The following is a 114085-nucleotide window of genomic DNA, read 5'->3' as shown; positions in this document are numbered from 1 at the left end:
TGAAGACATCGTTGCCCTTCATGTACATGTAGGCTTCGAGCTCGGCACCCGGCATGCCACGACGAGGCTGCGGCAACTTGAGCAGTTCGCCATAACGGCCGTCGGCATGGAGGTGGGTGGAGAGGATACCGGGGGTCTCGCTTGCCCCGATCACCACGGCCCCTGCCCCATCCCCGAACAGTATGATGGTGCCCCTGTCTTCCGGATCGCACATGCGGGAGAGCACGTCGGCACCGACCACCAGGACATGGCGAGCGGCGCCGGACTTGACGAACTGATCGGCAATGGAGAGCGCATAGGTGAAACCGGCGCAGGCCGCCGCCACATCAAAGGCCGGGATCCCCGGAACCTCGAGCAGCCCCTGCAGTTCGCAGGCCGCGGCCGGGAAGGCGTTCTCGGCGCTGGTGGTCGCCAGCACTATCATGTCCAGATCGGCAGCGGTCAGGCCCGCGGCATCCAGCGCCCGCAAGGCCGCCTGATGAGACAGGGTCGCGACGCTCTCGTCGCTCCCGGCGATGCGGCGTTCACGGATCCCGGTACGTTCCACGATCCACTCGTCACTGGTTTCAACCATCTGCTCAAGATCGGCGTTGGTACGAACCGAACTCGGCAGATAACTGCCAGTACCCAGAATTTTGCTATGCATAGAGTTTTATAAATCCCTGTCGGAAAAGACAGATTCAAGGCGATCTGCAATTTGCAATGGAAGTTGGTGTTTGGCTTCTTGTGCGGCCAGCAGAATCGCATGACACAGAGCGCGGCGCTCGGCCCGCCCATGGCTTTTTACCACAATGCCGCGCAATCCTAACAGACTCGCGCCATTATACTGGTCGGGGTTCAGGTAAGAAAAACGCCGTTTGAACATAAATCCGGCGAGTCGACCAAGAAAACTGCGTTTTTTGCGAGGATATCCGGCCAGTTCGGCCATCATCCGCACCACGCCCTCTGCGGTCTTGAGCGCCACATTGCCGACGAAACCGTCACAGACGATGACGTCGCTGTCACCGCTGAAGATCCTGTCCCCCTCGATGAAACCGACAAAATTGAGCGCGGCGCACTGGCGCAACAACTCGGCGCTGTGGCGTACCAGGTCATTGCCCTTGATCTCCTCCTCCCCCACGTTGAGCAGCGCCACCCGGGGGGAAGCTATCCCCTCGACCTGCTCGGCCACCACTGAGCCCATCACCGCAAATTGCAGCAAGGTGTCCGCATCGCAGCTCACGTTCGCCCCCAGATCCAGCATCACGGTGCGTTTGCCGCTCAGTGTCGGCAGCGCCTTGATGAGGGCGGGTCTGTCGACCCCGGGCAGGGATTTGAGCACGCATTTGGCCATGGCCATCAGGGCGCCGGTATTGCCGGCACTGACGCAGGCATCGGCCTCACCGGCTTTCACCAGATTGAGCACAACCCGCATGGAGGAATCTTTCAGGGTACGCAGCGCCACGATCGGCTTTTCGCCCATGCCCACGACCTGGGATGCATGTACGAGACGAACGCGGGGATGATTCAGCAAGCCATGTTGCTGCAACAGAGGGGCGATCAGGTGTTGGTCACCGACCAGAACAAGATTTAGTTGAGGCAGAAGAGACAGTGCCTGCACGGCGGCAGGCACTGTTTCAGAGGGGCCAAAATCTCCCCCCATTATGTCTAGCGCGACAGTTTGCGTAGACAAAGGCAATCCTTAAGCGATTACCTTTTTACCGCGGTAGAAACCATCGGCAGTCACGTGGTGACGACGATGAATTTCGCCACTGGTCTGATCAACAGTCAGGGCTGCAGTGGTCAGCGCATCGTGGGAACGACGCATGCCACGCTTGGCGCGGGTTTTACGGTTCTGTTGTACGGCCATGGTAGGCTAACTCCTAAAATTCACTTACGTTTGAGCTCTTCAAGAACTGCAAAGGGATTCGGCCGCTCATCAGCAGGCTCGATGTCACCCCAAGTCATTTCCATGTTTCCTCTGGGGCAGGCATCCATGGGATGCATGGCCACCTGAGGCAACGAGAGGATGAGTTCATCCTCCAGGATTTGATGAAGATCTATCTCGCCGTTTTCGTCCAACTCAATGGGCTCATAAGCTTCCGGCAGCTCTTCCTCGTTTGTTCTCTCGAACAGCGGAGTGTAAATAAAACTAGCTTCACAAAGGTGTTCGAAAGCCTCTCCACAACGCTGGCAAACCAGGTCAACCTTGGCATGGGCAGTGCCTTTCATAACGGTCAACTTCTGGACATCTTTGCCAAACTGCAGAGTGACGTCCACATCACTTCGCAAGCCTTCGGTTGATGCTTCCAGTCTGGGCATCTGCGACTTTTCCACTATCCCGACATAATCGAGTAGCTTCAAGGCATTACGGACTGGATCAACCTTAACGGGCAACTTCACCTTTTGCATAGGGCGCGAATATTATAGGTCCAACAAGGGATAGTCAAAGGAAAAAGTCCTTACCGCCGATGATTTTACCTGCACAAGCCCCTGCATGCAGTAACTTGTGTTCATCGGTGGCCGATTATGCCATAAACCGCGGGATCCCGCACAGGATCCTGTGTGGACATCCCCCTTGGCCAGGATCTCGGGGTCAGTGAGCCCTTTATGCCGTTGCACGCCCCTTCCCCATCAAGCAACCCACTCACCAGGCACCCGGCTTGGCGGTCCGTTCCCGAGAGCCACCATTATCGGATTCAGGGCGCGGCAGGGCAGCCCCCACCACCGAGCAATAGCTGTCGAGGCGCGGTTCCGGGTTGGGCCTCCATCAACCGGCGTATGGTCTGAAAGCTGCCCAGCGCCGCCTTGATGGTCATCGGATTGACCAGCCAACCCGGCAAATGGCTGCCCGGGTTGGTATAGCTTTCGAGCCTGATCAGGGTGCTGCCATCGGGTTGTGGCAACGCCTCCCAGCGACCGGCACTCTCCCGGATCCGGTACAGACCCGGGCGGGGTGCCAGGGCGTCCGGCTCGGCCCATACCTCCAGCACCAGCGCACAGTCGGCCCGCCTGATCAGATGCGAACGGGTGATGAGCTCCCTGTCCTGCACCGGCCAAGGGGACGCCAAGCGGGTGTAAACCAGATCGTCATCCGGGCCGGATTTTGCCAGCAGCCGCACCTCGCGACTGGATGGCAGCCACTCCCGATGGCGCGCGGTGTCTCTCAGCACGGTCAGCAACGCCATGGGATCCGCCTTGACCCGCATCTCCAGGCGCAAGGCAAGGAAGGGGGATGGTGGGCGGGCCTGGGTCCAGAGCTGTACGCCGCCCTCCCCCTTCTCGGGCTGCCACTCCTGCCCCCAGCTCGCGAGGGAGAGCAGCATCAGGGCCAGCACACCGTATCTTGTCATGTCGCACTCCTGCCGCATCAACTGGGGTTACGCCGTTTTCGGGCCGCCAGCATGCATGTTGCTGTAAACCAACGCCGGCGTGCTGGTGTTCGGGGTAGTTTGCGTGAGCCTTCTGCCACAGTTAGAATCAACCAATTGATTTATAAATGGATATCATCAACAGATGCACACGCCCCTGATCCTCGCCTCCACTTCCCGTTATCGCAAGGCGCTGCTGGAAAAACTCGGCCTGCCGTTCCAATGTGCCTCCCCCGAGGTCGATGAAGCCCCGCTGGCCGGGGAGTCGGCCGAGGCACTGGTCAGCCGCCTGGCCCATGCCAAGGCGAGCGCCATTGCCCGCCAACATGATCAGGGGTTGATCATAGGCTCGGATCAGGTGTGTGTCTGTGACGGGCGCATCCTCGGCAAGCCGGGCACAGTGGATAACGCGGTGGCGCAGCTGATGATGGCCCAGGGCAAGAGCGTCACCTTTTATACCGGCCTGTGCGTACTCAATGCCGCAAACGGCCGGGCCGAGCAGCTCGTGGAACCCTTCACCGTGCATTTTCGCTCCCTGGATGAGGCAGCCCTGCGCCGTTATGTGACGGCTGAACTGCCCCTCGATTGCGCCGGCAGCTTCAAGTGTGAGGGCATGGGGATCATGTTGTTCAAGGGGCTGGAAGGCCGGGATCCCAACGCCCTGATCGGCCTGCCCCTCATCGGCCTGATCGAATTGCTCGCGCGCCACGGCCTCAATCTGCCTTGAGCCTGAACAGGCCATAGAGACAACAATGGGAGCCTTGGCTCCCATTGTTGTCTTGGTGTTCATCAACTCAGGCGACGATCCGCCCCACCGAATCCATCAGGGTTCCGTCCCAATCGAAAATGGCGAGTCGGATGCGCTGTATCAGCGTGCCAGCTTGTTCAGGAAGGCATCGAGCTCGGGGGCGAGCGGCGCTTCCACCTGCATCTCGCGATCATCCACCGGATGGGTGAAGCTCAGCTTCCAGGCGTGCAAGAAGAGGCGCTTGAGCCCCAGGGTCCGCATCTTCTCATCAAAGGCCGCCTCACCGTATTTGTCATCACAGGCGATGGGGTGACCGGCGTGCTGGGTATGAACCCGGATCTGGTGGGTGCGACCTGTGATGGGGCTGCACTCTACCAGGGTGGCTTCGGCAAATTGACGGGCAATCCGGAAACGGGTCTCGGAGGGCTTGCCATCACTGCTGACCCGCACCACCCGCTCGCCGGATTGCAGATCGTTCTTGCGCAGCGGCGCATTGACCACCTTGACGTGGGACTGCCACTGACCGCGCACCAACGCCAGGTATTGCTTGCGCATTGTCTTGACCCGCAGCTGCTCGTGCAGGCTGCGCAGGGCACTGCGCTTCTTGGCGACCAGCAGCACGCCGGAGGTGTCGCGGTCGAGTCGGTGCACCAGCTCCAGGAAACGGGCTTCCGGGCGCAGGGCGCGCAGCCCCTCGATGACGCCAAAGCTCAAGCCGCTGCCGCCGTGCACCGCCATGCCGGACGGCTTGTTCAGCACTATCATGGCCTCGTCTTCAAACAGGATCTGGCTCTCCAGACGCTGGATGCTGCCGAGGTTGGCAGAGGGCAATTCGTTCTTCTCGGCCACGCGCACGGGGGGCACCCGCACCTCGTCGCCTGCGCAGAGTTTGTATTCCGGTTTGATGCGTTTCTTGTTGACGCGCACCTCTCCTTTGCGAAGGATGCGATAGATCAGGCTCTTGGGGACGCCCTTTAACTGAGTCTTGAGAAAATTGTCGATGCGCTGCCCTTCATGCTCAGCTTCGATGGTGAGCAGCTGCACTTGTTGATGTATCTGTGTCATGGCGCGGATTTTAACACCGCCGGCAGCCCTTGGCTGCATGCTTTGTTAAAAAATGGCGTCTTGCTATAAAAGTGGTTTAAATGGGATAATAAACAAGGTTTTGTCATTGTGTTCAAGCCTTGTACTAAGTGGCCAAAAAGTATGCCACCCAATCCCGAAACACCGTGTATACAAGAACATGACGGTTCCCGGGTGCGAGGTACAACGCATGGAGAACGCAAACAGAACCGATTTAATTGTCTCCACACCGGTATCCTTAATTCATGCCTTCTCGAGAAGGCTGAACCAGAGTGCCCTTAGTTTGCGCCTCATGCATGTCCCAACCGGGAGGTTGCCCAAGCATGCTGAAGACCCGAGGCCGGCACCGGCAGGATCCTGTGGAGGAATCAAAATGACAAAATAATGAGAACTCAATGAAAAGAATGCTAATCAACGCGACTCAGGAAGAGGAGTTGCGCGTAGCGCTGGTTGACGGACAACAGCTCTACGATTTGGATATTGAAAGTCCGGGACACGAGCAGAAGAAAGCGAACATTTACAAGGGTAAGATCACCCGCGTAGAACCCAGTCTTGAAGCTGCTTTTGTTGACTATGGCGCCGAGCGCCACGGTTTCCTGCCGTTAAAGGAAATCGCCCGCAATTACTTCCCCTCCGGTTACTCCTATCAGGGTCGTCCCAACATCAAAGAAGTGGTCCGCGAAGGCCAGGAAGTGATCGTCCAGATTGACAAGGAAGAGCGTGGCACCAAAGGTGCGGCCCTCACCACCTTCATCAGTCTGGCCGGCAGCTACCTGGTGCTGATGCCGAACAACCCCCGTGCTGGCGGCATTTCCCGTCGTATCGAGGGTGACGAGCGGACCGAGTTGAAAGAAGCTCTGAGCGGACTGACAGTGCCAGACGGCATGGGCCTCATCGTGCGTACCGCCGGTGTGGGCAAATCCCCGGAAGAGCTGGAATGGGATCTTAACGTCCTGCTCAACCACTGGGACTCCATCCACAAGGCATCACAGAATCGCTCCGCGCCCGTGCTCATCCACCAGGAGAGTAACGTCATAGTACGCGCGATTCGTGACTATCTGCGTCGCGATGTGGGCGAGATCCTGATCGACAATCCGGTCATCTTCGAGCGTGCCAAGTCGCACATCGAGCTGGTTCGCCCCGATTTCCTCAATCGAGTGAAGCTGTACAAGGGTGATGTCGCCCTGTTCAACCACTTCCAGATCGAGAGCCAAATCGAGTCTGCCTTCCAGCGTGAAGTGCGCCTGCCCTCCGGCGGCAGCATCGTCATCGATCCGACCGAAGCGCTGACCTCCATCGATATCAACTCCTCCCGCGCCACCAAGGGCGGCGATATCGAAGAGACGGCGCTGCAGACCAACCTGGAAGCAGCCGACGAAATTGCCCGTCAATTGCGTCTGCGCGACTTGGGTGGCCTGATTGTCATCGACTTCATCGACATGACGCCGGTTCGCCATCAGCGCGAAGTGGAAAACCGTCTGCGTGAAGCTGTCCATCAGGACAGGGCACGCATCCAGCTGGGCCGGATCTCCCGTTTCGGTCTGCTGGAGATGTCTCGCCAGCGTCTGCGTCCCTCCCTCAACGAGTCCAGCAGCCACATCTGCCCCCGTTGCCAGGGTCAGGGTGTCATCCGTGACAATGAATCTCTCGCCCTGTCCATCCTGCGTCTCATCGAAGAAGAGGCCATGAAGGACAACACAGAGCAGGTTCACGGCCAGGTGCCGGTCGATGTTGCCGCCTATCTGCTCAACGAGAAGCGTGCCTCCATCGCCAGTCTGGAACAGCGCAATGATGTCCGTGTATACATCATTCCGAACCAGCATCTGGAAACCCCGCACTACGAAGTGACCCGCATCCGTCAGAACGAGATCCCGGAAGCGGCCAGCTACGAGCTGAAAACCGAGATTGCCAAGCCGGTCTACCAGCCCAAGCAAGCTCAGGTCATCGAGCGCGAGCAGCCGCTGCTGCAAGGCTTCGTCCAGGCGCCTCAACCGGCCGCCCCTGTTGCCGCCCCGGCCCCCGTCGCAGCACCGACACCGGTCGCCGCCGAAGCGGGTCTGTTTGGCAAGCTGTTCAAGGCCATCTCAGGTCTGTTCGGCTCAGACGCAGCCCCGGCACAAGCGAAAGCCGCTGCCGAGAAGCCGGCCGCACAACGGGAAGCGCGCAAGGATGAGGGTCACCGTCATCAACGTGACGAAACCCGCAGCCGTGGCCAGCGTGGTCGTCGCGATGACAACCGCAGCAACCGCAACCCGGCCGACGCCGGCGAGAAGCGTGAAGGCGCCGCCAACCGCGAGGGTGGCGAGAGCCGCAACCGTCGTCCGCGTAAAGAGCGCGAGCCCCGTCAGGAGCGTGAACCCCGTGGTGAAGTGCGCAGCGAACAGCGCATGGAACGTGAGCCCCGCGAAGCACGCAACGAGCCTCGTGCGGACCGCGAGCCCCGTGAGCCCCGTCAGGAACGTGAACCCCGCGCCCCGCGCCCGGCTCGCGAACCCCGTGCTCCGCGCGAGCCCCGTGCCGAGGTCGTGGTTGAAGCGGTAGAAACCGTCGAGACTGCCGCCGTCAGCGCCGAGCCGCGTCAGGAAAAAGAGCAGAAAGTGGCCGAGCGCCGCGAACGTCGCCAGCTGCGCAAGCAGGTTCGGGTCGATGTCGCCGCCACCGACACCCCTGCCCTGCCGGTAGACGAGCAGGCCCATGATCTGGTCGAGACTGCGGCCGTGGTCGGTGAGCAAGAGGAGCAGACCGAAGGTCAGCGCCGCCCTCGCCGTACTCCGCGCAGTCAGCGGATCGAAGGCCAGCGTCGCAAGCGCATCAACGAAGATGCCCGTGGCCAGCGTGATGATGAACCTCAGGCCGAAGTGCAACTGACCACAGCCGCTCAGGCGGATGCTGCTCAGGTTAAGGTGGAAGAGCCCGCCGTACCTGTCATCACCATCCCGAGTGCCGAGGCCGTTGCCGCCGCGCTGCAAGCCTCTGCCGCCCTGACCGAGCACGTGGTCGCCGAAGCCGTGGCCGAAGAGGCCCATGAGCAGGCTCAAGCGGCTGTGGCCGAGGTCGCCGCCCCTGTGGTCGCCGAGGTGGTTGAAGCACCCGTTGCTATCGAGGCGGCGCCTGCCGCCGTCGAGCCGGCCCCGGTGGCCATCGAAGCAGCTCCTGTCGCTGCCGAGCCGGTAGCCGAGGTGGTTATCGAGGAAGCTCCGGTCGTGGTCGAGGCCAGCATCGCTGACCAGGCTGTGGTAGAAGCCGCCCCGGTTGTGGTGGAGGCGGCTCCTGCCCCGCAAGCCGAGGAAGTGATTCCTGCCGCCGAGCCTGTCGCCCCTGTGGTTGCACAGCCCGAGCCTGTCGTCGCCCCGGCCACCAAGCCGGTTGCCAAAGGCGCTGGCGTACTGGCCCGTGCCCGCAAGGCTTCTGCGCCCATGGCAACGCCGGCAGCAGTGCCCGCCCCGGCCCCCCGTGAGCCGGTTGAGCAGGCCCCGCTGGAGCGTAGCGAAGTCGCGAGCTCAGGCCGCCACGGTGGCAGCACAGCCGCCGTCAATGTAGCAACCAGCCCGGCGGGTCGCCCCTGATCCCCTAGCTTGTCTGGTCTGATAAAAGAGCCACACCTTGTGTGGCTCTTTTTTTTGCCTTGTCCCGTCCTGAATATGGTTTACACCTTTCCCCCACATAAATGGAGAGCCCGATGGGACAAGGTGTGAAACGGACACAGCGTGATTACTCGCTGACTTTTAAACTGGCGCTGGTCGAGCAGATTGAAAAAGGCGAGCTCACCTGCCAGCAGGCACAAGCCCGATACGGCATTCAGGGCAACTCCACCGTTCTGGTATGGTTGCGTAAACATGGTCGGCAAGATTGGAGCCAGGGGGCTTCTGTGCGCGCCGGCAGGAGCATCACCATGCCTGACCCCGACAACCAGACGCCCGAACAGCGCATCAAGGAACTCGAGCAGCAGCTGGCGCTGATGAGCCAGAAGGCCCAGTTCTTTGAGGCCGTCGTCGATGTCCTGAAGAACGACTACGGCGTCTCCATCGTAAAAAAGCGACCCGGCAAGTCCTCTCGCAGCGGCAAGTCGAGAGGCTGACCATCGTCAGGGCTTGCCTGTTTCTGGGAATAAGTCGTCAGGCTTACTACAAGCGCAATCGGGTTGCAGACCTGCGCCATGCACAGGGGCTGCAGGTGGTGCGCTTCGTGCGTCAGGTACGGTTACGCCAGCCACGGGTCGGCACCCGCAAGCTGCATTATCTGCTGCAGGGTCAGGATGTTGGCCGAGCACCGCCTGCTGGTGCAGCTCAGGCGGGCGTATCACAAGACCACCCACAGTTTTCACCGTTTCTACCGTCACTCTGTCGGCCTCCCCTTCGTCTCTTGCCCTGCGGCAACCAAGACCCCAGGAACCATGCCTGGGAGCCTCGCCCTTGCTCCCGCCCTACAGGCCCTCTTGCTTATCATGAAAAGCTCAGCCTGTCACGGGACAAACAAGGCGTCCGTAACACGGCCAGGGATCATGGCCAGTCACACCGGCGCTGCGTCATGAGCGGGGCTGGATTCAAGGAATGAAGGGCGAGAGCTGAAGCCCTGATGAGAGGGTGAGACGATGGCTTAGTAGCCTCTGACCCCTGACAGGCGAGATGGGCTGCGGTCAGGCTTCTCTGCTGACAAGGGGTGAATGAGGGAGATGCAGGTTGGCGGGGATCTATCAGTGAATGAACACCTTTGTTTGATGGCATATAAGGAGTGTTTCTACCGGTTGCAGCGCATGACGGCTAGCAGCGGCCGGATCCCAGCCATGAAAAAAGGGCCCGCAGGCCCTTTGTCATTGATGCTATGCGTTGGCTGTCAGCCACCAAACAGATTGTTGCTGATCAGGAAGAGTCCACCGGAGAGCAGCATGGTGAGCGGCAGGGTCAGGACCCAGGCCAGCAAGATGGTCTTGATGGTCTGACTCTGCAGGCCCGACTTGTTCGCCACCATGGTCCCCGCCACCGCGGAAGAGAGGATATGGGTGGTGGATACCGGCATGCCGGTCATGCTGGCCACCCCGATGGAGGCAGCAGCCGTGATCTGGGCGGCAATGCCCTGGCTGTAGGTCATGCCGGAAGAGCCTATCTTCTCGCCCACTGTGTAGACGATACGACGCCAGCCCACCATGGTGCCGCAACCCAGCGCCAGCGCGATGGAGACGATGACCCAGGTCGGCGCGTATTCGGCCGTGGCGGTCAGGTCCTTGCGCCATTTGGCGAGATCGGTCAGCTCCTTGGCCGGCAGCGGCAGCTTGGAGACCTTGCGGGCAGTGTCGTCGATACAGAGCAGCAGACGGCGCACCTCGCGGCGATCGGTCAGGCTCATCTGCTCGTAGGTACGCACCTGGCCCAGACGGTTGTCCAGGGTGGCCATGGCCTCGAGGGCCTCACCAGCCTCGCAATGAGTCATCAACTCTTCCTGGGCATGGGCAGGAACGCTGAAGTTCACGACAGTGGACACCTGCTCCTGGTTGCGCTGGTAGATCTCCATGATGCGCTGGTTGGCATCCTGGGTTCTGTCCAGATCGTAGGAGCGGCTGTTCATGTCCAGTGCGAAGTAGGCGGGCGCCATGCAGATCAGCACCAGCATCACCAGACCTATGCCCTTCTGGCCATCGTTGGAGCCGTGCACGAAGCTCACCCCCATGGCAGAACAAATCAAGGTCACTCGAGCCCAGAACGGCGGATGCTTCTTGCCGTCCACCAGCAGCCGCTCTTCCGGGGTTTTGTGGATCTTGCTGCCAAGCCAGACTCTCTTCATCGCGAACAGCAACAAGGCGGCAATGATGAAGCCCACGGTGGGAGAGATGATGAGGGAGAGCATGATGTCGATGGCTTTGCCGACGTTGATGCCCTCATTCAGAGGTTGATCGCTGATCAGGGCATAGGCACCGCCTACCCCCAGAATGGAGCCGATCAGCGTGTGAGAGCTGGACGCCGGGATGCCGAAGTACCAGGTTCCCAGGTTCCAGACAATGGCTGAAAACAGCAGGGAGAACACCATGATCAGACCCTGGGTCGAATCCATGCCGAGCAGCAGATCGATGGGCAACAGATGGACGATGGCATAGGCCACCCCCAATCCCCCCATCATGACCCCGGCAAAGTTGAACAGGCCGGAAGCCACTACCGCGGTGTGCGCGGGCATGGCCTTGGTATAGATAACCGTTGCTACCGCGTTGGCGGTATCGTGAAAGCCATTGATGAACTCATAGGCCAGCACAAAAAAAACGGCCAATACCAAACCTATTGACCACCACAAACCCAAACCACTAAACATTTCAAACATAAAAACGAACCTGTTTATGAGTTGCGGCGGATTATGCCAGAAGGCTCGGTGCGCCATACCCGTTGTTGAAATATTTCAGTAAGAAAAAAAAAGGGCTTTCCGTCAGAAAATGTCTTAGGCCCTGCTGGAATGGGACTTGTCATGGATTAATTAAAGCCCGTTTACACCTCATGGGTAGGTGTCAATCAACGCCAAGCATCCCTCAACTCACCGCCAAGCTGGCGATTTTTCACGCGTTTTACCATCAGGTTCCCACGTCACTGGCCCCCGTACCGCACGCCCCCTCCCCTTCGCAGAAAAGCAAAAGGGTGCCGAAGCACCCTCTATATAAGCAGCATGAAGGCGGACATCAGTCCTGGTTGATGCGGCTGGCCACCGCACCTTGCTGGCTCTTGTACTTGGCGTTTTCCCGCTTGTTGTAGGGACGGGCCGCGGCGCCGGAGAGCATCTCGAAGTTCAGCGCCCCTATCTTCATCTTGGGGCGCAACGCCAACGGCAGTTTGCCGCCATTGTAGAACTCCAGCACGATGCGACCGGACCAGCCCGGATCGATGCGGTGCGCGGTCACGTGCACCATGAGGCCGAGCCGTGCCAGGGAGGAGCGCCCGTCCAGCCAGCCGACGATGTCCGCAGGCAGGGTAACGGACTCGTAGGTCACCGCCAGCGCCAGTTGACCCGGGTGCAGATAGAAGGCTTCGCCGTCCGGGATGTGGATCTCGTCGCTCATCACCCGATCGATGGCATCGGCCATCTCGCTGCTCGGACCGCTCAGATCGATATAGGGGGCGGTATGATCGCGAAACACGCGAAACTCGTTGCCGAGCAGCACATCGACGCTGACGCCACTGATCCGCTCAACACCGGGCCTCGGCTCAATGACGATCTTGCCTTCATCCAGATGGCGTTCGATATCGGTATCACAAAGACGCATTCGGCGACTCTCCTGACAAAAGTTTCATTTAAAAAAGCCGGGCATCACCCGGCTTGTTTCATATCAACCAATCAACATGTGGCGGATGCGCGCCTTGAGCATGTCGATGGCGATGCGGTTCTTTCCGCCACGGGGCACTATCACGTCTGCATACTGCTTGGACGGGTCGATGAACTGCATGAACATGGGGCGTACCGTCTTCTGATACTGCTTGAGGACGGAGTCCATGGTGCGGCCACGCTCTTGCACATCACGCACCAGACGACGCAGCAGACAGATGTCCAGCGGGGTATCCATGAAGATGGAGGCATCCATCAGCTCACGCAGACGACTGTCGGTCAGCAGCAGTATGCCTTCCAGAATGATGACCCGGCGCGGCGCGAAGGCGGTGACGTCGCTCAAGCGCGTGTGTTCGGTATAGGAGTACTGGGGGATATTGACGGCATCCCCTTGCACCAGCTGGGTCAGATGCTGCACCAGCAGATCGTGATCCAGGGCATTGGGATGGTCATAGTTGGTCTTGACCCGCTCTTCCATGGTCAGGTGGGTCTGATCACGGTAGTAGCAATCCTCGGTGATCACACCAATCTGACCTGCGCCCAGCTCGGCCACCAGCTCTTCGTAGATGGTTTGAGCGATAAGACTCTTGCCGGATGCGGACGCACCAGCAATACCGATGATCACACACGAATGTTGAGTATCAGACATTGAAAATACCTAAAGAGAAGAGCACTGGGGATTGTTTAAACCGATCCATTATATAAAAAAGGGTGGTTCATGCCCACCCCAAATCCATTGCAACCGGCCGACAGCCGATTATTCATCCAGCGCCACCGTGTAGAGCGGGGTCGCAATCGGTTTACCGCTGAAATAGAGCTCGGCCCCCACCCGACGGGCCAGTTTCAGATAGGCCTCAGCCAGTCCTCCTTCCGGTGATCCGAACACGGTGGGACAGCCATCGTCCATGTGCTGGCGGATGTCGATGTGCAGCGGCAACTGACCAAGCAGTGCCACTTGATACTGCTCTGCCATCTTCTTGCCGCCGCCGGTACCGAACAGCGCCTCGTGATGACCGCAGGCACTGCAGACGTGATAACTCATGTTCTCGACGATGCCGAGCACGGGCACATTGACCTTGTTGAACATGGCGATCCCCTTGCGGGCATCCGCCAGCGCCACATCCTGCGGTGTGGTGACGATCAGGGCGGCCGTGGTCGGCACCTGCTGGGCCAGGGTGAGCTGGATGTCCCCTGTGCCTGGCGGCATATCCACCACCAGGTAATCCACCTCTCCCCAGCGAGTCTCGTGGAGGATCTGCGCCAGCGCCTTGCTCGCCATGGGGCCGCGCCAGATGGTGGCATCCTGCTCCGCCACCAGGTAGCCGATGCTGTTGGTCTTGAGACCACAGGCCATGACAGGCTCCATCAACTTGCCGTCCAGGCTGTGGGGGCGCTCCTTGAGAGTCCCCATCATGGTCGGAATGGAGGGGCCATAGATGTCCGCATCCAGAATGGCGACCCGTGCCCCCTCCTTTTGCAGGGCCAGCGCCAGGTTGACGGCGGTGGTGGACTTGCCCACCCCGCCCTTGCCGGAGGCCACCACCAGGATGTTGCGAATGCCCTGTACCGCTGCAAGTTGCTGGGCGCGAGGCATGCTCGCCACCTCGATGTCGCACTGCCAGTCGACGATGGCGGCCCCCGTGGCGGCCCTGATATGGGCATCGAAGGCTTCTTTCATCTGTTCAAACAGGGTCTGGCCGGCAAAGGGCAGTACCAGCTTGATGGTCAGGGTCTGCCCATGCTGCTCGATGGCACGCACAAAACCGGCCGCCACCAGATCCTGGCCCCATCCAGCCGGCTTAAATTCGGCAAGGATCTGTTTTACTGAATCAATCACCATTAACTCCCCATTATGTTGTCGTTATCCTGAGGTGAAGGGTTACCGCACACAAATCAGTGGCTTGCCGACGTTCTCATGATGCCGTCCGCTGCGGGCCTGCGGGCCACAACCCTAGGCAGGCCGCCCCCAATTCGGGTAACATGCTCGGCACTGTATCATCCCAACAGGCACATCAAGAACGTATTATGGCAACTGATCCTCGTAGAATGCTGGTAACCTGCGCCCTCCCCTATGCCAACGGCTCCATCCATCTTGGCCACATGCTGGAACACATCCAGGCCGATATCTGGGTTCGTTATCAGCGAATGCGTGGCCATCAGGTGCATTTCGTCTGTGCCGATGACGCGCACGGTACCCCCATCATGCTCAAGGCGCAGCAGATGGGGATCACTCCCGAGGAGATGATCGCTGCCGTATCCCAGGAGCATCAGGGGGATTTTGCCGGCTTCAACATCAGCTTCGACAACTATCACTCGACCCACAGCGATGAGAACCGCGAGCTGGCCGGGCTTATCTATGGCCGCCTCAAAGAGTCCGGCAAGATAAAGATCCGCACCATCTCCCAGCTGTTCGATCCGGAAAAGTCCATGTTCCTGCCGGACCGCTTCGTCAAGGGTACCTGCCCCAAGTGCAAGTCCCCGGAGCAATACGGTGACAACTGCGACGCTTGCGGCGCCACCTACAGCCCGACCGAGCTGATCGATCCGAAATCCGCCGTCTCCGGTGCTACCCCGGTGATGAAGGACTCCGAGCACTTCTTCTTCGATCTGCCGCAGTTTGAAAAATGGCTCTCTGAGTGGGTGCGCGGCTCAGGTGCCATCCAGGAAGAGATGGCCAACAAGATGCAAGAGTGGTTCGAATCCGGCCTGCAGCAGTGGGACATCACCCGCGACGCCCCCTACTTCGGCTTCGAGATCCCGGGCGCCCCGGGCAAGTACTTCTACGTCTGGCTGGATGCCCCCATCGGCTATATGGCGTCGTTCAAGAACCTGTGCGACAAGCGCGGCGACATCGACTTCGACAGCTACTGGCAGGCGGACTCCGAGGCCGAGCTCTATCACTTCATCGGCAAGGACATCGCCTACTTCCACTGCCTGTTCTGGCCGGCCATGCTGGAAGGGGCGGGTTTCCGCAAGCCGACCAAGGTCAACGTGCACGGTTATGTGACCGTCAACGGCGCCAAGATGTCCAAGTCCAAGGGCACCTTCATCAAGGCGTCCACCTACTTGAAGCACCTGGATCCCGAGTGCCTGCGTTACTACTACGCCGCCAAGCTCAACAGCCGCATCGACGATCTGGACTTGAACCTCGAAGACTTCGTCTCCCGGGTCAATGCCGACGTGGTCAACAAGCTGGTCAATCTGGCCTCCCGCAATGCCGGCTTTATCGCCAAGCGTTTCGACGGCAAATTGGCCGACAGCTGCAGCGAACCCGAGCTCTATAGCGAGTTCGCAAGCGCCCGCGCCTCCATCGCCGATGCCTACGAGGCCCGTGAGTTCAGCCGCGCCATCCGCGAGATCATGGCGCTCGCCGACAAGGCCAACCGCTATGTGGATGACAAGGCTCCCTGGGTCATCGCCAAGCAGGAAGGGGCGGATGCGCAGTTGCAGGACGTCTGCTCCGTGGGCATCAACCTGTTCCGGATGCTGATGGCCTACTTGAAGCCCGTCATGCCGCACCTGGCCGAGCGCGCCGAAGCCTTCCTGGGCGAGACCCTCTCCTGGGATGGCGTGGCCCAGCCATTGACCCACCACCAGCTGGCCCCCTTCAAGGCGCTCTTCTCCCGCATCGAGCCCGCCAAGGTGGAAGCCATGGTGGAAGCCTCCAAGGAAGATCTGGCCAAGGAGCAGGCGCCAAAAGCGACAGGCCCGCTGGCAGACGACCCCATCAGCGAAACCATCAGCTACGACGACTTTGCCAAGATAGATCTGCGGGTGGCCCTCATCAAGAAGGCAGAAGCGGTGCCGGAAGCCGAGAAGCTGCTGAAACTTCAGCTCGACATCGGCGGTGAGACTCGTCAGGTGTTCGCCGGCATCAAGTCCGCCTACAACCCGGAAGATCTGGAAGGCAAGCTGACCGTGATGGTGGCCAACCTGGCCCCGCGCAAGATGCGCTTTGGCATGTCCGAGGGCATGGTGCTGGCCGCAGGCCCGGGCGGCAAGGATCTCTGGATCCTGGAGCCCCAGGAAGGCGCCCAGCCAGGCATGCGCGTCAAGTAAGCGCAGCCGACACCCAGATGAAAAGAGAGGCCCAGCGCCTCTCTTTTTTATTCCTCTTTCTCCCTAGCCTTGGCGCTGCAACGCCATCCGCAGACCAATCAGCTCCGCCTGCCGGCAGTCCAGCTGGTGCAACTGGCAGCGTATCGCCTCCCGCAGGGCGCGCACTTGCTTGTTCCGCCCCGTCTGGCGACGCAGCCGCCTGTGCCATTGCCGGGAGTCCTGCAACTGACCCAACCTGTCCTGCCACTCGATCAGCATGGAGAGCCAGGCCGGATCGCCCTCCCCCTGCCCCACCAGCAGCTCCACCCCATAACGGGTCTGCTTCAGGACCAGCCGCAACCTGTGCCAGTGACGCAACTGCAGCCTGTTGCCTGCAGAGTGCTCCAGCCCGGGAGCGGCCAGACAATCCGCCAGACCAAGCGCCAGATGCATCTGAAAAAGCGGCAAGGGATTGAAGTCGGCAGGGACCAGCAACAATCGATCCAGCCAGCGCGCCAGTCGCACCGTCAGCATGGGCACCCGGGGGGCGGCCTCAGGGAGGGGCTTGCCGCCAAAGTGCGCCGCATAGACCTGGGCATCCCGCAGGGCGGAGAGTCTGCCCACCGCGCACATCAGTCGCCGCTCCAGCCCGGGTTCATGGATCAGGGGACGCCAGAGCGCGAGCAGGGCCAGCAGGCGACGAGTCGCAATCCTGTAGCCATGGACCTCCTCCGATCCCGCCCGCTGACGCAAGGCCAGGGTGGCGGCCCAGTATTGCTCCATGAGACGGCGTGCCTGCTCTAGCCCCTTGCCCTGATCCATCATCTGCCGGCCTCCTGCCTGCTCAGTTGGTATGAAAACCGGACCCCGTGGGGGGCAATGCCCGGGTGCACTCCATTCGGGTCACCGTGGCCGTTCGGGGCCCGTGCTCCAGCCAGCCCAGCATCATCTGCACCTTCTGCTCAGGGCCGGCGATCAGGATCTCCACAGAGCCATCTTCCAGGTTGTAGGCATGTCCCCTCAGCCCCAGCTGCAGTGCCCGCTCCCGGGTGAAGTAACGAAACCCCACCCCCTGTACCTGGCCCCACACCCGCACGACAAACGATTGCTCTCCCATTTATCACACCTTCCCCTTAAGAAATTTTCCCCCAAGGCGATAATGAGCACGACACTCTCTCCCCCTTGCAGGACGCAATACCATTATGAAAGAAGTTAAATTCCGGTGGGTTGACCGTTATCTCATTCACCTCACGATCAGCGAAAAATTTCTCATCACCTTCTGGTGCCCCTTGTTGTTCATCGCCTTCCTCACCTGGTACCTGCTGGCAGACGGCCATGATCAGCAGATGCAGATCCGGCTGGATCAACTCAAGCAACGGGTAGAGACCACGGCCCAGCTGATCACCCAGCAGCCCACCCTCACCCTGCCGGCCGAGCTCACCCTGGCGCCTACCGGCAGCACCGGTCTGACCCAGCAGGGAGATCGCTTTCAATATAGTGCCCAGGCCGGTCAGGCCGGTTTTGTCAGCGGCACCCTGGACGCCGGCAACTTTTCCATGTGGGATGGACAGGGGACGACCCTCACCATCATAGCGGTGCTGGCCGCCCTGCTTGCCCTTATCACCCACTATCTGATGACTTTCGTCTCCGGGGCCCTCTACTCCACCAACAAGGCGCTGCAGACGGTGGCGAACGGGGATCTCACCTTCCGCCTCAACTTCTTCCCGGTGCGGGACGAGTTCTCCATCCTCGCCGGCAGCATAGACAGATTCACCGATCGCCAGCACAAGATAGTGCAACTGGTGGAGGAGTCCGCCGAGGCACTCACCATGGCCGCCGACGAGTTCCGCGAGCACGCCAGTGACGGAGAGACCCTGGCCCGCGCCCAGCGCCAGCACATGGACTCCCTGGCCGCTGCCATGGAGCAGATGTCTGCGGCGATCCGCGAAGTGGCCCGCAACGCCAACGACACCCTGCTGCAGACCCGCCAATCCAGCGAAGAGGCGGCCAACGGCGCCCAGCGGGTGGCTCGCACCATTGCCGCCATCCGTACCCTGGCAGACGAGATAGGTAACGCCTCCGGCGCCGTCGAGCGGCTGACCCACAATGCCAACCGCATCAACGAAGTGGTCAACGTCATCAATGCCATCTCCCAGCAGACCAACCTGCTGGCGCTCAACGCCGCCATCGAGGCCGCCCGGGCCGGCGAGCAGGGCCGTGGCTTTGCCGTGGTGGCAGACGAGGTACGCACCCTCGCCAGCCGCACCCAACAGGCCACTGTGGAGATCCAGCAGATGATTGAAGAGCTGCAGGCCGGCACAGGGGCGCTTAACGACATCATGGAGAAGACGGTCGGGCGCGCCGCCAGCAGCCAGCAACTCATCACCGAGGTGGGCCAGGACATCGACAAGCTGAGCAGCCACAGCGACGCCGTGCTGGAGATGAGCACCCAGATCGCCACCTCCAGCGAAGAGCAGAGCTCGGTAGCAGAAGAGATCACCCGCAACCTGGACCAGGTGCGCCACGAGGCCAGCCGGGTGGAAGAGTCCGCCAGCGCCTCGGTGGCCGGCACCACAGGCCTCAAGGCCACCGCCACCGAGCTCGGCCAGGCCATGACGGGCCTGCGGATCTGACCCCAGCCCAGTGTCACAGAAAGGCCATCTCGCGGATGGCCTTTTTTTCACCCCCTTTCCAGCATCCCGTCGGGGCGATACAAGGCGTTTCTGCACAGGACGCCCGCCCGGCGCCACAACAGCTGCACCTGTGCATTTATCGCTGCGACGCGGCTTGCGCACTAACCGCAACAGCCCCTACTATATGCCCCCTTCTCTTTTTAGCATCGGCAACTACCCATGAGCGCTTCCATCTATCTCGTCAAAGGCCGCGAAAAATCCCTGCTGCGCCGTCACCCCTGGATCTTCTCCAAGGGGATCGACAAGGTGCAGGGCAACCCCATTGACGGCGATACCGTCGAAATCTACTCAAACGATGGCAAGTGGCTCGCCCGGGGCGCCTGGTCAGGCAGCTCCCAGATCCGTGCCCGGGTCTGGACCTTCGACAAGGACGAAACCGTCGATCTCGACTTCTTTATCCGTCGCCTCAAATATGCCCAGGAGTCCCGGGATCCGCTGATCAAGCGTCAGGGCCTCACCGGCTATCGCCTCTGCGCCGCCGAATCCGACGGCCTGCCGGGCCTGACCATAGACCGTTACGCCAACTTCCTGGTGTGCCAAATTCTGTCTGCCGGGGCCGAGTTCCAGCGCGAGCTGATAACCCAAGCCCTGCGTACTCTCTACCCCGAGTGCAGCATCTATGAGCGCTCCGACGTGGCGGTACGCAAGAAGGAGGGGCTCAAAGAGCGCACCGGCGTCATCCATGGCGAGACCCCGACCGAGCCTGTAGTGATCGAGGAGAACGGCGGCGTCAAGATCCTGGTGGACATTCGCAACGGCCACAAGACCGGCTTCTATCTGGATCAGCGTGACAACCGCCAGGCCGCCGCCAAGTACACCGAAGGCAAGCGCGTGCTCAACTGCTTCTGCTACACCGGCGGTTTTGGCGTCTACGCCCTCAAGGGCGGCGCCCGTGAGGTGGTTAACGTCGATCTCTCCCAGAATGCCCTGGACATAGCCCGCCAGAACGCCGAGCTCAATGGTCTGGATACCAGCACCACCCAGTTCGTGCGCCACGACGTGTTCAAGCTACTGCGGGAATACCGCGAGAAGGGCGAGAAGTTCGATGTTATCGTGCTGGATCCGCCCAAGTTTGCCGAGAGCAAGGCCCAGCTGCTGGGTGCCTGCCGCGGCTACAAGGACATCAACATGCTGGCGTTCCAGCTGTTGGCGCCGGGTGGCGTGCTCTTGACCTACTCCTGCTCCGGCCTGATGGAGCAGAGCCTGTTCCAGAAGATAGTGGCCGATGCGGCCCTCGATGCCGGTCGCGATGCCCAGATCCTGGAGCTGCTCTCCCAGGCTTCCGATCACCCCATAGGTACCGCCTATCCGGAAGGCTTCTACCTCAAGGGGCTGGTGGTGCGCGCCCGCTGATCCTGGCGACGACACCAATCTGCATTGCATGAATGTCGCCAATAAAAAGGCCGCCCAACAGGCGGCCTTTTCGTTATCGGTTGTATCAACGACGGGCGATCTCCCTTGCAAGGGCCTGATCCAGCCGTTGCAACAAGACACCACCAGCATCCTCATCGATCCGCATCACTCCCAACGCCACGGCGTCGCTCGCCGAGAGACGTCCCGCCAGCAAGGCATCAATAGCAGCCTCGCTCAGCAGCACCACCCTGTCACCCTCGACGGGCCCCTGAGTGTGACTCTGCAACAACAGTGTCTGTTTGCCCCTCAACCTGGACCAGAGCCCTGAATCTACCAGCAGAATGGACACATTGCCCGGAATACCAGTCGTTTTCAGACTCGCTCTCAGTTGATTGAGCCACTGGTAGCTGCGGGAAAACCCCTCCTTGCCCATGATGGCGGGGATGGGGTTCAGCTTGTCCGTCGAGATGGCTGCCGAGGTCGCCATTGCGATGTCCAACGAGCCTGGCCAACTGAGCTGGAAGGGATTATCCCAGGCCATGTCATAGCCGCAAGCCCTGGTCGTGGGGGAAGCCCCCAGGACCAGGGCGCAGAGCAGGAGTCGAGCTAATGGCTTGATCATGGGGTAACGATGTTGAACCAGAACTCGAAGTTGTCCAGATAGCTGAGCACTTCCTTGAGTTTATCGGCATTGCCGTTGATCTTGATGTCCCCTGCAGCCACCGCCTGTTCGAAGGTGGTCTGCTTGAGCAGCAGGTTATTGAGCACATCGCGCGAGAGCGTGATGGTCGCATCGGCCTTCTCGTCCTGGGCATTGGCGGTGTTGTTGAGCACACCATTTTCCAGCTCGATCTTGTACTTCCCTCCTTGATCACCGAAGTCGAAGTTCAGCATTGCATGGGCATTGCCCGCCTTTTCACTGTTCAGACGCACTGCCAGGTAGTCAAAGAACATATCCAGTGACATGGCACGCACCGTATCCGGGCTGGCGGTATTCGGGGTAGCCAGCTTTGTGACACCCCCGCGTAGCTCCTTGGCTCCAGTCAGGTAGAAGTTGCGCCACGGGCCGGATTCGGCCTGATAACCCATTTGTTCGAGGGCATCGGCTTCCAGGGCGCGAGCCGCCTGGTTATCCGGATCGGCAAACACCACTTTGCTCACGACCTGAGCCACCCAGCGATAATTGCCTTGAGCAAAATCCTCTTTCGCTTTTTTCAGGATATTGTCGGCTCCACCCATGTAATCGACATACTTCTTGGCGGCCTCCACCGGCGGCAGCTCATCCAGGGTGGCCGGGTTACCGTCAAACCAGCCCAGATAGAGCACATAGGTCGCCTTGACGTTGTGGCTGATGGAGCCATAGTAGCCCCGGCTTGACCAGGTGTTGGCCAGGTTGTCCGGCAGCTTGAACTTGGCGGCGATTTCGTCACGGGTATAGCCGTGGTTGATCATTCGCAGGGTTTCATCGTTGATATAGCGATAGAGGTCGCGCTGGGACTTGAGCAGTGTCGTGACCTCCTCGTTCCCCCAGGTAGGCCAGTGGTGCTGGGCGAAGATCACCTCAGCCTTGTCGCCCCACATGGTCAGAGCCTGATTCAGATACTTGGACCAGGGCAGCGGCTCGCGGATCTTGGCGCCACGCAGGGAGTAGGTGTTATGCAGGGTATGGGTGGCATCTTCGGCCGCAGAGATGGCCTTCTTCTCTTCGATGTACCAGAGCATCTCGGCTGGCGCTTCGGAGCCCGGTGCCATCATGAATTCATAGGTCAGGCCATCGATACTCTCTTTCTGACCCGTCTTGGTGATGTAATTCGTTGGCGCAATCAGGGTCACGGTACCGGCGGACGTGGTGGTACCAAGCCCGGCCCCCACCTGCCCCTTGGCATCAGGCGGCAGCAGGTTGCCATACATGTAGCTGGCGCGGCGACTCATGGCGTTGCCTGCCATGATGTTTTCGGCTACGGCCGCCTCCATGAAGCCCTCGGGGGCATAGACCTTGACCTTGCCGGACTTGACGTCCTCTTCATTGACTACCCCTTTGACGCCGCCATAGTGGTCGACGTGGCTGTGGGTGTAGATCACGGCCTTGACCGGTTTGTTGCCGCGATGCTTGTAGTAGAGATCCAGACCAATTTTGGCTGTCTCCGCCGAAATCAAGGGATCCACTATGGTGATGCCATCCTTGCCTTCGATGATGGTCATGTTGGACAGATCGAGGTTGCGCACCTGGTAAATGCCATCCGTGACCTCAAACAGACCACTGATGTTGATCAACTGCGACTGGCGCCAGAGGCTGGGGTTGACGCTATCGGGTGCTTTGTCCCCCTCCTTGATGAAAGCGTATTTGGTCGGATCCCAGATCACATTGCCTTGCTCGCCCTTGATCACTGCATCTGGTAGCGCGGCGATAAAGCCTTTGTGGGCATTGGTGAAATCTGTCTTGTTGGCGAAAGGGAGCTGCTTGTAGAGGGCATCATTGGCCGCTTTGGTCGCTGTCGTCGCCTCTTTGGGGCTCTCTTGAGCAAAGCCTGGCATGGCCACGGTGACGAGCATACCCGCCAATGCAACACTCTTGGCAATCTGGGTCAGTCTCATGCATGAATCCTCAATTGATTAACCTGTTTGTTGATAGTACCAATACGAGTTGGCAACGAAATGATAACTACTCAACCAATATAGTGGACTGGAATCGAATGACAACCCTTTGTTTCCGTTAACTTATCGTTGAATCAATCAATGGGCGTCCCCCTGTGATCACGCCGGCCGCGCGTCGCCCATGGGCAAGGCTCATCTCAATCGCGAGCCGGCGCCCCCAGGGGGAAGTAGTGACGATAGGGCCGGGCTTCATCCACCACCCGGACTATGGAGGGGTGACCCAGCAGGCGGGCGCGGTAGGCACACAGCCTGGTGAATGAGTGCGGGATCTCATGGGCCCAGTCGGCATAGAAGAGCGAGGGGGCGGCGGCACAATCGGCCAGGGTGAACGCCTCCCCTGCCGCCCAGGTGCGTCCGGCGAGGCGCTGGTCCAGCCAGGGGTAGATCTTGTCCAGCAGCTCCCTGGCCTGGGCGACGCCGTAGCCATCGTGATCCCCCGCCGGGCGCATCCGGTCCAGCACCACCTTCTGCATGGGCGTCATCACATAGTTGTCGAACAGGCGATCGAGCATGTGAACCTCGATCCCCGCCTCCCCCTCAGGCACCAGGCAATGGGGACCGGGATGGGCGTATTGGAGATATTCGATGATGGTGCTGCTCTCTATCAGGGTGCGCCCCTGATCCACCAGCACCGGAAAGCGCTTGAGGGGCCAGAGGCTGGCGAGTTCGGCCTTCACCGTTGCCGCCTCCAGGTTGAGGTAATCAAACGTGACGTCATTCTCGTAGAGGGCGATCAGTACCTTCTGGCTGTAGGACGAAAAAGGGTGGGCATAGAGTTTCATCGGGATCACTCCTTGTGTGGGTGGCACCCCGCCAGTCTATTCCCATCTGGCCTCCTTTGCCGCCGGGGCCACCCACAGTCCCGATGAGGCTGGAGTCCCCTGGCCCTCTTGCCGTCAATGGGGTTCGGAATCCTCACGCTCTTTGTGGCATAATGCGCCGTCCCGTGACTCCGTTGGCGCGACCCTGGGGGCCAGACTCTCAATGCCACCCGGCACGCCCTGCCGGCCCGCCGCCCATCCGGATCACCCGTCTCTGGTGGACCCTTCACACAGGTCACACCGTTATCGCGCCGCGTCACGCGCGCCGACATGAGTTTGAACCAAGAGGGGTAAGCATGTCTTCCATTCGTCTGACCCAGTACAGCCACGGCGCTGGCTGTGGGTGCAAAATCTCCCCCAAGGTGCTCGACACCATTTTGAAGAGCCAGATCCCAGGCTTTGACGATCCGACCCTGATCGTCGGCAACAGCAGCAAGGATGACGCCGCCGTGGTGGACATCGGCAACGGTCAGGGCATAGTCTCCACCACCGACTTCTTCATGCCCATCGTCGACGATCCCTTCACCTTCGGTCGCATCGCCGCCACCAACGCCATCAGCGACATCTACGCCATGGGCGGCAAACCCATAGTCGCCATCGCCATCCTCGGCTGGCCCATCAACACCTTGGCCCCGGAAGTGGCCCAGCAAGTGATCGACGGTGGTCGTCAGGTGTGTCACGAGGCGGGCATCTCGCTCGCCGGTGGCCACAGTATCGATGCCCCCGAGCCCATCTTCGGCCTGGCGGTGACCGGCATAGTACCGCTCGATGCCATCAAGCAGAACGACACCGCCAAGGTGGGTGATGTGCTCTATCTCACCAAGCCCCTTGGCATCGGCATCCTCACCACGGCCCAGAAGAAGGGCAAGCTCAAACCCGAGCACGAGCAACTGGCCCCCGACGCCATGTGCACTCTCAACAAGATTGGCCAGCAGTTTGCGGCCCTGCCCGGCGTGCACGCCATGACGGACGTCACCGGCTTCGGGCTGGCGGGCCACCTGCTGGAGATGTGCGAAGGTTCAGGGGTATGCGCTCGCCTCGACTTCAAGGCGCTGCCCCTGCTGGACGAGGTGGATCACTACCTGTCCGAGGGCTGCGTGCCGGGCGGTACCCTGCGCAACCACGACTCCTACGGCCACAAGCTCGATGCCATGAGTGATCGCACCCGCAACATACTGTGCGATCCCCAGACCAGTGGCGGCCTGCTGGTGGCCGTCGGCCAGGAAACCGAGGCCGAATTCCTCGCCATTGCCGAGCAGGCCGGGTTGAGCCTCTCCCCCATTGGCCGCTTGCAGGCACTGGATGGCGCGCGCTTTATCGAGGTCATCCAATGAGTGCACTGCGGTTTGTTGCCAAGACGGCACCGGCCTGCCGGGGGAATGCGCGATGAGTGAGCTGCCACTGGCCAGGGATCTCGCCGCCATCTTCCTGGAGGATGTGCCCCTCATCGATCTGCGCGCCCCCGTCGAATTCCAGGAAGGGGCCTTTCCCAACGCCGTCAGCCTGCCGCTGATGACGGATGACGAACGCGCCCAGGTGGGCACCTGTTACAAGCAGCAGGGTCAGGCGGCGGCCATTGAACTCGGCCACAAGCTGGTGGGGGGCGCCGTGCGCGCCGCGCGTATCGAAGGATGGCTGGCGCAGTTGCGCCAGCAGCCAGATGCCCTGCTCTACTGTTTTCGCGGCGGCCTGCGCTCGCAGACGGTGCAGCAGTGGCTGTCCGAGGCGGGGGTCATCCGCCCCCGGGTGGCCGGCGGCTACAAGGAGCTGCGCCGCTTTCTCATCGATACCCAGGAGAGCGCCAGCGCCCAGTGCCACTGGCACGTGCTGACCGGCATGACAGGCTCCGGCAAGACCCACATGCTGGCCAACATTGCCCAGTCGGTGGATCTGGAAGGGCACGCCCATCACAGGGGATCCTCCTTTGGCCAGTTGCCGGGAGGCCAGCCCAGCAACATCAACTTCGAGAACCGGCTGGCCATAGAGCTGCTCAAGCGCCGCCACCAGGGCGAAAACGCCTTCGTGGTGGAAGACGAAAGCCGCCTCATCGGTCGCTGCGCCCTGCCTCTTAGCCTCTATGAAGCCATGTGCCAGGCCCCCCTGGTGGTGGTAGAGGTGCCCCAGGAGGAGCGAGCAGAGCAGATCCGGGTGGATTACGTGCAGGATCTCTGGCAACGCTATCTGGAGATGTATGGCGCCGAGGACGGCTGGCCGCTGTTTGCCGGCTACCTGACCGATGCCCTGGCCCGGCTCAAGCGCCGCCTCGGGGACAAGGATCACCGGGAGCTGGATGGCTTGATGCAGGCCGCCCTCAAGGAGCAGGCCAGCACGGGAGATACAGCGCTGCACCTCGCCTGGATCCGCCTGTTGCTGACCCGCTACTATGACCCCATGTACCTCTATCAGCTGAACAACAAGCGCGAGCGGATCCAGTTTCGCGGTGACAAGCAGGCCTGCCTCGCCTACTTCGCCGAGCAGCACGCCCGTCAGCCCCCTCAGGAGAGTCCCACATGTTGAAGTTCGAGGTGATCCCGGTCACCCCTTTCGCCCAGAATTGTTCCCTCATCTGGTGTGACGAGACCCATCAGGCGGCGCTGATCGACCCGGGTGGCGAGGCGGACAAACTGCTGGCGGCCATCGCCAAACGGGGGCTGACCCTGACCCACATCCTGTTGACCCACGGTCATCTGGATCACGTGGGGGCCGCCAACCATCTGCGCGAGCAGACCGGCGTATCCATCACCGGGCCCCACAAGGAAGATGCCTTCTGGCTCGACATGCTGCCCCAGCAGAGCCAGATGTTCGGCTTCGCCCATACCCCGGCATTTTGTCCCGACCAGTGGCTCGAGCAAGACGACAAGGTGCAGCTGGGCCACTGCGAGCTGGAGGTCTATTTCTGTCCGGGCCATACCCCGGGGCACATAGTGCTGCTCTGCCAGGCAGAACGACTCGCCTGGGTGGGAGACGTGCTCTTTGCCGGCAGCATAGGCCGTACCGATTTTCCCCGTGGCGATCACGCCACCCTGATCAAGTCGATCACCGAGACCTTGCTGCCCCTTGGGGATGACATCGTCTTCGTGCCCGGCCACGGCCCCAGCTCCACCTTGGGTCGCGAGAAGGCGAGCAATCCCTACCTCAGCCAGCCGGTCTGGTAGAGAGGAAAAAGACGAGAGGGCGACCCCAGGGTCGCCCTCTTCCATGCCTGCGCATGAACGCCAGAATGCAAAAAGCCACTCCGAGGAGTGGCTTTTCATTCAACCGGACTGACGCAATTAGATGCGTACGAAGTCCAGGTGAACCAGCTTGTAACGTACCGGGTGACGTTGGATCGCCTTGACGTTTACTTTTACTTCTTCGCCGTTGATGACCAGGGTCAGCTCGGAGGAGTAGAACTCCGGCTTCTCTTGGGCCAGGATCAGCTTTTTGTGGTCCAGGGTAACGGACACGGCTTCTTTGCCTGCACCGTAAACGATGGCAGGAACTTGGTCAGCATGACGCAGGCGGCGGCTCGCACCTTTCCCCAGGTCAGAACGGACTTCAGCTTGGAATACGAAAGACATAGTGGTTATCTCTTTTAAGATGAATATATGGTGTTGACTGCGACCGGTCAGCACCTCGCAAAACGAGCGCGAATACTAGCATGGGCCCGGGGTGGATACAAGGGACGCGCGACTCGCCATCTGCCCCGCCCCTCAGCAGCATCAGATCTTATCCAAAGGCGGCTCAGCGCCCCTGCTCCAGACGGGCAAACTGCTGCTGGCGCTGGGCCGGGCTCATGGCGTCAAACTGAGCCAGGGTCTCGGCCTTGGGGCAGTAGAGGCGTTGGCCTGTCTGTACCCTTATCCCCTTCCCCATCCCGGGGCGATTCTCCTGCACCAGCGCCAGCAGATAGCTGTAGGTATCAGACCCGCTGCCCACCTGTGCCTGGAGCTGGCTGGCGATGCGCCAAAGCGTCTCCCCCGCCGCCACCTGGTGACAGACTCGCGACGCCCCTCCCGCTGCGGTCGCGGACAGGGTGAGAGTGGTCCCCTCGGCTCCCTGGCCCAGGGTGGCGATCTGCACGGCCCCGACCTGAACGGGAGTCCCCTGAGGGATGGGAGCAGCCCGCCCCATCAAGTTGGCCAGCAGCGGCTCGCGCTGCGGCATCCGCCCCCTCCCCGCACTCGAGCCCGGCAAGGAGAACTCGGCAATAAAGGCCGCCCCTCCCTGATCCTGAGGGGCGAGAGAGCCGCTGGCGACGGGCTGCACGGCCGAATGCGGGGCCATGCCATAGGCCATCTCATCGATGCGCTTGAGCCTGGCCAGATAGGCCTTGGAGAGCTGGGCCTCCCCTTCGAACAGATCGAAGGGGGGCACCAGACGGGCGGGAAACAGGATCTGCCAGTGGCCGTTCTTCTTCTTTTGTTCGAGCGGCGGGAACTGGTTGCCCCGCCAGGCCACGAAAATGGGAGGCACGGCCCTGTGCACCGGATAGTACTCCGGGTTGAGCTGCACCCAGGTTTGCTCCGCAATGGGTTGATAGCCGCTGATGTTGACCAGCGCAACCCCCAACCAGATCCCCAGCATGTGATGGCCTCCCTTCCGGCGCTTCCCTGGCTCTTATCGCCACATTCTTCGTCGCACTCTTCGCCACGATCTTCGTCACACTATGGCTCAGAAAACAGATAGATAGCAGCTTAGCACTGGGCGATGGCGCTCTGCACCCGTTTATCCGAGATGGGGTACGGCGTCCCCAGCTGCTGGGCGAAGAAGGAGACCCGCAGCTCCTCAATCATCCAGCGGATATTGGCCACCTCGGGGGGGATCGGCTGGGATTTGGGGATCTTGGCGAGCAGCGCCTTGTAATCGCTCTCCACGCTCTGCACCTTGAGCATATGAACCCTGTCCCGGTTGGGATCGATGGCCAGCTTCTCGAGGCGCCGCTCGATGGCGCGCAGGTAGCGCAGCAAGTCAGGCAGCCGCTGCCAGCCGGTTTCGGTCACGAACCCCTTGTGAATGAGGTTGCCCAGTTGCAACTGGATGTCCGACATGGCAAAGGCGGTGTCGAGCTGCATCTTGCCCTTGAGCCGCTTCTTGATCTCATGGGAGAGGGTCAGCACGGCTTCTACCTGTTTGGCCACCTCCACCACGGCGTCGTTGAGCTCGGCGCGGACAAACTCCTTGAGCGACTCGAAACCGGCCTCGTCCCAGGCCAGGCCGCCGTGCTGCTCCATGAGCTTGTCACAGCCACAGGCGATGCAGTCGTCAATCAGCTCGGCCACCTTGCCGAAGGGGTTGAAGTAAAGCCCCAGCTTGGCCTTGTTCGGCAGCTTCTCCTGCAGATACTTGATGGGGGACGGCACGTTGAGCAGCACCAGTCGGCGTTGGCCCGCCCACATCAACTGCTGCTGGGCCACCGGGCTCTCCACCAGCTGGATGGCGACCGAGTCCTTCTGATCCACCAGGGTCGGATAGGCCTTCACCTCGAAGCCGCTGCGCTTCTGGCTGTACTCCTGGGGCAGCTCGCCAAAGCTCCACAGGGTGAGACCCGACTGCTCTATGTCGTCGTCCGCCACCTGGGACAGGGTCTCCTGCACCTTGCCGCGCAGGGATTCCTTCAGCGCCTCCAGATCCTTGCCTTCCGCGATGGGCTTGTGCTTGTCATCCACCACCCGGAAGGTGAGTTTCAGGTGATCGGGCACCGATGCCCAGTCCCAGGCTTCCCGGGGCACAGTGACCCCCGTCATGCGGCGCAGCTGACGCTCCATCTCGTCCAACAGCGGCCCCTGCTCGGGATTGAGGGTGGCGAGCAGCGCATCGGCGTAGTTCGGGGCCGGCACGAAGTTCTTGCGCATCGGCTTGGGCATCGACTTGATGAGGGCCACCAGCAGTTCATGGCGCAGCCCGGGGATCAGCCATTCGAACCCCTTCACCTCCACCTGGTTCAAGAGCGGCAACGGAATATGCAGGGTGACGCCATCGGCGGCCTCCCCCGGCTCGAACTGGTAGGTCAGCTTGAGCTTGAGGCGCCCCTGCTGCCAGAAGTTGGGGTAGTCGAGATCGCTGATGTGGGCCGCATCCCCCTTCATCAGCATCTCTTTCTCGAAGTTGAGCAGCTCGGGATCCTGCTTTTGCGCCTCTTTCCACCACTTGTCGAAGTGACGGGCGGAGATCACCTCCTCCGGCAGGCGGGCATCGTAGAAGCGGAACAGATCCTCGTCATCCACCAGGATGTCGCGACGACGGGATTTATGCTCCAGCGCTTCCACCTCGGCCAGGAGCTTGCGGTTCTCGCCAAAGAAGCGGTGGCGGGTCTCGAAGTCCCCCTCCACCAGGGCGCGGCGAATGAAGAGCTCGCGGCACTGGGCAGGATCGATGCGGCTGAAGTTGATGGTGCGCTCGTTGACCAGCGTCAGGCCGTAGAGGGTTACCTTCTCCTTGGCCATGACGGCGCCGTTTTTCTTCGACCAGTGGGGGTCGCTGTGGTGCAGCTTGATGAGGTGCGCCGCCAGGGGCTCTACCCATTCCGGCTCGATCTTGGCGTTGATGCGGGCGTAGAGGCGGGAAGTCTCCACCAATTCTGCGGCCATCACCCACTTGGGCGGCTTCTTGAACAAGCCCGAGGCCGGGAAGAGGTGGAAACGACCGTTGCGGGCGCCGAGAAACTCCGGCTTCTCCAGATCCTTGTTGCCGATATGGCTGAGCAGCCCCGTCAGCAGGGCGCAGTGCACCGTCTTGAAATCCGCCGGCTCATGGTTGGCTTTGAAGCCAAGCTCTTTCACCGTCTGGCGTAGCTGGAAGTGAATGTCCTGCCATTCGCGCACCCGCAGGTAGGAGAGAAACTCCTTCTGGCACATGCGGCGGAAGGGGTTGCTGCCCAGGACATCCTGCTGCTCTTTGAGGTAATTCCACAGATTGACGAAGGCGAAGAAATCGGAATCCTTGTCCTCGAAGCGTCTGTGCTGCTCGTCGGCGGCCTGTTTCTTCTCCATGGGCCGCTCGCGGGGATCCTGGATGCTGAGGCCGGCGGTGATCACCATCACCTCGCTCAGACAGCCGGTTTGCGCCGCCGTGATCACCATCTTGGCGAGCCGCGGATCGAGGGGAATGCGAGACAGCTGGCGACCGGTTTCGGTCAGCTGCAACTTGGGTTCCTGCTCCCGGGTGCCGGGCAGCTCTTTGACCGCCTCCAATTCTTTGAGCAGGGTCAGGCCATCCTTGATGTGGCGCGACTCCGGCGGCTCGACGAACGGGAAGGCCTCCATGTTGCCAAGGCCGAGCGCCAACATCTGCAAGATGACGGAGGCCAGGTTGGTGCGCAGGATCTCGGGATCGGTAAAGGCCGGACGGCCGTTGAAATCCTCTTCCGAGTAGAGGCGGATACAAATACCGTCCGCCACCCGGCCGCAACGCCCTTTACGCTGGTTGGCACTGGCCTGGGAGACAGGCTCTATGGGCAGGCGCTGCACCTTGGTGCGCCAGGAGTAACGGCTGATGCGGGCGGTGCCCGGATCGATCACATAGCGGATGCCCGGCACCGTCAGCGAGGTTTCCGCCACGTTGGTGGCCAGCACTATGCGCCGCCCGGCATGTTGCTGGAACACCTTGTTCTGCTCGGCGTTGGAGAGGCGGGCGTAGAGCGGCAGCACCTCGGTGTCGCGCAGGTTGAGCTTGCGCAGGGCGTCGGTGGTGTCACGAATTTCCCGCTCGCCGTTCATGAAGATGAGGATGTCCCCCAGCCCCTCTCGGGCCAGCTCTTCGACTGCATCGAAGATGCCCTGCAGCTCGTCGCGCTCCTCCAGCCCCTCGCTCTTGTCGCTGCTTTTTTTATCAACAAACAGGGGGCGGTAGCGCACCTCCACCGGATAGGTACGGCCTGAGACTTCGATGATGGGCGCCTGGTTGAAATGGCGGGAGAAACGCTGGGGATCTATGGTGGCCGAGGTGATGATCACCTTGAGATCCGGGCGCCTTGGCAGCAGCTGCTTGAGATAGCCCAGGATGAAGTCGATGTTGAGGCTGCGCTCGTGAGCCTCATCGATGATGATGGTGTCGTACTGGGTCAGCATGCGGTCGTGCTGGATCTCCGCCAGCAGGATACCGTCTGTCATCAGCTTGATATGGGTCTGCTCGCTCACCTGATCGGTAAAGCGCACCTTGTAGCCCACGTACTGGCCGAGCTCTGACTCCATCTCTTCCGCGATACGGGCCGCTACCGTGCGGGCCGCGAGGCGCCGCGGCTGGGTGTGGCCTATATAGCCCTTGACCCCGCGCCCGAGCGAGAGACAAATCTTGGGGATCTGGGTGGTCTTGCCCGAGCCGGTTTCCCCGGCGATGATCACCACCTGGTGTTCACTGATCGCCTTTGCTATCTCCGCCTGCTTCTGGCTGACCGGCAGGTTGTCCGGGTAAGTGACCCTGGGCACGCCCGCCAGGCGGGATTGATAGCGCGATTCGGCCACCGCCAGATCGGCTTCGATGGTCTCCAGCATGGCGGTCTGTTTGCCCTCAGGCAATTTCTTGATCCCGTGCAGGCGACTGGAAAGGCGACGGGCATCGAGATTCATGCAGGCAGAGAGACGGCGGCGCAGCGCCTCGATAGAGAGAGACAAGGTAGGAATTCCTTAAATAAGTGCCCAGAGGGGCCATATCGATAAGCTGGGAGCGATCCTAAAGAGCGAGCGGGGGCGGTGCAAGCCTTAAAGCGGCACCGGCAAGGTTCTATGGCGCTGCGGGCAATAAAAAGAGCAGGCCCCCGGCCTGCTCCCGATGATCCGGCAAAACCGGATCAAACCCTGGCCTGATGCACGAAGCAAGTACCAAGCTGGGCGTGAATGGCCTGCATCACGTTGTGGCGGCTGATCACCCCGAGCAGACGACCCTCCTCCACCACGGGATAGATCTTCGGCTTTTGGCCCATCATCATCTCCGCCAGATCCAGGATGCTGGTGTCTGGCCCCACGGCCAGCACCTCCTTGCGCATCACATCCTTGACCTGGGCCACCTGCTCGCAGTGATAGGCCTCTTTCAACATGACGGCAATGCAATCCTGCTCGGACACCCAGCCAATCAGGTGCCCCAGGCTGTCCACCACGGGGCCGCCGAGCTGATGACTGTTGAGAAACTTGGTGACCGCATTTTGCACCATCATGTCCGCGCTGAACGTGATGGGCTTGGTCTGCATATAATCCCTTGCCTTGAGTGATTCCATGACGCTTCCCCCGACAGGCCTCCCGACGGGAGGCGCGAGCCAGGCACTATGCCCGGCTCACTCCAAGCATAGCTGGTGCCTATCAGGAGATGGATTGCAGCAGCAGCAGCAGCTCGTTCTGGCTGTGGCAGTCGGTCTTCTTGAACACCCCCTTGAGGGTGGAGCGCACTGTTTCCACTTTGACACCGCGCAGTTCGGCGATGTCGTTGCTGCTGTAGCCCTTGCTCATCAGCACCAGCAGCTCCTTCTCGCCAATGGTGAGGGGATAGAGGCTGGCCAGCGCCTCTATGTCCGGGTTGAAGGAGTGCTCGGGATCGCGCAATACCACTTCCACATAGCGCTCGAAGCGGCTGAGGCCGCTCATCAGGGTGCACTGGATCAGCAGGGGCCTGAGATTGGACTGACGGGGAATGGACATATAGGCGCTGGCGCCTGGCAGCAAATAGGCAAAGCCATTCAAGGTCTCCTTGAGCTGACGTTGCTGCTCCTTATTTTGCAAAGAGAAAATACCATTGACCGCCCGCAGCTCGACGTTTTCATCGGCGATGCGGTTGAACGCCACATTGGAATAATGAATATGCCCCTTGTCATCTATGATGGCGCTGGGCTTATTATGGTTTTTCACCAGTTGCTGCAGCTGATAGTTCTGGGTTTCCAGGGCCAGCAGGTTCCAATAATGCTGGCTCCAGGCGGCCAGACCAGAATAGATCTCTGTCAAGGAGCTGAGATCCCGGCTGCTGAAGTCATCCTGAGCGGCGCCGCGGTAACTGCACAGGGTGCTGAGACCTCGCCCCTTCACCCGACAGACGCCGCCCGCCGCAAACTGGGCACCGAAGCTGGCCAGCAGCCCCACCGAGCTGGAGATGGTATTGGCGCTGACGATCCCCTGGCAGCCCTTGTCCAGATAATGATTGAACCACACATCCTGGCGATGGTGTTGCACATAAAATTGCTGCTGGGCCTCGGTCAAGCCGCTGGAAAAGAGCTTTATTCCGTCGCTCTTGTCATCATCCCGCAATAAAAACAGGGATGAACTGCCGGACAGGTCGGCGCGAAATTGGTCCACCACCAACTTAATGTCAGAATCATTAATACCGCACTCGTATAACTGGCTGATATAGGGCGATATCCTTTCTTTCTCTAATGCCTTCACACCCGAACTCCTAATTCTTATTTTTATTGAAGTGGCATCTTACTCCGCAATGAGATACTCGAAAAGTAGTCAAATGAACAAAGGCTTTATGAGCATTTCATAAATAGTTATAAGAAAGCCTCCCTCGATGAGGGCAGTGAAAATGTTTAAATCCGGGCTCAGGTTTTCCGCTTTTTTGGTCGTTATGGAAAAGCGTTATTTGCCCGGCTCCTGTCTATCCTCCCCCTTTGCCTCTTTTCCCATGACGTCCCTTGCGCGGCCGCTCTGTCACGACCAGACAGCTGCCCACAGTGCCGCGATCGCACTCCTCCATAGAAAAGCGTCATACGGATTCCATTTTCATCAAATGTTGCTTTTTGGTGTATTTGTTGTTTCCATTTTGGACTTGCATCGATATTGTATATACAAATTAGGTCATCAAGGGAGTTGAACCATGTGGATCACAAGGAGAGGAAATGGAACCTGAACACGCACTTACCGCCCCTGCCCGCTCAGGGGCTGGCATCAAACTGCTGCTGACCAGTGTGCTCGGCATCGCCATCTTTTTCGTGCCCTTCGAGCTCGCGGGCCGCAGCACCATACTGGTGGATCACCTAGCGGGCTTCCTGATGGCGCAGCGCCCGCTCGCCCTGGGGCTGATCCTGCTGCTGATCGCCTATGGTGCCATCAGCCCGCTGCTGGATGGTCGCTGGCGCGCCCGCCCCATCGACAGACTGCTGAGCCTGTTCAAGCTGCTCGGGCTGGGGCTGGCCATCATGTATGTGGCCGATTGGGGCCCCGCCTGGCTGATGACGCCGGATCGCCTGCCCTTCCTCTTTGACAAGCTGGCCATGTCGGTGGGCCTCATAGTGCCCATAGGCGCCATGGCCCTCACCTTCCTGCTCGGCTTCGGCCTGCTGGAGCTCATCGGCGTGCTGATGCAACCGGTGATGCGCCCACTCTGGCGCACCCCGGGCCACTCCGCCATCGATGCGGTCGCCTCCTTCGTCGGCAGCTACTCGGTGGGCCTGCTCATCACCAACCGGGTCTTCCTCGCGGGCAAGTACACGGTACGGGAAGCTGTCATCATCGCCACCGGCTTCTCCACCGTCTCCGCCGCCTTCATGATCATAGTGGCCAAGACCCTCAACCTGATGGGGCACTGGAACTTCTACTTCTGGTCCACCCTGGTCATCACCTTCGTCATCACCGCCATCCTGGCGCGGGTTCCCCCCATCAGCACCATGGCGCACCAGGGCGAGACCGACGAGCCGCTGCCGGAGGGCATGAGCCGCTGGCAAGCGGCGCTGGCCTCCGGGCTCACCCAGTCCAGCCAGGCGGATCCCGTGCTGCGGCAGTTGCAGGACAACCTCAAGGATGGCCTCTACATGGCCGCCGCCGTGGTGCCCACCATCTTGTCCGTCGGCCTGCTGGGGCTGCTGCTGGCCCAGCACACGCCGCTGTTTGATCTGCTGGGCTGGCTGCTGTGGCCCCTCACCTGGCTGCTGGACTTGGGAGAGCCGCTGGAGACCGCAAGAGCGCTCTCGGCTGGCTTGGCGGAGATGTTCCTGCCCGCCATTCTGCTCAAGGATGCGGATCTGCTGGTGCGCTATGTGACCGCCGTGGTCTCGGTGAGTTCTGTGCTCTTCTTCTCCGCCTCCATCCCCTGCATCCTGGCCACCAAGATCCCGGTGAGCCTGGGGCAGCTGGTGGTGATCTGGCTGCTGCGCACCCTGCTTGGCATCCTGCTGGCGGCCCTGTGCGGCCGGCTGGCCATGGCGATGGGCTGGCTCAGCTAGGTTGACGTGATATCAAATAAACAAAGCGCCATCAGGCGCTTTGTTTATTTATGGGGTTGGGCACCGTTACCGCCTCGGCGACCCGTCATTCGAGCCATTGACGCAGGGTCAGCGTGGCAAGATCCACGAAGGCGCGCAACCTGGGGGCCATGAAGCGCTGCCTGGGATAGACGATATGGATGGGATCCGCCTTGCCATGCCATTCGGGCAGGACAGGCACCAGTCTCCCCTCTTCGCAGGCCTGGCGACACAGGTAGGAGGGCAACAGTGCCACCCCACCGCCAGCCTGCACCATGGTCATGATCAGGCCGACATCGTTGATCAGTGTCTGCCGGGCTAAAGAAACGGTCACACTGTTGGCGGCCCCGTCGTGAAGTACCCAGGCCTCCTTGCCCAGTGGCGTGAACTGCAGGCAGGCATGCTGTCGCAGCGCCTGAGGTGCATCTGGCACCCCGGCGCTGGCAAGGTAATCCGGGCTGGCAAACAGGGCCCAGCGCGCTATGCCCACCTGCTTGGCGATCAGGGTCGAGTCCTTGAGAAGGCCGGTACGAATGGCGACATCGACCCCCTCGGCGACCAGATCCACGTAGCGGTTCATCAGCACCAGCTCCACATCGACCTTGGGCCACTGGCTGCGCATCTGCCCCAGGATGGACGACAGGATCTGGTTGCCGATATCCACGGGAGCCGTGATGCGCAGCAGCCCGCAGGGCTCTTCCCGCGCCTCGGTCACCGCCGCCTCGGCGTCAAGCACATGCACCAGGCCGGCCGAGGCGTGGTCGTAATAGATCTGTCCGGCATCGGTCAGGTGCAACCTGCGGGTGGTCCGCTGCAAGAGGGTGACGCCCAGACGCTTCTCCAGCATGGCCACCCGATGGCTGACGGTGGAGGTCGGCAGCCCCAGCAGACGCGCCGCCGCGCTGAAGCTGCCCGCTTGCACGACCTTGACGAATACGACGACCTGATTGAAGTCCATCTTCCAACTCATTAGAAAGTGTTTTCTTATTTAACCATCTAGTCCGGTAAATGACTACTTTCTACACTGTCTCCATTGATCCAACGGAGGCATTGAGATGAAAGAACTGGCATTTATCAAGCGCAGCAACGAGAGGCATTGGGTCGGCGATGGCTTCCCTGTCAGGAGCATCTTCTCCTACAACGACATCGCCGAAGAGATGTCCCCCTTCCTGCTGATGGACCATGCAGGCCCGGCCAATTTCCCGGCTACCACCCATCAACTCGGCGTCGGCCAGCACCCTCACCGCGGGTTCGAAACGGTGACTATCGTCTATGAGGGCGGCGTCTCCCACAGAGACTCCTCGGGGGGCGGCGGCACCATAGGTCCGGGTGACGTGCAGTGGATGACGGCCGCATCCGGCCTTATCCACGAGGAGTACCACAGCCCGGCATTTGCCAGGACGGGCGGCGCCTTCGAGATGGTGCAGTTGTGGGTAAACTTGCCCGCCAAAGAGAAGATGACGGCTCCTGGCTACCAGGGCATCACCGCCAACGAGATCCCTCGGGTGGCGCTGCCAGAGGGCGCAGGGGAGGCTCGCATCATCGCCGGGCAGCTCGGCGATACCTGCGGCCCTGCCCGCACCTTCACCCCGATGAACGTCTGGGACATGCGTCTGAAGGCCCATCACCAGGTGACGCTCGAACTGCCGGAAGGGCACACCACGGCGCTGTTTGTGCTCAAAGGCGCCATTCGCCTCGGCAGCCGCCACCCGGTCCGCACCGCCGAGCTGGCAGTCATGGAACGCCGCGGCAGCCAGCTGGTGCTGGATGTCGAGGAAGATACGACGCTGCTGCTGCTCAATGGCGCCCCCCTCAATGAACCCATAGTCGGTCACGGCCCCTTCGTGATGAACACCCAGGAAGAGATAGTGCAGGCCATCAATGACTACAACAGTGGCCGTTTCGGCCAGATAGGACGCTGAACCTCGGGCCGGCAACAGGAACGCATGCTGCACAAGCAGACAATGCGCCCAGGTGCTGACCCGCTGAAAACCATCGACCGACAGCCGTTGATCGAGCGCGCCGCAAGGCGCTGCAACATAACGAAGTGCTGGATCCCCAGCGTTAACTCCTTTGCCCACAGATCAGGAGAAAAATCATGAACAAACCCTACGTCAAACTCGACAAGAACAAGGCTGCCGTACTGCTGGTGGATCACCAGGCAGGGCTGTCTTCGCTGGTCCGTGATATAGAGCCGGACAAGTTTCGCAACAACGTGCTGGCGCTGGCCGCGCTGGCCAAGTACTTCGAGCTGCCGACCATACTGACCACCAGTTTCGAAAACGGGCCCAACGGCCCGCTGATGACAGAGCTCAAGGAGACCTTCCCGGACGCCCCTTACATTGCCCGCCCCGGACAGATCAACGCCTGGGATAACGAGGAGTTCGTCAAGGCGGTCAAGGCCACCGGCAAGAAGCAGCTGATCATCGCCGGCATAGTCACCGAGGTATGCGTGGCATTCCCGGCCCTGTCTGCCCTCGAGGAAGGGTACGAGGTGTTTGTCATCACAGATGCCTCCGGGACCTTCAATGAGATCACCCGTCACTCGGCCTGGGATCGGATGTCATCCGCCGGGGCGCAGCTGATGACCTGGTTTGGGGCCGCCTGTGAACTGCACCGCGACTGGCGCAATGACGTGGAAGGCCTGGGTACCCTGTTCGCCAACCACATTCCCGACTATCGCAATCTGATCAACAGCTACACCGCAGTCCAGAGCAACAAGTAATACACGCCTGCCCCGGGAAACCGGGGAACGGAAAAAACAAAACGCAGCTGACAGGATGGGAACCCGGTCAGCTGCGTCATCGCCATGGATGATGGCCTCTAGATTTGAAAGGCGTTCAGCCCTTAGAAGGGCATCTTGAAGCCAGGGGGCAGTTGCATGCCACCGGTCAGCTCGCCCATCTTACTCTTGTTCTGCTCTTCCACCCGGCGCACGGCGTCGTTGACGGCGGCGGCGACCAGATCTTCCAGCATCTCCTTGTCATCTTCCATCAGGCTGGGATCGATCTCGATACGGCGCACGCTGTGGCTGCCGGCCATGGTGACCTTGACCATGCCAGCGCCGGCTTCGCCGACGACTTCCATCTGAGCCAGCTGCTCTTGCATCTTCTGCATGCGCTCTTGCATCTGTTGGGCCTGTTTCATCAGGTTACCCATTCCACCTTTACCAAACATAGGTCGTCTCTCGTCTTGAAATCCGGCATCCAGCGCCGGGCTGTGGGCTTGTTCTACCCCGGATATGGGGGCAGCCAAAAGATTTTTCAACCGGAACTCGAGTCCCGGCATGGGATTTAACTCATAGCGCTCAACGGCTCAGGGGCTCGATGCTCTCGGGATGGAGCACGGCGCCGAATCGCTGCTGCAGGAACTGCACATTGGGATCGTCCGCCAGATCCCGGCTCACCTGCTCACGTACCCCCAGATAGAGGCGATGCTCGATCTCGAGCGGCGTCTCCCGCGCCGGATCCGTGCCCAGGGTCACCTCGACACGCACCGGCTGACCCACCGTCTGCCCCAATTCTGGGCCTATGATCTCGGCCAGATCGGCCAAAGCTCTATCGCTGACCAGGTGGCGCTGCTCTGGCTTGAGCACCAGGGACACCAAGTCCCCCTTCCGGGTCATCACAGAGTTGATGGCGAGCTGACGCAACCGGCCACCGACCCCGGTACGGGCGATGAGCTCGGCCCAAGCGTCGCCGCAATTGACCAGCAGAGAGGAGGGGATCAGGCGGGTGACCTCCTCCCCCTCATCCGGCTGGGCGTCGCTCTCCAGCTCATCCCAGTCGATGGTCTCCATCACCTGAGCCGCCGTTGGCTGCACGTTTTCGGGCACGGCAAGGGGCGTCGTAACTGGCGCTGCGGCGACGGGGGCAGCGGCGGCCCTGGCGGGTGCGCCGTCCAGATCCCAGGGGGGCAAGTCATCCGAGGCGGGACTGGCCTTTTGCGGAGCACTCGGCCTTGGCGCCAACGCTTGCGCTGCGGGAGCGCTGACCGGCCCGTCGCCGAAGCCCTGATTCAGATATTCCTCGTAATCGCTGCCGCTGTCGTCATAGGCCTCGAGGGGCGGCAGATCCTCATAGCCCGTCATGGGCCCGGCATAGGCGGGCGCCGCAGCGGCCTGCCTGGCAGGTACCGAAGGCGCTGGCGCCACAGGTTGCACGGCGGGAATGGCCAGGGGCGCAGCCGGTTTGCTCGGCGTCGCCCTGGGGGGCACAGAGCTGGTCGCCGCCCCGCCGTCGCCCCGCAACCGGCTGCGCAGCAGATTGCGCTTGCCCAGCAGGCTCTGCATGCTGGAGGCCGCCGAGGGGGCAGCTTCGGGTTCAGGGGCTATGGCAGGAGCCGCCGTCGGCAGGGTCTCCTCATGGGAGGATGCCGGCTGCTCGGGTTCAAGGGGCTGTGCTTCCACTGCCTGGGGCGCGCCACCAGTCTGAGGCTCTGGCTGCATCGGCTGCGCCTCGTACCCCATCCGCTGCGCCTCTTCTAGCAGCTCATGCTGCTCGGCAAAGAGAATCGCGTTTGATTCATCGTCGCCGGAAGCCGGCTCATCGGCCTGCACCGCGAAGAGCGGCGCTGTCGGCGTCAGGGCTGCGGGCGCAGCCGTGCTGGCCGTCATCGCGGCCTGATGCGGGGCTGGCTCAGCCCCTGACGGCTTTCCCGGCAGGGTCGATACGGCCTCCCTCCCCGCCCCGGGCAGTGCGCCCATGGAAACGGGCAAGGCGCTCAGATTGGCGGGATGCACCGCCTCGCGGCGCGGCGAGAAGGCCAGCATCCGCAGGCAGGTCATCTCCAGCGCGGTGCGGCCATCGGGCGCCCAGGGCAGGTCCTTGCGCCCCCCCAGCACTATCTGGTAGCAGAGCTGCACCTCTTCCGGGCTCATGGCCCCCGCCAGTTGCAGCAGAGCATCCGCATCCGCCCCCTGCTCCTGCACGCTGGCAGGGAGCAGCTGGGCCATGGCGACGCGATGGAGCAAGGCTTCCAGCTCGGCGTGGAGCTGATCGAAGTCCGGCCCCAGGGTGGCGATTTCGGTGATCTTGGCCATGGTGGCCGGGGCATCCTGGCGCAGTATGGCCTCCAGCAACTGGTGCAGGTGGTGATGGTCGAGGGTGCCCAGCATGGTCAGCACGCTGTCGAGACGCACGCTGCCATTGCCGTGGGCCAGCGCCTGATCGGTGAGGCTCAGGGCATCGCGCATGCTGCCGTCGGCCGCCTTGGCCAGGGCCAGCAGGGCGCGGGGCTCGAACGGCTGACCTTCCTGATCCAGCACCCACTCCAGCTGCTTGGCGATCTGGCTCTGATCCAGGCTTTTGAGGTGGAACTGGAGGCAGCGGGACAAGATGGTGATGGGGAGTTTCTGCGGGTCAGTGGTGGCCAGCAGGAACTTCACATAGGGGGGCGGCTCTTCCAGGGTTTTGAGCAGCGCATTGAAGCTGTGGCGCGACAGCATGTGCACCTCATCGATGAGATACACCTTGAAGCGGCCGCGGGCCGGGCGGTACTGCACGTTGTCGAGCAGCTCGCGGGTGTCTTCCACCTTGGTGCGCGAGGCCGCATCGATCTCCAGCAGATCGACGAAGTTGCCCTGATCGATCTCGCGGCAGGTGTCGCATACGCCGCACGGGTGGCTGCTGATCCCCTGCTCGCAGTTGAGGCTCTTGGCCAGGATGCGGGCTATGGTGGTCTTGCCGACCCCGCGGGTGCCGCTCAGCAGGTAGGCGTGATGCAGCCGTCCCTGATCCAGGGCATTGGTCAAGGCGGTCAGCACATGTTGCTGGCCAACCACTTGTTCAAACGTATGGGGGCGCCATTTACGCGCCAGAACCTGATAGCTCATAGATCTCGATGCTGGAAAACGAGGCATTGAGGCAGGATGCTAACACAAATGCAGGGCGGGCTGTATGGGCTATCGGCCGCCGTGGGAGGGATCGCTTGATTTTCAAACCGGTGCCCATTCAGGCACCGGTTCGGGGCATTGGCGGGTTGACGAGGCCCGCCTGCCAAGGGGGCTTACTCGCCCGCGAGTTCCACCAGCGAGACCACCTTGACGCCAGCGGCGGTCAGGCGGGCATCACCGCCCAGCGACGGCAGGGAGATGATGAAGGCCGCATCGGCAACGATACCGCCGGCGCGGCGAATGAGCTTGACGGTGGCATCGACGGTGCCGCCGGTTGCCAGCAGATCGTCCACCACCAGCACCTTGTCACCGGGCACTATGGCGTCGGTGTGCAGTTGCAGGGTGTCGGTGCCGTACTCGAGGGCATAGGACTCTTCGATGATGGCGCGGGGCAGCTTGCCCGGCTTGCGAACCGGCACGAAGCCCAATCCCATGGCGAAGGCCACAGGGGCGCCGAAGATGAAACCGCGGGCCTCGGTGCCGACGATCTTGGTGATCCCTTGATCACGATAATGCTCGGCCAGCAGATCTATGGTGGCCTTGAAGGCCTCGGCGTTCTCGATCAGGCTGGTGATGTCGCGAAACAGTATGCCCGGCTTCGGATAGTCGGGAATGGTCTTGATGCTCGCTTCGATAAACTTCAGGGTATCCGGATTCATTATTTGACCGCTTATTTTTGAGCCCAGGCGTGGCGTCTCTTGCGCTGCCCGCCAGCGGGCAATAAAAAGGCCCGTCATGCAAAAAATGACAGGCCGACTCCATAGCATTATTGCCGCAATAGCTTAGGGATTTCACTTCTCCATTGCAACTGGCTCCAGCACCGGCAGACGCATTAACCAGGTGAGCAGGATCACCATTATGACAACCAGCAGCAGCCTCACCCAGGGCAGCGGCACCACCAGCAGCGACACCGAGAAGGAGAGCAGGATGAAGACAATGGCACGGCGCCGGGCATGGCGCCGAATGCCGCGATATTGCTGCCAGTCATGGATGGGGGGCCCGAACCAGGGGTGCGCCAGCAGCCAGCGGTGAAAACGGGGTGACGAGCGGGCAAAGAGGGCCGCCGCCAGCAACATGAAGGGGGTGGTCGGCAGCAGGGGCAGGACTATCCCGACTATCCCGGTGGCGAAGGCAAGCCAGCCCAGGGCCATCAGACACCAGCGTTTCATGGGTACTCCTCTGAATGCATCTCTGCCTTTAGCCTAACAGAGTTGGTCCGGAAGCTGGCAGCCTGGTCCATGCGGCGACAGTCGATTAGGCCCATCGAGTGGGCAGACGGCTGACAACGCCGCCCATTGCCACTACAATCTGCGCTCTTTTTCTCCCCTTGTCTTCGGAAGTAGCTATGCGCGTTATTTTGGCCCCCATGCAGGGGGTGCTGGATCACCTGATGCGGGAGGTTCTCACCTCCGTCAACGATTACGACCTCTGTGTCAGCGAGTTCATCCGGGTCGTCGATCAGCTGCTGCCCGCCAAGGTGTTCTATCGCCTCTGCCCCGAACTCAAGCAGGATGGCAAGACCCGTGCCGGCACCCCGGTGCGGGTGCAACTGCTGGGCCAGCACCCCGAATGGCTCGCCGAAAACGCAGTGCGAGCCATCGAGCTCGGCTCTCCCGGGGTCGATCTCAACTTCGGCTGCCCCGCCCCCACGGTCAACAAGAGCAAGGGGGGCGCCGTGCTGCTCAAGGAGCCAGAGACCGTCTATCGCATCGTCAAGGCGGTGCGCGAAGCCGTCCCTGCCCACCTGCCGGTGAGCGCCAAGATCCGCCTGGGTTACGATGACAAGGAGCTCTATATGGACAACGCCCAGGCGGTCTTCCAGGGGGGCGCCAACGAGCTCGCAGTCCATGCCCGCACCAAGCGCGAAGGCTACAAGGCGCCAGCGCACTGGGAATACGTGGATCTCATCCGCCGCGCCCTGCCCATTCCGGTGACCGCCAATGGCGAGATCTGGGATCACAAGGATGCCCTCGCCTGCGCCAGCGTCTCCGGCTGCGACGCCCTCATGGTGGGCCGCGGCGCCATCTCCCTGCCCAATCTGGCCAACGTGATGAAAACCGGCTGCCCGCACATGAGCTGGGCCGAGGTGTTGCAACTGATGGTGAGCTACACAGAGCAGGATCTGGCGAGCGACAAGGCCGACTACTACCCCAGCCGCATCAAGCAGTGGTTTAGCTACCTCAAGCGTGAATATCCCCAGGCAGCGGTACTTTTTCAGGATATTCGTCTGCATAAGGAGACGGGACCTATCCGGGATGCCTTGCTGCAAGCCGCGAAAACTGTGAGCTAACCGACCTTTACTTGACTCATGTCATCTTGATAATCAACACGCCTCCCTATACTGGCCGAGTTTTATCACTCGTCTTTGGGGGCTGTTGTGTGTGAAGTGACGCAAGCCCGGTTGGCCGAATGGCGTGAGCGCCTGCTGACCGATTGGGCGCAAACAAGAGAAGAGCTGATTGCTCAGCTCAAGGCCTGTCGTCGTGACGACTGGGCCCAAAAAGTGGGAAGCTGCGAGCGGGATCAACTGGTGGATCTGACCAGTCGCCTCGACTTGCCCAAGGTGGAGCTGAGCGTGGCACGGCTGAAACGCCTCGACGCGGCGCTCTGCCAGATGGAACTGGGTCTCTATGGCCTCTGCTCCGATTGCGAGGAGCCGCTTGCCATCGATCAGCTGGATCAGGATCCCAGCCTGCAACGCTGCCCGCGCTGCGAAACCCGTTATCGCAAGGGATTCCACGCCCACGAACTCTGATGGGGGCACCCTCAGTGCCCGCCATTTATCTGTGACTCCTCTCCCCGCTTCCTTTACCCGCCATAGGTGATCCCCGGCGCCAGGGGCGCTCATGCCTGTTCGCCCGGCTGGCCGGACTGCAACGGACACAAAAAAAGGGAAGTCATTGACTCCCCTTTTCGGTGCGGCTTCCCGACAAGTTACTGGGCCAGCAGATGCCCCACCAGCTCATGACGCCAGCCTTGCAGCAGCATGGGCTTGTCGGCGCGTGCCCGCTCCTCGACACTCATCCGCCAGCTCCAGGTGAAGTACTGGTGGATGATCTTCTTGCTGGCAACGAGCTCAGGCGGAATATTGCTGGCCTTGGCCTTCTCTTCCACCATGGCCTTGATGCGCTTGAGCTCGGCCTTGTACTGGGGGAAGTCCACCAGTCGGCGAATGGGCTCGGGCCAGCCTTCGGGGTCGCTCTGCTGGGCCGCCGCGACTATGTCCAGCATTCGCTTGCCGTGGATCTTGATCTCGATGGGGGCCAGCCCCAGCTCGTTGAGATCCCGCAATGAAGTAGGCCGACGCTCCGCCACCTTGAACAGGTGCAGCTCCTTGACCACGAAGTTCAGAGCCAGATCCCGGCGCACCGCCTCTTGCTGGCGCCAGGCGGCCAGCTCGCGCAGAATGGCCAGCTCGCGCCGACCCAGCTGCCAGGCGTTGATGATCTCGAGGTAGGCCTGACGGGGATCGCTGCCCTGGGTCTTGCGGGCGGAGTGGTTCTGGCACTCCTGCTCGAACCAGGCAAACTTGCCGCTCTCGTGCAGCCTGGCCATCACCTTCTCGTAGAGGGGCATCAGGTAGAAGACATCCGCCGCCGCGTACTCGAGCTGGCGCGCGGTGAGCGGGCGGGCCAGCCAGTCGGTGCGGGCCTGATCCTTTTCCAGCTCCACGCCGAGGAACTCCTTGACCAGGGCGCCGAAGCCGACCGAGACGCCGTAACCCAGAAATGCCGTCGCGAGCTGGGTGTCGTGCATCTGGTTGGGCAGGTGGCCCGCCTGATGCTGGATGAGCTCCAGATCTTCACCCGAGGCGTGCAGTATGGCGATCTGCCCTGCCCGGCCGAGCCGCTGCCACAGCCCCGAAAGATCCAGGGTCAGGGGATCCAGCAAGGCGAGGCGTTCGCCGTCATAGATCTGGAACAGACCGAGCTGGGGATAGTAGGTACGGGTGCGAACGAATTCGGTATCTATGGCCAGGGGAACGTCGGCCAGGGAAGCGAGATACTGCTCCAGTTCGGCTTGCTGTGAAATGAGTTGATATTGCATCTTTGCCTGCACGTTGGTCGGGACCCAGAAAGAAAAAACCGTGGCATGACCCACGGTTTTGCATAACGACAGCGCTTGACTGCAGAGCAGTGCATGCCGGTTACTGCTTGGCAATCTCCTCGTCGCGCAGCACGCGCCGCAGGATCTTGCCCACATTGGTCTTGGGAAGTTCGTCGCGAAATTCTACCAGTTTCGGCACCTTATAGGCAGTCAGATGTTTGCGGCAGTGGGCAATTATCTCGTCCTCCGCCAGCTTTGCATCTTTCTTGACCACGAAGATTTTCACCAGCTCGCCGGAAACCGGGTTGGGCACACCGACGGCGGCCACTTCCAGCACCTTGGGATGGAGCGCCACCACGTCTTCAATCTCGTTCGGATAGACGTTGAAGCCGGAGACCAGGATCATGTCCTTCTTGCGATCGACGATCTTGAAGAAGCCCTGCTCGTCGCACACGGCGATGTCCCCGGTACAGAGCCAGCCATCCTGCATCACCTCAGCGGTCGCCTCGGGACGCTGCCAGTAGCCCGTCATCACCTGGGGGCCGCGCACCTGCATCTCGCCGGGGGCGCCCAGCTCGGTAATAACCTGCCCCTTGTCATCCACCAGCCGGATCTCGGTGGAGCAGACCGGCAGACCGATGGAGCCGTTGTAATCCACCAGATCGTAGGGGCAGACGCTCACCAGGGGTGAACACTCGGTCAGGCCATAGCCTTCCAGCAGCGGGGTATGGGTCAGCGCCTTCCACTGCTCGGCCACCGCGCGCTGTACCGCCATGCCGCCGCCTATGGTGAGCTTCAGGCGGGAGAAGTCCATGCTCTGGAACTCGCCGTTGTTGACCAGGGCATTGAACAGGGTGTTGACCCCTGTGATGCAGGTGAAGGGGTACTTCTTGATCTCTTTGACAAAGCCCGGGATGTCGCGGGGATTGCTGATGAGCAGGTTGTAGCCACCCAGGCGCATGAACAGCAGGCAGTTCACCGTCAGGGCGAAGACGTGGTAGAGCGGCAGCGCCGTGACCACGAACTCCTTGCCCCGCTCCAGCACGGGACCATAAACACCGAGGCACTGCTCCACGTTCGCAATCATGTTGCGGTGAGTCAGCATGGCCCCCTTGGAGAGGCCCGTGGTGCCGCCTGTGTATTGCAGGAAGGCGATGTCCTGGTTGCTGATCTCCGGCTTGATGTACTGCAGGTAGCGCCCCTTGGCCAGTGCCTGGCGCATGGTGCTGGCGTGGGGGAGGTTGTATTTGGGCACCAGCTTCTTGACGTACTTGACCACGAAGTTGACCAGGGAGCCCTTGGCCAGGCCGAGGTTGTCCCCCATGCGGGTCAGGATCACGTGCTTGACCGGGGTGTCGTGCACCACTTTTTCCAGGGTATGGGCGAAGTTGGAGACGATGACGATGGCCTTGGCGCCGGAGTCTTTGAGCTGGTGCTCCAGCTCGCGCGGGGTATAGAGGGGGTTGACGTTGACCACCGTCATGCCGGCCCGCAGTATGCCGAACACGGCGATGGGGTATTGCAGCAGGTTTGGCATCATCACCGCCACCCTGTCGCCCTTGCCGAGCTTGAGCTCGTTTTGCAGGTAGGCGGCAAAGGCACGGGACTGCTCTTCCAGCCGGCGATAGGTAATGGTCTGCCCCATGTTGACGAAGGCGGGCTGGTCGGCAAACTGGGTCACCGACTCTTCAAACATCTCGACCAGGGAGCCGTATTGGTCTGGATTGATCTCGGCGGGCACCCCTTCTGGATAACGCTTCAGCCAGACTCTTTCCACGAACTTCTCCTGCATAACTAGCACCTGTGCGCTCACTGTGTTGCCTCCGTCCCTGTCACATCCATTTCAATCAGTTGTTTTAAGCTCATGCTCTAATGCCGCACATAGTTACATAAGGCAACATCGATTAACAGCAAATTAACAACGAGAAGTGTGAGGGAGAAAGCAAACCTGACATGATTCAAAGCCGGCGATCCTACCGGATCTGACAGAAATTTTCGATATAAACGGCGGTTTTTGCCGAATTTTCCATATGGAAGTGATGATTTCCCGCCACCTGTACCATTTCAATCTGGCCAAAGGCCGGCCCTCGCAACTGCCACTGCGTCAGCAGACTCGGGAACCCCTGTTCGCCACGGATAAAGAGCACAGGGCAGGCGATGGCCCGGATCAGCGCCTGGGCCTGGCCTTCGCTCATGCGCATGGGTGAGAGATCCCGCAGACGGGGATCACTGCGCCAATGCAGCCGCCCATCCCGCGCCTCCAGCTGGCGCTCGCAGATAAGGCGCGCCGCCGCCGGGGAGATATCAGCCACCTTGCAGCGGGCCGCCACCGCCTCGTCGAGGGAGGCAAACCCACTGGACGCTCGCTCGCGAGTACGGCTGCGATTGAGAATGGCCCGCCGCAGCTGGGCGGGCACCTCCTCATCGGGTTGGCTCAGCGGCCCCAGCCCCTCCAGCAGGATGAGCCGCACTATCTGCTCGGGGAAGACACCGGCATAGGCGCTGGCGATCAGGGCCCCGAGAGAGTGGCCGAGCAAGGTGAAGGGCTGCCAGCCCGCAGCCTGGGCAATCTGATGGAGATCGTCGAGCCAGTCGACGAAGACATAGGGGGTGGCTTTGTGATCCGAATGGCCGTGCCCCGGCAGATCGACGCAGACCAGGTGGCACTCAGCGAGATGGGGGGCAAGGGACAGGAAGCTGGCGCCGTTGTCGAGCCAGCCGTGCAGGGCAATGACCAGGGGTTTGCCCTGCCGGCCGTTATCCAGCAGGGCGATGCGCCGTCCGTCGGCCAGGGTGAGGAAGCGCTCTTCCATCGTCACCAGCGGGAGTAGTGGCGTCTTGGCCAGAAGGGATCATAGAAGGGGTCGTAGAAGTAGGGGTCCATGTAGCGGATCTCCACCTCCTTCACCGGCGGCCACAGCTTGCTGGCGGTGACCTTGAGCACAGAGAAACGATACTTGTGATCCCCTATCTGGCTGTCCACCGGCTTGTCCAGGATGCCGAGCACCGTCAGGCTGCGTCCCTTGGCATAGAGCGTCGGATCCACAAAACCCTTCATGACGGCCAGAAAACGCCCCGGGCTCTGTTCCGTCTGGGTCGGCACGCCGTTGGCTTTGAGCGGCAGGTAGACCACCTCGATGATGCTCTGATCCTGCTCGTTGTGCACCGCCGAGATGACGCCGCTCCAGCGCGCGGGCTTGCCCTCCATCCCCTGCAGGGCAGGTTGATAGGCCACCAGCTGGCTTTCCGGCTCATAGGCCAGCTCCTTGGGCACCGAGCTGCAGCCGACTAGCAGCAGCCCCGTCAGGCCCAGCATGATCACGCGTTTCATCATTTGCCTCTCCTTGTCCGCGCCGTCCACCTTCACTGACTGGCGTCGCGTCGCGGCTCGCCGTTGGATGTCACTCGCGACCCGGCAGTTTTTTCCAGGTCACCTTGTCGCGCAAATATACCGGTGTGGTCTGCTCCACAGCGACCGCCTCCCCCGCCAGCCAGGCGGCCCGAGCCAGTGGCAACATGTCGACCGCCGCCGGGAAGCGCACCTGGCTCACCGCCAGTTCGTCGGCCAGGGCGTTGAGCGTCTCGCCATAGGTTTCAAAACCGGTCCCGACGCAGCTCAAGCTGCCCGCCAGCTTGCCGCGCGCGTCAATCAGGGCAGCGGGATCGCTCACCACTTCCTCCCCCACTAGCTGCATGCGGCCATCACACAGCTCGTAGTGGCCAAAATAGACCTCGTTCATCCGCGCATCTATGGCGGTCAACACCCGCTCGGCGCCGTCGAGACGATGAGCCCCCTGGGCCATGGCAGCCAGGGTGGAGATGCCGATGAGCGGCACGCCGGCGCCAAAGGCGAGCCCCTGGGCCACGCTGATCCCGATGCGCACGCCGGTAAAGGAGCCCGGTCCACGCCCAAAGGCGATGGCGTCGAGCTCAGCCAACGATAGACCGGCCTCGTCTAACACAGCCTGAACCATGGGCAGGATTTTTTGGGTGTGATCCCGCGGCGCCTCTTCCCAACGGGAGAACAGCTTGTCGCCCACCAGCAGGGCGGCGGAGCAGGCTTCGGTGGCGGTATCAACGGCCAGGATCTTCAACTCGGTCATGGGTTCCAATCTCTATAAATCAGTCAATGACATAACGTGCAAGCGGGATCTGCTCACCCGTTTTCTTAACATGGCAAATCAGTCAATCGCTAGCCACCCGCCAGCATCGCAGGTCGAATGCCGAGCGCACCGGGTACGCGGTCTGTCAGGCCGCTCGGCAAAGCTTCCCAAGCTCTCCAGCTTCCGCATTCGGGGAAATAACCGACAGGCTCATTCGCCTCGGTCAAAGAAACTCCCCAACGACTCTAACTCCCGGGTGCGAGGGATGGCGGGCAGACTCTTGATGAAGGTGGCGCCATAGGGCTTGTTGACCATGCGCGGATCACAGATGACCAACACGCCGTGATCACTGCGATCACGAATGAGCCGCCCCACCCCCTGTTTCAAGGCAATCACCGCCTTGGGCAGCTGGAGCTCGGCGAAGGGATCTCCCCCCTTGAGCTTGCAGTCATCCACCCGCGCCTTGAGCAGCGGGTCGTCCGGGCTCGCAAAGGGTAGCTTGTCGATGATAACACAGGACAATGCCGCCCCTCGCACGTCTATCCCCTCCCAGAAACTGCTGGTAGCCACCAGCACGGCGCGCCCGTTCTCCACGAAGGTCTTGAGCAGCCGCTGCTTGTTATCCTCCCCCTGCAAGAGCACGGTGCGGCCGATTTCCCGGCGCAGCACCTCGGCCACCTGCCGCATCACCTGATGGCTGGTACAGAGGAAAAAACACCCCCCCGGCGTCTTGTTGATGAGGGGGATCATCAGATTGGCGAGCTGCTCGCCGCGCCCGAAGGCATTGGGCTCCGGCAGGAAGCGCGGCACGCACAGTCGCGCCTGCTCCGTATAGTCAAAGGGGCTGTCGAGGATAAGCTCGGCGCTGCCGGCGAGCCCCAGCTCCGCCTTGAAGTGATCGAAACGCATATCCACCGTCAGGGTGGCTGAGGTAAAGATCCAGGCCACCTCGGGCTTTTGCACCTCGGCGCCGAACCGCTCGGCCACCGACAAGGGGGTGAGATTGAGGGAGAAGTGCAGCCGGGAGCAGTCATACCAGTAGGAGAAACCGGTCTGGTTGACCGCCAACACCTCACCGAGGCGGGTGCGCAGTTCGCAGACTCGCTCGAAGGCGTGATCCAGCTGCTCGCCACGCCCAAGCGCCAGTTTGAGCACCTCGTAGCAGAGCCCGATGGCGTCGTTGAGACGGGCCAGGGCCTGGCCCCAGAGCGGCTGGCGCAGGATATCGCGGGTATTGCCACGCCCCCCGTCTATCCCGAAGGCGAGGCGCAAGTCCTGGCTCGCGATGGAGAGCCTGTCCGCCGCCTTGCCAAGTTGTCCCATGTCGTGGGCCTCGGCTCTATAGGCGAGCTGGATATCCTGCGCCAGATCCAGGATGGTGCGGCTGCCCACCGACTTGCCGAAATAGTTGGTGGCGATCTCCGGCAACTGGTGCGCCTCGTCGAACACATAGACTTGCGATTCGGGCACCAGCTCGCCAAATCCGGTGTCTTTCACCGCCATATCGGCGAAGAAGAGGTGATGATTGATCACCACCACCTGGGCATCCATGGCCCGGCGCCGGGCCACCACCAGATGGCAGTCGTCGTAATAGGGGCAGTCGCGACCGAGGCAGTTGTCGTTGGTGCTGGTGACGTGGGCGAGGATCTCGGCGTTCTCCTGCAGCCCCGGAATGTCCCCCACATCGCCGTTGTCGGTGGCGGTGGACCAGGACTTCACCTTGACCAGATCGCTGAGAATTTCGGGCTTTTGCAGGTGGGATTCGCTCAAGAGGCGGTTCATCCGCTCGATGCACAGGTAGTTGCTGCGCCCCTTGAGCAGGGCCACCGGCGGGGTGTAGGAGAGCGCGCCTGTGATGGTGGGGAGGTCCCGGTAGAAGAGCTGCTCCTGCAGGTTCTTTGAGCCAGTGCTTATCACCACCCGCTTGCCGGATTCCAGCGCCGGCACCAGATAGGCGTAAGTCTTGCCGGTGCCGGTGCCCGCCTCCACCAGCAGGCGGCCGCCGCCCTTGATGGCGCGCGCCACCGCTTCGGCCATCTCCAGTTGCGGCGCGCGGGCCTTGAAGCCCTCGATGTGGCTGGCCAGAGGGCCATCTGGCTTGAACAGGGTCTGGATGGTCAAAGGAGGGTCCCGCGCAAAAGCGGCCATTATGCCAAAAGCGTGGCGAAAGCGGGACTGATAATGCGTTCAGACGAAGAGATCGATCTGATGGTCCGGATCCGGCTTGTGATCATCTTCCTGCGCCTTAGGCTGATCACGCTTGGCCGGGTGATGCCCCTGCTGGTACTGCTGGGCGCCGCCGCCGTTGTCAGTGCCAATCTTGCGCAGCTGATGCTTCTGGCTGATTTGGGTCACCTCCCGCTTGATGTCGTCGGGGCTAGGGGTCGACGGTGCGCGCGGCAAGATGGGAAATAACAGGTCCTGGCTGGGCATGGTGATCACTCCTCAGGCTATCTTGATTAGTTATCGACCAGAAAACCGTTTTCTCCACTTTAATCGGGCAAATCACAATTTCAGGTTGCATTTTCTGTCAAGGCAGGTAGTTTAAATCAGGCGTCAACTACGACATCTTATTTGTAAAGGATTGATTACATGAAGTTCACCCTGCTGAAGACTCATCATCACCATCATCATCCCGACTAGTCTTTCAGGAGGTTGACTGCTGGAAGACACTTAACTGGTGACTTCCAAAAGGACCGCAAGATTCATGAACCCTCGGAAGCACACACTTCCGAGGGTTTTTTCGTTTTTGACTAGAAGGAAATCGAGCAATGGAAACACAACGTCTGCGCATCGCCATGCAAAAATCCGGTCGCCTGAGCCAGGACTCCCAGGCCCTGTTCAAGAGCTGCGGCCTCAAGATCAACCTGCGCGAGCAGCGCCTTATCGCCCACGTGGAGAACATGCCCATCGATATACTGCGAGTGCGTGATGACGACATCCCGGGGCTGGTGATGGAAGGGGTGGTCGACCTTGGCATCATAGGCGAGAACGTACTGGAAGAGGTGCAGCTCATTCGCGCCTCCCAGGATCTGCCCTATCAGGTCAAGACCCTCAAGCAGCTCGACTTCGGTGGCTGCCGCCTCTCCCTGGCGGTGCCGGAAGATGTCACCTACACAGGGCCGCAGAGTCTGGCTGGCAAGCGTATCGCCACCTCCTACCCCGGGCTGCTCAAGCGCTTCTTCGACGAGAAGGGGCTTAATTTCAAGAGCGTGATGCTGGGCGGCTCGGTGGAAGTGGCGCCCCGCGCAGGCCTCGCCGATGCCATCTGCGACCTGGTCTCCACCGGCGCTACCCTGGAGGCCAACGGCCTCAAAGAGGTGGAGGTGATCTACCGCTCCAAGGCGGTACTGGTGCAGGCCCCCAACCCCTTGAGTGAGGCCAAGCAGAAGCTCATCGACAAGTTGCTGCCTCGCATCCAGGGGATGCAGCAGGCCCGCGAGAGCAAGTACATCATGCTGCACGCCCCCAAGGACAAGCTCGATGCCATCACGGATCTGCTGCCGGGCGCCGAGCGCCCCACCATAATGCAGCTGGCCGGTGATACCAATCAGGTGGCCCTGCATGTCGTCTCCAGCGAGACCCTGTTCTGGGAAACCATGGAGCAGCTCAAGGCCCTCGGCGCCAGCTCCATCCTGGTGCTGCCCATCGAAAAGATGATGGAATAAGGAAGGGACATCATGCAGACCCTGATCTGGAAGACCCTCTCCCCCGCACAGCAGGCCGATGTGCTGACCCGGCCGGCGCTCAATGACGAGGCGGACATAGGTGCCGTGGTCAAGGAGATCATCGGCGCCGTGCGCAGCCGTGGCGACGACGCCCTGCGGGAACTCGGCCTGCGCTTCGAGCGCGCCCCCCGCGAACAGCTGCGCGTCAGCGAGGACGAAATTGAAGCTGCCTGCACGCGGCTGGATGACGGCATCAAGGGTGCCATTGAAGCGGCCATCGCCAACATTCGCACCTTCCACGCCGCGCAAGCGCAACCCGTGGTGCGGGTGGAGACCCAGCCCGGGGTGGTGTGCGAGCTGCGCACCCAGCCCATCAGCCGGGTCGGCCTCTATGTGCCGGGGGGCAGCGCGCCGCTCCCCTCCACAGTGATGATGCTGGCCATTCCGGCAAGCATCGCCGGTTGCCGCGAGGTGGTGCTCTGCACCCCGTCGCCCGCCAGCGACGAGATACTGTTTGCCGCCCGCGCCTGCGGGGTCGAGAAGGTGTTCGCCATCGGCGGCGCCCAGGCCATCGCCGCCATGGCCTACGGCACCCAGAGCATTCCCAAGGTGGACAAGATCTTCGGTCCGGGCAACGCCTACGTGACCGAAGCCAAGGGGCAAGTCTCCCGTGACTGGCGCGGCGCCGCCATCGACATGCCCGCCGGCCCCTCCGAGGTGCTGGTGATTGCCGACGAGAGCGCCAATCCTGCCTTCGTGGCCGCGGATCTGCTCTCCCAGGCCGAGCACGGCCCCGATAGCCAGGTGGTGCTGGTGACCACCTCGCCGCTCCTGGCCGACGCCATCGCAGGCGAGATCAAGGGCCAGCTTGCCCAGCTCAGCCGCCGCGACATCGCCGCCCGGGCGCTCGGCAGCAGCCTGGTGATCCTCTGCGACAATCTGGACGAGGCCTGCGCCATCTCCAACGCCTATGCGCCGGAGCACCTGATAGTGCAGACCCAAGCGCCCCGCGATCTGCTGGACAGACTCGAGAACGCCGGCTCCATCTTCTTGGGATCCTGGACGCCCGAGTCGGTCGGCGATTACGCCAGCGGCACCAACCACACCCTGCCCACCTACGGCTATGCCCGCACCTGCTCCAGCCTCGGGCTCGCGGATTACCAGCGCCGCTACACGGTGCAGGAGCTGAGTATCGAGGGGATCCAGGGCCTTGGCCCCATAGTCCAGCGCATCGCCGATGCGGAAGGGCTGGATGCCCATAAAAACGCCGTCACCCTCAGATTGAACGCACTTTCAAGCCAGCAGCAGAAGGATTTGTCATGAGCATCGCCAATCTGGCTCGCCGCGTGGTGCGGGCCCTCACCCCCTATCAATCCGCCCGTCGCATCGGTGGTCAGGGTCATGTCTGGCTCAATGCCAACGAGGCGCCGCTGGCCTACCCCTTCACCATCGAGGGCAACCGCCTCAATCGCTACCCCGAGTGCCAGCCGGCCGAGGTGGTCAACGGCTACGCCGCCTACGCCGGGGTCAATCCGGCTCAGGTGCTGGTGAGCCGCGGCGCCGACGAAGCCATCGAGCTGCTGATCCGCACCTTCTGCGAGGCGGGGGAGGATCAGATCCTCATCTGCCCCCCCACCTACGGCATGTACGCCATCAGCGCCGAGACCTGCGGCGTCGGCATCGTCGTGCAGCCGCTCACCGCCAGCCGTCAGCCGGACTGGCCCGCCATCGCGGATCGCCTCTCCGACGTGAAACTGGTGTTCCTCTGCTCCCCCAACAACCCCACCGGGGATCTGGTGGGCCGCAAGGGGCTCATCGCCTTGCTGGAGAAGGCCCGGGAGCGCGCCATCGTGGTGGTGGACGAGGCCTACATCGAGTTCTGCCCGGAAGGCTCAGTGGTGGATCTGCTGGACCAATACCCCAATCTGGTGGTGACTCGCACCCTCTCCAAGGCCTTTGCCCTGGCGGGGATCCGCTGCGGCTTTACCTTGGGCAATCCCGAGGTGATCACCATGCTGGCCAAGGTGATAGCCCCCTACCCTATCCCCGAGCCCATCGCCCAGATAGCGGCCCAGGCCCTCTCCCCCATGGGGCTGGCGCTGATGCAGGAGCGGGTGCAGGAGCTCAACAAGCAGAAGGCTCTCATCAAGGCCGAGCTGCTTCGGCTTGCCTGCGTGAAAGAGGTGTTCGAGGACAAGGGCAACTTCGTGCTGGTGCGCTTCACCGATGGCGCCGCCGTCTTTGCCGCCATGAAGGCCGCCGGCATCATCTTGCGTGATTTTTCCAGCAAACCGGGCCTGGACAACAGCATCCGCATCACCATCGGCTATCAGGGGGAGATGGACGCCGTCCTCGCCGTGCTGCGCGATCTATCGAACAGCACCCCCTCAGCCAGCAACCCGTCTGCCGCCAGCGTATAAGGAAGTAGCCAGATGAAGACCCCGTTTTTGTTTATCGACCGTGACGGCACCTTGATAGAAGAGCCGGTGACCGACAAGCAGGTGGACAGCCTCGCCAAGCTGCGCTTCGAGCCCATGGTGATCCCGGTGCTGCGCGAGCTGCAGGCCGCCGGATACGTGCTGGTGATGGTGACCAACCAGGATGGGCTGGGCACTGCCAGCCTGCCGCTGGAGAACTTCCAGCCCCCTCAGGATCTGATGATGCACCTCTTTGAATCCCAAGGGGTGAACTGGGAGCAGGTGCTGATCTGCCCCCACTTCCCCACCGACGGTTGCAGCTGCCGCAAGCCAAACCTCGGGTTGGTGAAGGAGTACCTCGCCTCGGGTCGTATCGACTTTGCCAACTCCTTCGTGATTGGCGACAGAGAGACAGATCTGCAGCTTGCCGAGAACATGGGCATCCGCGGCATTCGCTACCAGCCGCAGGATCACGACTGGCTTGCCATCCGTGATCAGCTGCTCTCCAAGGGGCGGGTGGCCGAGGTGGAGCGCTACACCAAGGAGACCCGCATCCAGGTGGCGGTGGACTTGGACAAGAGCGGCGGCAACCAGATTGCCACCGGCATCGGCTTCTTCGATCACATGCTGGATCAGATAGCCACTCACGCCGGGTTCCGCCTCAAGCTGAAGGTCAGCGGCGATCTGCACATCGACGATCACCACACGGTCGAAGATGTGGGGCTGGCCCTGGGTCAGGCCCTGCGTCAGGCCCTTGGCAACAAGCGCGGCATAGGTCGCTTCGGCTTCGTGCTGGCGATGGACGAGGTGCAGGCGGTGATCGATGGCCGCCCGCGCCATACCACCGATACCCCCTCCCTCACCGAGCTGGACGTGGCCACGGCGCTGGACTTGAGCGGCCGCCCCTACTTCGTGTTCGACTGCCCGAGCGGCTTTGGCCGCGACAGCGTGGGGGAGATGGCCACCGAGATGGTGCCCCACTTCTTCCGCTCCCTCTCGGACGCCATGGCCATCACCCTGCAGATGAAGGTGGGCAGCGGCAACACCCATCACCAGGTGGAGGCGCTGTTCAAGGGCTTTGGCCGCGCCCTGCGCCAGGCCATCCGGGTGAAAGGGAGCGAACTCCCCTCCAGCAAGGGGGTGCTGTGATGGGTTTGAGTAAGCAAAACCTCGTCATCATCGATACGGGCTGTGCGAACCTCGCCTCGGTGCGGATGGCGTTCGAACGCCTCGGCGCGGCGCCGCAGATCTCCTGCCAGGCCGCCGACATCGAGCAGGCAGACAAGCTGATCCTGCCCGGGGTGGGCACTGCGGTGGCCGCCATGAAAAACCTCAACGAACGGGGACTGGTGCCCCTTATTCGCGCCGCCAAGCAGCCCCTGCTGGGCTTTTGTCTCGGCATGCAGATGCTGGCACAGGCCTCCGAGGAGACCATGAGTGGCAGTGACGGATCGGATGAGGGCTTGATCGAGGGCCTCGGCATAGTGCCTGGCAGGATCCGGCTGATGGAGGTGGGCAATCTGCGCCTGCCCCACATGGGCTGGAACCAGATTGAGCACGATGAGACCCACCCGTTGCTGAGAGGGATCCGAAGCGGCAGCTACTTCTACTTCGTCCACTCCTACGCCCTGGAGGTGACAGAGGCGACCCTCGCTACCTGCGACTATGGCCAGCCCTTCACCGCCATCGTCGGCCGTGACAACTTCTTCGGCGCCCAATTCCACCCGGAGCGCTCAGGCAGTGCCGGTGCCCGTTTACTGCAAAACTTTCTGGAGCTGTAACAAGGATGATCATTCCCGCAATTGACCTCATCAATGGCCAGGTAGTCCGACTCTATCAGGGGGACTACGGCCAGAAGACCGCATACAGCAGCAGCCCTCAGGCCCGCTTCGACGACTATGTTGCCCAGGGGGCGGAGCAGCTGCACCTGGTGGATCTGGACGGCGCCAAGGATGCCAAAGCGCGCCAGCTCGCCCTCATCACCGAGCTGCTCGCCGTAACCCAGGCGCCGGTGCAGGTGGGCGGCGGGGTGCGCAGCGAGCAGGACGTGGCAGACCTCTTGGCCGCCGGCGCCAACCGGGTGGTGGTCGGCTCCACCGCCGTCAAGTCCCCGGATCTGGTGGCTAGCTGGATGGAAAAGTACGGCCCCGAGCGCATAGTGCTGGCGCTGGACGTCAATATCGATACCCAGGGCAATCGCCAGATTGCGGTGGCAGGTTGGCAGGAGAACAGCGGTGTGAGCCTTGAGGCGCTGATCGAGCGCTTCCTCCCCGCCGGGCTCAAGCACGTGCTCTGCACCGACATCAGCCGGGACGGGACCCTCTCGGGCAGCAACGTCGAGCTCTACCGGGATCTCTGCGCCCGTTACCCCAGCGTGGCGTTTCAGGCCTCAGGCGGTATCGGCGGCCTGGCCGACATAGAGGCGCTCAAGGACACTGGCGTCAGGGGGGTCATCCTCGGCCGCGCCCTGCTGGAGGGCAAGTTCGACGTGAAGCAGGCCATCGCCTGCTGGACTGCCCCCACCACAGAAGGAGGCAACTGATGCTGGCAAGACGAATCATCCCCTGTCTCGACGTCAAAGATGGCGTTGTGGTCAAGGGCGTGCAGTTTCGCAACCACGAGGTGATGGGCGGCATTGTCGAGCTGGCCCGCCGCTACGCCGAGGAGGGTGCCGACGAGCTGGTGTTCTACGACATCACCGCATCGAGCGACGCCCGCGTGGTGGACAAGAGCTGGGTGAGCCGGGTGGCGGAGGTCATCGACATCCCCTTCTGCGTCGCCGGCGGCATCAAGAGCGTGGAGGATGCCCGCCAGATCCTGGAGTTTGGTGCCGACAAGGTCTCCATCAACTCCCCGGCCCTGGCCGATCCCACCCTGATCACCCGACTGGCGGAGCGCTTCGGCGTGCAGTGCGTGGTGGTGGGCATCGACTCCTACTTCGATGCGGCGAGCGGCCAGTATCAGGTCAAGCAGTTCACCGGTGACGAGAGCCGCACCCGCACCACCAGCTGGACCACCCTGGAGTGGGTCAAGGAGGTGCAAAAGCGCGGCGCCGGCGAAATCGTGCTGAACGTGATGAACCAGGACGGCATGCGCCAGGGCTATGATCTCAAGCAGCTCAAGCTGGTACGGGCCGTCTGCAAGGTGCCGCTGATTGCCTCCGGTGGCGCCGGCACCATGGCACATTTCCTCGATGCTTTTACCCAGGCCGACGTGGACGGGGCCCTGGCGGCCTCCGTATTCCACAAGGGCCTTATCCCCATTCCCGAATTGAAACGCTGGCTGAAAAACGAAGGAGTCGCCATCCGTGAATAATCCCTTGATTGATCCCACCCTCATCGACCGCCTCGATTGGGCAAAATGTGACGGCATGATCCCCGCCATCGTCCAGCATGCCGTGAGCGGCGAGGTGCTGATGCAGGGCTTCATGACCCGCGAAGCCCTGGAGAAGACCCAGGCCACCGGCCAGGTCACCTTCTTCAGTCGCAGCAAGCAGCGCCTCTGGACCAAGGGTGAGAGCTCGGGCCATGTGCTCAAACTCGTGGCCATCAGCACCGACTGCGATCAGGACTCCCTGCTGGTCGCCGCCGATCCGGTCGGCCCCACCTGCCACCTGGGCACCCCTTCCTGCTTCGACGGTCACCCTGTGCCGCCGCTCGGCTTCCTCGCCGAGCTCGAGCAGATCCTGGCCTCGCGCAAGGGGGCAGACCCGGCTACCAGCTACACCGCCAGCCTGTACGGCAAGGGCACCAAGCGCATCGCCCAGAAGGTGGGTGAAGAGGGAGTGGAAGTAGCCCTGGCCGCCATGGCGAAAGACAGAGAAGAGCTCATCAACGAATCCGCTGACCTGCTCTACCACCTGACGGTGCTGCTGCAAAACGAGGGGCTGGGTCTGAAGGATGTGGTGCAGCGTCTCCATGAACGCCACAACAAGTAGTCTTTGCACCGATAGATAGAGCAAACGGGCCCTGATGGGCCCGTTTTTTATGCACCAGCGTCTCCCCCTCCTCGTGGGAGGATTGACGCCTTTCGAGCCTATTTCTCGGGGATTAGCTCCGTTCCCCTGATCGGGCCGGGATACCAAGGCTTGCCCCCCTGAACAGGGAGTCGCTCATCCCAGGGTCGGCGGCGATAATGGCGCACCACCCTCACCTCCCCAGGCGCGATGAACAAATTTCAGGTTTTCTCCACCCCGGAGGCGCCCGCCGCCTTCACCTTGCTCGACATGGCGTCGACCTGCTTCCTGGCACACAAGGCCGTTTTGCTGGCGCAGGGGTTCGAGGTCATAGGCGAACCCATACTGGCCCCTGATGCCCGCACAGCGGCCGAATCCCATCAACTCAACATGGCCGATCCCAGCCGCCCCTATGGCGGCCCCAGCACCATAAGCCTCTTCGCTTATACCCTGCTTCATGCCCCCCGGCTGTTTGGCAAGGGCAAACCACCAAGGCGCTGACTGAAGCCGACCTGAATAAAGGCCCCTTGGGATGTCGCAAATGGGGCCTGTCCGGCGGGAAAGCCCCCATGGATAATGAAGGGACACAGTTCACCCCCAGAGGCCCTATGAGCAAATACCAGTTCTTCCGTCAGGGACAGGATCCCGCCAGCGTCACCTTCTTGCTGATGTCTTCCCCCTCTTTTTTACCTGAAAAGTCACAGCTGCTGGAGCAGGGCTTCGAGGTGGTGGGGGATTATATCGACGCAGCCAACGAGAAAGAGGCGCTCGACAAGTTCAAGAGCGGCATGATAGAGCCGCTCGCCGAGTACACCAAGGCCAGTGAAGCAGGGGGACTTTACTACTTCATCTCCGGCCTGTGGGAGGAGCTGAGCAAGCGCATCAGGGGTGCCAATCCTCCCCGCTGATAGGCTAGGTTATGACAGACCCGCCATCTCTTCCCCAGCAAGCAGTGAGCCTGTTGACCTTGCAACAGGCCTTCGCAGAACGAAAGGCCGGGCCCTGCAAGACGTGGTGCGGCGCCCTCATGAGCGGCATCACAAATGATCGGAGTATTGATATCCGACGGCTCATCCGGCTTGCCTCGACCAGTTAAAGGGGTGAGTCTTTGTGATAATAAAAATAAACAAGAGGGAGGCCTATGCCTCCCTTTTAAATCCGAAAAAGACCTTACAGTCAAATAATGGTCATGCCCCGGCTTATTGCTCAACCTGAATAAAAAAGCATTCACGGCACAAGCCATTGACTGGCATCTGGCTTTCAATCAAACAGCTCGAATCCAAAGCCATCCAGCAAGTGGATTGCCTCAAGCCGTGTGAATTTAGTCCCTTTCAGGTGATTGTCCCGCACATCGATACGGTAATTTGTCGCCTCCCTGAAATCAGTACCGTTCAGGTTGGTATTGCCGAACATGCTTTCAGTAAAATCCGAGTATGAGAAATCGGATTTGCTGAAGTCGCCACCTCTGAAGTCCACAGCCCTTACCTTGCACTCCTCCATGATCATCCCAGGCAATTTAAGACCAAAGAACGAGGAGTCATTTAAAATAGATTTTTTGAACATGAGCTGACCAGGCACCACAAACCTTGACCACTCGGCTTTAGTCCAGTCAACCCCGATAATTTTACACTCTTCGTAAAGTACGGCTAAAAATCGGCTGCTATCAACGCGGAGGTTGCTCAGATCTGAATTTTTGAAGACGCAGTCAACGAACTTGCAACGTTGAAAATGGGCACCATTGAAGGAGCAATTCACAAAGACACAGTCTTCAAATACTTTTGCGTAGATATGGGTGTCGGCAAACTTGAGACCATTGAACTCTTCTTGGTAATACTCGGCGATACCGTCATCTATTCTATCTTTCATATTGAGCCTTATTGCGATAATTCTGTCATTCACGCTCAGTCTTCATTGAGTGCTGCTTGCAGTTTTTCGAGAAACCTGCCGATATGAATGCCATCAACAAAGGAGTGATGCACCTGCACGGAAAAAGGCAGCATGACACGGCCCTCTCTCTCGGAATATTTTCCCCAATTGAAAAGAGGGATGGCGTTCTCTTTGTCTCCGGAGAATGTATGAGACAGTTGCGTATATGAGAACCAAGGTAGCGGTGAAAATTGAAAAACATTGCCTCCCGCTGGCGCTGTAAAATACGCCTGTTGTGCAAGCGCGGCCTGCTGCGCCGCCAACACATAGGTCTGCAGCGTATCCGTCAATGGGGCGTCAACAACCTTGAATAACTCTGTTTCCTTGTCAAGGTAAGTAAACACAGTATTGATTTGATCGTATAGCACCACGCGCCCATCCAAGAATCGGTAGCGAAATGCCTCCATTTCATTTGCACACCTGGCCGTGACGAATATCATGGCAAAGGTGAATGATGTCTCCAGCTTGCGGATTTTGTTTATAAATTTCGTCACATCCAGCTCAACGGTCACGCCATAGAGTGGATTGCTGAAATTCTTGAAAATATTGCAATGGAGTGCACGCCACCACTTGGTTTCATCAACCAGAAGATAGTTTGACACAGTGAAACCGCCTATTTTAAATGGGTTTTAAAAAGCTTCACATAAAAAGCTGTTGATATCAATATTGCTTAAAGCAGCAATCCAATCTCAATAAATCGTTATCAGGCTGGCTTGCCATCGATCAAGAGCTGTATCGCTGCGCCATAATGCTCGGCAATAATATCGATTGGCGTTGTCAGCAGTGTTTCGTGCTGGATAACGGCCAATGAATTGATAAGTCCCCCCGTCTGGGCAGAAATAAGGTGTGCTCTCAACTCAGCATCCTGCCCCGGCAAACGTTGAGCAAGTTTCTCAACGAATCGAGTTCTAACGACATCCTGTAAACGGGTTCTTATGGTCTCGCTGTCAGAGGCCTGAACTAACGACACATAGGAACTCATTTTATTTTTAATGTCGCCGGAGATCAGTTCAAGAACGATACGGTATCCCATGCCATCCAATGAACCTGTGAGTGCTTTTTCACAAAAGTCGCTGATGGCCAGCGCTTCGAGAAAAAGCTCCTCCTTGGAGCCGAAATAGCGGATGAGCAATGCGGGATCGACCCCGACTTCCTTTGCGATGGCCCTGAGCGACGTCGCTCTGTAGCCGGTTGAAGAGAAAAGTTTTCGGGCAACATCGAGGATCAAGGCTTTGGTTGTGTCAGCACCACCCAATTTCACCACCCCCTCGGTCACAGCATCCTTGATCATATTTCCTTCCCTTTCCAAGTCGTCATGATGAGCGATTTTAGGTATGTCCCTCATGCAAGTCAACGGCGTTGACATGGATTATTCAACACCGTTGACCTGGACTGTCCAGTGACACATCCACATGACCACAAGAGATGAACTGCCCTCAGATGCCCGTCCGCATCCCCTTCGACGGGATCACTCCAACTGCTGGCGCAACATGAACTTTTGCACCTTGCCGGTGGAGGTCTTGGGCAGGGGGGTGAAGATGATGCGCTTGGGGGCCTTGAAGTGGGCCATCTGCTCGCGGCAGAAGGCGATCAGCTCCGCCTGGCTGAGCACACGCCCCTCCTTGAGCTTGACGAAGGCACAGGGCACCTCCCCCCACTTCTCGTCCGCCATGGCGATCACCGCGGCCTCGTCCACGTCCGGGTGGCGATAGAGCACGTCCTCCACCTCCAGGCTGGAGATGTTCTCCCCGCCCGAGATGATGATGTCCTTGGATCTGTCCTTGATCTCCACGTAGCCGTCCTGGTGCCAGACCGCCAGATCCCCGCTTCGAAACCAGCCCTCAGCCATCGCCTCTTCGCTGGCCGCCGGGTTCTTGAGGTAGCCCTTCATGACGATGTTGCCGCGCAGGAAGATCTCCCCCAGGGTCTTGCCATCCCGGGGCACAGGCTCGCCGCTGACGGGGTTGGCGACCCGCATCTCTCCCTGCAATGGAGAGGCCACCCCCTGGCGGGCCTTGAGCCGGGAGAGCGCAGTGGCATCCTGCCCCTGCCAGCTACGCTGGGGCTCGCACACCACGCAGGGGCCATAGGTCTCGGTGAGGCCATAGACATGGGTCACGCCTATCCCCATGGCCTCCATGCCGGCGATCACGGTGGCGGGTGGCGCCGCCCCCGCCGTCATCGCCTTGATGGGGTGATCGAGCCCCAGTTTCAGGGCCGGATCGGCGTTGTTCAGCATGTTGAGCACTATGGGGGCGGCGCAAAAATGCGTCACCCTGTGTTCCTGCAGCGCCTCATAGATGGCGCCCGCCTGCACATGGCGCAGGCAGACGCTCACCCCGGCGGTGGCCGCCAGGGTCCAGGGGAAGCACCAGCCGTTGCAGTGGAACATCGGCAGCGTCCACAGATAGACGGGGTGTTTGGGCAGCTCCCAGGAGAGCACGTTGTTGACCGCATTGAGGTGGGCGCCGCGATGGTGATAGACCACCCCCTTGGGGTTGCCCGTGGTGCCCGAGGTGTAGTTCAGGGAAATCGCCTGCCACTCGTCCGCCGGCAGCCAGCCGGGCTCGTCGCCGTTGCCCCCGGCAATGAAGGCCTCGTAGGTCAGTTCGCCGACCAGCTCCCCCTCCCGATAGAGGGGATCGTCGATGGCGATGACCAGAGGCTGGCTGTCAATGAGAGAGAGCGCCTTGCGCACCAGGGCGCCAAACTCCCTGTCCACCAGCACCACCCTGCTCTGGGCATGCTGGAAGATGAAGGCCATGGACTCGGCATCGAGCCGGGTGTTGATGGTGTTGAGCACGGCGCCGCTCATGGGTACCCCGAAGTGGGCCTCGAACATGGCCGGGACATTGGGGGCGACGATGGAGACCGTATCCCCCTCGCCGATGCCGTGCAGGCGCAGGGCAGAGGCGAGCTGGCGACAGCGCACCTCGGTCTGGGCCCAGCTCTGGCGCAGGGGGCCATGGATCAGGGCCGGGTAGTCGGGATAGACCCGGGCCGCCCGGGCCAGAAAGCTTAAGGGGGTCAGGGCCTCGAAATTGGCGGGCGTCTTGCCAAGGCCAGTCTCGTAGATGTGCGGCTTTGTCATCGGGTTCCTTCCTCATATGGGCACAAAGCGGGGGGAGTCTCGCGGATCACGGCGCACAAGGTACTTGGCAGGCGGCGGATCCTTATACCCGACGAGGGTACCAAGGGGGCGCACGCCCAGGTATTAGCGAAACGTCTTAAGGGGCTGCGCCCCCTGCCCCAGACTCTCGCGACGCCATCGCCCCACCTTTTGTCGCCAATCACAGACGCTCCCTTGCCGGGGCCGTTTTTGGCGCAGCCAGCCTCTGTCGCACCCGAAGGGCCATTGCCTTGAGCCCGGGGACAAAAATGCCAAGAATGAGCCCAGGCCCCAAGGGCAATCACTGTAAGGAGAGAAGAGATGAACACATCCATGTTGGCAGGTATCGGGATCGGTGTGGCCTCTGCACTGGCATTGTCGGCCGCCGCCAGCGGATCCCTGTTTTCATCAGAGCCCCAGTTTGCCGAGGTGCTGGCCAGCAAACCGGTGACCGAGACCATCAAGACGCCGCGCCAGGAGTGCCGCAACGTCACCGTCACCCACCGCAAGCCGGTGCAGGATGAACACAAGATCCTGGGCACAGTGGTCGGTGCAGCCCTCGGGGGCGTGGTGGGCCACCAGTTCGGTGGCGGCAGCGGCAAGAAGGTCGCCACCGTCGCCGGGGCCGCCGCCGGTGGCTACGCCGGCAACCAGGTGCAGGGCAACATGCAGGCGGGGGACACCTACACCACCACAGAGCAGCGCTGCAAGACGGTGCAAGACAGCAGCACCCGCACCCTGGGTTATGACGTCACCTACCGCCTCGCCGGTCAGGAAGGGGTAGTGCGAATGGAACAAAAACCCGGCACCACCATTCCGGTCAAGGATGGCAAGCTGGTACTGAGCAACGCGCAGGGTTGATACTCCGTTAGGAGCGCCCTGCCATGGAGAAGGCCCACCCGACGCGGTGGGCCTTTTTCATGGGCGAAGCACTGCCAGTCAGGCCAAAGCGCCAACCAGCAAGAAGGGGCCCGCGGGCCCCTTGTGTCATCTGCATGCTCACTCTCATCAGTGGCGGCCGAAGGGCCACCAGGGCTTGTCGTTGTCCTGGATATCGACCCGGGTCTGCTGCACAGTCCCAGGCTGGGCGCCCTGCACCTTCACCAGGCTTGTCTTGAACTGCTCGGTGGACTCCACGAACCAGTCGTCCAGGATCAGCACCTTGATGGACTTGCTGCCCCCCTCGCCCGCGGCCCAGCTCACCGACTGGCCGAACCAGGGCAGGAAATCCAGCCCCCAGCGCGCCGTGATCCCCTCAAGGCTCAAAGTAGCACGGGCGGGTTTGCTGAGATCGCCGCTGCGCACCAGGGGGATCTCGGCAAACCACTGCCCCTCGTTCACCCTCATGCTGGCGCTCGCCAGGGCTATGGTGGAAGGCGCCAGCTTGTCCTTGATGGTCACCAGGGTCTGGTGTTGCTCCCCCAGCGCCGCGCCGCTTGCATCAAACAGCTCCAGGGTGAAGGTCTCATCCCCCTCGTGCAGGGTGTCGCTCTTCACCGGAATGCTGATGGTCTGGCTGTCGCTCTGGCCAGCCGCCCAGTTCAGGGTACCGGTCAGTGGTGCCACGTCCTTGGCATCGGCGCTGCCGTAGGCGACGCGGTAACTGACGCTGGCCTCCCCATGGCTGCCGTCCCGGCGCGCCACGGACAGCGTGAGAGTGCTGCCTTCCTCCACGCTGGCGGCGGCGCTCTCCAGGCTCAAGACTCCGGCGGGCGGCAGCGGGTACTGAATGGCCACCAGCACGGGATCGTGATCCGAGGCGCTGAAGGGCCCCTCGGATTTCGCCAGCTGGCCGCTGTACTTGTTGCCGTACTCGAAGAAGTTGCTCTCGGCGGAGTTGATGTGCCAATCCTCGATGCCGATCACCTTGGCCGCCAGACTCGGATTTGCCAGGGCGTGATCCAGGTTGCCGAGCTCCCCCTCATAGCTGTAGGAGTAGGTGTCGGTGCCGTGGAAGCGGGTGTTGAGGTTGATGAGACCATAGCCCTTGCCAAGGGCGCTGCCGCTCTCCTCATAAGGCTGGCCCGCCAGCGTGGTGAAGGAGGCGCTCAGGATCTGGCGCGTTTGGGCGGCCGGATCATAGTCGGTCAGCACCCGGATGGGATCCTCCATGCCGTAGGCGTTCAGATCCCCGATGAGCAGCAGATCCCCGCTCACCCCCTTGAGACGCTCCCCCAGCACCCTGGCGGCGGAGACCCGCAGGGCGTTGCAGTGACCCTGGCCGTCCAGCGGATCGGCGGTGACGTAGTCGGGGTAATCCTCGAAGCAGGCGGAGCCCTTGGACTTGAGGTGGTTGACCACCAGGGTCAGGGGCGCATCCCCCTTGGGGGAGCTGAAGCGCTGCAGCAGCGACTCGCGCATGCCCTGGTTGATGGCCACCGGCTTGCCGCTGGCGTCCTGGGCCTCGGCCTGCTGCACCGGCAGCACTATGAGGCTGGCGGCCCCTTGCGGCGTCACGCTGGCGGGTCTGTAGATGAGGCCCACGGTAATGGCATCTGTGCCTATGGGTTGACCATCGGGGGAAGACACCCAGGCGTAGTGATCCGCCTCGTCCGGCTGGGCGGCGTTGAGGGCCGCCACCAGGTTGGCGATGGCGGAGTTGTCGCCGTAGCCGTTGTTCTCTATCTCCATCAGCCCCACCACGTCCGCGTTGAGGCGGGTGATGGCGCTGACGATCTTGGTGCGCTGCAGCTCGAACTCAGGCACCGTCAGGGCGCCACGGTTGCTGCCGGTGGGGTTGGCATCGCCGCCCACCACAGTGGTGAAGAAGTTGAGCACGTTGAAGCTCGCGACCCGCAGATCCCCCGCCTCGGCGAGCTCCGGCGTCTCTACCCGGATCCCAGCCGCTGTGATCGATGTCGCTGCTGTCGATGCGGTTGCTGGCCACCAGCCGGAACAGGTTGTAGGAGTAGCCGAGCGCCCCCTCAAGCCCGTTGAGCCTGTCACCGATACGCAGGTAACCATCCTCTGCGTTGAAGCCGGGATACCAGGGCAGCACGCCGTCCGGCGCCTTGGCGTCCGTCTCTACCACCAGCTGGTTTTGCTGGTTGCGCAGGGCCCAGTCGCTCGCCTCCTGGCTCAGGGCGGCAAACTTCTGGGTCGACTTGATGAGGGGCGCGCCATAGGCCAGCACCAGGTTGTTGCGCTTGCCGTCGTAGTCGAAGCTGAAGTTGCGGGTCACCACCAGGCTGGATTCGGGCACCAGCCGCACCTGCATCCCCTCGTGGCGCTCCAGCAGCTGGCTCAGGCTCTCGCCTCCCACAGGCACCAGATCCACCGCCGGCAGCAAGGCCCCCACCGGCTGGGTCACCACCAGCTGATCGGCACTGAGCTGGGTCTGGTTGAAATACTCTTTGACCTTGCCCGAGACGCACACCTCGGCTCCCGGCACCAGGGCGCCGTTGGCCTGGGTGCTGTGGATGAAGAGGCCGTCCGAAGTGGCCGGATCACCGTCCCCCTGCGCGTCCTGAATGAAGAAGCCCTTGTAGAGGCCGCTCACCACCTGGGTCACCACGCCGCGGGTGGCATAGGCCTGCTCGGATTCAAACTTGCCGGCCGGCACCAGGGGGCTGCTGCTGCCCGGGCCCTGGATGGCGGGCACCGGCACCAGCTGATCGACCGGGCAGACGAAGGCGGGCGGCTGGGTGCCGTCGCAGGGAGCATCGCCGCTGCAACCCAGGCCACTGGCGTCATCCTTGGGGGCGGCCAGATACTCCTGCGCCGGATCGAAGGGGTTGGTCGCATCAGTGCGGCCCGTGGTGACGGTGGCCTTGCGGCGAAGCGTCATGTCCAGGGTCGAAACAGAGCCCGAGACCCAGGCCGTGCCCGGATCCACCCCCACCTGGCCTAAGCTGTCTGCAATCTCGCTGCCGCGATAGAGCACCAGAGCGTCGTCGCCGTTGAACACCAGGTTGCCGCTGGTCTGCTTGGTCTTGGCCAGGATCTCGCCGCTGGCGGAGGGATTGGCCAGCACCAGGCTGGCCCCCGGGGCCAGGGTGCCTTGCAACGCCAGGCTGTTGGTGGGGGCATCGGTGAGGGTTTTGCCGTTGGCATAGAGCGCCAGCCGGTATTGGGCGAGATCGACGGGATCCGAGCCGAGGTTGCTCAGCTCCACCGCCTTGTTGTTGCCAGAGCCTTCCAGGTATTCGCTGATCAGCAGTTGCGCCTGTGCCTGTCCTGAGAGCGCCAGCCCGACCGCGAGCGCCACCAGAGAGTGTCTTCCTGACATGGTCAGTTTCCTTTTTTATGGGCAGATTATGTTATTGGCGCCCGCGCAAGGCGGGCCGCAGCACCTTGTTAGATGTCGAACTCGGCCAGCGGCCAAGATCGCGCCTACTCTGCCCCCTTAGCGACGGAGTCGCTGGGAGCTGGCTAACAATGCCAACAAATTGTTGCGTGCAGGTGACGAGCAATACCCGTATGGGCAGTGCCTGCCCCCTGTGCGTAGAAAATCGTCGCCACATCATGGGGGTACCACGCCAAGGGGCTCGACATAGAGCAGAGTCCGGGGCTGAGAGCCCGGTCCGGAAGTGCGAGAGAGGCGGCGGCCAGTGTGCGGTTCCAGGTGCAGCCAGATAGGCGTTACAGGCCCCCATGACCCGTGAAAGCAGAGAGATTGTCTCCACTGGAGCTGCACCATGTGCTCTTATGGAACCGGTTTCAGCAATGACATAAATAACAAGAGAGGGGATAGGACAAACGCTTATTGCTTTTCGGCTCACGAATAGCAATAGTTCTCACTTCTTTTTTTAGGCCCTATCCCCCCGAGGTTTCACAAGATGTTTCGTCACCCCCTGGCAAAGTTGCTGCTGCTTGGTCAGCTCGCCCTGATGAGCTGGATGGCACAGGCCGCCGCCCCCGTTGAAGTGGAAGATGTGATGGGCCGCAAGGTCTCCCTGAGCCTGCCTGCGAACCGCATAGTGCTCGGTTTCTATCCCGAGGATTACCTGGCCGTGGCCGGTGAAGGGGGCGCCGATCGCCTGGTGGGCATGTCCCGTGGCTGGTTCGTCAAGTCCCGCCCCGCCATCTGGTCCCTCTATGTGGCCAGCCTGCCGCAACTGGCTAAGGTGCCCGACCTTGGCAACGTGCAGGATCAGAGCTTCTCCATCGAGAAGACCCTGGCTGTCAAACCCGATCTGGTGATCCTGGCCCAGTGGCAATACGAGGCCCTGGCCCCGGATCTGCCGCGCCTCGAGCAGGCAGGCATTCCCGTGGTGGTGGTGGACTACAACGCCCAGACCCTGGCCCGCCACATGGCGAGCACCCTGCTGCTTGGCAAGGTGACCGGTCAGGAGGCTCGTGCCCGCAAGATGGCCGACGAATACAAGGCCAAGATTGACACCATCACTTCCCGGGTTGCCCAGGCGAAGCGCCAGCCGCCCCGGGTCTACATCGAGCTGGGGGACAAGGGCCCGGCCGAGTACAGCTACACCTATGGCAAGGACATGTGGGGCGCCATGGCCCTGCTGGCCGGCGGTGACAACGTCGCGGCCCCCTTCGTCGAGCGCTGGGGCCCCATCCACCCTGAGCAACTGCTGGCGAGCAAACCCGAGGTGATCCTGATGGCGGGCTACGAGAGCGTGAGCAGCGCAGAGGCGATGCAGGTCGGTCAGGACGTCTCGGCCGAGACGGTGCGCCAGCGTCTGCAGGGCTTTGCCGCCCGTCCGGGCTGGAGCGAGTTGCCCGCCGTGCAGCAGGGTCGCCTCTACGCCGTCTATCACGGCGCCACCCGCAGCATCATGGATGCCGCCCTCATCGAGTTCATGGCCAAGGCGCTCTACCCCGACTTGTTCGAGGATCTCGATCCCCTGGCCACCTATCAGGGCTTCTACCGCAGCTATCTGCCCATTCGTCCCCAGGGCACCTTTATGCTGGGTATCAAGTAATGGCTGGTTGAACCTGACGGGCCGGACTTTCCGACCCGAGTCGGGAAAGTCCCTCTGCGTCATCCCTCTTTAACCCTTGCGGGCGCCCCTTGAGAGCGCCCGTTTCAGGATGGTTATCATGAATGATTTGGCTGCCCTGCAGCAGACCCTCACCCGCCAGCGGCAACGGGAGCGCCGCCGCTGGCACTGGCTGGCGCTGCTCACCCTGGTGCTGTGCATTACCCTGGTGCTCGACATCGCCACCGGCCCCTCCCTGCTGCCCCTTGGGGAAGTGATCGATGCCCTGCTCTCCCCCGCCCAGGCGGACTCCATGACCCGCACCATCGTCTTTGACATGCGCCTGCCCATCGCCCTGATGGCCTTGGTGGTCGGCGCCTCCCTCGGGCTTGGCGGCGTGCAGATGCAGACCCTGCTGGACAACCCCCTGGCCAGCCCCTACACCCTGGGGCTCGCGGCCGCGGCAGGGCTTGGCGCGGCACTGGCGCTCTATACCGGCGGTCTTGGGCTGCCGCCCCTGATTGCCATTCCGGCCGGTGCCTTCATCCTGTGCATGTTTGCCGCCAGCCTCTTGTTTGGTCTGGCCATGATGCGCAACATCAGCAGCCAGACCCTGATCCTGGCGGGCATAGCCCTGCTGTTTCTGTTCCAGTCCCTGCTCTCCCTGCTGCAGTTCCTCTCCTCCCCCGAGCTCAACCAGCAGATCATGTTCTGGCTGTTTGGCAGCCTGATGCGCACCACCTGGGATGCCCTGATCATCACCGCCGCCGTCACCCTGATCTGCACCCTCCTCATCTACCGGGACGCCTGGGCCCTCACCAGCCTGCGTCTGGGGGAAGCCAGGGCCCGCAGCCTCGGAGTCAACGTGGACAGGCTGCGCATGAAGACCCTGATCCTGGTCGCCCTGCTCACCGCCACCGCCACCAGCTTCGTCGGCATCATCGGCTTCGTCGGCCTGGTGGCCCCCCACATAGCCCGCATGCTGGTGGGGGAAGATCAGCGCTTCCTGATCCCCCTCTCCGCCCTGTGCGGCGCCTGCATGCTCTCGGCCGCTTCGGTGCTCTCCAAGTCCATCATTCCGGGGGCCCTCTTCCCCATCGGCATAGTCACTGCGCTCATTGGCGTGCCCTTCTTCATCTGGCTGATCCTCGGCAGGGGGCGTAAACGTGCTTGAAATATCCCGACTCTCCCTCTCCCTCGGCCAGCAGACCCTGCTGCGGGAGCTCGACCTTACCCTGCATCCGGGTCAGGTCCATGTGATCATCGGCCCGAACGGGACCGGCAAGACCTCATTGCTGCGCGCCCTGTTCGGTGAACTGACCCCGGCCGCCGGCGACATCCGCCTGGGGGGCCAGAGCGCCCGCCAGATGACCCAGGCCAAGTGGCGCCAGCAATTTGGCTACATGCCCCAGAACATCCAGCTGGAGCTGGACTTGAGCGTCATCGAGGTGGTAGTGCTGGGGCGCCTCGACAGCCTATCCATGCGCCTCGCGGACGAGGACATACTGGCGGCCGGCCGCGCCCTGCAGGCCCTTGGCATCGCCCATCTGGCGGATCGCCCCCTCTACTCCTTAAGCGGCGGCCAGCGGCAGATGGTGCTGTTCGCCCAGGTGCTGCTGCGAGATCCTCGCATCATGATGCTGGACGAGCCGGTCAGTGCCCTGGACTTGCATCACCAGATGCAACTGATGGAGCACCTCTGCCAGCAGACCCGGGAGCAGCAGTGGATCACCCTGGTGGTGCTGCACGATCTCAACCTGGCGGCCCAGTTTGCCGATCAGCTGATCGTGCTGGCGGGGGGCGATCTGCAAGCCTTCGGCCCCCCCGCCCAGGTGCTCGACGCCGATCTCATCGAGCGCCTCTATCAGGTGCCGGTGCAGATAAGCCACGATCAGAGCGGCATCCCCTTCCTTCGCACCCTGCGAAGACAAGCATGACGAGACTTCCCATGACAGCGCCTGCGGTATGGCCCGCAACCGGCCCCCGGGTGCACACAAGATGAACGGCGCCTCCTACTGGCGGGACTGGCAGGGCATGAGCCCGGCCGCCCGCCTGCTCATCATCAATGGTCTGGCGTTCAACCTCGGCTTCTACATGATGCTGCCCTTCCTCGCCCAGCACATGGGCAGCGGCCTTGGCCTCGCCGGTTGGGCCTGCGGCCTGGTCATGGGGATGCGGGTCTTCAGCCAGCAGGGGCTCTTCCTCTTGGGGGGGACGCTCGGTGATCGCATCGGCTATCACCCCGCCATCGTCTGGGGTTGCCTGGTGCGATCGGTCGGCTTCCTGCTGCTGGGCTGGGCCGAGTCCCTGCCCATACTGCTGCTGGCGGCGGCCCTCACCGGCTTTGCCGGGGCCCTGTTCACCCCTTGCGCCCAGGCCTATCTGGCGAGTGAATGCAACGCGCCTGATCAGCGTCAGCGCGCCTTCGCCCTGCACAATCTCGCCAGCCAGGCGGGCATGCTGCTCGGCCCCCTGGTCGGCCTGACGTTGACCCAACAGAGCTATGCCCTGACGGGTATTCTGGCGGCTAGCCTGTTCGCCCTGCTGGGGGTGCTGCAGTATCGAGTGCTGCCCAAACGCCCGGTGGCCAACCAGAGCCCGCGCGGCGCCATCTTGCGCCAGTGGGGCACCATTTTGCGCCAGCGCACCTTCATGATGTTCACCCTGCTGGCGGGCAGCTACCAGATCCTGTTCCACCAGCTCTATCTGGCCCTGCCCGCCCATATCCAGAGCCTGCCGGACGCCACCCAGCTGCTCGGCGGCGTCTTCACCCTCTCGGCGGTGATCGGCGTCCTGCTCCAGCTGCCGGCATCCCGCCTGGTGGAGCGCCGCCTGGGAGTGCCGCTCGCCATGGGGCTCGGCATAGGCCTGATGGGGCTCAGCTATCTGGCCCTGCCCCTGCTCTCCCCCTGGCCGACGGCGGGGGTATTGGCGCAGGTGGCCCTGCTCTCCTTGGGCTCCATCCTCTGCTTCCCGCTCTTTGCCGCCCAGTTGCCCCGCTACGCCCCCCCAGACCAGCTCGCCAGCTACTACGGCTTCTATGCTAGCGCCGGGGGCTGCATGGCGCTCTTTGGCAACCTGCTGATCGGTTTTATGCTGGGAGATGCGGGCACCCGCCCCGCCACCGCCATCTGGCTGCTGCTGGCCCTCACCGGCCTGCTGGCGGGGGTTGGCCTCTATACCCAGCTACGCAGAAGCGGCCACGAGCAAGCGGCCGTCAATAAATAAACAAGGCGGCCTTGGCCGCCCTGTTTTTATCCCATTCCTCCCTCTCCGCTCCTCACCCTTTTCGTCTAACCCGAAACAGGGCGATATGCTTGGCATCAATCGTACTCTAGTCAGATATATACAGTGCACCTTCCATAACGACTCCAAAATGGACCTGTTTGCAGCCATTATGTCACGTATATCCTCTTGTATTGTTGGCTTTACAATCAATGGAGCACCCGCTATTAATTGACTGCCGCTGTTTCATAAGAGGAGCGGTGTAAGGCTGATCCGCCTAAGCCGGTCAGTACCCGCTCCGAGTCTATGTAGGCCGACGGGACTTCAACTTGAACCGAAGTCCGTCCGGCCATCATTCAATCCATACCGTCACGGACTTCAATACCAAATTTATTGAGGTCACGACCATGGGTAACATCGCCAAACAACGCCACCAGGCTGCCGTTCGTCAATCCTTTCACTGCTTCTATTGCGGACTACCGATATGGGAAGCCTCCCCTGCCGCACTGATACACCAATACCGCCTCACTCCTGTCGAAGCACGGCTATTGCAGTGTACGGGGGAACATCTGCAACCACGCAGCGAAGGGGGATCGGCCAGCCAATATCGTGGCCGCTTGTCGACACTGCAACAGCACCCGCCATAAAACACCCAAGGTGCTATCCCCTGAGCAGTATCAGAAAAAGGTACGGGCGCGGATGGGTAAAGGTGGCTGGTTTCCAAAAGGGATCACCAGCAAGGTCAAGGGGAACAGAACCAATCGGGTTTAAGAGCCATAGGTTCGATTAGCGAAACCTAATCGGACATTCGCGATAGCGATAAAAAGGACGCCATCGGGCGTCCTTTAAGGGGAAGATAGAACCGGGTCAGCCCCCCAGATGGAGCGCCAGCCAGACCGCCAGGGGGATCACCAGCACCGAGAGCGCATTGCCGCCGAGCACTATGCTGGCCACCTTGTCGGGCTGGCACTGGTACTGCTCACAAAGCATGTAATTGAGCACCGCCGGGGGCAGCGCCACCGAGAGCATCAGGAGCGGGATCCAGGCAGGATCCAGGGGCAGCAGCCAGATGGCGATCCCAAGGGAGATGCCCCCCGCCAGCAGATAGAGCAGGTTGCACTTGAGCGCCAGCCCCAAGTGATCCAGCTCCCCTTCCATCAGCCGGATGCCGAGGGCAAAGAGCATCAGGGGCACAGCTATCTGGCCGAGCAGGGAGGCGCTGGTCACCAGATAGTCCGGCAGCGGGATCTGCAGGTTGGCCACCAGCAGCCCCGCCAGGGCCGCCCACAGCATGGGGCTGCGCAGCCAGAGCCAGCGCGAGGCATTGGCAGAGAGGATGAACATGCCCACCGAGAAGTGAAGCAGGTTGGAGAGCACGAAGAGGATGACGATGGCGCCGAGCTGCTGCTCGCCAAAGGCCAGCACCATCAGCGGGATGCCGAGGTTGCCTGTGTTGCGAAACATGGCGGGCAAGATCAGCGCCGCTCTCTCTATGCCCTTGAGTTTGAGCAGGGAGAGCAGCAAGCCTGGCAGCAATATCACCAGGGCCCCTGCCGCGATAAGCGGCAGGTGGGCCGCCAGATCCAGCGGGTATTTCACCAGCGCCGAGAAGACCAGTGCCGGGGAGAAGAGCTCTATGTTGGCCCGGTTGATGTAGCCGAGTTCGGCTCCCCCGCGCAGCCGCCCGTAGAGGGCGCCGAGGCCCGCCACCGCAAACACCGGGATGACGATATCGAGCAGTGCACTGAGCATGGGGAGTCCGTCTTAGAGTTCGCGGGCGGCGCGCCCCATCAGCACCACGGGATCCAGGGTGACCTCCAGGGTGCCGTTGCTGACCCAGAGCTGGCCGTCCGAGATGGTGCAGGTGAGCTGCATGGTACGCTCCACCATGGCGGTCAGGGGCAGGGTCTGGCTGTCGGAGAGCTCGATCACGGTCAGGTTGTCGTGCAGCCCGAGCTTGCCCTGGTTCTGCTTCCACCAGACGCTGGTGCCACGGCCACCGTAGAGATAGAGCACCACCTGGCGGGAGCGGTTGCACGCCTTCTTGAGGCGCTTCTCGTCGGGCTGGCCGAGTTCAATCCAAAGCTCGATCTCGTCGGAATAGTTCTTGCGCCAGAGCTCGGGCTCGTCGTCCGCCGAGAGTCCCTTGGTGAACTCCAGCCGCTCGGCGGCGTGCCAGGCAAAGGCCGCCAGCCGGATCATCATTCGCTCGTCGGTCTCGGAGGGGTGACGGGCCAGGGTGAGGGAGTAGTCCTGATAGAGATTGCGATCCATGTCAGACAAGCTGATCTGGGCCTTGAAGATGGTTGCCTTGAGCGCCATAGAAATCGTGAACACCTGATAAAAGAGAAAAGGGCGGACATGCCGGGCGCCAGTGTAATCAAAATGGCCGCCGGGTTCGACCATATTGACCACAGTTTTCCCCGCCTTGGCCTGGATAAATGCGTTAAAAAACACATAAAACAAATGCCAGTCCGAGGACTGGCATTTGGCGGCATTAACGAGAGTGACTCACTTCTCGGCGGACTTGACCCCGAAGGCATTGAGCAGCAGGCAGCAGGTCACTGCCACGGCCACGAAGCCGCTCAGGAAGATAAAGGGCATGGCCCCGTATCCCAATATGTTCCAGATGGTTTGTTCAAGCAGACTCATAGTGTGTCCTTCATCCAGTGAAATGGGTGTCCCTTTCGTGACGGGGTAGTCCCCGTTCCTGATAAGGCTATTTGACCTCAACCGGCGCCTGAGTCCTATGCCACCAAAGTAATAAATGGGGCACCAGTTTGCGCCAGATCAATGATTTGGCCCCTGATGCGCCGCTTTTTTACCCATGGGGGCGAGCGTTCCCCCCTTCCCTGCCCCCGCTCAGACAAAAAAACGAGGCGACCCCGGGGTCGCCTCGCGTCTCTTCTTGGCTGCTCGCCGCAGATCAGTAGAAGCGCTGCTGCTCCGCCGCCATCGCCTTGAGGCGTGCGCAGGGGGCGAACCTATCGCCGTGACGCTTCTGGTAGTGCTCGAGGCGCCCCACCAAATGATCGATGCCGAGGCTGTCCATGTAGCGGAAGGGGCCGCCGAGGAAGGGCGGGAAGCCGATGCCGAAGATGGCACCGATGTCGCCGTCACGGGCCGAGGCCACCACGCCGCTGTCGAGCGCCATGGCCGCTTCGTTGAGCATCAGCAGCACGCAGCGCTCGGCGATCTCCTGGCGGGCAAGCTTGGGCGATACCTTGACCCCGAGCACGGCGTAGACGCTCTCGTCCACCGTCTTCTTGCCCTCTTTGCCGGTGAGGCGGTTGCGCGGCGCCGCCTTGCCGTAGAGGTAGAAGCCCTTGCCGTTCTTGCGCCCCTTGCGATCGTCTTGCAACAGCTTGTCAAAGGCCTTGGGAGCCTGGAACTGCTCGCCGCCGAGCTCTTTCTCGAGGATGGGGGAGATCTTGGCCCCAACGTCGATACCGACCTCATCGAGCAAGGTGATGGGGCCGACCGGGAAGCCGAAGTCCAGCAGGGCACTGTCCAGCACCTCCACCGGCTCCCCTTCCAGCACCAGGCGCGCCGCCTCGTTCATGTAGGGGGCCAGGATGCGGTTCACGTAGAAACCCGCCTCGTCTTTGACCACGATCGGGGTCTTGCCCTGGGCACGGGCAAACGCCAGGGTGGTGGCCACCGTCTCGGCGCTGGTGCCGGCATGGGGGATGATCTCGGCCAGCGGCATCTTGTCCACCGGGCTGAAGTAGTGCAGCCCCACCACCCGCTCCGGATGGGCGGCATTGGCCGCTATCTGGTGGATGGGCAGGGAGGAGGTGTTGGAGGCAAAGACGGTGTGTTCACCGCACTCGCGCTCCACGTCCGCCACCATCTGGTGCTTGAGGGCGAGATCCTCGAACACCGCCTCCACCACCATGTCCACCCGGTGGAAACCGGCGTAGTCCAGGGTGCCGGTGAGCAGGCTCATCTGCTTCTCCAGCTCGCTGCGCAGCAGTTGGCGGCGCTTGAGCTTTTTGGCCAGCAGGTCATAGCTGTAGCGCATGGCGTTGCCGATGCCGGCGCTCGACACGTCCTTGATGCGCACCGGTACCCCCGCCTTGGTGGCGGTGACGAAGGCGATGCCGCCCCCCATCAGGCCTCCGCCCAGCACGGCGGCATGGGCCACCTTGCGCGGCTCGGCCCCCTGATAACTGACCTCTTTCTTCATCTCTGTGGTGGCGAAGAAAATTGAGCGCAGGGCGGCGGATTCCGCCGTCATCACCAGCTCACCGAAGTGGCGGGACTCGGCGGCTAGGCCAGCCTGCATCCCCTCCTCTACGCCGATGCGCACCACCTCAAGGATCCGCTCAGGGGCCGGGTAATTGCCACGGGTCTTGGCCTTGACCCCCTTGCGGGCCTGATCGAACAGCACCTTGCGACCCAGGGCATTGGTCTCCAGCACCTTGGCTTGAAGATCCCGCTTCAGCTGATGGCGGGGTTTGCCCTTCTTCGCCAGCTTGATGGCGGCCTCCAGCAGTATGGAGGGGGGCACCACATCGTCCACCAGCCCCAGTTTTTTGGCCTGCTTGGCCCTGACCTGCTTGCCGGTCAGCATCAGATCCAGCGCCTTGGCCACCCCGATGAGGCGCGGCAGGCGTTGGGTACCACCGGAGCCCGGCAGCAGGCCGAGCTGCACTTCCGGCAAGCCCAGCACGGTTTTGCCGTGTTCGGTCACCACCCGGCCATGGCAGGCGAGCGCCAGCTCCAGCCCGCCGCCCAGGCAGGGGCCGTGAATGGCGGCGATCACGGGTATGGTCAGCGCCTCGATCTCGGCGAAGACCACCTGCCCCTCCCGTGACAGCGTCTCGGCGTCACGGGCGCTGGTGCAGGCGGCCAGCATGCTGATGTCGGCCCCGGCGATGAAGGAGTCCTTCTTGCCGGAGGCGATCACCAGACCGATCAGATCGCGGTTCCCCTTTATCTCGGCCAGCACGGAGCGGATCTCGTCTGCGAAGGCGGCCTTGAGGGTGTTCATGCTCTCACCGGGCACATCCATGGTGAGGATGCCGATGCCGTCTTTGCGAATATCCAGTGAAAAAGTCTTAGCGCTCATCATTCAACCTCCAGCACCATGGCCACACCCAGCCCACCCGCCGCACAGGCGGTGTTGAGCCCCAGTCCCCCACCCCGACGCCGCAGCTCGTGCAGGGTCTGGGTGATCATGCGCGCCCCTGTGGCGGCAAAGGGGTGGCCATAGGCCAGGGAGCCGCCGAGGACGTTGAACTTGTCCATGTCTACCTCGCCGATGGCCTGATCCCGGCCCAGTTTGTCGCGGGCGAATTCGGCACTGGCAAACATCTTGAGGTTGGCCAGGGTCTGGGCGGCAAAGGCTTCGTGCATGTCGATGAGGGTCAGATCGGCTAGCGTGATGCCGGCACGGTCCAGCGCCAGCGGCGTGGCATAGGAGGGACCCATCAGCATGTCCTGCCAGACGTCGATGGCGGAAAACGCGAAGCTGCGGATGTAACCCAGCGGCTCCAACCCCAACTCTTTCGCCCGCCCTTCGCGCATCAGCAGCACGGCGGCGGCGCCGTCGGTGAGCGGGGTGGCGTTGGCGGCGGTGACCGAGCCATGCAGCCGGTCAAACACCGGCTTGAGCTTGGCGTAGCTCGCCAGATCGGAGCTTTCACGGATGTTGTTGTCCCGCTCCAGCGGCGACTTGTAGGGTGGCACGTGGGCGGTGAACACCTCGCCACTGAGCTTGCCCTCGGCCCAGGCTTGCGCTGCCAGGGTATGGGAGCGGTGGGCCAGGGCATCTTGCGCCTCGCGGCTGATCTGGTGGCTCTTGGCCATCTGCTCGGCGGTCTGCCCCATGGAGAGGCCGGTGGAGTACTCGGCCACCGCGGGCGGCACCGGCATCAAGTCTTTCAAGCGCAGACGACGCAGAATATTGAAACGCTGCTGCAGATTGCGCGCCTTGTTGAGATCCACCAGGGCGCGGGCCAGGGTCTTGCTCACCCCTATGGGGAGCACGGAGGAGGAGTCGGCACCGCCTGCGATGGCGATGTCGACAGTGCCGGCCATGATGGATTCGGTGACATTGGCCACCGCCTGGAAACTGGTGGCGCAGGCGCGCGACACGCTATAGGCATCGGTGCTGACGCTCATGCCGGTGCCGAGCACGATTTCGCGAGCTATGTTGGGGGCTTCGGGCATCTGGACCACCTGGCCGAACACCAGCTGGTCGATGAGCTTGGGATCGAGATCGGTGCGGGCGAGCATCTCGCTCACCACCAGTTTGCCGAGATCCACCGCTGGCACGCCGTGGAAGGCCGTGGCCTGCTTGGCAAAGGGGGTTCGCAGACCCGCCACGACGGCAATCCGTTCGCCCTGGCGAGTCGTCAGTTTCAATGGCTGTTTCATCCTGGCTCCTTGGTTAAACGAGAAGATTAAAAGGAAGAGGTCTGACCTCATTGCGCCACATCTTAACAATCCACTCACAACTTTCATACAGCTGATTGAAACTAAATTGCCGCCATCTTGCCACCCTCCCTCGCCCTTGGGGGCCAACTGGAGTATAAAAAGATCAACTTCTATGAAAACAACGGGTTCATTACATGGCAGCGGCCGAATTCAGAGCGCTTGGGGACTATCTTGGCAGTCAGATCCTGGGACAGGGCTCCCTCATCGAGGGGCTGCTGATCGCCCTGCTATGTGAAGGACATGTATTGATCGAGGGGGCCCCCGGCCTTGCCAAGACCCGGGCCGTCAAGGCGCTGGCCGGCGCCGTCGAGGGGCGCTTCGCTCGCATCCAGTTCACCCCGGACCTGCTCCCTGCCGATCTCACCGGCAGCGAGGTGTTTCACCCTCAGGATGCCAGCTTCGTGTTCCAGCCCGGCCCATTGTTCAACCACCTGGTGCTGGCGGACGAGATAAACCGGGCCCCGGCCAAGGTGCAGTCTGCCCTGCTGGAGGCCATGGCCGAGCAGCAGATCACCGTGGGCAAGAAGAGCTGGCGCCTGCCGCCGCTCTTTATGGTGGCGGCGACCCAGAACCCCATAGAGCAGGAGGGGACCTATCCCCTGCCGGAGGCCCAGCTCGATCGCTTCCTGCTGAAACTCATGGTGGATTACCCCAGCCCCGCCATGGAGCTGGCCATCTTGCAGCTCAACGCCGGAGGCGAGCAACTGCCGCCGCCCCCCCTAACCCTGAGCCAGGCCGCCCTGCTCTCGGCCCGCAGCGCGGTGCAGGCGGTGCAGATGCAGAGCCGGCTCGAGCACTATCTGGTGCAACTTATCTGTGCCACCCGCCCCGGTAGCGGCCTCTGCCCCGAGCTCGAATCCCTCATTGCGGTGGGCGCCAGCCCCAGGGCCAGCATAGGCCTGGCCCGCGCCGCCCGCGCCCGGGCCTGGCTTGCCGGGCGGGATTTCGTGCTGCCGGAAGACATCCAGCAACTGGCCCCGGCCGTGCTGCGTCATCGCCTCATTCCCAGTTATCAGGCCCTGGCGGACAACCTCGACAACGACACCCTGATCGCCCGTCTGCTGGATGCCATTCCATGTCCCTGACAGCCCGCCGTTCATCGCCACCGTTTAATCCCCAGCTATCAGGCCCTGGCGGACAATCTCGACAACGACACCCTGATCGCCCGTCTGCTGGATCTTATCCCATGTCCCTGATAGCCAGCCGTTCATCGCCACCGCTTAACCCCCAGCTATCAGGCCCTGGCGGACAACCTCGACAACGACACCCTGATCGCCCATCTGCTGGACCTTATCCCATGCCCCTGATGATCGGCGCCCATGACCAGATCCGCTGATCCTCGCGCCCATCCCGATATCGCCCTGCCCCTGGCCCAGTTGCTGGCCATCCGGCTGTGGGCAAGACAAGGCCAGCGGGCGCGCATCCACCAGGCACGTCAAGGACGGCTCGGGCGACAGCCTGGCCTGAATTTTCGTGAGCTGCGCCTCTATCAGGCCGGGGACGAAGTGCGCCACATCGACTGGCGGGTCACCGCCCGCCTCGGGCGCCCCCACACCCGGCTGTATGCCGAGGAGCAGGAGCAGGCCCACTGGCTGCTGCTGGACCTCTCCCCCGCCATGTATTTCGGTTCAGGCCCCCAGCTCAAGGCCCGCCTCGGCTGCGAGCTCGCCGCCGCCCTGCTCTGGCAGGGGGAGAAGCAGGCAAACACCCTGATCTGCCACGGGATCGAGACCCGACACGAAACTCAGCGTGACTCCCTGATCCCCCTGCTCGAATCTCTCTGCCATCACTATCAGCGGGGCTGGCCCGCCGGAGGCTGGCCACTCCCTGGCCCAGACACCTTGGCCGCGTGAAGCTGCCCATGGTGCCAACTGACGCTGATCACCGACCACAGCCCCTTGATCAGGGGCTCAGCCAGCAGTTGCAACGCCTCGGCCAGCGCCACGACATCCACTATTGGCAGATCCGGGATCCCCTGGAAGCGGCCCTGCCCGAGCAGGGGCAACTGGCGGTGCAATCGGGCAAGCGCAGCGGCTGGCTCGATGCCGGACAGACCCTCTTTCGCTGGCGCTACCAGGAAGCGGCAAGGCAGCAAGCCGACGCCTGCCAGCAGCAGCTGTTACCCCTGGTGCAGCGCCTCTACCGCCTCGACAACGGCTTGCCCCTGCAACGCCAGTGGCAGGAGGCTGGATGTCATCAGGGATGATCGTGCCCGCCGAGCTCCACAGCCGCCAGTCCCGCCTCCGACGCCATCACCCGCCAGTTGGCCGCCCTGATGCGGGACATCCATCCGGGCCCGCCCCTGGAGAGCAAAGCGACCCCGTCTGCTGGCCTGGGGCTGGCTGCTGATCGCCCTGCTCGCCTGCTTGCTGATCGTCCTGATTGCCCGCAGGGTAATACGTTACCGCCGCTGGTGCCGTCAGCTGGAGGGAGGATCCGCCGCTGCTGGTGCCACGCATACAGGAGGCCCTGCGCCATGAAGCGCTGCAACGCTGGCCCGAGGCGCGCCAGTTGCAGGGAGAGGCGTGGCTCGCCTTCGTCGATCGTCACGGCGGCAGCGATTTCAGCCAGTTTTCGTCTCACTGGAGCAGTTGGCTCTATGGCAGCCAGCGCCCGACTCGCGAGCAGAGCGAACAGCTGCGACAACATTATCGCCGCTGGGGTCAAACCCTCTTCTTGCAACGCTCTCCCCGCTCGGGGCGTAAAGCCGCGCGGAGACATCCATGATCCTGGCCTGGCCCTGGTTTGCCCTGGCGCTGGTGCTGCCTTTGCTGGTGCGCTTCGGCTTGCCGCCCCTGCGCCGTGGTTATCTGACTCACCCCGGGTTTGCCCTGCTGCGTCCTCAGGCCGGATTGCCGCTCTGGCGCGCCATGCTGCTCTGGTGCGCCCTTATCCTCGCCCTCTGCCGCCCCCAGTGGTGGGGAGAACCGGTTATCCGATATGAAGGGAGCCGGGATCTGCTGCTCGCGGTGGATATCTCCGACAGCATGCGCACCCCGGATATGCTCGATAACGGCGAGCAGCAAGCACGGCTGACGGCGGTGCGCCAGCAGATCAAGGCGCTGATTGCCAAGCGGGCCGGAGACAGGGTTGGCCTTATCGTCTTTGCCGATCACGCCTATCTGCTCTCTCCTTCACTCAGGAGATCCCGGCGCTATTGACCTTGAGCGACGAGCTTGATTTTGATCTGGTCGGCCGCACCACCGCCCTTGGCGAGGCCATCCAGCTGGCACGTCAGCATGGAGATCCAGGTCGCCCCACCGCCCTGCTGCTGGTCACTGATGGCCGCAATACCGCAGGCAATGCCGACCCGCTGCAGGAGGCCAAACTCGCCGCAGCGCAGGGAATACGGATCTACACGCTGGGGGTCGGGGCCGATCCCGATACCTTTATCCAACCCTACGATGAGGCGGGCAGCGGTCAGGCCGATCCCAGCAGCGAACTGGACGAGCCGCTCCTGAAAGAGCTGGCAAAGACAGGCAAAGGGCGTTACTTTCGGGCACGCACCCAAAGCGATCTCGATGCCATCAACGCGACTCTCAATGCCCTTGAACCTGCCCCCATGCCGATTGCCCAGTACCAGCCGGTGATCGAGCTCTACCCCTGGCCGCTGGCACTGCTTTGTGGCTTGCTGCTTCTGCCGGCAGGGCACGGCAGGCTGGAGTTTCGCATGGTGCGTAGCTGGCTGGCACGAGGCGCGCGCAGATGGAGCTGATCTTGCTCCGCCCCCTGTGGCTGCTGGCACTCATCCCCTGGCTCTGGCAAGGGTGGCGCCGCGTCGCCAGCCCCCGCTGCTCGCACCTGCGATGCAGGCTTATCTGCTGCCAGCCCCCGTCCTCAACGCCCCTGGCTCTGGCTGGCAACCCTGCCCGTCATTTTGGCCCTGAGTGGCCCCGCCCTGCGCGGCGAGCTGCAACAGCAGCCTGCGGCGCCTCGATATCTGGCTGCTGGACTTGTCACGCTCGATGACCGCCACCGACCTCAAACCAGATCGGGCGACCCGGGTCAGATGGCAGTTGCAGCAGCTGCTGAGCCGCGCCAAGGGCGAGCGCATTGCGCTGATCCTGTTTGCAGGCGATGCCTACCTCGCCATGCCGCCAACCCGGGATCATCAGGCCCTTTCGCTGCTACTGCCCGACTTGCGCCCCGATATCATGCCGTTGCAGGGCAGCAACCCGGCACGGGCGGTGGAACTGGCCATGAAGCAGCTGGCCCCTGGAGAACAAGCGCGTCTGCTGCTGATCACCGACGACCTCACCCAGAATCAGATGACCCAAATCGCCGCCCTGTGGCCCTGCCAGCAACGCCTTCTTTGCCGCCACACCCAGTCGGCACGCCTCGATATTCTGCTGGCCAGCGGTCAACCGGCCCCCATGTCCGCCATTCCGGCCAATCCGCCGGGGGTTTGCCAATCCGGCAACGCCCTGGGGCAGTTGCCCGCCCCAGATAGTCAGGCCATTGCCGCACTGGCCAGCACAGGGGGAAGGCTGCAATGGTTGCAGGCCGGGCTCCCCTCACTTTGCACCGCTGCCCATGAGCCAGACCCTCACCCCGGGGCACCACTGGATTCTCGGCCCCTGGTTGCTGCTCCCTCTGCTGCCACTGGCGCTACTGGCTCGCATAGGCGCGCACTGGTTGCTGCTGCTCTGATGGTGGGGTGGCAGCTGCTTGCCCTGCAAGATCTGCAAGCAACAGAGAGGCCCGAGGGGCGCCGGGTTGGCAAGCTTCTCAAGAGGGGCGCTTCAGCGGGCTGCCCGCACCTTCAAGGACCCAGTCTGGCGCGGCAACGCCTGGTATCGGGCCGGAGTCTATCTGCAAGCTATCGCAGCCTATCAGGAAGCGCAAGCGCCACCGCCCACTACAACCGCGGCAATGCCCTGCTGCAACTGTCCCGCAGCCAAAGAGGCCTATCTTGCCGCTCTGGCGCTCGAACCCGGCCATGAAGATGCGCTCTATAACCTCTCTCTGTTACGGGTGGAGCGACCGCCGCTCCCGATACCAGCAACAGCAAGCAACCCGAACCATCGGCAGCTCAGCAGACGACGGCAATGCCCCTGCCACCCTCTCCCCTGTATTGCTGCTGGAGCAGCGGCTGCGCAAGGAGGCCGAGCGCCGTCCCCTTCTCAAGGTGGAGGAGCCCTGGTGATCCCCTGGCTGCGTTCACTCATCCGGTTGATGAAAGGGCCAAGCGGCTGGTGGCTGCTCGCCATGCTGCTGGGCACCCAGGTGCAGGCGGCGCCCCCTCGCGCCGAGCTGCTGGCGGGGGAAAGCGATCGCGACTGGCTGCTCGTCATCGAAGCCGACGGGGAGCTCAAGGGGGACGAGCTCAGCCTACTCCCCCTGCTGCGCCAGTTTGCGGTGGGCCGGGTCAGCATCAGCCGCGTCAACACCCAGGTGAGCAGCCTGATCCGCTGGCAGATCCCGCTTCACCTGCTGGAGACCAGCCCCCGCCAGGTGCCGCCCTTGACCCTAGGCGCCGAGCAGACGCCCGCGCTGCCTATTCCGACGCGTCCCCAGACGGGCACACTGACGCCGCAACCCGAGACGCGCCTCTCCCCCGTGGAGCTGCAGGCCAGGGTGCTGCATCAGGGCCCCCTCTACCCGGGGCAACCCTTCATCTATGAGCTGAGCCTCTGGCTGCCCGCCAACATGGAGGCCCCCAACCTCAGCGAGCCCCTCGGTCAAGGCTTCACCATACGCCGCCTCGGCGACGATCGCTGGGAGTCCCCCGCCAGCCCCGGCATGCCAGGGCGTTTGATCCGCAAATGGCTGCTGCAGGCCAGGGAGCCCGGGCTGCATCCCCTGGAGTCCCCCCGATTCCAGGGTCGATTGCCCCAGGACCCGGACACCGCTACGCAAAGCGACGCTGGGGATCTGCTCTCCGCCAGGGCGGCCACCCTCTTCGTCAAGGTGGACAAGGCACCGGTGGAGCCGGTGGCGAGCAGCCTGGTCCTGCGCCAGCAGTTCAGTCCGGCCAGGGGGGCCAGAGTCGGGGAGCCGGTGATCCGCACCCTCACCCTGGTGATGGAGGGGGGGGATGGCAACCGCCTGCCACAGATCCCGGCCCCGGCATTGCCGCCGGGCCTTTCGATGAAACCGGACGGCGAGCAGCAGCAGGAGCGTTTCGTGGCCAAGGGGGCGCTGCGCTTCGAACGCCAGTGGCGCCAGGCCCTGACCGCTGAAGCCGCGGGCAGCTATACCCTGCCCGCCGTGACCCTCTCCTGGTTCAACACCAGTACCGGGCGCATCGAGCAGGCCCAACTGCCGGCGCAGACCCTGCACATCGAGGGCGACGCCGCCCCTTCCGATCCCGCCAAAGCGCCCGGCGCAGAGAGCCTCATCTGGGTTCTGTTGGCGCTGCTGCTGCGCACCCTGTTGCAAGGCGGGCCGCGCTGGCTCGCCTTCTATCGGCTGCAACGGGCCCTGGCGGCCCGGGAGCCTGATCTGGCCAGGTGGGCTTTGCTGGCCTGGGCTGGGCTTCGCTGGGGGCAGCCTTGCCAGCACCTGGCCAGCCTGCCCTGCCATGGCGATCCCGCCATGGGCACGCGACTCGATGATCTGGACAGGGCCTGTTTTGCCGCCCCCGGCGCCGCCGGCCAAGGGGTCGACTGGCAGGAGCTGGCCCTGGCGCTGTGCGCCAGGGAGACTTTTGCGATAGCCTATGTCCTCAGAAAACTGGCGTGGGCACGTCCTTGACGCCTGCGCCAAACCACTCATGAAAAAGGAATCGCATTCATGACGTTAGGTTTTTTTAGAAAAAAAAAGGCGGGAACGGGAAAGGATCCCTCTGCTACCCCGGTCTATGGGGATATGGCAGACAAACAAACGAAATACGAGGCCCTGGTGCATGCCCTGCACGGGGACATCTACCGCTACGCCTACTGGCTGTGCCGGGATCCGCAAGTCGCCGAGGATCTGGTGCAGGAGACCTTCCTGCGGGCCTGGAAGGCGATCGATTCCCTGATCGATGACAAGGCCGCCAAGGCCTGGCTCATCACCATATTGCGGCGGGAAAATGCCCGGCGCTTCGAGCGCAAGCAGTTCGATCTCATCGATCTCGACGAGCATCCCCAAAGCGATCAGGATGCGCTGCACAGCGAGCAGGAGATGGAGCACGAATGGCTTAGGCGCCACATAGCCCGCCTGCCCGCCGAGTATCAGGAGCCCCTGCTGTTGCAGGTGCTGGGGGGGTTCAGCGGCGAAGAGATCGCCGCCCAGCTCGGCCTGAACAAGAACACCGTCATGACGCGGCTGTTCCGGGCTCGTAACCAGATCAAAGAGGCCATGGAGGCTGCGGTACAACAGAGAGGACACGGACATGGATGAACTCGAATTTCGCCGCAACGCCATGATCCAGCCCAACGATAAACTGCCGGATTCCTCAAAGCCGCTGAAGCCAGCCAGACCAATCGGAACTATCTCGACGAGATGAAGCAGCTCGAGCAACTCTGCAAGCGCGCCATGCAGGTTAAGGTCCCCGCCGGACTGGCCGAGCGGATCTGCTCAGGCAAGCCATGCTGCAAGACAGTGACGCGCAAGATGATTGCCGCCATCCCGTCCCCTTGGCACGGTGCCGGTCAAGCTCCGGACATCAACATCCCGCCAGATCGCCCTGGCTGCATCGGTCGCCTTCCTGCTCGGAATGAGCACCCGCTGGATCACGCTGGCCAGAAACGGCTCCTGCGGCCGCTGTCGCTGGCACAGGTGGCCATGGCCCATGTCTATGGCGAAAAACCCTTTATCCAGGGTGTCGATGAGAGGGTCAACTTGTACAGCATCAACAGCCAAGATGGAGAAGATATGGCAACCCTGAGCGACATGCCCGGATTAACGGTCACCTATGTCAATCACTGCTCGTTTTATCAGGGGCCGGCCTTGCACATGGTGATCCAGGGCAAGATGGGGCCCATTCACCCTGTTTTTGGTGCCCAACATGTGCCCCTCACCCTGCAACAAGCCAGCTTTTGCAGATGGCACCCTCAAAGGGGAGATACGTCCAACTCAAGGGGCCAACATGGTGCTGATTGGCGAGATGAAAGAGTCACTCGCCCCCGTTGCCACGGCAGCTGCAGTCACGTTTGCACTGGGACATTTAACAAAGCTTAACAGCCCCTCAATGCACAGGCAGCGGTCATTCTACCTGTTCTCTCCCCTTACTCCCCTTTACCGCATTTGCCTCAAGTTTCGAAAAATTTTTACAATTATTTTTGTGACGATTCAAAAGGCAATCCAGGTCAATAATCCATCTTTACCCCTTAAAATGATGAATTAAACAGCAAGTTAAAACAAATGATTAACACATTAGAAACTTTTATGTATTCTGCTGTCACTGGTCTGATTTCTTACCTCCTACCAGATCCATAGAATCACGCCAGAATTGAATGGGAAGAAGCTGAAATAAAAACGGATTTTGTCGTGGTTTGCACCGGACGTGCAGCCCTGATATCGCAAAAAAATCTGCCTACAAAGAGAGAACACCATGACGACAACTATTTTCAAGAAGAGCCTGATTGCCGCCACCATCGCGCTGGCCACTGGTCAGACCTTCGCCGCCGCGTTCCAGCTGAACGAACACTCGGCCTCCGGTCTGGGCCGCGCCTATGCCGGTGAAGCCGCCATCGCCGACAACGCGTCCGTGCTGTCCCGCAACCCGGCCGCCATGACCACCTTCGACAAGATGGCACTGTCTGTTTCCGGTACCTATATCAAGCCCGACGTGGATGTCGCGGGTGACATCTATGCCGGTCCGGCCAAGCTGGCCTCTTCCAGCGAGAGCGACATCGCCCCCGATGCCTTCGTGCCGGCCACCTACTTCATCCAGCCCCTGAATGATCAGTGGGCCTGGGGGATTGGCCTCTTCTCCAACTACGGCCTCGCTACCGAGTACTCCAAGACCTTCCCGGCCGGTGCCGGTGCCGGTGATACCGAGCTGTTGACCTTCAACATCAACCCCAACATCGCCTACCGCATCAACTCCAACTTCAGCGTGGGTGCCGGTGTCAATGCCGTCTATGCCCAGGCCGAGCTGAACCGCTATGCCGGTGCCCTGGCACCTGGCCTGACCGCCAAAACCGGCGTGCCGCACAACAGCGACACCGCCATCGCTCACCTCAAGGGTGACACCTGGGGCTTTGGCTGGAACGTCGGCGCCCTGTACGAGATCAACGACAACAACCGCCTGGCCCTGACCTACCGCTCCCAGGTAGACCTGAGCTTTGACGGCGACTTCAAGGGGCTGACCTCAGGTTACAAGACCGTCGATGGCAACCTGAAGCTGGATCTGCCTGCCCAGGCCGAGTTCGCCGGTTACCACCGTCTGAACCAGCAGTTCGCGGTGCACTACTCCGTCAACTGGACCGACTGGAGCGCCTTCCAGGAGCTCAAGGCCACCAGCAACTCCTGCCAATCCGGTGTATGCCTGCAAAAAGACCAGAGAAATTCAAAGACTCGACTCGCTATTCCCTTCGGTGGTACCTGGTATATCAACCCTGCTGGGAAGCCCGTCTGGGCTTTGCCTATGACAACAGCCCTATCGAAGCCGAATACCGTAGCCTGAGCATCCCTGACTCTGACCGAATCTGGTACAGCGCCGGCGCCACCTACCATATCAACACAGATATGAGTGTTGACTTCGGTATGGCTTATCTCGACGGCAAAGAAGTAGATGTGAACGAAGGTCTGACCAGGTTTACCATAGCTCGTTGGAAGGGCACCTCCCACGGCAACGCCTTCTGGCCTCTGCCCAGTTCAACATGAAATTCTGATTATTGATAAATGGAAAGAGCGCCGCAGGCGCTCTTTTTTTGTCCGCAAAAGATTTCAGCGCACACATGTAGCACACAGTGTTTCTTTTTCTTTTTTAATCAAACTATTAGAGTGCATCATCCCAGCATTTAATCTTGTTTTATCCAGATACTGGCCATTACCGTTGCCTTACTGGTCATACCATATAAAATCCTGCCTCCATTCATATGACCTATTGAACCCTCGGGTAACAGCAAGGATTTTGCCATGCATCCCATCATCAAGCCGTCCGCCATCGCCCTGCTGGTGATCCGGGTCAGACCCATGCCGCCGGGTTCCAGCTGGCTGAACAGTCCGCTACAGGCCTGGGACGCGCCTTTGCCGGTGAGGCCGCCATTGCCGACAACGCCAGCGTGCTCGGGCCGCAACGCCGCCGCCATGACCCGCTTCGAGCAGACCGCCTTCTCCGGCGGCGTCATTCATATCCAGCCCCCAGACGTCAATATCGAAGGGGTGTACCCGATAAGTTCGTGACCCCACCACCCAGGCAACGTCCGCCGATGCCAGCGCCAACGACATCGCGGACGGTGCCTGGGTGCCCAACGCCTATCTCATCCCCCCTGAATGAACGGCTCAGTTGGGCTCTCTCGGCGACCTCCCACTACGGTCTCGGCGTCCAGATGCCGGAAAGGGTACAGCGCCGGCCACTTTGGCAATGTCTCCGATATCAAGACGGTCGAGCTCGGCACGGCCCTGGCCTATCAGTTCACCCCCTTCTGGTCGGCAGGCATGGGTCTTTCCCTTATTCATGGCGAAGGGGAAGTAGGCGGCACCTTCCCCTCCAACAAGATTGCCAAGCATCTCAAGGGGGATGGCTGGGCATGGGCTGGAATGTCGGCACCTGTGCTGGAGTTGTCCCCAGCGAGCGGACCCGTATCGGTCTCACCTATCGCCATGACGTCAACCTGACTCTCTCCCGGGGATGCCGTCGGCCGTAATGCTGGGCCAGCACCTTCAAAGATACCGGCACCCTGGTGCTGCCACTGCCCGCCACCGCCGAACTTGGCCCTGTTCCATCAGCTGACCCCGGCCCTGGCGCTGCATTCGAGCATCAACTGGACCAACTGGAGCAAATTCGTGCAGCTCGAATCCGAGCTCGATCACCATGGCACCATGCACATCAAGGACGAGCACTGGGAAGACAGCTGGCGCTACGCCCTCGGCCTGACCTATCAGCTGGCTCCGAAGTGGCAGCTTCGCTCCGGCCTGGCCTATGATCGCAGCCCTGTCCCCGCCGATCGCCGCACCATCTCCATCCCGGATTCGGATCGGATATGGTACAGCGCCGGTGTGGGTTACCAGATAGACCGCAACCTGTCGCTGGATCTGGGGCTGACCCTGATCGACGGCAAGAAGGTCGAGGTGAACGAAACCATGCAGCTCAGACCCGGGATAGCGCAAACCACCTCCACCTTCCAGGGCACCTCGGAAGGGGACGCCTGGCTGGCCGGCCTGCAGCTCAACTACCTCTTCTGATCCCGCCACCCCTGGCAATACTATGCCAGTTGCTGACCCTTTCGACCCGGTCGGCACTGGCATAGTGATCCGCTTCACCATAGAATCAAGCCTTCACCCATGCTGGAGAAATGCATGTATTCCTATGTAGCAAGGCAGCCCATCCTGGATCGGGAATTGAAGACCCATGCCTATGAGCTGCTGTTTCGCGACAGCCTGGATAATGTGTTTCCCCCCATCTCCGCCCAGCTGGCCACCTCGCGACTGGTGACGGAGCAATTCCTGCAACAGAACATCGATCAGCTGCTTGGCGGCCACCCCTGTTTCATCAACTTTCCTCACTCCCTGCTGCTGGACGGCCTGGCCGAGTGCCTGCCCCAGGACAAGGTGGTGATCGAGATACTGGAAGATGCCGAGCCCGACGATGCTCTGCTGGACAAGGTGATCCAGCTCCACGGGCTGGGCTATCGGCTGGCGCTGGATGATTTCACCCTGGTCCCGGCCTGGGACAGGTTCCTGCCCTATATCCACATCATCAAGTTCGATCTGCGAGCCACACCGCTCGCCAGCATAGAGACGTTCATGCTGACCCATAGCCACCTGCCGCTCACCTACCTCGCCGAAAAGGTGGAGGACAAGGACGAGTTTGAACGGATGAAGGGGCTCGGGGTCGAGTTGTTCCAGGGCTTCTTCTTCAGCCGGCCCCAGATGGTGCAGCAAACCACCATGCCCCCGACCCAGCTGGTGGTGATGCAGTTGCTCAAGGTGGTCAATCAGGCCGAGCCGGATCTGGACAAGATAGAGCAGCTGCTCAACCAGGATCTCTCCCTCTCCCTCAAGCTGCTGCGCTACGTCAACCACCTCAAGCGCTTTCCCCAGCCCATCGCCTCGTTTCGCCAGGCCGCCAGCTCCCTGGGGCACGCCCAGCTCAAGCGTTTCGTGGCCCTGATCGCCGCCACCAGCGCCGGTCACGACAAGAGTGCCGAGCTCTACCAGATGTCCCTCATCCGGGCCCGCTTCTGCGAGCTGCTGGCACAGACCCATGCCCCCACCCAGCAGGCGCAGCAAGCCTTCATCACCGGGCTCTTCTCCCTGCTGGATGTGTTGATGGAACAACCGATGGACAAGCTACTGGGGACTATCCCCTTAGTCGAAGATATCCGGCTGGCATTGCTGAAACGAAAAGGCAACCTCGGTTTTTATCTCGCATTTTGTGAAGATTACGAGAGCGCCAACTGGTCGCGGGTCACCGCCAAGACAGCACAGTTAGGGCTAAATGAGGACAAGGTGAGTCACCTCTATCTGGCGGCAACCACCTGGGTCACGGAGCAACTGTTGGCACGGAAGCCACCAATTAATTCGTTTCGTCATTCACTTCGACCGCGATGGCGGTCGCCTCACCGCCACCGATACAGAGCGTAGCCACCCCCCGGCGCAAGCCCCGTTGCCGCAGCGCAGTGATCAGCGTCACCAGAATCCGCGCGCCGCTCGCCCCCAGCGGATGACCCAGCGCACAGGCCCCACCATGCACATTAACCTTGTGATGAGGGATGCCAACCCGCTCATGGCCAGCATGGTGACCATGGCAAAGGCCTCGTTGATCTCGAACAGATCCACCTCTTCCACCGACCATGCCAGACGCGCCAGCAAGCGTGAAATGGCGCCGATAGGTGCAGAGGTAAACTCGGCGGGCAATGCAGCATGGCTCTGATAACCGACAATCCGTGCCAGCACTGGTACCTGCCAGGCTTGCGCCGTGGCGCCATCCATCAATATCAGCGCCGCAGCACCGTCCGAGATGGAGCTTGAATTGGCAGCTGTGATGGTTCCTTCCTTGCCAAAGGCGCAGGCTTCAGGGTCGGTATTTTATCCGGTCTGCCCTTGCCGGGCTGCTCATCTTCGGCCAGCAACAAGCGCTCACCGCGATAGACACTTGCCAGCTCGGATGCAAAAGAGCCCGCTTGCTGCGCCGCCGGGCCCGCTGCAACGACGCAAGGCAAACTCATCCATGGCGCTGCGGGTCAGCCCGGCCTGATCCGCGCTGCGCTGGGCATGTACGCCCATCAGCTGTCCCTCGTAGGCATCCTGCAAGCCGTCGAGGAACATGTGATCCAGCACGCTCTGATGGCCCATGCGAAAACCGCTGCGCGCCTTGTCCAGCAGATAGGGGGCCCGGCTCATGCTCTCCATGCCGCCCGCCACCACCACATCCACCTCCCCCAGCCGCAACCCGTCTGCCGCCAGCATCACCGCCTTCATGCCGGAGCCGCACACCTTGTTGATGGTGGTGCAGGGCACGCTGTCCGGCAGCCCGGCCTTGAGCGCCGCCTGACGGGCCGGTGCCTGCCCGACCCCGGCGCTCAGCACATTGCCCAGATAGACCTCATCGACCCGAGTTGCGTCTATCCCGGCTGCCGCCAGGGCGGCGCGGATGGCGCAAGCGCCAAGCTCGGGCGCACTCAGTGCGCTCAAGGCCCCTTGAAAGGCCCCCATGGGGGTACGTTTGGCCGCCACAATCACTATATCCATCAATCGCACTCTCCTTGTTACATTGGGATAACATATGCCGCCGCCCTCCCCGGAACAAGAGTTGCGGGCCGTTTACGTTTAGGTAAGGTGCCCCTGCAGTGACAACCAGATGACAGCCAAGACAGCCCTATGACCAAATCCAAGGATGACGCCCGGACCTTCAGCATCAGCGAGCTGGCCCGTGAATTCGATGTGACCACCCGCAGTATCCGCTTCTACGAGGATCAGGGACTGCTGAACCCGACGCGCCAGGGGCAGACCCGGATCTACAGCCGTCAGGACAGGGTGCGCCTCAAGCTGACCCTGCGTGGCAAACGGCTGGGCTTCAGCCTCGCGGACATCCGCGAACTGTTCGATCTCTATGACGCGGACAAGAGCAGCCGCTCCCAGATGGTCTTGCTGGAGGTCTTGCTGGAGCTGGAGGCCGCCGAGCAGCGCTGCCGGCAGGCGCTGGGCCAGCTGACTCCCTGAGTCGGCAAGGGAGGGGCAGCCATTGCGGCCCCAGGAAAATAGAAAGAGGGAGGCTTGCGCCTCCCTCTTGTCATTCATGGCTGTGAGCCAGGTCTCAGGCTTCCTTGCTCCAGCGGTTCGGATCGTAATCCGGGCTGTAGCGATCGACTATGATGGCGCAAGCCGCATCACCTGTGATGTTGAGGGCGGTACGTATCATGTCGAACAGGCGATCCAGCGCGAACAGCAGCGGCAGCCCCTCGATGGGGATGCCGGCCGCCAGCAGCACGGCCACCACCAGGAAGCTCGGGCCCGGCACGCCGGCCTGGCCGATGGCACCCAGGGTCGAGGTGACTATGATGGCCGCCCAGGCGCCCATGCTGAGATCGATGTTGTAGACCTGGGCGAAGAAGATGGCCACCAGACCGTAATAGATGGCGTTGCCGCTCATGTTGATGGTGGCACCCAGCGGCAGCACGAAGGAGGCGGTGGCGTTGGTCACCTTCAGATCGTGCTCGCAGGTCTCCATGTTGACCGGCAGGGTCGCCATGGACGAGGCGGTGGAGAAGGCCACTATCTGCGGCTTCTTCATCGCCGAGAAGTACTTGCGCACCGGCGTGTTGGAGAAGAAGGCGATCAGCATCGGGTAGACCACGAAGCCGAAGATGAGGATGGCGGCGACATAGACCACGAACAGCTTGAGCACCAGGGTCAGCACGTCGAAGCCATAGGTGCCGATGGCATCGGCCATCAGGCCGAAGACCCCGATGGGGGCAATCAGCATCACCTTGTTGATCATCCAGACGAAGGCGTCCACCAGGGTGTTGAGGCCATCCACCAGCGGCTTGGCGCGCTCGCGGGGCTGCTTGGCCAGTGCTATGCCGAGGAACATGCAGAACACCAGGATCTGCAGTATGTTCGCCTCGTTCAGGGCGCTGAACACATTGGTCGGGATCATCCCAAGCAGGGTGGCCACGGCGTCTGGCAGGGCGCCCTTGTCGGCGTAGTCACCGGCAAACATGGCGGCGGTGGAGCCGAAATCGACCCCGACACCCGGTTTGAAGATCTGCCCCATTACCAGTGCCAGCAACACGGCCAGCGCGGAGGTACCGAGGAAGAAGGCGAGCGTGGTCACCGCTATCTTGCCCGCGGCCGGGCTGGCCCCCAGATTGGCGGCCCCGGACAGGATGGCGACCGCCACCAGCGGGATCACCAGCATCTTGATCAGCTGGATGAACAGGGTACCGAGCGGTGCAAACACAGTGGCTTGTTCACCCATAAACGCGCCGACCACTGCGCCCAGTACCATGGCGACCACAACCTGGAAGCCGATGTTTTAATGAGTCCTTTTGTTAACACAAATGTTCCTTTATGTAGCAAAATTCACACTTTCCCAGTGCAATTAACCAAACAGGGGAATAATCCTCTCCATTCCCCTGGCGGCGCGTGTTATCTCACATTTAATAGCTGTTTTAAATCAGCAAATCGAAACCTTAACTATTATAAGTTTGCACAAAGTTGAAGATTCAAAGGCCTCGGTGTTTTTCCCCTATCCCACCATGACAATTGGCAAAAGATTGTGCTAGCTTTGGCTGCACAAACGTACACACAGGGATGTAAAGATGCTGAAAGTTAACGAATATTTTGACGGAAATGTAAAATCCATCGGTTTCGAACAAAAAGGCGAGAAATCCACCGTCGGGGTGATGAACGCCGGTGACTACCTGTTCAACACCGCCGCCCCCGAGCGGATGACAGTGATCAAGGGCGCACTCACCATCCAGCTGGCTGATGAAGATGAGTGGCACACCTACAGCCAGGGTGAATCCTTCCTGGTGGCGGGCCACTCCTCCTTCAAACTGGAAGTGAAAACCCCCACCGCCTATCTGTGCGAATTTCTCGACTGATCCTGCCCCTGAAGGGGCATCCCTTCAGCCCCTTCAACCTCGATGAACACCCCACCCTTTATCTGTGCCCATGTCACAGCACCGCACATCCCCGCTTTCCATCCACGGCAAAAATCCTAGAATAAACAGACATAAACCATCACCGGAGTGATGTCATGATCAGCGTGTTTGACCTGTTTTCCATCGGATTGGCCCCTCCTCTTCCCATACCGTCGGTCCCATGCGCGCCTCTTATGCCTTCGTCCAGCAGCTCAAGCCAGCAAGGCCATCTGCCACACACTGCGCGGTCGAAGTGGAGTGTTACGGCTCGTTGGGCCAGACCGGCAAAGGGCACGGTACCGGCAAGGCGATCATTCTGGGGCTGTCGGGTTTTGAACCCGAATCGGTCGATATCGATGCCATTCCCGCCATTCTGGCTCGAGTGGAAAAGAGCAGCGCCTGCTACTGGCAGGCGAACAGCCGAGCCACTTCCCCGCACCGGTGCCATCATCTTCAACCGCCGCAAGACCCTGCCGGCCCACACCAACGGCATGACTCTGCGCGCCTTTGCCGATGAAAACCTGCGCTTCAGCCAGACCTACTACTCCATCGGTGGCGGCTTCATCATTGAAGAGAGCCACTTCGCCACCGCCAAGGAAGAGGCCGCCAAGTCGATGCCGAACACCCGTCCCCTACCCGTTCGACAGCGGCGCCCAACTGCTGGCCCACTGTCAGGAGAGCGGCCTCTCCATCTCCGGCTCATTCTGGCCAACGAACGGGTGTTTCGCAGCGATGAGCAGATAAAAGCGGGGCTGCGCAAGATCTGGCAGGCGATGCAGGGCTGCGTCGAGCGGGGCTGCAAGAGCGAAGGGGTGCTGCCGGGCGGCCTCAAGGTGAAGCGCCGCGCCCCTGCCCTCTATCGCCAGCTCTGCGGCGAGACCAACTTCAACAAGGATCCCCTGATGGTGATGGAGTGGGTGGATCTGTTTGCCCTGGCCGTCAACGAGGAGAATGCCGCCGGTGGCCGGGTGGTGACAGCCCCCACCAACGGCGCCGCCGGCATCATCCCCGCCGTGCTGCACTATTACGATCGCTTCGTGCGCAAGGTGGATGATGAGCTGCTGATGCAGTACTTCCTCACCGCCGCCGCCATCGGCATCTTATATAAGAAGAACGCCTCCCTGTCGGGGGCCGAGGTGGGCTGTCAGGGAGAAGTGGGGGTCGCCTGCTCCATGGCCGCCGGCGCCCTGGCCGAGCTGCTGGGCGGCAGCCCGGCCGTGGTCGAGAACGCCGCCGAGATCGGCATGGAGCACAACTTAGGGCTGACCTGCGATCCCATCGGCGGCCTGGTACAGGTGCCCTGCATAGAGCGCAACGCCATGGGGGCGGTCAAGGCGATCAATGCCGCCCGCCTGGCCCTGCGTGGCACAGGCGAGCACAAGGTCTCCCTGGACAAGGTGATCAGGACCATGTGGGAAACCGGCAACGACATGAAGACCAAGTACAAGGAGACAGCCCGCGGCGGCCTCGCCGTCAACATCACCGAATGTTAAGCCTGGGTAAAAACGACCTCAGATGACCCTCAGATACCCGGCCTGGCCGGGTATTTTTTCGCAAAACGTTTGCCTTGCGCTTAACAAAATGGATAACCATCAAAATAAATTTTATACTCGCGCCGTGAATTCAACAAAAATAGATCTATTTCAACTTTTTTTAGGCAGGAAGCCGTTACACTGCGGTTATCTGGTTCCCTGGCCTTTGTGACGACAGACCCGTCCCATGGATCACCCTTTCTGCGAGCGGGCATGGCGCCCCCTTCTACCCTGAGGTAATTGTTACATGATCAGCGTTTTTGATATCTTCAAAATCGGTGTTGGCCCCTCCTCTTCCCACACTGTAGGCCCGATGAAAGCTGCCAAACAGTTCGTGGATGATCTGCGTGCTAGCGGCAAGATCCGTGACATCACCCGGATCCAGGTTGACGTCTATGGCTCCCTCTCCTGGACCGGCAAAGGCCACCACACAGACACCGCCATCATCATGGGACTGGCCGGCAACCTGCCGGAAAATGTCGACATCGACGGCATTCCTGAATTCATCTCCCGGGTCGAGCAGACCGGTCGTCTGCCCATAGGCCTGCACTGCCACACCGTCAGCTTCCCGAAAGGCGCCATGGTGTTCCATGACGAGGCCCTGCCCCTGCACGAGAACGGCATGAAGCTGACCGCCTTCATCGAAGACGAGGCCATCTACAGCAAGACCTATTACTCCATCGGCGGTGGCTTCATCGTCGATGAAGAGAGCTTCGGCAAGGCCGACAGCGGCGACATGACCGTCAACTACCCCTTCAAGAGCGCCGCCGAGCTGCTCGCCCACTGCGGCCAGACCGGTCTCTCCATCTCCGCCCTGATGCTGGAGAACGAGAAGTGCTTCAACACCCCGGAAGAGATCTACAAGAAGCTCGGCAAGATCTGGACCACCATGCGTGAAGGGATAGAGCGCGGCTGCCGCACCGAGGGTGTCCTGGCCGGCCCGCTGCGGGTGCCGCGCCGTGCCGCGCCCCTCTACCGTCAGCTGACCACCAACGAGCATCTCTCCAACGACCCCATGAGCATCGTTGACTGGGTCAACATGTTCGCTCTCGCGGTGAGTGAAGAGAACGCCGCCGGTGGCCGCGTCGTCACCGCCCCGACCAACGGCGCCGCGGGCATCATCCCGGCCGTGCTGGCCTACTACGACAAGTTCATCCAGCCGGTCGGCCGCGACGAATACACCCGCTTCTACCTGGCCGCCGCCGCCGTCGGCATGCTCTACAAGATGAACGCCTCCATCTCGGGTGCCGAAGTGGGTTGCCAGGGTGAGGTGGGTGTCTCCTGCTCCATGGCCGCCGCCGGCCTGACTGAACTCATGGGCGGCAGCCCGGAGCAGGTGTGTGAAGCGGCCGAGATCGGCATGGAGCACAACCTGGGTCTGACCTGCGATCCGGTCGCCGGCCAGGTACAGGTGCCCTGCATCGAGCGCAACGCCATCGCCGCCATGAAGGCGGTCAACTCCTCCCGCATGGCCCTGCGTCGTACCTCCAAGCCCCGTGTCTCCCTGGACAAGGTCATCGAGACCATGTACATCACCGGCAAGGACATGGACTCCAAGTACCGTGAGACCTCCCGCGGTGGCCTGGCCATCAAGGTGATGCAGGTTGCCTGCGAATAAGCGGCATCGACGACCCTCATCTGAACAAAAGGCGGGATATCCCGCCTTTTTTCTGCCCGACAGGCATGACATGAAGCACTTATACCGGCATACCGACCATTTCACTGTAGGGCGTTGCTGATATACCCCTGCTACGCCATCTTATTGCGGATTGTCTTGTCTGCATACCTCTTTAATTACATCCAATGCCTTGATTGACTCGTCTCAATGGATTGGAAGCGACGTTCTACCCTGCCAGTAACCTTTACCCGATATCTTGCCCCACCAGCCACGATTTCACAACTAATCGATATCGAGATGGCCCCTCAACTCAATCCCCTCACCATTGGTCATACCCTTGTTTGGCAAGACGCGGTTACCGCTCACCCTGCGGATTATCACGCCGCCACATTGATTGCCACCTATGCGGCACTTTCGTGATCAGGGCAAACAATCAAGTACACAAACAGGGGGTTAGCTCATCATTTTGGCCACAGCGCATCGCGCAAACTGGTTTTAGCACAGTTATCACCGCCCTCTTTACGCCCTATTTGATGGATAACGCATCGAGCAGTGGAGGCCAAAAAAGCGCCCAAAGAAGGGGCTGAAAATAATCGATGAATGAGCCAATAGCCGTTGAAATGGCGGATATGAGTACGCGCCACTCGCTATTTTTGTGAGCGCCAGCAAAGGTTGAGGATATGGTGTTGGGAGCAGATTGACTTTCTATTTAAACAACGAAAAGTGAATATTACCAAAGGGAGGGTTTAATTTGGCCAGATCCTGTCACGGGATTATCGCAGGCCACCTCTCCGGGGCCGGAATGCGTCATGCAGAGTCACAAAGAATTAGCCCCGCTGGGCAGAACACACAACAGGGCTGGATATTCAGGATGGTTTTTTCAGGCTGGCCTTGTGCTGCTCCAGCAGGTTTTCGGGAGGCGGCGGCACCTGCAGGTAGAACCCCTGGCTGGTCAGCGCGGCCATCACCTTGCCGACATCAGCCAGACCCAGGGGCTTGGCCGGGTCCAGCTTGGTCATCAAGACCAGCTCGGGGCGTCCGAAGGTACTCATCAGTGCCTCTGGCACACGGGAAAAGTCCTCTCTTCTTTCAATAAAGAGATAGGTCTCGGCTTTTTTGCGACTTTTATAGACTGCACACAACATGGAAATTGATATAATCCGACGGGTTCATTGCCTCTGGTGGTGGCAAACTATAACATCAGGAATTGAATAACAATAACGTATTACCGTCTCGGTTCGGGGAAGATTCATGGTTGAACGCGATAACGAATTGAAAGGGACCACCTTCACTATTTCTGTGTTGCATCTCAGCGATGGCAATCCGGACCGGATCCGACAACTGCTGGAGGCCAAGGTCGCGCAGGCTCCCCAGTTTTTTAATTGTGCGCCGCTGGTGATCAATGTTTCCCGACTGGAACATATTCCCGATTTCGAACAGCTCAAGGAGCTGGTGGAGTCCGAAGAGTTTGTGCTGGTCGGCATCACGGGGGCGCGCAGTGAAGAGATGAAGACAGCCGCCAAGGCGGTGGGACTGGCCGTGATGGCCTCGGGCAAGAGTCGCAAGAGCGAACCGGAACCCGAGCCTGCCCGCGCCAGCCGCCCCTGGAGGTGGCCCAGGTCGCCCCGCTTCATGCCCTGGAGCCGACCAAGGTCCACGTCGGGCCGGTGCGCTCCGGCCAGCAGATCTATGCTGCCGGCACCTCGCTGGTGGTGCTGGGCTCGGTCAGTCCGGGGGCCGAAGTCATCGCCGACGACAGCATCCATATTTATGGCGCCCTGCGTGGCCGTGCCATCGCGGGGGCCAAGGGCAATCCCCTTGCCCGCATTTATTGCCAGCAATTGCAGGCCGAGCTGCTCTCCATCGCGGGCACCTTCCAGCTCAGCGACGCACTGCCGGCAGGCCTGATACAAGAGCCAGTCCATATCCGGCTGGACAACGAACAACTCCGAATAGACCGCATCAAATAGAGTTACAAGGAAGCGAGAATGGCGCGAATCATAGTCGTTACATCGGGCAAAGGTGGCGTTGGCAAGACCACAACCAGCGCGGCCCTGAGCACCGGCTTGGCCCAGCGAGGCCACAAGACAGTGGTCATCGATTTTGACATTGGCCTGCGAAACCTGGATCTCATCATGGGCTGCGAGCGGCGCGTGGTGTATGACTTCGTCAATGTGATCAACGGTGAGGCCAACCTCAACCAGGCCCTCATCAAGGACAAGCGTTCCGAGAATCTGTTCATCCTGCCGGCCTCCCAGACCCGGGACAAGGACGCCCTGACCCGCGAAGGGGTCGAGAAGATCCTGGATCAGCTGGCGGAGATGAAGTTTGATTACATCGTCTGCGACTCCCCGGCCGGCATCGAGGCGGGGGCCCTGATGGCGCTCTACTTCGCCGACGAGGCCATCGTCACCACCAACCCGGAAGTCTCTTCCGTGCGTGACTCGGATCGTATCCTCGGCATCCTGGCCTCCAAGTCCCGCCGTGCCGAGCGCGGGGAAGACCCCATCAAGGAGCACCTGTTGCTGACCCGTTACTGCCCGACTCGCGTCAGCCGTGGCGACATGCTGAGCGTGCAGGATGTGCAGGAGATCCTGGCCATCAAACTGCTCGGGGTGATCCCGGAGTCCCAGGCGGTGCTGCGCGCCTCCAACTCGGGGGAGCCGGTCATTCTGGACAAGGAGTCCGATGCCGGTCAGGCCTATGAGGACGCAGTTGCCCGCCTGCTGGGTGACACCAAGGATTTTCGTTTTCTGGAAGAAGAAAAGAAGGGCTTCTTTAGCCGACTGTTCGGGAGTTAAACATGTCATTATTGGATTATTTTCGTTCCAACAAGAAACAAAACACCGCACAACTGGCCAAAGAGCGGTTGCAGATCATAGTCGCGCACGAGCGTTCTTCAAGAGGGGGGCCGGATTACCTGCCCCAGCTCAAGCAGGATCTCCTCGACGTGATCCGCAAGTATGTGCAGATCGATCCGGACAAGATCACCGTCCAGCTCGATAAGAAGAGTGACGAGCTGTCGGTACTGGAGCTCAACATCACCTTCGCCGATGACAAGAAGGGATGAGCTGACGCCCCATGCGTGACCCCTTCCCTCAATGAAGACCGGATCCTGTAGCAGGATCCGGTTTTTTATTGCCTGACGCAGTGGCATCTCGCCAAGGCGTGCGGGGCCAGCTAGAATAGCGCCGCCCCGCAGGCAGTGATCTGCGCCGGCACCTTTTTCCCTTATCTGGAATACAGGTCTTATGTCTTTGAATGACGAAATGCACAGCGTCGAGGAACTGCTCGATACCGCCCTTGAACTCTTCATGGAGCTGGCCTCGGACAACCTGCCCGAACAGGAGATAGCCCTGTTCAACCAGGCCTTCAACGATCGGGGTCTGCTGGCGGAGACCGACCCCGCCGATGACTGGGAAGCGGACGTGGGGTTTGCCGTGAGCGATGCCGAGTACGCCGAAATCTGGGTTGGCCTTGGCAATGCCGAGCAAGAGTATGAGCACCTGTTTGCCCGCATGCTGCTCTCCCGCCGTGTCGACGAGAAGTTCTGCCACATCGAATGGCTGCCCCAATAATTCCGGATCCCGACGATCCCGGTCACTATGAGTGGGACTCAGAGCCTGACGCCGTGGCCCCCGTGCGCGCATCTGCATCGGGGCGCCGGCTGTTGAGGTGGGCAGGCAAGCTGCGCTGGCGGCGCTGGTCTGCTCGGTCGGCTCGGTGGCGCTTGCTGCGCTTTATCGATCCGCCGATGTGGAGCTGGCGTATCGAGCGGGCCCTCTTTCCGCCCGCCAAGATCACCGAGGTGCGCCATGAGTGGGTAGATCTGGAGTCCATCTCCAAAGAGCTGCAACTGGCGGTGATCGCCGCCGAGGATCAGCGCTTCGCCGATCACAACGGCTTCGACATGGATGCCATCAGCTCGGCCCTCAAACACAACCAGCAAAGCCGGCGGGTGCGCGGGGCCAGTACCCTGAGCCAGCAGACGGCGAAGAATCTCTTCATGTGGAGCGATCGCAGCTTGTTGCGCAAGGGGATAGAGGCCTGGTTCACCCTGCTGATGGAGCTGGGCTGGGACAAGTCCCGTATCCTCGAGGTGTATCTGAATATCGTGGAGTTCGGGCCCGGCATCTATGGCGCCGAGGCGGCCGCCCGGCACTACTTCGGCAAACCGGCGGCGCGCCTGACCCGCTACGAGGCCTCCTTGCTGGCCGCCGCCCTGCCCAATCCCTGGCGCTACCGGGTCAAGCCCCCCTCGCCCTATGTGCAGCAGCGCTCGGCCTGGATCCGCCGCCAGATGAGTCAGCTCGGCCAGGTCACCCTGAACCGGGTGCACGAGGCCGACTGATCCTCAGGGCTCATCGGGTTTCTCCGGTGGGCCCAGATGGCCGCCCACCTCCGCGGTGCAAGCGGCAGATAGTGCCACCACCAGGCCTCCCGCCGCCGCTTGATCTGCCGCCTGTACTGTCGTCGCTTCATCCCACTCCCTGCCAGCTGATCCGCGCCTTAACCATACTCCCCAAGGGCCACTTGACAGGCAGGCCCGGCCCCACTGGTCTGGCCGCCACAGCCAATAATTGTTAAAGTGGCGAACCTCGATGTATCTGGAGTGATTTCATGGAACAGCGTACCCGGATCAGCTGGTCGAATGGGCCTATGATCAGTTTCTTGAGCAGGCCGCCGATATGCTGGCCCCCGAACAAATAGTCGACATCACCCTGGAGTTTGAGCAGCGTGGCGCCGTGGAGGCGACCCTGCCCAATGCCGACTGGTCGACCGAGCTGGGTGAGCCGGTCGATATGGAGCGCTGGGTCGAAGTGTGGGTCGGTTTGCTGGATCATCAGGATGAGTTTGAGGTGATCTTCGCCACCTTCCTGCTGCCCCGTCTGCTGACCGAAGATCAAGTGCATGTGCGCTGGCATCGCCAGCAGCAGGCATAAAAAGGCGCCATCGGCGCCTTTCTTGTTTCTGTATTCACTTTTATTCTGTTCTCTGCTAATCCTGCGCCGCGATGGCCTTGGCCAGACAGCGGCGGCACCAGCAAGCGCTGGCCTCCTGCATCGGCAGTACTGGCAACTGGCTGCACCAGCACTGCGCAATGGTCTGACCGGCAGAGACGGCGCAATAGGCCGGTTTGCCACAACCCGGGCAGCGGTGGGTGCTTTTCGAGCCATTCAGCTCGGCCATCACCGCCAGCTGGGCCTTGCTATCCATCGCCGACCAGTGGCCGATCTCGGTCAGGGTGCGGCCACAACCAAGGCAAAGCCCATCTTTCGCCTTGCAGAGGCCAACACAGGGGCTCGGCATCTTATTCGCTATCCACTGCCTGTCGCCTGCTTGTACCTGCGCCACCGGCGTCGTGATGGCGTTATCTTCGATGACAATCTTGCCCTGCTTGTAGAGGCCGCCGATCGCCTTCTTGAAGGTGCCCTTGCTCATGCTGAACAGCTTGTAGATGAGCTCGGGTTCGCTCTTGTCACCCACCGCCAGACTGCCGCCCTGCTTTTTCATCCGGCTCAGAATACGTTCACCGGCATCATCAACCCGCGCCAGACCCGGCTTTTGCAGGGTCAGATCCAGCTTGCCATCTTCGCGCACCTGCTTGACCCAGGCGGTTTGCGGCCGACCGGTCATCACCCGGCCAAACACCTCGTTCTTGAACAGCATGCCGGGATACTGACCGTTGACGATCACCTTGATGCCGAGGGGCGAGTGCTCCCCCGGCAGCGCGGTCACTTCGTCACCGACCTTGAAGTTGCTGCCGGCCGGGGTCAGGAAACGCTCGATGCGGCTGGTGCCGACCATGCGCCCTTCGTTATCCAGTTGCAGACGCACCAGATAAACGTGGCCCACCTGCATCGGCTTGTTCTGCTCGCGGCTGGGCACAAACAGATCCTTTTTCATGCCCCAGTCGAGGAAAGCACCAATCTTGTTGGCATTGACCACCTTCAGACCGGCAAATTCGTCCACCATGGCAAACGGCTTGTCGGTGGTGATCACCGGCTCGCAATCGGCATCCAGATAGAGGAAGACCTGCACGCTATCCCCCTCTTTCACCCCTTCCGGCAGTTGACGCTTGGGCAGCAGCAGTTCACCGTACTCATCCGGCCGCCAGCCAGGCGCCACGGTCTTCGAGTTCAACAACGGTGAGGGTGTTCATCTTGCCAATCTGTATCATGGTGCTCTCTTTTTCATTACCCGGATGGGCCTGCATTGAACATGGCCCCTATAATGCGCGCATGTTACCTCAAGAGCGGTGATCCGGCCTAGTCCCCAAGCCACCACTGGCCGCCCTTTCGCCCTTATCTTATCCGCCAATGGTGATTAAATCGCCAAACAGGTCGCCCATTTGCTGCAAATAACCCCACTTTTAGGTAGACTTCGCGGCTGTTCAAATCCAGAGGAACTGTCGATGAACCCATCCACTCGTACCCGCCATCTTAATCAATGGATCCAGAGCCACAGCCAGCAGGACATGACCTACCCGGCCCTGCACGGTTTTCTCTGTGCCCGTCTGGTGGGGCCAGACAAGCCCTGACTGGCAACGCCCGCTGGCTGGTCTGCTGGAACAGGATGCCGAGTTGGATGAAAAGTGCAGAAGCCCTCAACCACCTGATCGCCGAGCTGGAATCCCAAACCGACGACGCCCAGCTGGCCCTGCCGAGCCAATGCCGCCTGCCCAGCGATAACCCCGAGCAGGTGTTCGAACAGAGCCATCCCCTCGGTCAGTGGTGTTACGGCTTCAGCAGGGTTTTGCCACCTGGCCCAAGCCGAAGGATTTGAACGACCCGACCACCCAGTACCGCTTCAGTCTGGCCGCCGAGCTGAGCCTGTTTCGTGACAAGCCCATGGCCCAGATGCTCTATAGCGCCGCCGCCAGCGAGCTCCCCTTTGTCGAGTTCTGCAAACGCCAGCGCCAGAACATGAAAACCGCCCTCAACCAGTTGCTCAACCTCGACCAGTATCAGGCCGCCCCCAGCACTGATGTGGCCCTCAATGGCGAGCAGGCCCAACAGTGGCAGACCTGGTTCGAGCTGGCCGACAGCTGCCGCGATCATCAGGCCCGCCTCGGCTGGTTCGAGAAGATCATCGCCGATGCCACCCCGCTGTTTGACGAGCCTTCTGGCAGCAAATCGCCGGCCACGGCTGGAGTGCCCCGAGGCCCGCGCCTCTGCTGGCCGCCAGAGCCGGCCGCGCCGACTGCCTGCTGCGCCTTGGCAAGCTGGGCGAGGCCAAAGCGGAGTATCTGGCCCTGCTGACCTTTGTCAGGCCGATGAGCTGGGTTGCCGCTACAACCTCTCCACCCTCTATGCACTGCAAGGGGATTGGCTGGCCTGGCCGCCCTGCTGGTGCGCTTCGATGAAGCCTCCAGCTGGCTGCTCTACAACAAGGCGCTGATGGTCTTTGCCACCGAGGGTGCCGAGGCGGCCAAGCCCCATCTGCTGGTCGCCATCGAGGCCAACCCGCACATTCCGGCCTGCCTGCTGGGCCAGCGCAGGCTGCCAAACAGGAGCCCCGCAAAGCTGGCAAGCGGGCAGCCGCGACGAGGCCGCGCTCTACGCTCCAGAGCCGCGAGGCCTGGCTTGCAGATAATGCCCTGATCTGGCTGCGTAAAGGCTGAACAGCGAGGCCAGTTGAAAACCCTGGGTCAGACCCGGTTTTTCCTTGAACACGTGCGCCACCGCACATTTCATCGCAACCGGGTCAGACAAATCAGCTTGAGTTACGTATCATCAAGGTCAAAGTATCAAGAGAAACTGCACCCGATGCAGCCGCCACAGCAGGATGTCATATGTCGAAGATCATAGAGCTGCTCGCGCACTATCCCCCCTATCAGCTGGTCCATGCCGCTGAAATGGTGCGCGATACCTTTGAACAGTTTTACCAGCAGCGGTACCAGCTGACGGTGCCCCAATGGCGCCTGATGATGGTGCTTGGCCCCCACTACCCCATCAGCCAGAAAGAGCTGGTGGAGGCGAGCGGAATGGACAAGGTGCGGATCTCCCGCGAGATCCACCGTCTGGTGGAGAAGGGCATTCTGTTCACCGAAAGCAGCGCCCAGGACAAGCGCATCAGTCTGGTCTCCTTCACCCCGGCGGGGCTCACCCTGTTCCAGCAGCTCAAGACTGAAGCGGGCAGCTGGCAACATACCCTGACCGACTATCTGCCCGCCGAATCCCGCGAGGCGATCCGCCAGCATCTGCACAGCGTCAGCGCCGCCATCGAGCAGCTGCACCTGCTGGACAGCGAGAAAATCATGGCATTGACCCGTTCGCCACCATGGACATCAACATGCTGCTGAGCGTCGTCAATATGCAGCTGCGTGATCGCTATGACGATCTGGATGATCTCTGCAAGGCGCAGGAGATCGATCAGGCTGCACTGGAAGCGCGGCTCGCCGGCGGCGATTTTCACTACCAGCCAGCGCAGAAACAGTTCAGATAAGGGAGGTCGCGGGATCGGGATCACAGCGCCAGTGATGGCGCTGGCTCTGCGGTAAAAACCTGATATGGTCTGAAGAGCCCCAACAGGGTGATGTACGGATACATCACCCTGTCACAAGAGGGCGGTTAGCCTCGTTTCAGGTGAGCATCAGCCAAGGACGACCCCATGATATTGACCCGACAGACCAGCCTGATCATCATCAGCGCCCTCTTCACGATCGGCCTCTTCTCCCCTCATCTGCCCCAGAGTACGGAGCAGTGGCTCAGCAGCCTGCTGCTGGGATCCCTGGTCGCGGTCTGTCTGCTGGTCGGCAGCGGCTGCCGTCGCTTCATCTGGGATTGAAGACTGGCGTCCCGCCATCTGAAAACAACAACGCAGCCTGATGGCTGCGTTGTTGATTCTGGACCTGGGTGAGCAGGCAAGCGTCACGGCATCAGTATGCCAGGGTTTCCAGCTGCTCCTTGGCCTGCTCTATGCCCTTGGCCTGTGCCTCGGGACCCATGCCCATGCCCTCGGCGTAGATGAAGTCCACCTCGTTGATGCCGATGAAGCCCAGCACGGTGCGCATGTAGGGGGTCACCAGATCGGTGGGGTTACCCAGGTGCAGGCCGCCGCGGGGGCTGACCACCAGGGCGCGGGTGTTCTCCACCAGGCCGACCGGACCGGTCTCGGTGTAGCGGAAGGTCACGCCGGCACGGGCCACCAGATCGATCCAGTTCTTCAGCTGGGTCGGGATGTTGAAGTTATACATGGGGGCCGCAATGATCACCAGATCGCTCGCTTTGAGCTCGGCCACCAGCTCGTCGGACTGGGCCAGCACGGCCAGCTGACGCTCGTTCAGGTTCTCACCGCCGCGCAGGCCCATGGCCAGCTCGCCGTCGAGCACCGGCAGGTTCAGGGTTGCCAGATCACGCACGGTGACGCTGTCACCCTGGCGCTCGGCCAGGTAGCCGTCGATCAGGGCGTTGGATTGGGAATACTGGCCCAGGATGCTGGACTTGAGAACGAGGATATTGGCCATGGTGAAACTCCATTTGGTTGTCGGTTGAACAGCTGTGCTGTCGATGGAGGTCACTATAAAGATTGAGGTTCAAGGCGGATAGCGAAAATAGATGCTCAAGTTATTCAAATATTTTGATGCTTGTGCACTTAGTCGCCAGCGAGGTACTCAGCAAGCACCCCGGCCTTGGCAGAACAAACGATTGCCGTTATGATCCGCCGCACTTTTTTTCAGTGACCCGGATCCCATGGCACCCTCCCGCAGGCACTCCCCCTTTGCCGGTGCAGTCTGGATGATGGTGGCAGGCCTCTGCTTTGCCGCCGTCAACAGCCTGAGCCAGTACGTCAGCTTCAAGCTCGGCCTCCCCTCGACCCAGGTCGCCTTTCACAGTATCTGGTCGCCCTGATCTGCCTGCTGCCCTGGCTCATCCGCCACGGCCTGCGCCAATCCCTGATGACCAACCAGTTGCGGCTGCACCTGCTGCGGGTCGCCCTGGCGGTCATCGGCATCCAGTTCTGGCTCTGGGCCCTGGCGGTGCCCGTGCCCATCTGGCAGGGCATAGCGCTCTTGATGACCTCCCCCCTGTTCGCCACCTTAGGGTCGGCCTTGCTGCTCAAGGAGCAGGTGAGCCGGGCGCGCATTCTGGCTACCCTGGCGGGCTTTGTCGGGGCCATGCTGATCCTGGCCCCCTGGACCGATGACTTCAGCTGGGCCTCCCTGCTGCCAGTGGCGGCCGCCCTGTTCTGGGCCGGCTACTCCCTGCTGGTGCGCTATCAGGCGGCGAGCGAATCGTCCCACACCATAGTGGTCTACCTGCTCATCTTCAGCACCCCCTTCAACGCCATGCTGGCCCTGCCCGAATGGCAGTGGCCGAGCGAAACCCAGTGGCTGCTGGTGGCGGTCTCAGGGGTGCTGTCGGCGTTGGCCCAGATGTCCATCGCCCGCGCCTACAGCGTGGCCGAGGCCTCCTTCGTGCAACCCTTTGACTTTGCCAAGCTGCCCATGAACGTACTGGCGGGTTGGCTGGTATTTGGCTGGGCGCCCCCCGGCCGATTGTGGCTCGGCGCTGCCATCATCATAGGCGCCATCACACTGCTGACCCATCTGGAGCAGCGCGCCCACAAATCCGTTTCCTGAGGTACGCCATGCGTGCCTCTTTTTTTACTCACTCGGGTCAGCAACCCTGACCATGGACATCAGGAGAGATCAGATGTTTGGAACTGCCACCCGCCCCGGCGCCACCCGTGCCCTGCTGCTCGGCTCAGGCGAACTCGGCAAGGAAGTCGCCATCGAGCTGCAACGCCTTGGCATAGAAGTGATCGCCGCCGACCGCTACGCCCACGCCCCCGCCATGCAGGTCGCCCACGCCGCCCAGGTGCTGGACATGCTCGATGGCGCCGCCCTGCGCGCCTTGGTGGCCGAGGTCAAGCCCGACCTCATCATCCCCGAGATTGAAGCCATCGCCACCGATACCCTGGCAGAGCTTGAGCAGGAAGGAGTCAGGGTCGTGCCCAACGCCCGCGCCACCCAGCTCACCATGAACCGGGAGGGGATCCGCCGGCTCGCCGCCGAAGAGCTCGGCCTCCCCACCTCCTCCTACCGCTTCGCCCAGAGCAAGGAGGAGTTCATTGCCGCTGTCGAGGCCATAGGCCTGCCCTGTGTGGTGAAACCCGTGATGAGCTCGTCCGGCAAGGGCCAGAGCCTGCTGCGGGATCTCGCCAAGCTGGACGAGAGCTGGACCTATGCCCAGGAGGGGGGCCGCGCCGGCCGTGGCAAGGTGATAGTCGAAGGCTTCGTCCCCTTCGAGTACGAGATAACCTTGCTCACTGTGCGCGCCGTGGACGGCATCCACTTCTGCGATCCCATAGGCCATCGTCAGGAAGACGGTGACTACCGCGAATCCTGGCAGCCCCAGGCGATGAGCGAGCTGGCGCTGGCCCGCGCCAAGGAGGTCGCCGCCAAGGTGGTCGAGGCCCTGGGTGGCCATGGCCTGTTCGGGGTGGAGCTCTTCATCAAGGGTGACGAGGTGTGGTTCAGCGAGGTCTCTCCCCGCCCTCACGACACCGGCATGGTGACCCTGATCTCTCAGGATCTCTCCGAGTTCGCCCTGCACGTGCGCGCCATCCTGGGGCTGCCGGTCGGCACCATCACCCAGTTCGGGCCGAGTGCCTCCGCCGTGGTGCTGCGCGATGGCCACAGCCAGAATATCCGCTATCAGGGGGTTGCCGAGGCGCTGGCCCTGGTGCCGGGCGCCCAGCTGCGTCTCTTTGGCAAGCCCGAGATCGCCGGTCGCCGTCGTCTCGGTGTGGCGCTGGCCCGTGGGCAAGGGTGCGAAGAGGCGGTGGAAAAGGCCAAGGCGGTCGCCGCCCGGGTCGAGGTGCTCTTCTAGAGCGCATTCTTTGTCACGTAAAAACAAACGTTTATCTGCGTGATCCGGCGCAAGGGGCGGGCTTCTGCCCCTTTTCCATTGAGGCGTCGGGCTTATAATCCCCCCTTCACCTATGTCAGGAGTACAAGATGTTAACTGCCGTGATCTTCGATATGGATGGTGTTCTGATCGACTCGGAACCCTTTTGGCAACGGGCCCAGATGGCCGTCTTCTCCGAGCTGGGCCACTTCCACACCGAGGAAGACTGCAACTCCACCATAGGGGTGCGCATCGATCAGCTGGTGGCCCACTGGTATCGCCTGCGTCCCTGGAGCGGCCCGACCCAGGAAGAGGTGGTGCAACGCATCCTGGATCAGGTGATAGCACTCATCCTGCAGGAAGGTCAGGCCAAGGAGGGCGTGTTGGAGGCCCTCTCCCTCATCGAGGCCCGTGGTCTCAAGATTGGCCTGGCCACCTCTTCCCCCTTCACCATGGTGGAGGCTGTGCTCGGCAAGCTCGGCATCCAGGATCGCTTCATGGCGGTCCACTCCGCCGAGGTGGAGCGCTTTGGCAAACCCCACCCGGACGTCTATATCCACGCCGCCGAGAAGCTGGGCGTCGAACCTGTGCACTGTCTGGCCATCGAGGACAGCTTCACCGGCCTGCTGGCGGCCAAGGCGGCGTCCATGCAGGCGCTGATAGTGCCGGACCCGGCGCTGGTGGGCGACCCCCGTCTCGCCATCGCCGATCACCAGCTATCCTCGCTCGCCGAGCTGGATGCAGACAGACTGGCCCGCTGGGTGGGGTGAATCCGCACGGGGCCAGTGGTGCACCGGGTCAGACCTTAGGGGCTAGGCGCATCCCCTGATCCCTGTCATAAACGTGCGCCTGCTCGCGGTTGCGCCGCCTCTTGCCGACTAGAATCAGGGGAAAGAGGCGGCCAGTCGGCCCCAGGAGGTCACCATGATCGAGTACACCAGCAAGCGCATCGTCTGCCCCCACTGCGGCCACCACACCCGGGTCGAGCTGGATGCCAGCCAGGGGGATCAGGAGTTCTACGAGGACTGCATGGCCTGTTGCAATCCGATCCACCTGCGGCTGCACCGGGATGAAGCCCGCGACTGTTTGCAGCTGTTTGTGGATGCAGACGACGAGCAGATGTTTTGAATCTATGTCCTGAACAAAGGCAGCCCAAAGGGTAAAATGCCAGTCAGCCAAGTCTGACTGGCATTGTTTTTATTAGCTTTTTAACACTGTGCTGCCAGCGGTAGCCCCTTCACACCAGGGCATCACGGCGCCCTGATTGTATCGACAAGATGCACTGCCCCTCGTACTGCTCAAGGTCCGCTCCCCCCGTTCAAATAGATGACATTGGACTGACTTCGTGAATGAGGCACACCTATGCCAGGTAGCGATAGTCCGCTGCGTCGTTCTTCAGGCTTACCGCCCCCCCCCTATCAGTTGCCGGCCCCCACAGCTCTTGCCGCATTCCTCTCGCCTTCTTGCTGTGCTGGTCAAGCCGATGTTTGCTGCCAGTTGCATTTGTCATCGTCGCTGGTTGCTCAGGAGAATGGCCCACATGAAGTGCCCAAGAGCTGAGAGTGCCGAAGGGTATCGTCAGGCCCAACAACGCAGCCGGTCTGCCAGCAAGCCATGGCGAACATGATGAAGGTGGCTTTGGAAACATCTTCTGATTGCAGATAACAGCGCAAAAACAAATCTCAAATTGGTCACTCGTTGTCAATCTGACGATGGCGCGTTAACATTCCAAATCCCCTGTATGGCCGTCGGAGAGAAAGATAATGAGTGAAGAAAACAGCACGCCTGCGCTGAATCGAGGCCCTGTTGATCACGATGTGCGGGATCAGATTGTGGTTGCAGCCACCGAGCATTTCAGCCGTTACGGCTATGGCAAGACCACTGTGTCTGAACTGGCAAAATCAATAGGTTTTTCAAAGGCATATATTTACAAGTTCTTCTCGTCCAAGCAGGCGATTGGCGAGAGTATTTGCGCAAACTGCCTCTATGAGATCCAGGAGGATGTTCGAAGAGCGATCGAACAGGTTGATCAGCCGCCCGAGAAGCTGCGC

General features: G+C 61.5%; 99 protein-coding genes, 12 pseudogenes and 1 other annotated feature (2 of these 112 cut by a window edge). Of the genes and pseudogenes, 62 read left to right on the top strand and 49 right to left on the bottom strand.

Features of this window, described 5'->3' with window-relative positions:
* From ACF2JD_RS09815 to ACF2JD_RS09795, 5 genes are all read right to left on the bottom strand, one after another.
* A protein-coding gene (locus tag ACF2JD_RS09815) for a beta-ketoacyl-ACP synthase III (RefSeq protein ID WP_139434511.1) crosses the window boundary here: on the bottom strand, positions 1-646 show its 5' portion. 314 nt of this gene lie to the left of the window's left edge; the window shows 646 of its 960 coding nt (coding positions 1-646); the start codon lies at positions 644-646; its stop codon lies off the left edge, out of view.
* Between the two features lie 6 nt (positions 647-652).
* A complete protein-coding gene (plsX, locus tag ACF2JD_RS09810; RefSeq protein ID WP_025326978.1) occupies positions 653-1672 on the bottom strand; it encodes a phosphate acyltransferase PlsX in 1020 nt (339 codons plus the stop codon).
* Between the two features lie 9 nt (positions 1673-1681).
* The gene (rpmF, locus tag ACF2JD_RS09805) at positions 1682-1849 is read right to left on the bottom strand and encodes a 50S ribosomal protein L32 (RefSeq protein ID WP_005300935.1); all 168 of its coding nucleotides are present in this window, start codon (positions 1847-1849) and stop codon (positions 1682-1684) included.
* Positions 1850-1869: 20 nt separating this feature from the next.
* Positions 1870-2391 carry a 23S rRNA accumulation protein YceD gene (gene yceD, locus ACF2JD_RS09800; RefSeq protein WP_043131878.1) on the bottom strand — a complete coding sequence of 174 codons (522 nt, stop codon included), beginning with the start codon at positions 2389-2391 and terminating at the stop codon, positions 1870-1872.
* A gap of 287 nt (positions 2392-2678) precedes the next feature.
* On the bottom strand, positions 2679-3332 hold the full coding sequence (locus tag ACF2JD_RS09795; RefSeq protein WP_440987307.1) for an START domain-containing protein: 654 nt from the start codon (positions 3330-3332) through the stop codon (positions 2679-2681).
* 163 nt (positions 3333-3495) lie between these two features.
* Here ACF2JD_RS09795 and ACF2JD_RS09790 point away from each other — a divergent pair, with 163 nt between their 5' ends.
* Positions 3496-4077: a Maf family protein gene (locus ACF2JD_RS09790; protein WP_408794824.1), complete on the top strand. Its 582-nt coding sequence runs from the start codon at positions 3496-3498 to the stop codon at positions 4075-4077.
* A 70-nt stretch (positions 4078-4147) separates the two neighbouring features.
* On the opposite strand, the pseudogene ACF2JD_RS09785 reads toward ACF2JD_RS09790, so the two are convergent.
* Both ACF2JD_RS09785 and rluC read right to left on the bottom strand, forming a co-directional pair.
* Positions 4148-4219 (bottom strand): annotated as a pseudogene (locus ACF2JD_RS09785) (HAD family hydrolase); the annotation flags it as partial.
* Positions 4219-5163, bottom strand: coding sequence for a 23S rRNA pseudouridine(955/2504/2580) synthase RluC (gene rluC / locus ACF2JD_RS09780; RefSeq protein WP_234689961.1), 945 nt, complete (start codon positions 5161-5163; stop codon positions 4219-4221). The gene rluC and the pseudogene ACF2JD_RS09785, both read right to left, overlap by 1 nt.
* Positions 5164-5576: 413 nt before the next feature.
* Here rluC and rne point away from each other — a divergent pair, with 413 nt between their 5' ends.
* Both rne and ACF2JD_RS09770 read left to right on the top strand, forming a co-directional pair.
* Positions 5577-8747 (top strand): ribonuclease E, encoded by a 3171-nt coding sequence (gene rne / locus ACF2JD_RS09775; RefSeq protein ID WP_440987306.1) that lies wholly within the window; start codon positions 5577-5579, stop codon positions 8745-8747.
* Positions 8748-8860: 113 nt separating this feature from the next.
* Positions 8861-9520, top strand: a pseudogene (locus ACF2JD_RS09770) (IS3 family transposase); the annotation flags it as partial.
* Positions 9521-10014: 494 nt separating this feature from the next.
* On the opposite strand, the gene ACF2JD_RS09765 reads toward ACF2JD_RS09770, so the two are convergent.
* The 4 genes from ACF2JD_RS09765 to apbC all read right to left on the bottom strand — a co-directional run bounded on the left by ACF2JD_RS09765 (position 10015) and on the right by apbC (position 14317).
* Entirely contained in the window at positions 10015-11487 is a 1473-nt protein-coding gene (locus ACF2JD_RS09765) for an inorganic phosphate transporter (protein ID WP_106886792.1), read from the bottom strand.
* A 349-nt stretch (positions 11488-11836) separates the two neighbouring features.
* Positions 11837-12418: a dCTP deaminase gene (dcd, locus tag ACF2JD_RS09760; RefSeq protein WP_025326971.1), complete on the bottom strand. Its 582-nt coding sequence runs from the start codon at positions 12416-12418 to the stop codon at positions 11837-11839.
* A 63-nt stretch (positions 12419-12481) separates the two neighbouring features.
* Entirely contained in the window at positions 12482-13126 is a 645-nt protein-coding gene (gene udk / locus ACF2JD_RS09755; RefSeq protein ID WP_139743902.1) for a uridine kinase, read from the bottom strand.
* Positions 13127-13234: 108 nt separating this feature from the next.
* The gene (gene apbC / locus ACF2JD_RS09750; RefSeq protein WP_106886793.1) at positions 13235-14317 is read right to left on the bottom strand and encodes an iron-sulfur cluster carrier protein ApbC; all 1083 of its coding nucleotides are present in this window, start codon (positions 14315-14317) and stop codon (positions 13235-13237) included.
* A gap of 185 nt (positions 14318-14502) precedes the next feature.
* Between apbC and metG the strand changes: the two genes are divergently transcribed.
* Positions 14503-16536: a methionine--tRNA ligase gene (metG, locus tag ACF2JD_RS09745; protein WP_440987305.1), complete on the top strand. Its 2034-nt coding sequence runs from the start codon at positions 14503-14505 to the stop codon at positions 16534-16536.
* 63 nt (positions 16537-16599) lie between these two features.
* Here the strand turns inward: metG and ACF2JD_RS09740 are convergent, their stop codons facing one another.
* Both ACF2JD_RS09740 and ACF2JD_RS09735 read right to left on the bottom strand, forming a co-directional pair.
* Complete coding sequence (locus ACF2JD_RS09740) at positions 16600-17340, bottom strand: CHAD domain-containing protein (RefSeq protein WP_440987304.1); 741 nt, start codon at positions 17338-17340, stop codon at positions 16600-16602.
* Between the two features lie 19 nt (positions 17341-17359).
* Positions 17360-17632, bottom strand: a complete 273-nt coding sequence (locus tag ACF2JD_RS09735; protein ID WP_106886796.1) for an acylphosphatase — start codon at positions 17630-17632, stop codon at positions 17360-17362.
* An 85-nt stretch (positions 17633-17717) separates the two neighbouring features.
* Here ACF2JD_RS09735 and ACF2JD_RS09730 point away from each other — a divergent pair, with 85 nt between their 5' ends.
* Positions 17718-19148, top strand: a complete 1431-nt coding sequence (locus tag ACF2JD_RS09730; RefSeq protein ID WP_106886797.1) for a methyl-accepting chemotaxis protein — start codon at positions 17718-17720, stop codon at positions 19146-19148.
* 219 nt (positions 19149-19367) lie between these two features.
* A complete protein-coding gene (locus tag ACF2JD_RS09725) occupies positions 19368-20561 on the top strand; it encodes a class I SAM-dependent methyltransferase (protein ID WP_139434534.1) in 1194 nt (397 codons plus the stop codon).
* Between the two features lie 85 nt (positions 20562-20646).
* Here ACF2JD_RS09725 and ACF2JD_RS09720 read toward each other — a convergent pair whose 3' ends face one another.
* The 3 genes from ACF2JD_RS09720 to ACF2JD_RS09710 all read right to left on the bottom strand — a co-directional run bounded on the left by ACF2JD_RS09720 (position 20647) and on the right by ACF2JD_RS09710 (position 23998).
* Positions 20647-21048 (bottom strand): hypothetical protein, encoded by a 402-nt coding sequence (locus ACF2JD_RS09720; protein WP_244463656.1) that lies wholly within the window; start codon positions 21046-21048, stop codon positions 20647-20649.
* Between the two features lie 131 nt (positions 21049-21179).
* Positions 21180-23156, bottom strand: a complete 1977-nt coding sequence (locus ACF2JD_RS09715; protein ID WP_262110299.1) for an alkyl/aryl-sulfatase — start codon at positions 23154-23156, stop codon at positions 21180-21182.
* 197 nt (positions 23157-23353) lie between these two features.
* Positions 23354-23998 carry a glutathione S-transferase N-terminal domain-containing protein gene (locus ACF2JD_RS09710; protein ID WP_440987303.1) on the bottom strand — a complete coding sequence of 215 codons (645 nt, stop codon included), beginning with the start codon at positions 23996-23998 and terminating at the stop codon, positions 23354-23356.
* A gap of 335 nt (positions 23999-24333) precedes the next feature.
* On the opposite strand from ACF2JD_RS09710, the gene selD reads away from it, so the two are divergent.
* Genes selD through ACF2JD_RS09695 form a run of 3 tightly spaced genes read left to right on the top strand, consistent with a single transcriptional unit; the run spans position 24334 to position 27192 of the window.
* A complete protein-coding gene (gene selD / locus ACF2JD_RS09705; RefSeq protein ID WP_440987302.1) occupies positions 24334-25371 on the top strand; it encodes a selenide, water dikinase SelD in 1038 nt (345 codons plus the stop codon).
* A 52-nt stretch (positions 25372-25423) separates the two neighbouring features.
* Positions 25424-26554 carry a tRNA 2-selenouridine(34) synthase MnmH gene (mnmH, locus tag ACF2JD_RS09700; RefSeq protein ID WP_440987301.1) on the top strand — a complete coding sequence of 377 codons (1131 nt, stop codon included), beginning with the start codon at positions 25424-25426 and terminating at the stop codon, positions 26552-26554.
* Positions 26548-27192 (top strand): MBL fold metallo-hydrolase, encoded by a 645-nt coding sequence (locus tag ACF2JD_RS09695; RefSeq protein ID WP_440987300.1) that lies wholly within the window; start codon positions 26548-26550, stop codon positions 27190-27192. Before mnmH ends, ACF2JD_RS09695 begins: the two co-directional genes overlap by 7 nt.
* A gap of 117 nt (positions 27193-27309) precedes the next feature.
* Here ACF2JD_RS09695 and rplY read toward each other — a convergent pair whose 3' ends face one another.
* From rplY to ACF2JD_RS09670, 5 genes are all read right to left on the bottom strand, one after another.
* Positions 27310-27597: a 50S ribosomal protein L25 gene (gene rplY / locus ACF2JD_RS09690; RefSeq protein WP_025326956.1), complete on the bottom strand. Its 288-nt coding sequence runs from the start codon at positions 27595-27597 to the stop codon at positions 27310-27312.
* A 163-nt stretch (positions 27598-27760) separates the two neighbouring features.
* Positions 27761-28603 (bottom strand): hypothetical protein, encoded by an 843-nt coding sequence (locus ACF2JD_RS09685; protein WP_440987299.1) that lies wholly within the window; start codon positions 28601-28603, stop codon positions 27761-27763.
* Positions 28604-28713: 110 nt separating this feature from the next.
* Entirely contained in the window at positions 28714-32628 is a 3915-nt protein-coding gene (gene hrpA / locus ACF2JD_RS09680; RefSeq protein ID WP_440987298.1) for an ATP-dependent RNA helicase HrpA, read from the bottom strand.
* A 176-nt stretch (positions 32629-32804) separates the two neighbouring features.
* Positions 32805-33227: a CBS domain-containing protein gene (locus ACF2JD_RS09675; RefSeq protein WP_106886806.1), complete on the bottom strand. Its 423-nt coding sequence runs from the start codon at positions 33225-33227 to the stop codon at positions 32805-32807.
* A gap of 82 nt (positions 33228-33309) precedes the next feature.
* On the bottom strand, positions 33310-34380 hold the full coding sequence (locus tag ACF2JD_RS09670) for a helix-turn-helix transcriptional regulator (RefSeq protein WP_111910592.1): 1071 nt from the start codon (positions 34378-34380) through the stop codon (positions 33310-33312).
* Positions 34381-34835: 455 nt separating this feature from the next.
* On the opposite strand from ACF2JD_RS09670, the gene ACF2JD_RS09665 reads away from it, so the two are divergent.
* On the top strand, positions 34836-36158 hold the full coding sequence (locus ACF2JD_RS09665; protein ID WP_411165790.1) for a YjiH family protein: 1323 nt from the start codon (positions 34836-34838) through the stop codon (positions 36156-36158).
* A gap of 85 nt (positions 36159-36243) precedes the next feature.
* On the opposite strand, the gene ACF2JD_RS09660 is transcribed toward ACF2JD_RS09665, so the two are convergent.
* Positions 36244-37134 carry a LysR substrate-binding domain-containing protein gene (locus ACF2JD_RS09660; protein WP_440987297.1) on the bottom strand — a complete coding sequence of 297 codons (891 nt, stop codon included), beginning with the start codon at positions 37132-37134 and terminating at the stop codon, positions 36244-36246.
* 97 nt (positions 37135-37231) lie between these two features.
* Between ACF2JD_RS09660 and ACF2JD_RS09655 the strand changes: the two genes are divergently transcribed.
* Together ACF2JD_RS09655 and ycaC are read left to right on the top strand one after the other, a co-directional pair.
* Positions 37232-38098: a pirin family protein gene (locus ACF2JD_RS09655; protein WP_440987296.1), complete on the top strand. Its 867-nt coding sequence runs from the start codon at positions 37232-37234 to the stop codon at positions 38096-38098.
* Between the two features lie 176 nt (positions 38099-38274).
* Positions 38275-38901, top strand: coding sequence for an isochorismate family cysteine hydrolase YcaC (gene ycaC, locus ACF2JD_RS09650; RefSeq protein WP_440987295.1), 627 nt, complete (start codon positions 38275-38277; stop codon positions 38899-38901).
* A 122-nt stretch (positions 38902-39023) separates the two neighbouring features.
* Here the strand turns inward: ycaC and ACF2JD_RS09645 are convergent, their stop codons facing one another.
* From ACF2JD_RS09645 to ACF2JD_RS09630, 4 genes are all read right to left on the bottom strand, one after another.
* Positions 39024-39353 (bottom strand): YbaB/EbfC family nucleoid-associated protein, encoded by a 330-nt coding sequence (locus ACF2JD_RS09645; RefSeq protein WP_011706069.1) that lies wholly within the window; start codon positions 39351-39353, stop codon positions 39024-39026.
* A gap of 130 nt (positions 39354-39483) precedes the next feature.
* Positions 39484-42009, bottom strand: a complete 2526-nt coding sequence (dnaX, locus tag ACF2JD_RS09640; protein ID WP_440987294.1) for a DNA polymerase III subunit gamma/tau — start codon at positions 42007-42009, stop codon at positions 39484-39486.
* Positions 42010-42182: 173 nt separating this feature from the next.
* Complete coding sequence (gene apt, locus ACF2JD_RS09635) at positions 42183-42728, bottom strand: adenine phosphoribosyltransferase (protein ID WP_427253265.1); 546 nt, start codon at positions 42726-42728, stop codon at positions 42183-42185.
* Positions 42729-42860: 132 nt separating this feature from the next.
* Positions 42861-43238 (bottom strand): YbaN family protein, encoded by a 378-nt coding sequence (locus ACF2JD_RS09630; protein WP_106886813.1) that lies wholly within the window; start codon positions 43236-43238, stop codon positions 42861-42863.
* Positions 43239-43414: 176 nt separating this feature from the next.
* Between ACF2JD_RS09630 and dusC the strand changes: the two genes are divergently transcribed.
* Both dusC and ACF2JD_RS09620 read left to right on the top strand, forming a co-directional pair.
* On the top strand, positions 43415-44359 hold the full coding sequence (dusC, locus tag ACF2JD_RS09625; RefSeq protein WP_440987293.1) for a tRNA dihydrouridine(16) synthase DusC: 945 nt from the start codon (positions 43415-43417) through the stop codon (positions 44357-44359).
* Between the two features lie 96 nt (positions 44360-44455).
* Positions 44456-44824, top strand: coding sequence for a TraR/DksA family transcriptional regulator (locus ACF2JD_RS09620; protein WP_111910584.1), 369 nt, complete (start codon positions 44456-44458; stop codon positions 44822-44824).
* A gap of 179 nt (positions 44825-45003) precedes the next feature.
* Here ACF2JD_RS09620 and rnd read toward each other — a convergent pair whose 3' ends face one another.
* From rnd to ACF2JD_RS09585, 7 genes are all read right to left on the bottom strand, one after another.
* Entirely contained in the window at positions 45004-46116 is a 1113-nt protein-coding gene (gene rnd / locus ACF2JD_RS09615) for a ribonuclease D (protein WP_234690035.1), read from the bottom strand.
* Between the two features lie 100 nt (positions 46117-46216).
* Positions 46217-47893 (bottom strand): long-chain-fatty-acid--CoA ligase FadD, encoded by a 1677-nt coding sequence (gene fadD / locus ACF2JD_RS09610; protein ID WP_111910673.1) that lies wholly within the window; start codon positions 47891-47893, stop codon positions 46217-46219.
* Between the two features lie 196 nt (positions 47894-48089).
* On the bottom strand, positions 48090-48929 hold the full coding sequence (locus tag ACF2JD_RS09605; RefSeq protein WP_440987292.1) for an alpha/beta fold hydrolase: 840 nt from the start codon (positions 48927-48929) through the stop codon (positions 48090-48092).
* A gap of 2 nt (positions 48930-48931) precedes the next feature.
* Positions 48932-49450 carry a Slp family lipoprotein gene (locus ACF2JD_RS09600; protein ID WP_106886819.1) on the bottom strand — a complete coding sequence of 173 codons (519 nt, stop codon included), beginning with the start codon at positions 49448-49450 and terminating at the stop codon, positions 48932-48934.
* 67 nt (positions 49451-49517) lie between these two features.
* The gene (gene tsaB / locus ACF2JD_RS09595; RefSeq protein WP_440987291.1) at positions 49518-50219 is read right to left on the bottom strand and encodes a tRNA (adenosine(37)-N6)-threonylcarbamoyltransferase complex dimerization subunit type 1 TsaB; all 702 of its coding nucleotides are present in this window, start codon (positions 50217-50219) and stop codon (positions 49518-49520) included.
* A 210-nt stretch (positions 50220-50429) separates the two neighbouring features.
* Positions 50430-52340 carry an ATP-dependent DNA helicase gene (locus ACF2JD_RS09590; RefSeq protein ID WP_111910580.1) on the bottom strand — a complete coding sequence of 637 codons (1911 nt, stop codon included), beginning with the start codon at positions 52338-52340 and terminating at the stop codon, positions 50430-50432.
* Between the two features lie 66 nt (positions 52341-52406).
* Positions 52407-52652 (bottom strand): hypothetical protein, encoded by a 246-nt coding sequence (locus ACF2JD_RS09585; protein ID WP_106886821.1) that lies wholly within the window; start codon positions 52650-52652, stop codon positions 52407-52409.
* A gap of 185 nt (positions 52653-52837) precedes the next feature.
* Positions 52838-52966, top strand: a sequence feature (His leader region).
* A 24-nt stretch (positions 52967-52990) separates the two neighbouring features.
* Here ACF2JD_RS09585 and hisG point away from each other — a divergent pair.
* The 10 genes from hisG to ACF2JD_RS09535 all read left to right on the top strand — a co-directional run bounded on the left by hisG (position 52991) and on the right by ACF2JD_RS09535 (position 61167).
* A complete protein-coding gene (gene hisG, locus ACF2JD_RS09580) occupies positions 52991-53887 on the top strand; it encodes an ATP phosphoribosyltransferase (protein WP_106886822.1) in 897 nt (298 codons plus the stop codon).
* Positions 53888-53899: 12 nt separating this feature from the next.
* On the top strand, positions 53900-55210 hold the full coding sequence (gene hisD, locus ACF2JD_RS09575; protein ID WP_440987290.1) for a histidinol dehydrogenase: 1311 nt from the start codon (positions 53900-53902) through the stop codon (positions 55208-55210).
* Positions 55207-56307, top strand: a complete 1101-nt coding sequence (gene hisC / locus ACF2JD_RS09570; RefSeq protein WP_440987289.1) for a histidinol-phosphate transaminase — start codon at positions 55207-55209, stop codon at positions 56305-56307. Before hisD ends, hisC begins: the two co-directional genes overlap by 4 nt.
* 12 nt (positions 56308-56319) lie before the next feature.
* A complete protein-coding gene (gene hisB, locus ACF2JD_RS09565; RefSeq protein WP_440987288.1) occupies positions 56320-57453 on the top strand; it encodes a bifunctional histidinol-phosphatase/imidazoleglycerol-phosphate dehydratase HisB in 1134 nt (377 codons plus the stop codon).
* The gene (hisH, locus tag ACF2JD_RS09560; protein WP_404835013.1) at positions 57453-58085 is read left to right on the top strand and encodes an imidazole glycerol phosphate synthase subunit HisH; all 633 of its coding nucleotides are present in this window, start codon (positions 57453-57455) and stop codon (positions 58083-58085) included. Before hisB ends, hisH begins: the two co-directional genes overlap by 1 nt.
* 5 nt (positions 58086-58090) lie before the next feature.
* A complete protein-coding gene (gene hisA, locus ACF2JD_RS09555; RefSeq protein ID WP_440987287.1) occupies positions 58091-58846 on the top strand; it encodes a 1-(5-phosphoribosyl)-5-[(5-phosphoribosylamino)methylideneamino]imidazole-4-carboxamide isomerase in 756 nt (251 codons plus the stop codon).
* Complete coding sequence (hisF, locus tag ACF2JD_RS09550; protein ID WP_440987286.1) at positions 58846-59619, top strand: imidazole glycerol phosphate synthase subunit HisF; 774 nt, start codon at positions 58846-58848, stop codon at positions 59617-59619. The genes hisA and hisF overlap by 1 nt, the downstream gene beginning before the upstream one ends.
* Positions 59612-60241 (top strand): bifunctional phosphoribosyl-AMP cyclohydrolase/phosphoribosyl-ATP diphosphatase HisIE, encoded by a 630-nt coding sequence (hisIE, locus tag ACF2JD_RS09545; protein ID WP_326490436.1) that lies wholly within the window; start codon positions 59612-59614, stop codon positions 60239-60241. Before hisF ends, hisIE begins: the two co-directional genes overlap by 8 nt.
* A 228-nt stretch (positions 60242-60469) precedes the next feature.
* Positions 60470-60760, top strand: a complete 291-nt coding sequence (locus tag ACF2JD_RS09540) for a hypothetical protein (protein WP_440987285.1) — start codon at positions 60470-60472, stop codon at positions 60758-60760.
* Between the two features lie 107 nt (positions 60761-60867).
* Positions 60868-61167, top strand: a complete 300-nt coding sequence (locus ACF2JD_RS09535; protein WP_440987284.1) for a hypothetical protein — start codon at positions 60868-60870, stop codon at positions 61165-61167.
* A gap of 352 nt (positions 61168-61519) precedes the next feature.
* On the opposite strand, the gene ACF2JD_RS09530 is transcribed toward ACF2JD_RS09535, so the two are convergent.
* The 4 genes from ACF2JD_RS09530 to ACF2JD_RS09515 form a co-directional block, all read right to left on the bottom strand.
* On the bottom strand, positions 61520-62158 hold the full coding sequence (locus ACF2JD_RS09530) for a pentapeptide repeat-containing protein (protein WP_440987283.1): 639 nt from the start codon (positions 62156-62158) through the stop codon (positions 61520-61522).
* Positions 62159-62160: 2 nt separating this feature from the next.
* Positions 62161-62787 carry a CatA-like O-acetyltransferase gene (locus ACF2JD_RS09525; protein WP_440987282.1) on the bottom strand — a complete coding sequence of 209 codons (627 nt, stop codon included), beginning with the start codon at positions 62785-62787 and terminating at the stop codon, positions 62161-62163.
* A 101-nt stretch (positions 62788-62888) separates the two neighbouring features.
* Positions 62889-63476, bottom strand: coding sequence for a TetR family transcriptional regulator (locus ACF2JD_RS09520; protein WP_440987281.1), 588 nt, complete (start codon positions 63474-63476; stop codon positions 62889-62891).
* 177 nt (positions 63477-63653) lie between these two features.
* Positions 63654-65276 (bottom strand): acyl-CoA synthetase, encoded by a 1623-nt coding sequence (locus ACF2JD_RS09515; protein WP_440987280.1) that lies wholly within the window; start codon positions 65274-65276, stop codon positions 63654-63656.
* Positions 65277-65615: 339 nt separating this feature from the next.
* Here ACF2JD_RS09515 and ACF2JD_RS09510 point away from each other — a divergent pair, with 339 nt between their 5' ends.
* Positions 65616-66155, top strand: a complete 540-nt coding sequence (locus ACF2JD_RS09510; protein WP_111910563.1) for a glycine zipper 2TM domain-containing protein — start codon at positions 65616-65618, stop codon at positions 66153-66155.
* 147 nt (positions 66156-66302) lie between these two features.
* Here ACF2JD_RS09510 and ACF2JD_RS09505 read toward each other — a convergent pair.
* Positions 66303-69522 (bottom strand): annotated as a pseudogene (locus tag ACF2JD_RS09505) (ExeM/NucH family extracellular endonuclease).
* Positions 69523-70072: 550 nt separating this feature from the next.
* Here ACF2JD_RS09505 and ACF2JD_RS09500 point away from each other — a divergent pair.
* From ACF2JD_RS09500 to ACF2JD_RS09485, 4 genes are all read left to right on the top strand, one after another.
* On the top strand, positions 70073-71179 hold the full coding sequence (locus ACF2JD_RS09500) for an ABC transporter substrate-binding protein (protein WP_440987279.1): 1107 nt from the start codon (positions 70073-70075) through the stop codon (positions 71177-71179).
* 118 nt (positions 71180-71297) lie between these two features.
* A complete protein-coding gene (locus ACF2JD_RS09495; RefSeq protein WP_139746157.1) occupies positions 71298-72350 on the top strand; it encodes a FecCD family ABC transporter permease in 1053 nt (350 codons plus the stop codon).
* Positions 72343-73113, top strand: a complete 771-nt coding sequence (locus ACF2JD_RS09490; RefSeq protein WP_440987278.1) for an ATP-binding cassette domain-containing protein — start codon at positions 72343-72345, stop codon at positions 73111-73113. Before ACF2JD_RS09495 ends, ACF2JD_RS09490 begins: the two co-directional genes overlap by 8 nt.
* Before the next feature lie 61 nt (positions 73114-73174).
* Positions 73175-74404, top strand: a complete 1230-nt coding sequence (locus tag ACF2JD_RS09485) for an MFS transporter (RefSeq protein WP_440987277.1) — start codon at positions 73175-73177, stop codon at positions 74402-74404.
* A gap of 864 nt (positions 74405-75268) precedes the next feature.
* On the opposite strand, the gene ACF2JD_RS09480 is transcribed toward ACF2JD_RS09485, so the two are convergent.
* The 5 genes from ACF2JD_RS09480 to fadI all read right to left on the bottom strand — a co-directional run bounded on the left by ACF2JD_RS09480 (position 75269) and on the right by fadI (position 80785).
* A complete protein-coding gene (locus tag ACF2JD_RS09480) occupies positions 75269-76153 on the bottom strand; it encodes an AEC family transporter (RefSeq protein WP_106886848.1) in 885 nt (294 codons plus the stop codon).
* Positions 76154-76165: 12 nt separating this feature from the next.
* Positions 76166-76723: a YaeQ family protein gene (locus ACF2JD_RS09475; RefSeq protein ID WP_042648052.1), complete on the bottom strand. Its 558-nt coding sequence runs from the start codon at positions 76721-76723 to the stop codon at positions 76166-76168.
* Positions 76724-76912: 189 nt separating this feature from the next.
* Entirely contained in the window at positions 76913-77053 is a 141-nt protein-coding gene (locus tag ACF2JD_RS09470; RefSeq protein WP_005325161.1) for a TIGR02808 family protein, read from the bottom strand.
* Positions 77054-77327: 274 nt separating this feature from the next.
* Complete coding sequence (fadJ, locus tag ACF2JD_RS09465; RefSeq protein WP_440987516.1) at positions 77328-79475, bottom strand: fatty acid oxidation complex subunit alpha FadJ; 2148 nt, start codon at positions 79473-79475, stop codon at positions 77328-77330.
* Positions 79475-80785, bottom strand: coding sequence for an acetyl-CoA C-acyltransferase FadI (gene fadI, locus ACF2JD_RS09460; protein WP_005325159.1), 1311 nt, complete (start codon positions 80783-80785; stop codon positions 79475-79477). The genes fadJ and fadI overlap by 1 nt, the downstream gene beginning before the upstream one ends.
* Before the next feature lie 194 nt (positions 80786-80979).
* Here fadI and ACF2JD_RS09455 point away from each other — a divergent pair, with 194 nt between their 5' ends.
* From ACF2JD_RS09455 to ACF2JD_RS09390, 14 genes and pseudogenes are all read left to right on the top strand, one after another.
* Positions 80980-81930 (top strand): AAA family ATPase, encoded by a 951-nt coding sequence (locus ACF2JD_RS09455; protein ID WP_440987276.1) that lies wholly within the window; start codon positions 80980-80982, stop codon positions 81928-81930.
* 234 nt (positions 81931-82164) lie between these two features.
* Complete coding sequence (locus tag ACF2JD_RS09450; RefSeq protein WP_440987275.1) at positions 82165-82698, top strand: DUF58 domain-containing protein; 534 nt, start codon at positions 82165-82167, stop codon at positions 82696-82698.
* An 8-nt stretch (positions 82699-82706) separates the two neighbouring features.
* The gene (locus ACF2JD_RS09445; RefSeq protein ID WP_440987274.1) at positions 82707-83051 is read left to right on the top strand and encodes a DUF58 domain-containing protein; all 345 of its coding nucleotides are present in this window, start codon (positions 82707-82709) and stop codon (positions 83049-83051) included.
* A 242-nt stretch (positions 83052-83293) separates the two neighbouring features.
* A complete protein-coding gene (locus tag ACF2JD_RS09440) occupies positions 83294-83572 on the top strand; it encodes a DUF4381 family protein (protein WP_440987273.1) in 279 nt (92 codons plus the stop codon).
* A pseudogene (locus tag ACF2JD_RS09435) lies at positions 83569-84560 on the top strand (VWA domain-containing protein). The gene ACF2JD_RS09440 and the pseudogene ACF2JD_RS09435 overlap by 4 nt, the downstream one beginning before the upstream one ends.
* Before the next feature lie 172 nt (positions 84561-84732).
* Positions 84733-85788 carry a VWA domain-containing protein gene (locus ACF2JD_RS09430; protein WP_440987272.1) on the top strand — a complete coding sequence of 352 codons (1056 nt, stop codon included), beginning with the start codon at positions 84733-84735 and terminating at the stop codon, positions 85786-85788.
* Between the two features lie 2 nt (positions 85789-85790).
* Positions 85791-85991 (top strand): hypothetical protein, encoded by a 201-nt coding sequence (locus tag ACF2JD_RS09425; RefSeq protein WP_440987271.1) that lies wholly within the window; start codon positions 85791-85793, stop codon positions 85989-85991.
* Between the two features lie 29 nt (positions 85992-86020).
* Positions 86021-87541, top strand: coding sequence for a hypothetical protein (locus ACF2JD_RS09420; protein ID WP_440987515.1), 1521 nt, complete (start codon positions 86021-86023; stop codon positions 87539-87541).
* A gap of 39 nt (positions 87542-87580) precedes the next feature.
* Positions 87581-88171 carry a sigma-70 family RNA polymerase sigma factor gene (locus ACF2JD_RS09415; RefSeq protein WP_440987270.1) on the top strand — a complete coding sequence of 197 codons (591 nt, stop codon included), beginning with the start codon at positions 87581-87583 and terminating at the stop codon, positions 88169-88171.
* 102 nt (positions 88172-88273) lie between these two features.
* Entirely contained in the window at positions 88274-88951 is a 678-nt protein-coding gene (locus tag ACF2JD_RS09410; RefSeq protein WP_440987269.1) for a DUF3379 family protein, read from the top strand.
* A gap of 373 nt (positions 88952-89324) precedes the next feature.
* Positions 89325-90601: pseudogene (locus ACF2JD_RS09405) on the top strand (outer membrane protein transport protein).
* A 612-nt stretch (positions 90602-91213) separates the two neighbouring features.
* Positions 91214-91558, top strand: coding sequence for an outer membrane protein transport protein (locus ACF2JD_RS09400; protein WP_440987268.1), 345 nt, complete (start codon positions 91214-91216; stop codon positions 91556-91558).
* 51 nt (positions 91559-91609) lie between these two features.
* Positions 91610-92125, top strand: coding sequence for an outer membrane protein transport protein (locus ACF2JD_RS09395; RefSeq protein ID WP_440987514.1), 516 nt, complete (start codon positions 91610-91612; stop codon positions 92123-92125).
* Positions 92126-92239: 114 nt separating this feature from the next.
* Complete coding sequence (locus ACF2JD_RS09390) at positions 92240-93526, top strand: HDOD domain-containing protein (RefSeq protein ID WP_440987267.1); 1287 nt, start codon at positions 92240-92242, stop codon at positions 93524-93526.
* On the opposite strand, the pseudogene ACF2JD_RS09385 reads toward ACF2JD_RS09390, so the two are convergent.
* A pseudogene (locus ACF2JD_RS09385) lies at positions 93459-94633 on the bottom strand (thiolase family protein). The gene ACF2JD_RS09390 and the pseudogene ACF2JD_RS09385 sit on opposite strands and share 68 nt — an antisense overlap.
* Positions 94634-94762: 129 nt before the next feature.
* Between ACF2JD_RS09385 and ACF2JD_RS09380 the strand changes: the two are divergent.
* Positions 94763-95104 (top strand): MerR family transcriptional regulator, encoded by a 342-nt coding sequence (locus tag ACF2JD_RS09380; protein ID WP_440987266.1) that lies wholly within the window; start codon positions 94763-94765, stop codon positions 95102-95104.
* A gap of 94 nt (positions 95105-95198) precedes the next feature.
* Here ACF2JD_RS09380 and ACF2JD_RS09375 read toward each other — a convergent pair.
* Positions 95199-96442 (bottom strand): annotated as a pseudogene (locus tag ACF2JD_RS09375) (dicarboxylate/amino acid:cation symporter).
* Between the two features lie 263 nt (positions 96443-96705).
* Between ACF2JD_RS09375 and ppnP the strand changes: the two are divergent.
* The 3 genes from ppnP to ACF2JD_RS09360 all read left to right on the top strand — a co-directional run bounded on the left by ppnP (position 96706) and on the right by ACF2JD_RS09360 (position 100179).
* The gene (gene ppnP, locus ACF2JD_RS09370) at positions 96706-96990 is read left to right on the top strand and encodes a pyrimidine/purine nucleoside phosphorylase (protein ID WP_005336842.1); all 285 of its coding nucleotides are present in this window, start codon (positions 96706-96708) and stop codon (positions 96988-96990) included.
* Positions 96991-97145: 155 nt separating this feature from the next.
* Positions 97146-98522: an L-serine ammonia-lyase gene (locus ACF2JD_RS09365; RefSeq protein WP_440987265.1), complete on the top strand. Its 1377-nt coding sequence runs from the start codon at positions 97146-97148 to the stop codon at positions 98520-98522.
* A gap of 286 nt (positions 98523-98808) precedes the next feature.
* Positions 98809-100179 carry an L-serine ammonia-lyase gene (locus ACF2JD_RS09360; protein WP_025326890.1) on the top strand — a complete coding sequence of 457 codons (1371 nt, stop codon included), beginning with the start codon at positions 98809-98811 and terminating at the stop codon, positions 100177-100179.
* Positions 100180-101045: 866 nt separating this feature from the next.
* Here the strand turns inward: ACF2JD_RS09360 and ACF2JD_RS09355 are convergent.
* The gene (locus ACF2JD_RS09355) at positions 101046-101324 is read right to left on the bottom strand and encodes a YcgL domain-containing protein (RefSeq protein ID WP_440987264.1); all 279 of its coding nucleotides are present in this window, start codon (positions 101322-101324) and stop codon (positions 101046-101048) included.
* A gap of 106 nt (positions 101325-101430) precedes the next feature.
* On the opposite strand from ACF2JD_RS09355, the pseudogene minC reads away from it, so the two are divergent.
* From minC to ACF2JD_RS09325, 6 genes and pseudogenes are all read left to right on the top strand, one after another.
* Positions 101431-102149: pseudogene (gene minC, locus ACF2JD_RS09350) on the top strand (septum site-determining protein MinC).
* Between the two features lie 18 nt (positions 102150-102167).
* Positions 102168-102980, top strand: coding sequence for a septum site-determining protein MinD (gene minD / locus ACF2JD_RS09345; RefSeq protein WP_098984135.1), 813 nt, complete (start codon positions 102168-102170; stop codon positions 102978-102980).
* A 2-nt stretch (positions 102981-102982) separates the two neighbouring features.
* On the top strand, positions 102983-103249 hold the full coding sequence (minE, locus tag ACF2JD_RS09340; RefSeq protein WP_005311265.1) for a cell division topological specificity factor MinE: 267 nt from the start codon (positions 102983-102985) through the stop codon (positions 103247-103249).
* A 181-nt stretch (positions 103250-103430) separates the two neighbouring features.
* Entirely contained in the window at positions 103431-103757 is a 327-nt protein-coding gene (locus ACF2JD_RS09335; protein WP_041205707.1) for an HI1450 family dsDNA-mimic protein, read from the top strand.
* Complete coding sequence (gene mtgA, locus ACF2JD_RS09330) at positions 103742-104530, top strand: monofunctional biosynthetic peptidoglycan transglycosylase (protein ID WP_440987263.1); 789 nt, start codon at positions 103742-103744, stop codon at positions 104528-104530. Before ACF2JD_RS09335 ends, mtgA begins: the two co-directional genes overlap by 16 nt.
* A gap of 269 nt (positions 104531-104799) precedes the next feature.
* Positions 104800-105122 (top strand): annotated as a pseudogene (locus ACF2JD_RS09325) (HI1450 family dsDNA-mimic protein).
* Positions 105123-105177: 55 nt separating this feature from the next.
* Here ACF2JD_RS09325 and ACF2JD_RS09320 read toward each other — a convergent pair.
* Both ACF2JD_RS09320 and ACF2JD_RS09315 read right to left on the bottom strand, forming a co-directional pair.
* Complete coding sequence (locus tag ACF2JD_RS09320; protein WP_440987513.1) at positions 105178-105489, bottom strand: DUF1289 domain-containing protein; 312 nt, start codon at positions 105487-105489, stop codon at positions 105178-105180.
* Between the two features lie 51 nt (positions 105490-105540).
* Positions 105541-106360 (bottom strand): annotated as a pseudogene (locus tag ACF2JD_RS09315) (CvfB family protein); the annotation flags it as partial.
* Positions 106361-106594: 234 nt separating this feature from the next.
* Between ACF2JD_RS09315 and ACF2JD_RS09310 the strand changes: the two are divergent.
* The 4 genes and pseudogenes from ACF2JD_RS09310 to ACF2JD_RS09295 all read left to right on the top strand — a co-directional run bounded on the left by ACF2JD_RS09310 (position 106595) and on the right by ACF2JD_RS09295 (position 108969).
* A pseudogene (locus ACF2JD_RS09310) lies at positions 106595-107803 on the top strand (UPF0149 family protein).
* Positions 107804-107974: 171 nt separating this feature from the next.
* A complete protein-coding gene (locus ACF2JD_RS09305) occupies positions 107975-108484 on the top strand; it encodes a MarR family transcriptional regulator (RefSeq protein WP_440987262.1) in 510 nt (169 codons plus the stop codon).
* The gene (locus ACF2JD_RS09300; RefSeq protein WP_440987261.1) at positions 108475-108627 is read left to right on the top strand and encodes a DUF4250 domain-containing protein; all 153 of its coding nucleotides are present in this window, start codon (positions 108475-108477) and stop codon (positions 108625-108627) included. The genes ACF2JD_RS09305 and ACF2JD_RS09300 overlap by 10 nt, the downstream gene beginning before the upstream one ends.
* A gap of 165 nt (positions 108628-108792) precedes the next feature.
* On the top strand, positions 108793-108969 hold the full coding sequence (locus tag ACF2JD_RS09295; protein ID WP_163137691.1) for a hypothetical protein: 177 nt from the start codon (positions 108793-108795) through the stop codon (positions 108967-108969).
* A gap of 91 nt (positions 108970-109060) precedes the next feature.
* Here the strand turns inward: ACF2JD_RS09295 and ACF2JD_RS09290 are convergent, their stop codons facing one another.
* Entirely contained in the window at positions 109061-109648 is a 588-nt protein-coding gene (locus tag ACF2JD_RS09290; protein WP_025326879.1) for an FMN-dependent NADH-azoreductase, read from the bottom strand.
* 226 nt (positions 109649-109874) lie between these two features.
* Here ACF2JD_RS09290 and ACF2JD_RS09285 point away from each other — a divergent pair.
* The 5 genes and pseudogenes from ACF2JD_RS09285 to ACF2JD_RS09265 all read left to right on the top strand — a co-directional run.
* A pseudogene (locus tag ACF2JD_RS09285) lies at positions 109875-110764 on the top strand (DMT family transporter).
* A gap of 73 nt (positions 110765-110837) precedes the next feature.
* The gene (purT, locus tag ACF2JD_RS09280) at positions 110838-112016 is read left to right on the top strand and encodes a formate-dependent phosphoribosylglycinamide formyltransferase (protein ID WP_163137693.1); all 1179 of its coding nucleotides are present in this window, start codon (positions 110838-110840) and stop codon (positions 112014-112016) included.
* Between the two features lie 128 nt (positions 112017-112144).
* On the top strand, positions 112145-112804 hold the full coding sequence (gene hxpB / locus ACF2JD_RS09275; RefSeq protein WP_440987260.1) for a hexitol phosphatase HxpB: 660 nt from the start codon (positions 112145-112147) through the stop codon (positions 112802-112804).
* A gap of 154 nt (positions 112805-112958) precedes the next feature.
* Positions 112959-113162 carry a CPXCG motif-containing cysteine-rich protein gene (locus ACF2JD_RS09270; RefSeq protein WP_005301298.1) on the top strand — a complete coding sequence of 68 codons (204 nt, stop codon included), beginning with the start codon at positions 112959-112961 and terminating at the stop codon, positions 113160-113162.
* A gap of 635 nt (positions 113163-113797) precedes the next feature.
* A protein-coding gene (locus tag ACF2JD_RS09265; RefSeq protein WP_440987259.1) for a TetR family transcriptional regulator crosses the window boundary here: on the top strand, positions 113798-114085 show its 5' end (the start). 330 nt of this gene lie beyond the right edge of the window; 288 of the gene's 618 nt are visible here — the first part of the coding sequence; its start codon is at positions 113798-113800; its stop codon lies off the right edge, out of view.

The sequence above is a fragment of the Aeromonas ichthyocola genome (genome assembly GCF_046087985.1).
Taxonomy (GTDB): domain Bacteria; phylum Pseudomonadota; class Gammaproteobacteria; order Enterobacterales; family Aeromonadaceae; genus Aeromonas; species Aeromonas rivipollensis.
The sequence above is the reverse complement of the archived record's forward strand: the minus strand, read 5'-3'. Positions and strand labels throughout refer to the sequence as shown.

Coding starts and splice junctions, on each gene's coding strand:
- ACF2JD_RS09270 (WP_005301298.1), top strand. CDS start 112,959: ATGATCGAGTACACCAGCAAGCGCATCGTCTGCCCCCACTGCGGCCAC.
- ACF2JD_RS09515 (WP_440987280.1), bottom strand. CDS start 65,276: ATGACAAAGCCGCACATCTACGAGACTGGCCTTGGCAAGACGCCCGCC.
- ACF2JD_RS09790 (WP_408794824.1), top strand. CDS start 3,496: ATGCACACGCCCCTGATCCTCGCCTCCACTTCCCGTTATCGCAAGGCG.
- hisD (WP_440987290.1), top strand. CDS start 53,900: ATGCAGACCCTGATCTGGAAGACCCTCTCCCCCGCACAGCAGGCCGAT.
- ACF2JD_RS09655 (WP_440987296.1), top strand. CDS start 37,232: ATGAAAGAACTGGCATTTATCAAGCGCAGCAACGAGAGGCATTGGGTC.
- minE (WP_005311265.1), top strand. CDS start 102,983: ATGTCATTATTGGATTATTTTCGTTCCAACAAGAAACAAAACACCGCA.
- dnaX (WP_440987294.1), bottom strand. CDS start 42,009: ATGAGCTATCAGGTTCTGGCGCGTAAATGGCGCCCCCATACGTTTGAA.
- ACF2JD_RS09360 (WP_025326890.1), top strand. CDS start 98,809: ATGATCAGCGTTTTTGATATCTTCAAAATCGGTGTTGGCCCCTCCTCT.
- ACF2JD_RS09540 (WP_440987285.1), top strand. CDS start 60,470: ATGAACAAATTTCAGGTTTTCTCCACCCCGGAGGCGCCCGCCGCCTTC.
- ACF2JD_RS09365 (WP_440987265.1), top strand. CDS start 97,146: ATGATCAGCGTGTTTGACCTGTTTTCCATCGGATTGGCCCCTCCTCTT.
- ACF2JD_RS09740 (WP_440987304.1), bottom strand. CDS start 17,340: ATGATGGATCAGGGCAAGGGGCTAGAGCAGGCACGCCGTCTCATGGAG.
- dusC (WP_440987293.1), top strand. CDS start 43,415: ATGCGCGTTATTTTGGCCCCCATGCAGGGGGTGCTGGATCACCTGATG.
- hisB (WP_440987288.1), top strand. CDS start 56,320: ATGAAGACCCCGTTTTTGTTTATCGACCGTGACGGCACCTTGATAGAA.
- purT (WP_163137693.1), top strand. CDS start 110,838: ATGTTTGGAACTGCCACCCGCCCCGGCGCCACCCGTGCCCTGCTGCTC.
- metG (WP_440987305.1), top strand. CDS start 14,503: ATGGCAACTGATCCTCGTAGAATGCTGGTAACCTGCGCCCTCCCCTAT.
- ACF2JD_RS09710 (WP_440987303.1), bottom strand. CDS start 23,998: ATGAAACTCTATGCCCACCCTTTTTCGTCCTACAGCCAGAAGGTACTG.
- rpmF (WP_005300935.1), bottom strand. CDS start 1,849: ATGGCCGTACAACAGAACCGTAAAACCCGCGCCAAGCGTGGCATGCGT.
- ACF2JD_RS09500 (WP_440987279.1), top strand. CDS start 70,073: ATGTTTCGTCACCCCCTGGCAAAGTTGCTGCTGCTTGGTCAGCTCGCC.
- ACF2JD_RS09735 (WP_106886796.1), bottom strand. CDS start 17,632: ATGGGAGAGCAATCGTTTGTCGTGCGGGTGTGGGGCCAGGTACAGGGG.
- rplY (WP_025326956.1), bottom strand. CDS start 27,597: ATGTCTTTCGTATTCCAAGCTGAAGTCCGTTCTGACCTGGGGAAAGGT.
- yceD (WP_043131878.1), bottom strand. CDS start 2,391: ATGCAAAAGGTGAAGTTGCCCGTTAAGGTTGATCCAGTCCGTAATGCC.
- ACF2JD_RS09675 (WP_106886806.1), bottom strand. CDS start 33,227: ATGGAATCACTCAAGGCAAGGGATTATATGCAGACCAAGCCCATCACG.
- dcd (WP_025326971.1), bottom strand. CDS start 12,418: ATGCGTCTTTGTGATACCGATATCGAACGCCATCTGGATGAAGGCAAG.
- ACF2JD_RS09660 (WP_440987297.1), bottom strand. CDS start 37,134: ATGGACTTCAATCAGGTCGTCGTATTCGTCAAGGTCGTGCAAGCGGGC.
- ACF2JD_RS09665 (WP_411165790.1), top strand. CDS start 34,836: ATGGAACCTGAACACGCACTTACCGCCCCTGCCCGCTCAGGGGCTGGC.
- apt (WP_427253265.1), bottom strand. CDS start 42,728: ATGAATCCGGATACCCTGAAGTTTATCGAAGCGAGCATCAAGACCATT.
- mnmH (WP_440987301.1), top strand. CDS start 25,424: ATGAGTGAGCTGCCACTGGCCAGGGATCTCGCCGCCATCTTCCTGGAG.
- ACF2JD_RS09380 (WP_440987266.1), top strand. CDS start 94,763: ATGACCAAATCCAAGGATGACGCCCGGACCTTCAGCATCAGCGAGCTG.
- ACF2JD_RS09400 (WP_440987268.1), top strand. CDS start 91,214: ATGAACGGCTCAGTTGGGCTCTCTCGGCGACCTCCCACTACGGTCTCG.
- ACF2JD_RS09455 (WP_440987276.1), top strand. CDS start 80,980: ATGGCAGCGGCCGAATTCAGAGCGCTTGGGGACTATCTTGGCAGTCAG.
- minD (WP_098984135.1), top strand. CDS start 102,168: ATGGCGCGAATCATAGTCGTTACATCGGGCAAAGGTGGCGTTGGCAAG.
- hisF (WP_440987286.1), top strand. CDS start 58,846: ATGCTGGCAAGACGAATCATCCCCTGTCTCGACGTCAAAGATGGCGTT.
- hisG (WP_106886822.1), top strand. CDS start 52,991: ATGGAAACACAACGTCTGCGCATCGCCATGCAAAAATCCGGTCGCCTG.
- rne (WP_440987306.1), top strand. CDS start 5,577: ATGAAAAGAATGCTAATCAACGCGACTCAGGAAGAGGAGTTGCGCGTA.
- hisH (WP_404835013.1), top strand. CDS start 57,453: ATGGGTTTGAGTAAGCAAAACCTCGTCATCATCGATACGGGCTGTGCG.
- fadI (WP_005325159.1), bottom strand. CDS start 80,785: ATGAAACAGCCATTGAAACTGACGACTCGCCAGGGCGAACGGATTGCC.
- ACF2JD_RS09480 (WP_106886848.1), bottom strand. CDS start 76,153: ATGCTCAGTGCACTGCTCGATATCGTCATCCCGGTGTTTGCGGTGGCG.
- ACF2JD_RS09475 (WP_042648052.1), bottom strand. CDS start 76,723: ATGGCGCTCAAGGCAACCATCTTCAAGGCCCAGATCAGCTTGTCTGAC.
- ACF2JD_RS09295 (WP_163137691.1), top strand. CDS start 108,793: ATGATATTGACCCGACAGACCAGCCTGATCATCATCAGCGCCCTCTTC.
- hxpB (WP_440987260.1), top strand. CDS start 112,145: ATGTTAACTGCCGTGATCTTCGATATGGATGGTGTTCTGATCGACTCG.
- ACF2JD_RS09730 (WP_106886797.1), top strand. CDS start 17,718: ATGAAAGAAGTTAAATTCCGGTGGGTTGACCGTTATCTCATTCACCTC.
- ppnP (WP_005336842.1), top strand. CDS start 96,706: ATGCTGAAAGTTAACGAATATTTTGACGGAAATGTAAAATCCATCGGT.
- ACF2JD_RS09795 (WP_440987307.1), bottom strand. CDS start 3,332: ATGACAAGATACGGTGTGCTGGCCCTGATGCTGCTCTCCCTCGCGAGC.
- ACF2JD_RS09605 (WP_440987292.1), bottom strand. CDS start 48,929: ATGGAAGAGCGCTTCCTCACCCTGGCCGACGGACGGCGCATCGCCCTG.
- ACF2JD_RS09600 (WP_106886819.1), bottom strand. CDS start 49,450: ATGATGAAACGCGTGATCATGCTGGGCCTGACGGGGCTGCTGCTAGTC.
- ACF2JD_RS09355 (WP_440987264.1), bottom strand. CDS start 101,324: ATGTTGTGTGCAGTCTATAAAAGTCGCAAAAAAGCCGAGACCTATCTC.
- ACF2JD_RS09715 (WP_262110299.1), bottom strand. CDS start 23,156: ATGAGACTGACCCAGATTGCCAAGAGTGTTGCATTGGCGGGTATGCTC.
- ACF2JD_RS09445 (WP_440987274.1), top strand. CDS start 82,707: ATGGTGCCAACTGACGCTGATCACCGACCACAGCCCCTTGATCAGGGG.
- hisC (WP_440987289.1), top strand. CDS start 55,207: ATGAGCATCGCCAATCTGGCTCGCCGCGTGGTGCGGGCCCTCACCCCC.
- ACF2JD_RS09685 (WP_440987299.1), bottom strand. CDS start 28,603: ATGCTGGGGATCTGGTTGGGGGTTGCGCTGGTCAACATCAGCGGCTAT.
- ACF2JD_RS09630 (WP_106886813.1), bottom strand. CDS start 43,238: ATGAAACGCTGGTGTCTGATGGCCCTGGGCTGGCTTGCCTTCGCCACC.
- ACF2JD_RS09645 (WP_011706069.1), bottom strand. CDS start 39,353: ATGTTTGGTAAAGGTGGAATGGGTAACCTGATGAAACAGGCCCAACAG.
- ACF2JD_RS09725 (WP_139434534.1), top strand. CDS start 19,368: ATGAGCGCTTCCATCTATCTCGTCAAAGGCCGCGAAAAATCCCTGCTG.
- ACF2JD_RS09410 (WP_440987269.1), top strand. CDS start 88,274: ATGAAGCAGCTCGAGCAACTCTGCAAGCGCGCCATGCAGGTTAAGGTC.
- apbC (WP_106886793.1), bottom strand. CDS start 14,317: ATGGTGATTGATTCAGTAAAACAGATCCTTGCCGAATTTAAGCCGGCT.
- ACF2JD_RS09585 (WP_106886821.1), bottom strand. CDS start 52,652: ATGCCCAGCCAGGACCTGTTATTTCCCATCTTGCCGCGCGCACCGTCG.
- ACF2JD_RS09535 (WP_440987284.1), top strand. CDS start 60,868: ATGAGCAAATACCAGTTCTTCCGTCAGGGACAGGATCCCGCCAGCGTC.
- selD (WP_440987302.1), top strand. CDS start 24,334: ATGTCTTCCATTCGTCTGACCCAGTACAGCCACGGCGCTGGCTGTGGG.
- ACF2JD_RS09765 (WP_106886792.1), bottom strand. CDS start 11,487: ATGTTTGAAATGTTTAGTGGTTTGGGTTTGTGGTGGTCAATAGGTTTG.
- ACF2JD_RS09300 (WP_440987261.1), top strand. CDS start 108,475: ATGCTGCTGAGCGTCGTCAATATGCAGCTGCGTGATCGCTATGACGAT.
- ACF2JD_RS09420 (WP_440987515.1), top strand. CDS start 86,021: ATGAAAGGGCCAAGCGGCTGGTGGCTGCTCGCCATGCTGCTGGGCACC.
- ACF2JD_RS09415 (WP_440987270.1), top strand. CDS start 87,581: ATGACGTTAGGTTTTTTTAGAAAAAAAAAGGCGGGAACGGGAAAGGAT.
- ACF2JD_RS09485 (WP_440987277.1), top strand. CDS start 73,175: ATGAACGGCGCCTCCTACTGGCGGGACTGGCAGGGCATGAGCCCGGCC.
- ACF2JD_RS09390 (WP_440987267.1), top strand. CDS start 92,240: ATGTATTCCTATGTAGCAAGGCAGCCCATCCTGGATCGGGAATTGAAG.
- ACF2JD_RS09450 (WP_440987275.1), top strand. CDS start 82,165: ATGACCAGATCCGCTGATCCTCGCGCCCATCCCGATATCGCCCTGCCC.
- ACF2JD_RS09305 (WP_440987262.1), top strand. CDS start 107,975: ATGTCGAAGATCATAGAGCTGCTCGCGCACTATCCCCCCTATCAGCTG.
- ACF2JD_RS09290 (WP_025326879.1), bottom strand. CDS start 109,648: ATGGCCAATATCCTCGTTCTCAAGTCCAGCATCCTGGGCCAGTATTCC.
- fadJ (WP_440987516.1), bottom strand. CDS start 79,475: ATGAGCGCTAAGACTTTTTCACTGGATATTCGCAAAGACGGCATCGGC.
- ACF2JD_RS09495 (WP_139746157.1), top strand. CDS start 71,298: ATGAATGATTTGGCTGCCCTGCAGCAGACCCTCACCCGCCAGCGGCAA.
- tsaB (WP_440987291.1), bottom strand. CDS start 50,219: ATGACCGAGTTGAAGATCCTGGCCGTTGATACCGCCACCGAAGCCTGC.
- ACF2JD_RS09425 (WP_440987271.1), top strand. CDS start 85,791: ATGCGCTCTATAACCTCTCTCTGTTACGGGTGGAGCGACCGCCGCTCC.
- mtgA (WP_440987263.1), top strand. CDS start 103,742: ATGGCTGCCCCAATAATTCCGGATCCCGACGATCCCGGTCACTATGAG.
- ACF2JD_RS09470 (WP_005325161.1), bottom strand. CDS start 77,053: ATGAGTCTGCTTGAACAAACCATCTGGAACATATTGGGATACGGGGCC.
- udk (WP_139743902.1), bottom strand. CDS start 13,126: ATGTCTGATACTCAACATTCGTGTGTGATCATCGGTATTGCTGGTGCG.
- rnd (WP_234690035.1), bottom strand. CDS start 46,116: ATGCAATATCAACTCATTTCACAGCAAGCCGAACTGGAGCAGTATCTC.
- ACF2JD_RS09695 (WP_440987300.1), top strand. CDS start 26,548: ATGTTGAAGTTCGAGGTGATCCCGGTCACCCCTTTCGCCCAGAATTGT.
- ycaC (WP_440987295.1), top strand. CDS start 38,275: ATGAACAAACCCTACGTCAAACTCGACAAGAACAAGGCTGCCGTACTG.
- ACF2JD_RS09520 (WP_440987281.1), bottom strand. CDS start 63,476: ATGATCAAGGATGCTGTGACCGAGGGGGTGGTGAAATTGGGTGGTGCT.
- rluC (WP_234689961.1), bottom strand. CDS start 5,163: ATGACACAGATACATCAACAAGTGCAGCTGCTCACCATCGAAGCTGAG.
- ACF2JD_RS09510 (WP_111910563.1), top strand. CDS start 65,616: ATGAACACATCCATGTTGGCAGGTATCGGGATCGGTGTGGCCTCTGCA.
- hisA (WP_440987287.1), top strand. CDS start 58,091: ATGATCATTCCCGCAATTGACCTCATCAATGGCCAGGTAGTCCGACTC.
- ACF2JD_RS09320 (WP_440987513.1), bottom strand. CDS start 105,489: ATGCCGAGCCCCTGTGTTGGCCTCTGCAAGGCGAAAGATGGGCTTTGC.
- ACF2JD_RS09335 (WP_041205707.1), top strand. CDS start 103,431: ATGTCTTTGAATGACGAAATGCACAGCGTCGAGGAACTGCTCGATACC.
- ACF2JD_RS09720 (WP_244463656.1), bottom strand. CDS start 21,048: ATGGCGACCTCGGCAGCCATCTCGACGGACAAGCTGAACCCCATCCCC.